Here is a 115,343-nt window from a genome sequence, read left to right as displayed (position 1 = left end):
CCCAGCGCTTCGCCCCCGAACTGCGCGTGCTGGCCCTGCAGGGCCCTTCGCGCAACAAGCACTTTGCAAACCTGCACGAATACGACCTGGTGTTGACCACCTATGCACTGGTGCCCCGCGACCTGGGCTATTTGCAGGATCAACCCTGGCACGTGCTGATCCTGGACGAAGCGCAGAACATCAAGAGCAGCACCAGCAAGGCTGCGCAAGCGGTGTGCGAGCTCAAGGCCAACCAGCGCGTATGCCTGACGGGCACGCCGATGGAAAACAACCTGGGCGAGCTGTGGTCGATCTTTCACTTCCTGATGCCCGGCTGGCTGGGCGACCTGAAGCGGTTCAACCAGGACTACCGCAACCCGATCGAGCGTCAAGGCGACAGTGAGCGGCTGGCCCACCTGGTGGCCCGTATCCGCCCGTTTCTGCTGCGCCGTACCAAGGAACAGGTCGCAACCGAGCTGCCAGCCAAGACCGAGATGGTGCACTGGGTCGAGCTCAGCGACGCCCAGCGCGACACCTACGAGGCGGTACGGGTGGCGATGGACAAAAAGGTTCGCGACGAAATTGCCCGCAGTGGCGCGGCGCGCAGCCAGATCGTCATCCTGGATGCGCTGCTCAAGCTGCGCCAGGTGTGCTGCGACCTGCGCCTGGTCAAGGGTGTGGAGACCCGCGGCAACCAGGCCGACAAGGGCAAGCTGGGGGCATTGATGGAGATGCTCGCCGAGTTGCTGGGTGAAGGGCGGCGGGTGTTGCTGTTCTCCCAGTTCACCTCGATGCTGGCCCTGATCGAGCAGGAACTGCAAAAGCATCACATACGTTACAGCCTGCTCACAGGGGATACCCGTGACAGGCGCACACCGGTGCAACAGTTTCAGGAGGGTCACAGCGAGGTATTTCTGATCAGCCTGAAGGCAGGCGGCGTGGGGCTGAACCTGACCGCTGCCGACACCGTGATCCACTTCGACCCCTGGTGGAACCCGGCCAGCGAGAGCCAGGCCACCGACCGCGCCTACCGCATTGGCCAGGACAAGCCGGTGTTCGTGTTCAAGCTGATTACCCGCGGCACCGTCGAGGAGAAGATCCAGCTGCTGCAACAAGACAAGGCAGCGTTGGCCGCCAACTTGCTCGACGGCGGGCAGGCCGGGCAATGGCGCCTGGGGGATGAGGAAATCGAAGCCCTGTTTGCACCACTGCCGGGTAAACGCGGCCGCTAACGGGTACGGAACCATGCCGACCCCGCGGCTGCGGGGTCAGTCGATCAACTGCGCCTCGCGCAACGCCCCCAACGCCTCGAGCCAGCGCGGTTGCTGGCGGTAATCCGTGCAGGCAAAGCCCTGGCCGCGCATGCGTGCGATGCGTGGCGAGGGCTTCACCTGCATACGCTGTGCTGCGCTCAACGCCAGCTCCGCTGCAGCCCGGTCATTGCACACCAGGCCCATGTCGCAGCCGGCGGTAAGAGCCGCCTCGATTCGGCTGGCGGCGTCACCCACCACATGCGCCCCGGCCATGGATAGGTCGTCACTGAAGATCACACCGTCGAAGCCCAGCTCGCCGCGCAGGATGTCCTGCAGCCAGCGCCGGGAAAAGCCAGCCGGGCGGTCGTCGACCTGCGGGTAGATGACATGCGCCGGCATCACCGCCGCCAGCTGCCCACTGAGGCGGCTGAAGGGAATCAGGTCGGCCTGGCGCAATTGCGCCAAACTGCGCTCGTCGGTCGGGATGGCCACATGGGAGTCGGCTTCAGCCCAGCCGTGGCCAGGGAAGTGTTTGCCGCAGGCAGCCATGCCCGCCGCATTCATGCCCCGGATGAACGCGGCAGCCAGATCGGTAGCGCGCTGCGGGTCACCCTCGAAGGCTCGGCTGCCCACCACGGCGCTGCGCTGGTGGTCAAGGTCGAGCACTGGGGCAAAGCTCAGGTCCAGGCCAACCGCCAGCACTTCGGTAGCCATCACCCAGCCGCATTGCTCGGCGAGGTACAGGGCATTGCCGTTGTCCGCCAATGCCCGCATGGCCGGCAGCCGTACGAACCCCTGGCGCAGACGCTGGACGCGGCCGCCTTCCTGATCCACTGCCAGCACCAGATCAGGGCGGATGGCGCGAATGGAGGCGCACAGCTCACGCACCTGGCGCGGGCTGTCGATGTTGCGGGCAAAGATGATCAACCCCGCCACTTCGGGTTGACGCAGCAGGTGGCGGTCTTCGGCGGTCAGCCATTGGCCGGCGATATCCACCATCAGGGAGCCTTGCAGACTGACGGTCATGGGTAATCCTTGAATTGAGACGGGGTGGCGCGCGCCGCAGCCTCGCGGCGTGGCGGCATCAAGCCTTGGCGCTGGAAACCACGGGGGCGGCCTTGGTGCGCGGGCGCAACTGGGCACTGGCCATGGCCGGGTCGGTGACACCGGTGTCGGCACGCATGCCGGCCGCCAGGAAAGGTACCATGAGGCGCATCACCTGTTCGATGGAGGTGTTGATGCCGAAATCGGTTTCGGCAATAGCCCGCAGCGCCTTGATACCCGACATGCTGAAGGCAGCAGCGCCGAGCATGAAGTGCACGCGCCAGAACAGCTCCAGCGGCGGGATGCGCGGCGCAGCCTCGTTGACCAGCAGCATATAGCGGCGGAACACCTTGCCATACATGTCTTCGAGGTAGCGGCGCAGGTGCCCCTGGCTCTGGCTGAAGGCCAGGCCCAGCAGGCGCATGAAGATCGACAGGTCATTGTTGCTGCGCGGCTGCACCACCAGTGCCTGCTCAACCAGCATTTCCAGCAGCTCTTCGAGGGTAGGCTTGGGTTCCGGCTTGGCTTGACGGCGTTCGAGCTCGCGCTCCAGGCTGGCGCAGAACGGCCCCAGGAACCGCGAGAACACGGCCTGGATCAGGGCTTTCTTGGAGCCGAAATGGTAATTTACGGCAGCCAGGTTGACCCCGGCCTTGCTGGTAATCAGACGCAACGAGGTTTCGGCGAACCCTCTTTCCGCGAACAGCTGCTCGGCAGCATCGAGAATGCGTTCAACGGTTTCCGATTGGGCCATGGTTACTCCGCGCGCTCCGCCAGACAAACAGGTGTTTGAAACATACGTTTCAGCCCTGCGTCTGTCAAGGCTCCGTGACCGGCCAGTCCCATCTGCTTCCTACCCGTTCTGAGCTGCCCTGCCGGCCCTTGCCGGTGATGCTTATTACTTGCCACTAGCAGCTTGCAACTTGCAGCTTGAGGCTAGAAGCTTGCAGCCACCCCAATACTGTATATAATCCCAGTCACTGTACAAAAAGACAGAGCGCTGATCATGTTGAAACTGACGCCACGCCAAGCCGAAATCCTCGCGTTCATCAAGCGTTGCCTTGAGGACAACGGTTTCCCGCCGACCCGCGCCGAGATTGCACAGGAGCTCGGGTTCAAGTCCCCCAACGCTGCAGAAGAACATCTCAAGGCACTCGCCCGCAAAGGCGCCATCGAGATGACCCCTGGTGCATCGCGCGGCATCCGCATCCCGGGCCTTGAAGCCAAGGCCGAGGAAGCCGGGCTGCCGATCATCGGTCGGGTGGCAGCGGGTGCCCCCATTCTGGCCGAGCAGCACATCGAGCAATCGTGCAACATCAGCCCTGCCTTCTTCCACCCCCAGGCCGACTACCTGTTGCGCGTCCACGGCATGAGCATGAAGGACGTCGGTATTCTAGATGGCGACCTGCTGGCCGTGCACACCTGCCGCGAAGCCCGTAACGGGCAGATCGTCGTGGCCCGCATCGGCGACGAAGTGACCGTCAAGCGGTTCAAGCGCGAAGGCAACAAGGTCTGGCTGCTCGCCGAAAACCCAGAATTCGCCCCCATCGAAGTCAACCTGAAAGAACAGGAACTGGTGATCGAGGGCTTGAGCGTCGGCGTCATTCGCCGCTGATCCAGGAGGCGTCATGCAGCAGATCATTCACGCACACGAGCAAGTCCAGTTGCCCCTGTTCGAAGCATTCCTCGCGCAGCCTGTATTGCCTGGGCTGAAAGCCAGCGAACTGAGTCGCCAGAGCAGCGCGCCCGACCTGTTCAGCGAGTTGTCGCTGCACGGCGCACCCAGCCACTGCCAGACCTTGTTGGCACCGGTACTGCGCGAACTGAGCGAAGAGGACGAGGCCCGCTGGCTCACCCTGATCGCCCCGCCGTCCAGCCTGACCCAGGCGTGGCTACGGGATGCCGGCCTCAACCGTGAGCGCATCCTGCTGCTGCACCCTCGCGGCAACAAGAGCCCGTTGCAACTGACCTGCGAAGCGCTGCGCCTGGGGCGCAGCCATACCGTGGTCAGCTGGCTGGGCAACGTCAACGCAACTGCACGCCAGCAGTTGGTCCGCGCTGCCAGCGCGGGTAATGCACAAAGCCTGAACATCCGCTTTGGCTGATGTTCAGGCTTTGCCTGCGACCACATAGAACGTTACGCGTGACGCACCTCAATGCAGTACGCGCGGCCCTTCTTCCCGCTCAAGCTCGCCATCCATAAGCCGCCCGGCCATTTGCACGCCAACGCTGAGCATGGCCTTGGCCACCTCCACATGCTGACCCTGCAGAAACACCTTGGCATCCTCCGAGAAATCCAAGGTTACCAATGAGCCCTCATCCTCGGCGCGACGCAGTTCGATGCGGCCATCAGGCAACTCGACAATTTCCAGAAAAGACGTAGACATAAACGGCGGTTCTCCACGAAAGGCCAGCATTGTACCAGCGCTGGCTGGACTCAGCACTCACTCAACGCGTCGCGAAAACGCCTGACGAGCGCTTTGAGGTTAGAGCGCCAGCTTTCCAACTCATCCCTCGACAGTGGTTCGGTGGCCGGCTCATCCAGGCTTACAGCCTGGATCAGCGGCTGAGTGACGTCAGTTTTTGGCGCCTTGCGTGCGACGGGCGGCCGGAACAGGTCGGCGTAAGCCCCCAGCATTTGCGCCAGCCAGGTCTCCCGCTGGCGGGCAAGCTCCAGCAGTTCTGCAACCTCTGGGATGGCAAGGCCATTAAGCGCATCATCCGCCAAGGCTTGCTCCACACTGGCAGCAACTGGAAGACGGTAGAAAGCACTGACCTCATGACACAGCCCTAGCAATGCGCCATACAGGTGAAACAGCGCGGCTTCACGTTCTGCCTGGGCCAGGCCCTGCGCGTTCATGGCCTGGCTTTGTTCCGCCTTGGCCATGGATTCAAGCGCAAGCCCGGCAAAAAACAGTTTCTGGTTGGTACGGGTGTAGACTTCCTGGGCCATTTCTATGCCCTCCCATCAGGCTGCATGGCGAATTAGACGGCTCATGAATGACGAGGGCCGCATAGCGGCCCCAATACAACACACGCTGTTGCTCAGCGCTTGTCTTCGACCTTCCAGGCGTTGCCATCGTAGAACGCCTTCCAGCCAGTCGGCTTGCCGTCGACTTCAGACTGCACGTACTGCTCCTTGGTCTTGCGGCTGTAGCGGATCACCGCCGGGCGGCCGTCCGGGTCCTTGGCAGGCGCATCGCACAGGAAGTGGTACTTGGGGTCGATCTCATGCTTGTGCGGCACAATCTCCAAGACCAACGGCGCACGGGTTTCCCGATTTTTCGGGAACTGGCTGGCAGCCAGGAACAAGCCTGAAGCACCGTCACGCAGCACGTAGGTGTCATCCACCTTTTCGCACTTGAGCTCGGGCATGTCCACCTTGTCCATCTTCGGCGGCGCCGCTTCGCCACTTTTCAGCAGCTTGCGGGTGTTCTTGCAGGCCGGGTTGGTGCAGCCGAAGAACTTGCCGAACCGGCCCGTTTTAAGCTGCATCTCGCTGCCGCACTTGTCGCACTCAAGGCTAGGCCCTTCGTACCCCTTGATGCGGTAGTTACCCTCTTCGATCTCGTAACCCGGGCAGTCAGGGTTGTTGCCGCAAATGTGCAGCTTGTGCTTCTCGTCCAGCAGGTACGCATCCATCGCCGTGGCGCAGATCGGGCAGCGGTGCTTGCCAAGCAGTACCCGCGACTCCGACTCACCCTCGTCGTCGGCGGCAATCTCATCGCCCGGCACCAAGTTGACGGTCGCCTTGCAGCGCTCTTTGGGCGGCAGGCTGTAACCGGAGCAGCCCAGGAACACACCGGTCGAGGCGGTACGAATCATCATCGGCCGGCCGCATTCCTTGCAGGCGATGTTGGTCATGGTCGGCTGATTGGCGCGCATGCCGTCTTCGCTGGACTCGGCAGTCTGCAGCTTCTTGCTGAAGTCGCCGTAGAACTCGTCCAGCACGTTCTTCCAGTCGCGCTCACCCTGGGCCACGTCGTCCAGGTTCTCTTCCATGCCGGCGGTAAAGCCGTAGTCCATGAGGTTGGCGAAGCTCTCCGACAGGCGCTCGGTTACGATGTCGCCCATTTTTTCGGAGTAGAACCGGCGGTTGTGCAACGTCACATAGCCGCGGTCCTGGATGGTGGAAATGATCGCCGCATAGGTTGACGGGCGGCCAATGCCGCGCTTTTCCATTTCCTTGACCAGGCTGGCCTCGGTGAAACGCGCTGGCGGCTTGGTGAAGTGTTGGCTCGGGTCGAGCTGCATCAGCTTCATGGCTTCGCCCTGCACCATCTCTGGCAGCACATCGTCTTCGCCCGGCTTGCTCTGCTGCGGCAGTACCCGGGTATAACCGTCGAACTTCAGAATGCGGCCCTTGGCACGCAATTCGAAGTCACCTGCCGCCACGGTCACGCTGGTGGACAGGTACTGGGCCGGTGGCATCTGGCAGGCCAGGAACTGGCGCCAGATCAGCTCGTACAGGCGCTCGGCATCACGCTCCATGCCACTGAGCTTGGTCGGGTGCGTGTTGACGTCCGAAGGGCGGATAGCCTCGTGGGCCTCCTGCGCGCCTTCCTTGCTGCCATAGACCATGGGCGCTTCAGGCAGGTACTGCTTGCCGAACTCGCGCTCGATGTAGTTGCGTGCCATGTCCAGGGCGTCTACCGACAGGTTGGTGGAGTCGGTACGCATGTACGTGATGTAGCCCGCCTCGTACAAACGCTGGGCCATCATCATGGTCTTCTTCACGCCGAAGCCCAGGCGGTTGCTGGCAGCCTGCTGCAATGTCGAGGTGATGAACGGCGCCGACGGCTTGCTGCTGGTCGGGCGGTCTTCACGCTTGACCACGCTGTAGCTGGACGCCTTGAGTTTGTCCAGTGCCGCCATGGCCTGGGCTTCATTCAGCGGCTTGAAGGCTTCACCGTTCTCACGGGCCACTTCGAAACGCACCTTGGCATTTTTTGCAGTGCCGAGGTCGGCGTGGATTTCCCAGTATTCCTGGGGGATGAACGCACGAATTTCACGCTCACGCTCCACCACCAGCTTCACCGCCACCGACTGCACGCGCCCGGCGGACAAGCCGCGAGCGATCTTGGACCATAGCAATGGCGAGACCATGTAGCCCACCACGCGGTCCAGGAAGCGCCTGGCCTGTTGCGCGTTGACCCGGTCGATATCCAGCTCCCCCGGTTGCGAGAACGCGTCCTGGATGGCTTTTTTGGTGATCTCGTTGAACACCACACGCTTGTAGCGGGTGTCGTCGCCGCCGATGGCTTCGCGCAGGTGCCAGGCAATGGCTTCCCCTTCGCGGTCCAAGTCGGTTGCGAGGTAGATGGTGTCAGCATCCTTGGCCAGGCGACGCAGCTCGTCGATCACCTTCTCTTTGCCGGGAAGGATCTCGTACTTGGCCTTCCAGCCGTGATCCGGGTCGACGCCCATGCGTGCAACCAGCTGACGGCGAGCCTTTTCTTTCGGCGAAAGGGCCGGTGCCTCACCCGCGGCCGCCTTGCCACGCTTGGCGGCGGGCTCTTTGCTGGCGCTGGCCGAACCGCTGGTGGGGAGGTCTCGGATATGGCCGATACTCGACTTCACCACGTACTGGTTGCCCAGGTACTTGTTGATGGTCTTGGCCTTGGCCGGGGATTCCACAATGACCAGCGATTTGCCCATGGATCGGTGTATTCCTGAATCTGAAGATAAAAAACACGTCAGGTGCCAGACGCGGCACCGCTATATATAGTGGCAAAAGTGCGAGGTCAAGTTCGGCTGATCAGCCGTGCGACTTGTCCGACACCCCTGCCAGGCCCTCTTCGGCCTTGACCAAAGCAAAGCGTGGCACCTGTTCGCCGTCAACCTCAACCGACTCACAGAACATTGCAAGGGGGCGCACCCAAAAGCTGTAGTCACCATACAGGCATTGGTAGAAGACCATCCACTCCTCGCTTTCGGAATGTCGCGCAACGCTGAAGACACGGTACTCAGGCCCTTTGTAATGCCGGTACACACCTGGCTGTATCTGCATGCCGCCCACCTCTGGGTCAAAACGGTAGAAAAAACAAAACCGGGGCACAAGGCCCCGGTCGCTGTCAGCTTACGCGTTTAGACGCGTTCGAAGACAGTGGTGATCCCTTGGCCCAGGCCGACGCACATGGTCGCCACCCCCAAGGTACCGCCGTTCTGCTTCATGACATTGAGCAGGGTGCCGGAAATACGTGCCCCCGAGCAACCGAACGGGTGGCCCAAGGCAATGGCGCCGCCGTGCAGGTTAACCTTCTCATCCATCTTGTCGAGCACTTTCAAATCTTTGAGCACTGGCAAGGCCTGCGCAGCGAAGGCTTCGTTGAGCTCGATGAAGTCGATATCGGCCATGGTCAAGCCCGCACGCTTGAGGGCTTTCTGGGTAGAGGGCACTGGCCCGTAGCCCATGATTGCCGGGTCTACGCCGGCCACTGCCATGGCACGGATAACCGCCATCGGCTGGATACCCAAGTCCATCGCACGCTGCCCCGACATCACGATCATGCACGAGGCACCGTCGGTGATCTGCGACGACGTGCCCGCAGTCACGGTCCCCCCCTTAGGGTTGAACGCAGGCTTGAGCGAGGCCAGGCCTTCAAGCGTGGTTTCCGGGCGAATGGTTTCGTCAAAGTCGAACACCTTGAGGAAGCCATTCTCGTCATACCCTTGCATGGGGATGATCTCGTCCTTGAACTTGCCTTCCACCGTGGCCTTGTGGGCCAGCTGATGCGAACGCACGCCGAACAGGTCTTGCTGCTCTCGGGTGATGCCGTGCATCTTGCCGAGCATCTCGGCGGTGAGGCCCATCATCCCCGAGGCCTTGGCGGCGTGCAACGACAGGTGCGGGTTAGGGTCCACGCCATGCATCATGCTCACATGGCCCATGTGCTCGACCCCGCCGATCACGAAGACATCGCCGTTGCCGGTCATGATGGCCTGGGCAGCGGTGTGCAGCGCGCTCATCGACGAACCGCACAGGCGGCTGACCGTCTGCGCAGCCGAGGTGTGCGGGATGGGCGTCATCAGGGACGCCATGCGGGCAATGTTCCAGCCCTGTTCCAGGGTCTGGTTGACGCACCCCCAGATCACGTCTTCCACCTCTTTGGGGTCGACCTTGTCGTTGCGTTCCAGCAGTTTGGTGATCAGGTGCGCCGACATGTCTTCGGCGCGGGTGTTGCGGTGCATGCCACCCTTGGAGCGGCCCATGGGCGTGCGACCGAAGTCGACAATCACCACGTCTCTTGGATTCAGGCTCATATCAAATCTCTCGCTCTAGCTCGTTGACCGCTCAGTTGAAGAAGCGCTGGCCAGTCTTGGCCATTTCACGCAGCTTGGCGGTCGGGTGGTACAGCGGGCCCAGATCGGCGTAGCGATCGGCCAGGGCAACGAATTCGGCCACACCGATGGCGTCGATGTACCGCAGCGCACCACCCCGGAAGGGCGGGAAGCCAATACCGTAAACCAGGCCCATGTCCGCTTCGGCGGCGGTTTCGACGATACCATCCTCCAGGCAGCGCACGGTTTCCAGGCACAGCGGGATCATCATCCAGTTGACGATGTCCTCGTCGGTAACCTCACGCTGTTCGAAGACCACAGGCTTGAGCACGTCGAGCACCGTGGCGTCGGCCACCTTCTTCGGCTTGCCACGCTTGTCGGTTTCGTAGGCGTAGAAGCCCTTACCGTTCTTCTGGCCGAGGCGGTTGGCGTCATAGAGGGCATCCACCGCCGAGCGACGGTCGTCCTTCATGCGGTCCGGGAAGCCCTCGGCCATCACGTCACGGCCGTGGTGGCCAGTGTCGATGCCAACCACGTCCATCAGGTAGGCCGGGCCCATGGGCCAGCCGAATTTCTCCATGACCTTGTCGATGCGTACGAAGTCGACGCCCGCACTGACCAGCTTGGCGAAGCCGCCGAAATACGGGAACAGCACGCGGTTGACCAAGAAGCCCGGGCAGTCATTGACCACAATTGGGTTCTTGCCCATTTTCTTGGCGTACGCCACGGTGGTAGCGACCGCAACGTCACTGGACTTCTCGCCACGGATCACTTCTACCAGCGGCATCATGTGCACAGGGTTGAAGAAGTGCATTCCAACGAAGTTTTCCGGGCGTTTCAGCGCTTTTGCCAGCAGGTTGATGGAGATGGTCGAAGTGTTCGAGGCCAGGATGGCATCGTCACCCACATGCCCCTCTACCTCGGCCAGCACGGCCTGCTTTACTTTGGGGTTCTCGACCACCGCTTCGACCACGATGTCGACATGGCCGAAGTCACCGTAGGACAAAGTAGGGCGAATGGCATTGAGCGCTTCCGCCATCTTGGCTGGGGTCAGGCGGCCCTTCTCCACGCGGTTGCCCAGCAGTTTGGAGGCCTCGTTCAGGCCCAGCTGGATGGCTTCCTCGCGGATATCCTTCATCAGGATAGGCGTGCCTTTTACCGCCGACTGGTAGGCGATGCCGCCCCCCATGATGCCAGCACCGAGCACGGCGGCCTGCTTCACGTCATGGGCGATTTCATCATGGGCCTTGGCCTTGCGCTTGAGCTCCTGGTCGTTCAGGAACAGGCCGATGAGGCTTTCGGCAACCGAGGTCTTGGCGAGCTTGGCAAAGCCTGCTGCCTCCACTTCCAGCGCCTTGTCACGGCCAAAGTTGGCCGCCTTCTGAATGGTCTTGATGGCCTCCACAGGGGCCGGGTAGTTCGGGCCTGCCTGGCCGGCGACGAAGCCCTTGGCGGTTTCGAACGCCATCATCTGCTCGATGGCATTGAGCTTGAGCTTCTCAAGCTTCGGCTGGCGCTTGGCCTTGAAGTCCAGCTCGCCACTGATCGCGCGCTTGATCAGGTCGAGCGCGCCCGCCATCAGCAGTTCAGGGGCCACCACAGCGTCTACGGCACCCACTTTAAGCGCGTCTTCGGCACGGTTTTCCTTGCCGGCGGCGATCCACTCGATGGCGTTGTCCGAACCGATCAGGCGCGGCAGGCGCACGGTACCGCCAAAGCCTGGGTAGATGCCCAGCTTCACTTCAGGCAGGCCGATACGGGCGCTGGTGGACATGACCCGGTAATCGGCGGCCAGGCACATTTCCAGGCCGCCGCCCAGGGCGATACCGTTGATGGCGGCCACGGTGGGTACTTCGAGGTCTTCGAAGGCGTTGAAGATGCGGTTGGCTTCCAGGTTGCCGGCGACCAGTTCGGCCTCGGGCAGCTTGAAGTTGTCGACGAACTCGGTGATGTCGGCGCCGACGATGAACACGTCCTTGCCACTGCTGACGATCACGCCCTTGACCGAGGCGTCGGCCCGGATGGCATCGACGGCTTGGCTAAGCTCGCTCAGGGTAAGGCGGTTGAACTTGTTGACGGACTCACCCTTGAGGTCGAACTTGAGTTCGACGATGCCACTTTCAAGAGCCTTAACCGTGATGGCTTTACCTTCGTAAATCATCAACTGATCTCCACGATATGGAAGCTGAACTGTACACGCCGATCACTGCAGCAAAAGCAGGCTCGCCTGCCCTGCCCCAGGCACACCCGTCAGCGCGCTAGTCGGGGGCATGAATTGGCGCAGTGCCATACAAACGCTCAATTCATACGCCCGTTTGATTTGGGTGTGCACACATTCTCCGAAAAGGTCAGCGTTGTCAAATGCTGCCGAACCAGTCGAAAACGCGACTTTCCGGTCATTTTGTACCGACCTGATACGACCGATGATGACAATGATCGAGGTGCATTCACGTCAGCGATTAACCACACTCAGGCCCGAGGGCTGCATGTGAGTCTGGGTATTACAAACCGGAACAGGCTGATGCCGGTCCGTGTGGGCCGTGGCATCAGTGCAAGTGGGTGGGGGGTGAGGATCAGGCGAGGGTTTCGAGCACGTGAGCAACATCTTGCAATACAGCGGTATCACCGCGTTCGGTCCAGTACAGGGCGATCATTTGCGCGTCCGCCTCGACCTTGTACACGCTGGCAGGCAACCGGGCCAGCGCGTCCAGAAAACGTGGGTCCTCACACGGTTCGCGCCACTGGTTCCACCACAGGCCCGGGCTGACCTGCCAGAAGCTGAAGCTGTCCTGGTGACCACGCCGGCGGGCCCGATGGTATTGCGGACAAGGGCTTGGCGGTTGCCGCTCAAGCCAATGCGGCCACTGCTGCGGCGCCAGTTGCATGGCCAGGCCCATGCGGCGGGCCTCCAGGCGCAGGCGCATCTGCTCGCTCTGCTGGCGCGACGAGCGCAGCCAGGAAAGCGGGCTGAGAATCAGCGCAAGGATTGACACCACCAGCAATACCGTCATATCAGTACTTCCCATAAAACGTTGCAAATGAGCCGGTTAGCCATTTTTCACGGAAGACCCGCCCGAAAGCGACCATACTTCATCTAATGCGATTGTCTGGAGTACAGCTCATGATCTATGAACATCTTCTGGTCGCCGTCGACCTGACTGAAGAATGCGACCCGGTGATCAAGCGCGCCATGGCCCTGGCCGCCCCGTCCAACGCCAAGGTATCCCTGGTGCACATCGTCGAGCCTATGGCCATGGCCTTTGGGGGTGATGTACCCATGGACCTGTCGCAGCTGCAACAACAGCAGTTCGACCAGGCCAAGGAGCGCATGGACCGACTGTTCGCCAAGTACCCGGACATCAACCGCGGCGACTCGCACCTGACCTACGGCCAGCCCCGGCAAGAAATCCACCAACTGGCCAAAGAGCAGCAGTGCGACCTGATCGTGGTTGGCAGCCATGGCCGCCATGGCCTGGCGCTGTTGCTGGGTTCCACTGCCAATGACGTGCTGCACGGCGCGCCGTGCGACGTACTGGCGGTCCGCTTGCTGAAAAAAGACTGACGGGCTGTACGCAGGCCCTGACGCCGGCAAGCTGGCGCGCAGGGCCCTACAGCTTGATGCTGGTCAGCCTTCGAGCTCAGCCCAGCGCTCCACCAGCACATCCAGCTCGGCCTGCAGCTTTTCGATACGGGCGAGCACGGCCGACGTTTCTGCGATGGGCCGCTGATAGAACCCCGCCGCACTCACCTCTTCCTGGGCCTCGGCCATGCGCTGCTCCAGCGCATCGATCTGCCCTGGCAGCATTTCCAGCTCTCGCTGCAGCTTGTAGCTGAGCTTCTTCTTCGACGTGTCCTCGGCCACTGGCGCGGCGACAGGTGCGGGCTTGGCCTCCACCTTTTCCACCACCGCGCTGTTGAGCGCCGACTTGCCGCCCTTGCTCTCCGTCACGCCCAGCAGCTTGGGGGAACCGCCTTGGCGGATCCAGTCCTCGTAGCCACCCACGTACTCGCGCACCTTGCCGTCACCCTCGAAGACCAGGGTGCTGGTGACCACGTTGTCGAGGAATGCCCGGTCGTGGCTGACCATCAGCACGGTGCCCTTGTAGTTGGACAGCACCTCTTCAAGCAGCTCGAGGGTTTCAACGTCCAGGTCGTTGGTCGGTTCGTCCAGCACCAGCAGGTTGGCCGGCTTGCTGAACAGCTTGGCCAGCAACAAACGCGCGCGCTCGCCGCCGGACAACGCTTTTACCGGGGTGCGTGCACGCTGAGGGCTGAACAGGAAGTCGCCCAGGTAGCTCAGCATGTGGCGGTTCTGGCCATCGATCTCGATGAAATCACGGCCTTCTGCCAGGTTGTCGATAACAGTCTTTTCAAGTTCCAGCTGGTGACGCATCTGGTCAAAGTAGGCCACTTCCAGCTTGGTGCCCCGCTCAACCTTGCCCGAGGTGGGTTCAAGGTCACCGAGCATCAGCTTGAGCAAGGTGGTTTTGCCGGTACCGTTGGCACCCAGCAGGCCGATGCGGTCTTCGCGCTGCAGCACCATGGAGAAGTCACTGACCAGCAGCGGCCCGTCGGGGTGGGCGAAGCTGACATGCTCCAGCACCATCACCTGCTTGCCCGACTTCTCAGCCGATTCGATCTGGATATTCGCTTTGCCCTGGCGCTCGCGGCGCTCACCACGTTCCACACGCAGCGCCTTCAACGCCCGTACTCGCCCTTCGTTACGGGTGCGGCGGGCCTTGATGCCCTGGCGGATCCATACCTCTTCCTGGGCCAGGCGCTTGTCAAACAGGGCGTTGGCGGTTTCCTCGGCGGCCAGGGCTGTTTCCTTGTGCACCAGGAAGCTGGCGTAGTCGCCGTTCCAGTCGATCAGGCCACCCCGATCAAGCTCGAGAATGCGGGTTGCCAGGTTCTGCAGGAACGAACGGTCGTGGGTGATGAACAGCACCGCACCGTTGAAGCCGCGCAGCGCCTCTTCAAGCCAGGCGATGGCGCCGATGTCCAGGTGGTTGGTAGGCTCGTCGAGCAGCAGCAGGTCGGGCTCCGACACCAGGGCCTGGGCCAGCAGCACACGACGGCGCCAGCCGCCGGACAACTCGGCCAGGGTCTTGTCTGCCGGCAACTGCAGGCGGCTGAGGGTACTCTCCACCACCTGCTGCAGGCGCCACCCGTCACGGACCTCGAGCTCGTGCTGGACGTGCATGAGCTTCTCCAGGTCTTCGTCACCCTGGATGTTCATGCTCAGGTGGTGGAACTGCGCCAGCAGTTCGCCAACGCCGTCAAGCCCGGCGGCGACCACGTCAAACACGGTGCGCTCGTCGGCTACCGGCAGTTCCTGGGGCAGCTCGCCGATCTTCAGGCCTGGTGCGCGCCAGATCTCGCCGTCGTCGCCTTTCTGCTCGCCCTTGACCAGGCGCAGCATGCTGGACTTGCCGGTGCCATTGCGGCCGATGATGCACACCCGCTCGCCACGAGCGATCTGCCAGGACACCTTGTCCAGCAGCGGCATGGCGCCGAATGCGAGGGACACATCGCTGAATTTGAGCAGGGTCATGTTCGTCTCCATAAATCGGGCGCGCATTCTACCTGAGTTGGCGGTTGGCCGACATCCGAATGCCCCTGCGCCAGCCACCAGACGACACCTGGTCGAACTTAATATCCCGATACAAGCACAGTGCTTTCACCCACCGCCGGCAAACGGCTAAGCTAGGGCCATAGCTTCCGACAGTGCTGGCTCCGCCTTCACTTCCCCATGGTTCAACTGCCCGGACGTATCATGCGCAGCCGCCTGTTACAAATTGCTTCCTGCCTGTTGCTCACTGCTGCCACCTGCACGGCCCAGGCCACCGACATTACCGTGCAACGCCAGTACTTCGATGAGGCCAAGCGCGCCTTGGCCAAGGGCGACAAAGGCCCGTACCTGCGTTATGCCGATGCCTTGAGCGATTACCCGCTCACGCCTTACCTCGCCTATGACGAACTCACCGCGCGCCTGAAAACCGCCAGCAACGAGGAAATCGAGCAGTTCCTGGCCAAGCACGGCGACCTGCCCCAGGCCAACTGGATGAAACTGCGCTGGTTACGCTGGCTGGCCGAGCGCGGCGAATGGCAGCCCTTCGTCAAATACTACGATCCCAAGCTCAACTTTACCGAACTGGATTGCCTGAACGGCCAGTACCAGCTCAGCCATGGCCTGCGCGCCGAGGGCTTTGCCACCGCCGACAAACTGTGGAGCGTCGGCAAGTCGCAGCCCGCGGCCTGCGATACCTTGTTCGCCATGTGGGCAGCAGAGGGCCAGCTCACCGAAGCCAAGCGCTGGGAGCGCACCAAGCTGGCCGCGCAGGTGCGCAATTACGCACTGGCCAACAACCTGGTCAAAACCCTCACCACCCTGGGCCCACAAGGGCGGTTGCTGGTGGATGTGGCGCAAAAACCCGAACTGCTCAACCAGCCGTCACGCTTTGCCCCGGCCGACGACGCCATGTCCGACGTGGTCAGCCTTGGCCTGCGCCGGCTCGCCCGGCAAGACCCCGAGCGGGCCATGGCATTGCTCGACGACTACGCTCAGCGCATGCACTTCTCCCGCGACGAAAAGGTCGCCATCGCCCGGGAAATCGGCTTGACCCTGGCCCGCCGCTACGACCCCCGCGCGCTGGACCTGATGACCCGCTACGACCCGGAACTGCGCGACGACACGGTCAGCGAATGGCGCTTGCGCCTGCTGCTGCGCCTTGGCCGCTGGGAGGATGCCTACCAGCTGACCAAGCGCCTGCCCAAAGACCTGGCCCAGAGCAGCCGCTGGAAGTACTGGCAGGCACGCAGCCTGGAGCTTGCGCAACCCAACAACCCGCAGGTTCCACTGCTGTACAAGAACGTGTCCCGTGAACGTGACTTCTACGGGTTCCTCGCCGCAGACCGCGCTCAAACACCGTATCAACTGAACAACAAGCCGCTGGCGCTCAGCCCGCAGCTGGTCAACAAGGTCCGCAACACCCCTGGGATCCGCCGAGCACTGGAGTTCCATGCCCGGGGGCAGATCGTCGAAGGCCGGCGCGAGTGGTACCACGTCAGCCGGCACTTCAACCGTGACGAAATGGTCGCGCAGGCGCGCCTTGGCTACGACTTGCGCTGGTACTTCCCGGCCATTCGCACCATCAGCCAGGCCAAGTACTGGGATGACCTGGACATTCGCTTCCCCATGGCCCACCGCGACACCCTGGTGCGCGAGGCCAAGGTGCGCGGCCTGCATTCCAGTTGGGTCTTCGCTATTACCCGACAGGAAAGCGCCTTCATGGAAGATGCGCGCTCACCCGTGGGTGCCAGCGGGCTGATGCAGCTGATGCCCGCCACGGCGAAGGAAACCGCACGCAAGTTCAGCATCCCCCTGGCCTCCCCCGCTCAGGTGCTCAACCCGGACAAGAACATTCAGCTGGGCGCTGCCTATCTCAGCCAGGTGCACAGCCAGTTCAACGGCAACCGGGTGCTGGCCTCCGCCGCCTACAACGCAGGGCCGGGGCGCGTGCGGCAGTGGTTGAAAGGTGCCAAGCACCTGAGCTTCGATGTGTGGGTAGAGTCCATCCCGTTCGATGAAACCCGCCAGTACGTGCAGAACGTGCTGTCGTACTCCGTCATCTACGGTCAGAAACTGAACGCGCCGCAGCCATTGGTTGACTGGCACGAGCGCTATTTCGACGACATGTAAATACCCGCCCTGTAGCGGCGGCCCAACCGGGCCGCTGCTACAACACCTCCACTGGCATCCCCACTTCCAGGTAGCCGCAGCCGTCGGCCGCCAGGTTCTGACCGAACAACACATCGCCTTCTTTCTGGCGGAAGGTTTTCAGGGTAGTCATCGGCTCGCGGTCAGGGCTGCGCTCACCGGTGGCCGGGTCGATAGTGGTGAAGATACAGCGCACACTCGGCTTGAGTACCCGAAACTCCAGGCTACCGATGCGAATACGCTCCCAGCCATCTTCGGCAAAGGCTTCGGCGCCCTGCACGACCAGGTTTGGCCGAAACCGCAGCATCTCCATAGGGCGGCCAACGCGCTGATTGAGGCCATCCAGGGAGGCCTGGCCAATCAGCAGAAGCGCAAAACCATCGGCAAAGGCCGCGCGGTCGGCGTTGGTGCCGTACCCATTGGGCAGGTAACGGGCTCTCTGCTCCGGGCAATGCACCAGCCGTACCTTCACGCCCAGCCACTGGCTGAGCCAGGCAGCCGCAGCGTCGCCGGCGTCCGGCACGCGGAACGTGTCACGCCACAGGGTAACCCCGCGCAAATCCACATCGGCCTCGGGCACCGGCACCTGCAACAGCGCCTGGCCTGGGGCGCGCAGCAACAGCGTGCCGTTGCCCTCGTCAATGGCCTGTAACTGCCCCAATTGTGGCCAGGCGCGCTGGGTGAGGAAGCGCCCGTTTTCTTCCTCCACCACCATCCAGCGGCGGTCACCTTGCAAACCCAGCAGCCCCACCTGCGATGACAGCAGGCGCTGCGCCTGCCCGGACTTCACGGGGTACCGGTACAACTCACTGAGAAACATCCCTGCCGCCTCACGTCGCGTCAAACGTCAAGCTTATACCGCACGGGCCCAAGGTTCACGCTGGCGTGGTGTCCAGCAACAGACGCTGCTTGACCACATCCACCAGGCGATCCGGCTGGAACTTGGACAGGAAATTGTCGCAACCCACCTTCTTCACCATCGACTCGTTGAAGCTGCCCGACAGGGACGTGTGCAGTACCACGTAGAGCTTGCGCAGCCGTGCGTCATCGCGGATCTCGGTGGTCAGGCGGTAGCCGTCCATTTCCGGCATCTCGGCGTCGGTGAACACCATCAGCAACTTCTCGTACACATCCTCACCGGCATCTGCCCAGCCCTTGAGCATACGCAGTGCCTTGAGGCCATCGCTCGCCACGTGCAACTTCATACCCAGTTGGGACAAGGTGTCGCGCAGCTGCGCAAGGGCAACACTGGAGTCATCCACCAGCAACACCTCGCGGCCTCGGGCCCTGGCGAGCACGGGGTCGGCCAGTTTGTCACCCGAAACCCGTGCGTTGTAAGGCACGATCTCAGCCAGTACCTTCTCGACATCGATCACCTCGACCAGTTTGTCGTCGACCTTGGTGATGGCGGTCAGGTAGTGCTGGCGCCCGGCGCTGGTGGGCGGCGGCATGATCGACTCCCAGTTGAGGTTGACGATGCGGTCGACGCCCCCCACCAGAAACGCCTGCACCGAGCGGTTGTATTCGGTGACGATGATGGTGCTGTCCGGCCCAGGCTGCAGAGGGCGCATGCCAATCGCCTGGGACAAGTCGATCACCGGCAGGGTTTGCCCGCGCAGGTTTACCACACCGCACACGAAGGCGTGGCGCTGAGGCATCAGGGTGAGCTTGGGCAGTTGCAGCACCTCCTGCACCTTGAAAACGTTGATCGCGAAAAGCTGGCGCCCGGCCAGCCGAAACATGAGAATTTCCAGGCGGTTCTCACCTACCAGTTGCGTACGTTGGTCTACCGTGTCGAGAATGCCAGCCATTGGAGAGCCCCCAGGCGTAGTGCGAAAAAAATTGGGATATTGAAGCTGTATCGGCGGCGTCACCTGCATCTTGACCCCTGCAATGTGCGGCCCTTACCGGCAATTGATATCACTTTACCACCATGCTTAACTGCGGACCCTCGCAGATATCGTCGGCGGCATGAAAGTTCCTTCCCTGAGCCCGCCATCAGGGAAACCCCTAGTGGCAATCGGGCGCAACCTGATGTTCGCAATATCCTTTAGCCATTAATGTGACGCCATTCTCACTGCATGAATGGAGTCAGGCTTTGCTAGCTACCGTAACGGCGTGCCCGTCCCCTGCGCCTGTCCCGCGCGTGGAGACCTCGTGATGGACAGTGCCTTACCGTTCAATGACGCCCTCCAATGCTTTCTGGTGGACGCCCAGGTGCTGCTGACACGGGCACAGGAATGCCTGCACCACCTGGAACTGATTGAAAACGACCCCGATGCCTGCTACTGCCTGGATGACACCCTCGACGGGCTCGCCCGGCACGCCAATCACCTGGGGCTGCGTGAAGTGGCCTACTACACCGCCTCCCTGCACGAGGTACTTGCACCGGCCTGCCAACGTGCCTGCCTGCAGCCCGAGGCGCTGCCAGCAGCAACGGCCTGCCTGACACTGCTGGCCTGGCAGCTTGAACTGGTCGACCTGCACACGGGGCGGCTGAACCTGGACATCGGCGAACAACTGGTGCTGTTGGGCGAGCTGGCAAAGGTGGTGCAACCCGGCTGCCCAGCGACTTCACACTAAGCAGTACAAAGTTCAACTTGGCCGCTAGTAAGAGACGCTCGCCGGGGATGAACTTGTAAAGTTGAATTCCGTGTTTCGGAAAGTTGTAGGGAAAGTGCGTAGAACATGGTCGATGGATGGCATTTTGCTACTCGTCATGCCCAACGCAAACAGCCTCTACCGTCAACGGCCAGCGGCGACCACCCGAATACGAAGTGGTAGTATGCGCCCCCAAAACGCTTGCAACTTGAAGAAAGGTTGAAAGATCACGTGGTTGAAAAAACATCGAAAGTACTGCGCCAAAGCCTCTGAGCTGCACTGTGCAAGGCCTCCATCAGCAATACTTCAGTGGCTTCCCTACCTATGTTCCCACGCTTGATGACTTCTTTGCGTTGCCACTCCCCGTCCGCCCTGCTGTGCTGGGCAACGGCAGTGCTGTGCCTGGCCTCGTGCGGCGCTCACCTGGCGCTTTACCTGCTTCATCAGCCCATCCCCTCAAGCCTGATGGTGCTGCAGCTGGCCACGGCGCTGTGCGCCGCGCTGCAACTGGGGGTGGGTGCCAGGTGCATCAGTTTGCGGCCTGCAGAGCTGGCAGAGCGAATGCTGAAAGTGCAAGAAACTGAGCGTCAGCACCTGGGCCGGGAGCTGCATGACGACATTGGCCAGCTGTTGACTGCAGCCAAGTTGCAACTGCAATGGCTGCAGCGGCGCTTGCCCTCCGAGTTGCAAAGCCATTGTGACGCCCTGCGCAGTACACTGGACGACACCTTGGGCAACGTGCGCGATGTTTCTGCACTTCTGAACCCTCGGCAACTGGCCAGCCTGGGCCTTGAGGCCAGCCTGCGCGCGCACTTGGTGCGCACATTGCGCAGCAGTGGCGTGCACTGGAGCCTGGCCTGCAAACAGCGCCTGGGGGGCATCGACGAGGTGGTCGCCATGGCGGTGTTCCGGATCACCCAGGAGGCCGTCACCAATATGCTGCGACACGCACAGGCCCGTAACCTGGTCGTCCGCCTGCAACGTACTGCGGCGGGGCTGGCGCTGTCGATTCACGACGACGGCTGCGGGTTCACCCCTGCAAAGCACCCTGCCCTGGCAGGCCAACGCGGGCTGGCCGGCATGCTGGAGCGGGTCACGGCGTTGCAGGGCAGCCTGGACATCATCAGCGAGCCAGGCCGGGGGGTACGCATAGAGGCGGTGTTCCCATGGCCTGCGCGCACCCGGCAACGGGCAGGAAGAGCGGCTGCCCATGACCTGTAGACTGCTGCTGGTAGACGATCACTCGCTGATCCGTGCCGGGGTCAGAGCCTTGGTGGGCGATATACCCGGCTACGAAGTGATTGGCGAGGCCGATGACGGTAGCCAGCTGCTGGAACAGGTACGCACCCTGAACCCGGACATCATCCTGCTGGACATTTCGATGCGCTCGACCAGCGGCCTGGATGCACTCACCCAGCTACGCGCCAGCGGCAGCCCCTGCCGGGTGCTGATCCTGTCCATGCACACAGACCCGGACCTGATCATGCGCGCACTTGAAAGTGGTGCTCATGGTTACCTGCTCAAGGACACCAGCGCCACCGAGCTGGAACAGGCCCTGGGGGCGGTGCGCAGTGGTGAGCGCTACCTCAGCCCAGCCATTGCCCATACCGTGATCAACCAGGCGCTGCGGCACAGCAGGCACGGCAAGCATGCAGCGTGCGATCGCCACAACCTCACCGCCCGGCAGTTGGAAATTCTGCGCCTGATCGTGCGAGGCAAATCAACCCGCGAAATAGCAGCCGGCCTTGGTCTTTCGATCAAGACCGTGGAAACCCACCGTTCCCAAGTGATGAAACGCCTGCAAATCCATGACGTGGCCGGGCTGGTGCTGTTTGCCGTGCGGGAGAAAATTATCAGCCTGGATGACTGAGCAGCGGCGAGGCACTGGGCAGGTGCAGGCGTAAGGCCGCGGGTTTTGCTGCAAAGCGCAGGCTGTCTGCCTTCAGGGGCTCACCGTCCAGGTTGATGTCCAGCCCCTGCGAACTCTTCACCTCCACCCACGGCAGCCTCGCCCTGATGAACAACCCTTCGCCCCCGAAAAGATCACGCAGGGCGCCCACCACCTCGGTGGGTGCTGGCAGGATGGCGATATCCAGCAGGCCGTCATTGACCGCCGCTCCGGGGCATAGCACCTGCCCCCCGCCGGCTTGACGGCCATTACCGATACCGAGGGCCAGCAAATCCCCTTGCCAGTGGAAATCCGGCCCCTGCAGTTCGACGGACGCGGCCTGCAGCTCACTGAACCGCGATAACCCGGTAAACAGATAGGCTGCAGCGCCGAGCACCTTTTTCAGGTCCTCAGAGGTGCTGGCCGTGACCTGGCTGCCGAAGCCACCGGTCGCCATGTTCAGAAACAGCTGCTCGCCTACCTGGCCCAGGTCAATCGCCTGGGCAGGCTGGTTGAGCAGGGCCAGTGCGGCAGCAGGTTCCAGGGGGATACCGGCAGCCTTGGCAAAATCATTCGCGGTACCCAGCGGCAATAGCGCGAGGCTCGCCTGCGTGCCCGCCAGCCCCATGGCTTCAGCCACGTCCCGCAAGGTGCCATCGCCACCACCTGCAACGATGTGCGGGTAACCTGCAGCCAGCGCTTCGCCGACCAGGCGCTGGGCATCGCCACCCTCCCAGGTCACCCTGACATCCAACTGCCAGCCCGTGTCCCGCAGGGCATGCACGGCACTGCGCAGCTCTTCGTTCATCGCCTGCTTGCCGTGCAGGATCAGCATCGCCTTGCGCCCTTGCATGAAGGTGTCTCCGTGAAATTGACCAACCCTGATCTCGACCATTCGCAGCGCATATTCGTTGCATGCACCCCCGAAAATAGCGGGTGCAGGCACCGAGGCCGCTCAGCCGAGCAATTCGCTGAAAGGAATGAACCGTACGCTGTCGCCCTGCTTCGGTGTGGTGCCCTCAAGCACCTCGACCAGGCCCTCGGCCCACACTGCGCTGCGCAGCACACCTGAACTCTGGTTTTTGTAGATGCGCACCTGGCCTTGCTCGATGCGCCCACGCAGGTATTCCCGGCGGTTGCCAGGCTTGGGCCAGTCGAAGCCGGCCGGCATGGGAAAACTCAACGGCGCCACATCGGCAACCCCTTGCCGGCGAAGCAGGTAAGGCCTGGCCAGCAGGCCGAAGGTGACCAGGGTGGAGGCCGGGTTACCCGGCAGGCCGATCACCGGTACACCCTGGAAATGGCCGAACGTGAGCGGCTTGCCCGGTTTGATTGCCAGCTTCCACAGCGCCAGCTCACCGGCCTCGCGCAGGGCAGCGCCCAGGTAGTCCGCCTCACCGACAGACACCCCACCGGTGGACAAGATCAGGTCGACATCCCCCAGGTCTGCGAGGCGGGCACGCGTGCGCGCCAGGTCATCGGGCAGGATGCCAGCATCTACCACGTCGCAGCCCAAGCGCAGCAACCAGCTGAGCAACAGTTGGCGGTTGCTGTTGTAGATCTGCCCAGGCCCCAGCGGCAGGCCAGGCTCGACCAGCTCGTCACCCGTAGACAGCACGGCAACGCGCACTTTGCGCACCACATCCAGGTGCCCATGCCCCAATGTCGCCGCAAGGCCCAACTCGATCGGCCCCAGCCGAGTGCCCGCAGCCATCACCTGCTCGCCCTTGCGGGTTTCCTGGCCTTGGGGACGAATGTTCTGCTGAGGGCTCAACGCCTGCAGAAAGGTGACACGGCCGTCATCGCCAAGCACGGCATTTTCCTGCATCTCCACACAGTCGGCGCCCTGCGGCACGGGTGCCCCGGTAAAAATGCGCGCACAGGTGCCTGGTTGCAAAGGCTGCGGTGCATGGCCGGCAAAAATTCGCTGGCTGACGGGTAGCGGCTGGCCCAGCCAGTCAGCCATGCGCAATGCGTACCCGTCCATGGCACTGTTGGGCCAAGGCGGCAGGTCGAGGGACGCCACCAGGTCGGTTGCCAGCACCCTGCCCTGTGCGTCGGCCAGTGCAACGGTCTGCACTTCGCGCAGCGGCGCAGCATCGGCCAGCGCCAGCAATTGGTCGAGGGCCTGCTCCACCGGCATCAGCGCGCTGGCCTGAATCGCCTCAACCACGGCTTTCACAGGCCGCTGCCTGCTTCAGGTGGGGGACAAAATTGCACGGGCGATGCCGCGCATCAAGCTGCTCGGCCAGGATGCCGTCCCAGCCTGTGCGCACGGCATTGGTCGAGCCAGGCAGGCAGCACACCAGGGTGCCATTGGCAAGGCCGGCCAGGGCCCGCGACTGCACCGTCGATGTCCCGATATCAGCCACTGATATCTGCCGGAACAGCTCGCCAAAACCCTCTACCTGCTTGTCGAGCAGGCAGGTGACCGCCTCTGGGGTGCTATCCCTGCCGGTGAAGCCGGTACCGCCGGTGATCAGCACCACTTGTACCTGGTCATCGGCGATCCAGGTGGCGACCTGCGCACGGATCTTGTACAGGTCGTCCTTGAGCAGCACGCGCTCGGCCAGACGGTGGCCTGCAGCGCTCAGCCGGTCAACGAAGACCTGGCCAGAGGTATCGGTGTCGAAGGTACGGGTATCGCTGACGGTGAGCACAGCAATGTTCAGCGGTACAAAGGGGGTATCTGCCTTGGCTTTCATGGGTATCCATCACAAGTACATGCAATGGCCGCAGTTATATCACAGCCCATGCGCCGACAGAGGATGTGCCCCGCGCTTGCGCTGGATCAAGCAACGGCATTGCCGTTATGCTGCACTTGAAAGGAACTTGCACTAACGTCCCGCGTCTTAACTGTCATCTTGCACCATCGCACTTGGAGAACCACGATGATCAAACGGACCCTTCCCGCCTTCCTGCTCGCTGCGGGCATGGCCGCCCTCGCAGGCTGCTCGACCCCATCCGTCATTACACTGAACGACGGCCGCGAAATTCAGGCAGTGGACAAACCGTCCTACGATGAAGACTCCGGCTTCTACGAATTCGAGCAGTTGGACGGCAAGCGCATGCGCTTGAACAAAGACCAGATCCGTACCGTCAAAGAGCTCTGATCAGGCGCCCGATTTTGGCAAAGCCCCTTTTAACAACAAGGGCTTGCGTGCGAAATCGGGATGCAGTAGGATTTTGTTCATCGGAGTGTAGCGCAGCCAGGTAGCGCGTCTCGTTCGGGACGAGAAGGCCGCAGGTTCGAATCCTGTCTCTCCGACCAAATCCTTGTCAAAAAGCCCGCCATGAGCGGGCTTTTTGTTGTGCCTTTCTTGTGGGTTGCAACGCCTCAGGCGCTGAGCCGCGAGGTCACCTGCGCCAATTGCCCAGATAACCCATGCAGGCGCTGGCCCGCTTGCTCGGTGTGTTGCACCGCCTGTTGGTTGGCGGTCGCGATGCGGGTGATTTCGACCAGGTTGCGGGAGATGTCCTCGGCCACACTGGTCTGCTCTTCAGCGGCCGTGGCAATTTGCCTGTTCATATCGCGAATGGCCTCGACGGCCAAGGTGATGCGCCGCAGCATCTGGCCCGCCTGCTGCACTTGCTCGGCACCCTCTTCGCTGCGCTGCTGGCCGCTTTGGATGGCCTTCACCGCTTCAACCGCACCACCCTGCACGGCATCGATAATCTGATGGATCTCGGCAATCGAGGCAGCGGTGCGCTGCGCCAGGCTGCGCACCTCGTCCGCCACCACGGCAAAGCCACGCCCGGCGTCACCGGCCCGGGCCGCTTCGATAGCAGCGTTGAGGGCCAGCAGGTTGGTCTGCTCGGCGATACCACGGATGACCTCAAGCACTTTACCAATGCGTGCACTGTCGGTTTCCAGGTGGCGGATCACCGCCGCCGTGCCGGTAATTTCCCGGTTCACCATGCCGATGATGTCGATGGTCTGCTGCATCACCTGCTCACCCGCCTGGGCACCCTGGTCCGCGTCATCCGCTGCCCGCGCCGCCTCGGAGGCGTGCCGGGCAACTTCCTGGGCCGTGGCAGACATCTCATGCATGGCGGTGGCGACCTGGTCGGTACGCTGGAACTGGTCTTCGGTACCGTTTGCCATCTCACTGGCAATGTGGCGCAGCTGGCCGCTGGCGTCCTCAAGCTCGTGGGCATTGCCCTTGAGCCGGCCAACGGTCTCGGCCAGAAAATCACGCAAGGTGTTGGCCGCCTTCGCCAGGCGCCCCAGTTCATCCTGCCGGCGGCTTTCCACACGGCCTTCGAACCGGCCTTGGCTGAGCTGAGCGACGTAGTCGATCAGTTGCCGTATAGGCTGGACCAGGCTGCGGTTCACCAGCCACAGGCTCAGCAGGCCTACCAGCAGTGTCGAGGCCAGCATCACCAGCAGGCCCAGCCAAACCGTACGTTCGGCACTGGCATTGATGACGCCGGCACGTTGGCCGGCCTCGGCACGCAACTGCTCGACAAGCTGGCTCATCTGCTCGCTGGCTGCGCGGTCTACGCCCTTCACCGCGAGGTCGCCGGCAAATGGGTCGCCCCCGGCGGCGATAAAGGCCTGACGCCCGCGCTCGTAGTCCTGCCCCAGTTGCAGGTGGCTGTCACGCAGTTGCTGCAGTGGCCCCTTCAAGCGGCTGTCACTGCGCTCGATCAACTGGTCCAGCAGTTGTTGCACCTGCTGTTCTCGCGCCTGGAACTGCTGCCAGTATTTGTCCATATCCGCAGGCTGACGCCCGCGCAGCAGCACGTTCTTCCATTCCTGCACCTGAATCTTGAACTGAAGATTGGCCTCTTCGATCATCTGGGAGGCCTGCAGTGGCCCGTCCACCAGTTGGGCATAGCTACGAACGCTGGAAGACAGGAACTGAAAGCACACCAGCGCGATCAGCAACATGGCCGCCAGGCTACCGCCCAGCATCAGCAGAATCTGCACCTTGAGGGATTTGCTAAACATCATGCATCTCAAAACAGGAAGGGAAGAAACGGCGCGCGCTCGCGACACCCGTCTAGACACTCCCTGTCCCGGAAGGCAGGCCAAAAAAAAGCTGCCATCAAGCAGATAGCAGCCAGTTCGAGCACGTGCACAACAGTTGGGGCAGATAGTCTCAGGCAATTACTACAAAAATATGACAAACCCGCTGCAGGCTAATCGGTGTTGAACTGCAACGAGGCCAGCCGCGCATACAGCGGGCTGGTCTCGATCAACTGGCGGTGAGTGCCCACCGCAACCACGCGGCCTTTGTCGATCACTGCGATGCGGTCGGCATGCTGCACCGTCGCCAGGCGGTGGGCGATCACCAGCGTGGTCCGGCCTGCCATCAGCGCGGGGAGTGCCTGTTGAATCAGGTACTCGCTTTGCGCATCCAAGGCACTGGTGGCCTCATCGAGCAGCAGCACCGGCGCATCCACCAACAAGGCCCGGGCTATCGCGATGCGTTGTCGCTGGCCACCGGACAGGCCGATGCCGCCCTCCCCCAGGAGGGTCTGGTAACCCTGCGGCAGTTGGCGGATGAATGCGTCCGCATGGGCACCCTGCGCCGCCGCTTCAACCTGCACGTCAGTGGCCTGCGGCCGGCCATAGCGGATATTCGCCGCCACCGTACCGCGAAACAGTGAGGGGTTCTGCGCCACCAGGGCGAATTGCCGGCGTAACGTGTCAGGTTCGAGCTGGTCAATTGCGATGCCATCAAGCAGGATGCGCCCCTGCTGTGGGTCATGGAAGCGCAGCAGCAAGTCGAACAGGGTGGACTTGCCAGCCCCCGAAGGCCCAACCAGCGCCACCGTCTGCCCAGGCTCGATCTCCAGGCTGAGGTGGTCAATGGCTGCCACTGCCGGGCGTGAGGGGTAGGCAAACACGATGTTGTGCAGCGCGATGCGCCCGCTCGCCCGCGCCAGGGGCAGTTGCTGTGCTGGTGCAGGGGGCTGGATCACACTGGTGGCGGCCAGCAGTTCGGCAATGCGCTCAGCCGCGCCCGCCGCCCGCTGCAGCTCGCCAATCACTTCGCTGAGCGTACCGAACGCACTCCCCACGATCAGGCTATAGAACACGAACGCCGCCAGCTCGCCGGCCGAAATGCGCCCAGCGATAACATCCGTACCACCTACCCACAACATCACCCCAATCGCCCCGAGCACCAGCATGATGACCAGCGTGATCAGCCAGGATCGCTGGGCAATACGCTTGCGGGCCACTGAAAACGCCTCTTCGACAGCCTCGGCAAACTGCTCGCGGTCGTGGGCCTGATGGGTATAGGCCTGCACTGTCTTGATCTGGCCAAGGGTTTCGGCCACGTAACTGCCCACGTCCGCCACCCGGTCCTGGCTCAGGCGCGACAGGGTGCGTACCCGGCGACCGAACAACAGAATCGGGGCGAGCACCACCGGTAGCGTCACCACCACGATGCTGGTCAGTTTGGGATTGGTAATGAACAGCACAATCACCCCGCCGATCACCATCAACGCATTACGCAGGAACATGGACAGGGACGAACCGATCACCGACTGCAGCAAGGTGGTATCGGCGGTCAGCCGCGACTGTATTTCGGAGCTGCGGTTGTCTTCGAAAAACCCAGGGTGCAGCGTCAGCAGGTGGTCGAACACCGCCCGACGGATATCCGCCACACAGCGCTCGCCAATCCACGACACCAGGTAAAAGCGGCTGAACGTTCCCAACGCCAGAGCAACAACCAACGCCATGAACAGCGCGACGGTCTGGTTGAGCTGGTGCACCGACCCGGTCATGAACCCCTGATCCACCAGCAACCGTATGCCTTGCCCCATGGACAGGGTAATGGCTGCGGTCACAACCAGTGCCAGCAGCGCCAGCAGCACGCGCTGGCGGTAGGGGCGAACGAACTGCCAGGCCAGGCGCAAGGCGCGGCGTGGGCGAGCATCGGAGTGAGGCATGGGGGTTATCACAAAAAGGTGGGCCCTCCAGCCTACCACTCATCCCCCCTCATGGAACTGCCGGAGGCTGCTATAGCCTATCGATCTAACCCTGGTATGGAGCTTTTGCGCCGTATCTGTTGCACTGTGCCTGCCTGGCCCGCGAGAGGCTTGTCACCGCCTGGTCATGGCGCAGGGTTAACCTGATTCCGTTACTGAAGAGGAGACCATGCATGAACGTGCAATCCAACCACGACCACCACGCCAAGCCTGGGTGCGCACCGCAGCAAAAGGTTGCCGGCGCCCTGATCGACGCACAGGGGCGTGAGGTACCCATCACCGAGCAGATGATCCAGCAGGCCTGCAAGGCCCTAGAAGAAAGCCGGGTGGAGCGCGTACGCAAGGACTGATTGGCGAATTTCCTGTAACCCGGCACCTGTGCCGGGTTTTTTTCGCCCGCTAGATGCCGTTGTTCGCCAAGCCCTGCTCGGCTGTTTTCAAACCAGCCTTGCGCCCAACGCCCCTACCATCTGCACCAATTGCGGCGAGTCTCCACGTACATGAACGGCCAGGCCCTCGATTTCACGACGCGGCGGGTAGTGCTTGCGCAGCTGGTCGAACGCTGCCCGTTGCCGTTGGCTGTCGTCACTGAGGCTGCGGCGCAAATCCGCATCGTCGCGGCGTGGGTCATAGACCGCACGGCACAGGGTAGCCAGTGCCCATTGCAGATCCGCACCGGCATCCAGCTCGATCTGCGCCAGTGGCGGGCGTGGCAGCAGGTCGGCTAGCGCCACCTGCTCATCAACGCCCAAATAGCGACACAGCGCCTGGTAGATCTGTGCGGTACCGCGCTGGCGGCCATCGAGGCTGTAGCCTGCGATATGCGGGGTGGCCAGCGTGCACAGGTCGGCCAATGGCAGGTCGACCGCCGGCTCCCCTTCCCACACGTCCAATACAGCGTGCACATCGGCACGCGCGTTCAGCAGTTCGCGCAAGGCTGCATTGTCGATCACGGGCCCGCGGCTGGCATTGAGCACCCAGGCACCGGGGCGCAGGCGGGCCAGTTGCGGCTGGCCGAGCAGATGCCAGGTAGGGCAAGCCCCGCCGCGCTGCAGGGGCGTATGCAGGCTGATCACATCGCAGTGTTCCAGGATGGCATCAAGGCTGACGTACTCACCGCCCTCGGCAGCCTGGCGCGGCGGGTCGCACACCATGACCTTCCACCCCAGGCCACGCAGCACGCGCACCAGCCGCCCGCCCACCTCACCGGCGCCCACCACACCGTAGACCTTGTCAGGCAGCGCAACCCCTTCGAGGTCGGCAAGTGTCAGCAGGCTGCCCAATACGTAATCCACCACGCCTCGGGCATTGCAGCCAGGGGCGCTGCTCCAGCGGATACCCGCTTCGGTGAAGTAATCGAGGTCGAGGTGGTCGGTACCAATGGTGCACGTACCCACGAAGCGCACGCGGCTGCCTTCAAGCAGTTGGCGGTCCACCTTGGTGACGGAGCGTACCAGCAGAATGTCGGCATCCCTGACGCTGGCAGCATCGAGCCCCCGCCCTGGGTATCGGCGTATCTCGCCGAAGCCCTGGAAGAATGCATCGAGCAGCGGGATATTCTCGTCGGCAACTATCAGCATGGCGCTCTCCTGTCTGGGCAGCGCAGTGTAGGCGCAACGCGGGGTGGGTTCCAGAGCGCTTCAGTCGGCTTTCTTGCGGATCCAGTACAGGAAGGTGCCAGCTTCTTCCTGTTGCTGGAGCAGTTCGTGGCCAAGAAAGTTGCAGAACTTGGGGATGTCGCGGCGCGTGGAGGGGTCGGTGGCGATGACCTTGAGCAGGCCGCCTGCGGCCAGATCACGCACGTGCTGGTGCAGCATCATCACCGGTTCAGGGCAATTCAGGCCCGTGGCGTCGAGAGTGGCATCAGGGGTGAAGTCGGTCATGGAGGGCTCCGCAAAATGATTGCCATTGTCGCGCATTGTTCGGTGTGGACCAAGCTGGATGGTGCTCGCCTCGATAATGGTTTTGCCTGCGAGACCAAGCACCACCGCACAAACCAAGGCAAGCCCGTGGTTGCCATCACCGGCGCGGTTTCAGATCCAACCGGCGCAAGTGACAGGTCACCTCCTCACGGTCATGGTAAAGCTGCTTGCAAGCAATCGACACCCTCACCTTGCTCGCCTTGAACGTCGCCTCCATCCGATCCAGCAACCGCCGCACCTCTGCATACCGCTGTTTCATCGGCAACTTGAGGTTGACTACCGCCTCCCGACACAGCCCTTCCCCTAACCACGTCTCGATCAACGAAGTGGTCCGCGCCGGTTTCTCGACGATGTCACACACCATCCAGTCCACCGCCTGCTTCGGCCGCCAGGTGAAACCATCGGCCATCAAATGCTGTACCAACCCCGTGTCCATGAGGCTTTCTGCCATAGGCCCGTTATCGATGGCCGTGACCAGCATGCCCCGTCGCACCAGTTGATACGTCCAGCCGCCAGGCGAAGCACCCAGGTCCACCCCCGTCATGTCGTCGCCCAGGCGTTGCTCCCACTGGTCCCGCGGGATGAACTGGTGCCAGGCTTCTTCCAGCTTCAACGTCGAACGGCTGGGCGCCTCGCGGGGGAATTTCAGGCGTGGGATGCCCATTGGCCAAAGCGCGCTGTTGGCAGGCGGTGCACTCCCGGCAAACACCCGTCGGCCGCTGATGAAGGTCAGCAGCAAGCGCGGGCGTGTGGTGTCCTCGACCAGCCGCCCAGCCTTCTCCAGCGCCTTGCGCAACGGCGCCTCGAACTTGCGGCAGAACGTGGACAGTTCCTTGCCGTCATTGCTGTCCAGCACTTCCAGCCAAAGGCTGCCGAACACCGGCTGGCCCGCCAGTTGATCCAGCAGCACACTGATGCGGTCGGTTTCCGGCAACTCGATGTACCCACCACATGCCCACTGCCGCGCAAAGATCAGTTGGCTGAAGCGCAGCGCGCCCATCAGCCGCTCGGCAGCGCCCGCCTCGCTACAGACGAACTCGGCGCAGGCGCCATGCGCCTTGCCCTTGGCGTAACCGGCAATGCCCACCCGGGCAGCATGTTCGCTGATCTCGGCGCACACCTCGCCCTCGAAACCGGGCCGGCAATGCATGAACAGGGTATTCATCTCTCACTCCACGACGGCTGGCGCACCCAAGGCGCCGGCAGGGCCGCGATGATAAAGGAAGTTCGGAACCTGCGACATGCCCCGCCGGTCCAGAAAAGGGTCAGGTAACGCAAACCGGACTAACCTGACCATTCAGCCAGGCCCGTGCCGTGCGGGCTGGTACACAGCGGTGCTACCGGCAACTCCTTCAATCGTTGCCTGGCACCGGCGCAGAAGGAGTTGGCAATGCCCTCGCTCGATAGCCTGAAAACCCTCAAGCCGCTACAAGTCGGCAACCAGACCTACCACTATTTCAGCCTTACCGAGGCCGCCCGCCAGTTGGGTGACCTGCAGCGCCTGCCCATGTCGCTGAAAGTGCTGCTGGAAAACCTGCTGCGCTGGGAGGACGGCAAAACCGTCACCCGCGACGACCTGCAAGCGCTGGCCCAGTGGCTGACCGAGCGCCGCTCGGACCGCGAGATCCAGTATCGCCCTGCGCGCGTGCTGATGCAGGACTTTACCGGCGTCCCTGCAGTGGTCGACCTAGCCGCGATGCGCGCGGCCATGGCCAAGGCCGGCGGTGACCCGCAACGCATCAACCCGCTGTCGCCAGTGGACCTGGTTATTGACCACTCGGTGATGGTCGACCACTACGGCACTGCACAGGCCTTTGGCGAAAACGTCGACATCGAAATGCAGCGCAACGGCGAGCGCTACGCATTCCTGCGCTGGGGCCAAAGTGCCTTCGACAACTTCAGCGTGGTACCACCGGGCACCGGCATATGCCATCAGGTCAACCTTGAATACCTGGGCCGTACGGTGTGGACCCGCGAGGCGGACGGCCGTACCTACGCGTTCCCCGACACGCTGGTGGGCACTGACTCGCACACCACCATGATCAATGGCCTGGGCGTGCTGGGCTGGGGTGTGGGCGGCATCGAAGCGGAAGCGGCGATGCTAGGCCAGCCGGTATCGATGCTGATACCGCAGGTGATTGGCTTCAAGCTGACCGGCAAGCTGCGCGAAGGCATCACCGCCACCGACCTGGTGCTGACGGTGACACAAATGCTGCGCAAGAAAGGCGTGGTGGGCAAGTTCGTCGAATTCTACGGCGACGGCCTGGCCGAGTTGCCCCTGGCCGACCGTGCAACCATCGCCAACATGGCACCGGAATACGGCGCCACGTGCGGTTTCTTCCCGGTGGATGATGTAACCCTGGACTACCTGAGGCTGTCGGGCCGGCCGGCTGCCACCGTGGAACTGGTGGAGCATTACTGCAAGGCCCAGGGGCTGTGGCGCCTACCGGGTCAGGAACCGTTGTTCAGCGACACGTTGGCCTTGGACATGCACGATGTGGAATCCAGCCTGGCAGGGCCCAAGCGCCCGCAGGATCGGGTAGCACTGGGCCAGGTCAGCCAGGCCTTCGACCACTTCATCGAACTGCAGCCCAAACCGCTTGCTCGCGAAGTCGGGCGGCTGGAGAGTGAGGGCGGCGGCGGCGTGGCCGTTGGCAATGCTGACCAAGCCGGTGAAATCGACTACAGCCACCAGGGGCAGACCCACACGCTACGCGACGGCGCGGTGGTCATTGCGGCCATCACCTCGTGTACCAACACGTCCAACCCCAGCGTCATGATGGCGGCAGGCCTGGTTGCCAAAAAGGCCCTGGAAAAAGGCCTGCAACGCAAGCCGTGGGTCAAGAGCTCGCTGGCCCCTGGTTCGAAGGTGGTCACGGAGTACTTCCACGCGGCCGGGCTTACGCCCTACCTCGACGAACTGGGCTTCGACCTGGTGGGCTATGGCTGCACCACCTGCATCGGTAACTCCGGGCCGCTGGACGAGCCGATTGAAAAAGCCATTGCCAACGCCGACCTGACCGTCGCCTCGGTGCTGTCGGGCAACCGCAACTTCGAAGGCAGGGTGCACCCACTGGTCAAGACCAACTGGCTGGCCTCCCCGCCCCTGGTGGTGGCCTATGCCCTGGCAGGCAGTGTGCGTGTGGACCTGACCAAGGACCCGCTGGGCACCGACAAGCATGGCCAGCCTGTCTACCTGAAGGACATCTGGCCCACCCAGCAGGAAGTGGCTGCTGCGGTAGCCAAGGTCGATACCGCGATGTTCCACAAGGAGTACGCCGAGGTGTTTGCCGGCGATGCACAGTGGCAGGCCATCGAAGTGCCGCAGGCTGCGACCTATGTGTGGCAAGACGACTCCACCTACATTCAGCACCCGCCCTTCTTCGAGGGGATCGAGGGCCCCGCCCCGCAGATCACCGACATCCGTGGCGCACGCATACTGGCGCTGTTGGGCGACTCGGTCACCACCGACCACATCTCGCCCGCGGGCAACATCAAGGCCGACAGCCCAGCAGGGCGTTATTTGCGTGACAAAGGTGTGGAGCCCAGGGATTTCAACTCCTACGGATCGCGCCGCGGCAACCACGAAGTGATGATGCGGGGCACCTTTGCCAATATTCGCATCCGCAATGAAATGCTCGGCGGCGAGGAAGGTGGTAACACCTTGCACGTACCCACGGGTGAGAAACTATCCATCTATGATGCCGCCATGCGTTACCAACAGGACGGCACACCGCTGGTGGTGATTGCCGGCCAGGAGTACGGCACTGGTTCCAGCCGCGACTGGGCGGCCAAGGGCACCAACCTGCTGGGGGTCAAGGCTGTGCTTGCCGAGAGCTTCGAGCGTATCCACCGCTCGAACCTGGTCGGCATGGGCGTGCTCCCCCTGCAGTTCAAGGCTGGGCACGACCGCAAGCAGCTGGGCCTCACCGGCAGGGAGCAGATCGAGCTAACCGGCCTTGAAGGCGTGCACATTCACCCCGGCATGAGCTTGCCACTGCGCATCACCCGCGAGGATGGGCAACAGCTGGACATCGAGGTGTTGTGCCGCATCGACACCCTCAATGAAGTGGAATACTTCAAGGCCGGCGGCATCCTGCATTATGTGTTGCGCCAACTGATAGCGGCGTAAAGGCAATGGGGCACCTGCGCCCTGCGCGCAGCTGCCCCTACTATCCGCGCAATGAATAGTTCATCGCGCCGTCACTTAAACGCAATAAAAAGCGCGTTATTGCGGCTATCAGCTGCGAACTTTCACGTTTGGTAATTCAAGTTCGTCACTGGCGTATTGCCTTGGGTCCCTGCAAATATTCCCTCAACAAAACACGCGGCGTGCCGATAGCCCTCCAAAGCCCCGCGGACATCCAAGCCATGCGTAACAACCAGCCGATTACCCAGAGAGAACGGACTTTCCCTGCCAAGCAGCGGTTGATCTCCACCACCAATGCCAAAGGCGTTATTACCTACTGCAACGATGCGTTCATCGAAATCAGCGGTTTTACCCGCGATGAGCTGATGGGTGCGCCGCATAACCTGGTCCGTCACCCCGACGTGCCGCCCGCCGTCTTTGCCCACATGTGGCAAACCCTCAAGCAGGGCCAGCCCTGGATGGGTATCGTCAAGAACCGCTGCAAGACCGGCGACCATTACTGGGTCAATGCCTATGTCACACCGGTTTTCGAAAACAACCAGGTCGTCGGTTTCGAATCGGTCAGGGTCAAGCCGACCGCTGAGCAGATCCGCCGCGCCGAGGCGTTGTACCAGCGCATCAACCAGGGCAAACCCGCGGTCCCGCGCCGCGACCGCTGGCTGCCGGTGCTGCAGGACTGGCTGCCGTTCATTCTGATCAGCCAGATCGGCTTCCTGATTGGCATATGGCTGGGACACTCCTGGGGCTTCGCGTTGGCCGCGGCGCTTTCCGTGCCCTTGGGCCTGCTGGGCCTGACCTGGCAGCAGCGCGGGCTCAAGCGCCTGCTGCGCCTAGCTGAACAGACCACGTCCGACCCGCTGATCGCGCAAATGTACACCGACAGCCGCGGGGTGCAGGCACGCCTGGAAATGGCCATGCTGAGCCAGGACGCACGCATGAAAACCTGCCTGACACGCCTGCAGGATACCGCCGAGCACTTGAGCGACCAGGCGCGTCAATCCGATGTGCTGGCACACAAGAGCTCTTCGGGGCTGGAACGCCAGCGGGTGGAAACCGAGCAGGTTGCTGCCGCCGTCAACCAGATGGCCGCCACTACCCAGGAAGTGGCCAACCACGTGCAACGCACCGCCGATGCCACCCAGGAGGCCAACCGCCTTACTGGCCAGGGTCGCCAGATTGCGGGTGAAACCCGTGAAGCCATCGAGCGCCTGTCGGCGGCAGTTGGCGAAACTGGGCAGACCGTGACCCAGCTGGCCAAGGACAGCGACGAGATCGGCGGCGTGGTGGATGTGATCAAAGGCATTGCCGACCAGACCAACCTGCTGGCCCTCAACGCAGCCATCGAGGCAGCGCGCGCGGGTGAGATGGGGCGTGGTTTCGCGGTGGTCGCCGATGAGGTGCGCCAGTTGGCCCAGCGTACCGCCGAGTCCACTGGGCAGATCCACAGCCTGATCGCCAAGCTGCAACAGACCGCCAGCAATGCCGTCACCACCATGGAAAGCGGCCACCGTCAGGCGCAGGAGGGGGTGGATCGGGTGATGCAGGCCGACGAGGCGCTGGTGGGCATCAGTGAGGCAGTGGCCAATATCACCGACATGGCCACCCAGATTGCTGCCGCAACTGAAGAACAGACTGCCGTTGCTGACGAGATCAGCCGCAACATCAGCACCATTGCCGACCTGGCTGACCAAACGGCCGAGCAGGCGCAGCATTCGGCGCTGTTGAGCGAGGAGCTGAACACGACTGCCGGCAGCCAGTATTCGCTGGTGGAGCGGTTCAACCGCTGATTCCGGTACCCCAGGCGCCCGTTATCGGGCGCCCCTGCAGGCGTTACCAGTCGAGTTGCAGGCGGCTCTGGAAATAGCGTTCCTCGCCAGAAAGCGGGTCGACAAAACGCAAGCTCTGAGCCAATAGCTTCAGCGGTTGCTGGTAATCATCTTCGACAGTGCGCAGGTGGGGGTAGAAAGGATCGTTGCTGATACCTGCCCCCAACGCGGCCATGTGAACCCGCAGTTGGTGGGTCTTGCCAGTTACCGGGGACAGGCCGTAGCGCCATAGCCCGCCATTCTTTTCCAGCACCTCAGCCACGGTTTCGCTGTTGGCCTGCCCGTCCACCTCATGCATGCGGAAAAACGGCTCACCGTGCTCCAGACGGCTTTTATGCACCAGCGGAAAGCTGTGCTGCGGCATGGCGGCGGCAATGGCCTGATAGCGTTTTTCGATACGCCGCTCAGGGAACAGCCGCTGGTAGGCGCTGCGGGAGTTCGGGTTGGCAGAAAACAGCACCAGGCCCGCAGTATGGCGGTCTATCCGGTGCAACGGGACCAGGTTCGGGTTGTCGAGGCGGCGGATCAAGCGGCGCAGCAGCGTTTGCTCCACGTATTCGCCGCCAGGCGTCACGGGCAGAAAATGCGGTTTGTCGGCCACCACAAGGTGTTCGTCAGCATGCAGCACCACTTCCTGGGCAGGAATGACCCGCTCATTGGGCACCTCGCGAAAATAATGCAGGCGCATGCCCCGCTTGTACGGCAGGCTGGCCGCTACCGGCCGCCCCTGCGCATCCAGCACCCGGCCACGGGCAAAACGGTCGAGCCACTGGCTACGGTCGATGGCTTTGAAGTGATCGCACAAGCAGTCGAGTACGGTTGCCCAGCCCCCCGGTGGCAAGCACACCGTGCTGGCTTGCTGCTGGGCGGGGTCGAAGGGCGTGGTCATGGCGTGGCTCGAAGCGGGTAAGGCCGCGCATTATCCCCCATGCCTGCGCTGTCAGCCAGCCTGTGCCAACGCCTCGCTGCGGGCCTTCAACCACCGCAACACCTGCACGGGCTCCCAGCGCCCCGGGTCGTAAAGGGCGTACAGCAGCCCCTCATAACCCACCACATCGAGGCCACGGTGGTACCCCGCACGCTGGAACAAGGCCTCGATCTCGGCAAAACAGGTATTGAAATGCACTTTGCCAAAAGGCGTGAGGTTGTCGGTCACCAGCCCTTCGAGGCGCAGCTCCAGGACAGCGTCGGCCACCCGCTCGACAGGCATGCGGTTGACGCTGTACTTCAATTGCTCGACATTGAGCATGGATTCACCTCGACACTGTATTTATATACAGCATACGAACATCCCTCCGTGGTCGTCAATGCACCCTATTGCAGGCCGGGCAGGTAACCGCTGCCTTTGCGTATGGTCAACACCTGCCGCCTTGGCGCACCACGGCTGACTGACAGGTGCACCCACTTGTCGAACTCCAGAATCAGCTGGTCGAACCCAATGGGGCTGTCGCAGATGCGCTGTACTGTTTCGCGCGGGCATACCTCGATGACCGTGAAATCGGCCGCCAGCCCCTGCACATGCTGGCTTTTGGCGGAGCCACCAATCAGCGTGTTAAGGCGCTCGCTGCGGTAGCCACTGCTAATGATGATGGGGGCGTCGAACAGGGCGCGCACCTGCTCGAGGGTGTTGCACAGCAGCTTGAGGTTGTCGACCACAGGGCCTGGCGGGGTGTTGTCGAACCCGTCCCGGGCGGCTAGCTGGGACACGATCATTTCCCTTAGGGTGAAGTGCGGGGTAAGCAGCATGACAGGCGATTCCGATGAAGGTTGACCAGGTCGGCACCCGTGTGCCGCCGGCCAAGCATTCACCTATCACCGCCCACTTGGAGCAGGGTCAGGGATCCTCCAGAGGCCTCATTGCTCCAGGAAAGCCACGACCTGTTCGGCATCGAATGGCCAGTGCAACTCACCCCCGTTGTCGCAGCGGCGCAACACCGGGATGACCAGCCCGTAGCGCTCGAACAGCGCCTCGTTGTCGGCAATGTCCACCAATTCGACCAACAGGCCATGGTCGACGAAAGGCATCAGCACAGCCTCCGCCACCTCGCACAGGTGGCAGCCAAGGGTGCCGAACAATTGGCATTCAGGCAGCATGGGGCAGGCTCCGTTGCATGTGCAGAACGCTATTCTAGGCCGTTAACGCTGCCCCTGCACCCAAACCTGATCAATCCTGGGTAGTGGCGCCGATGCGGTGCAGCGACAGGTCAGCCCCCTCGAATTCCTGCTCGTGGCTCAAGCGCAAGCCAAGCACGGCGCGCACCGTGCCATACACCGCAAACCCACCGGCCAGCGCCACCACCACCCCGGCCAGGGTACCCAACAGCTGGCTCCACAGGCTGACACCGCCCAAACCACCCAACGCGGTCTGGCCGAAGATGCCACACGCCACCCCACCCCAGACCCCACACAGGCCGTGCAAGGGCCACACGCCCAGTACGTCATCGATCTTCCAGCGGTTCTGCGCGGCGGTGAAGGTCCAGACGAACAGCACACCGGCCACCAGGCCAGTCGCCAGTGCGCCGGCCGGGTGCATCACGTCAGAACCCGCACAGATGGCAACCAGCCCCGCCAGCGGTCCGTTATGCAAGAACCCTGGGTCATTGCGCCCGGCCAGCAGTGCCGACAAGGTGCCACCCACCATGGCCATCAGCGAGTTGATCGCCACCAGCCCGCTGACCCCCTGCAGCGTCTGAGCGCTCATCACATTGAAGCCGAACCAGCCGATGATCAGAATCCACGAGCCCAGCGCCAGGAACGGTATGCTGGAAGGCGCAAATGCCACCAGGCGGCCGTCCCGATAACGCCCACGGCGTGGCCCCAACAGCACGACTGCGGCCAGTGCCAGCCAGCCGCCCATGGCATGCACCACGATGGAGCCGGCGAAATCGTGAAACGGTGCAGCAAACCGGGCCTGCAGCCAAGCTTGTACACCCAGGTTGCCATTCCAGACCATGCCTTCGAAGAACGGGTAGACGAATGCCACGATCACTGCCGTGGCGCACAACTGCGGTACAAACCGTGCCCGCTCAGCGATACCGCCCGAAATAATTGCAGGGATCGCAGCAGCAAAGGTCAGCAGGAAGAAACACTTGACCAGCGCATACCCCTGGTCAGCGGCGAGCGCGGCAGCCGGCTGGAAAAAACCCACGCCGTAGGCTATCCAGTAACCGATGAAGAAGTACACCAGCGCCGAAACGGCGAAGTCGCTGAGGATCTTTGACAATGCGTTGACCTGGTTCTTGTAACGCACCGTGCCCACTTCAAGAAACGCGAAGCCGGCGTGCATGGCCAGCACCAGAATGGCCCCCATCAGAATGAACAGGGTGTTGGAACCGTGGACCAGTGAGTCCATCGCGCTGAGCGGATTTTCCATGGGGTTTGGCAGACCTGCGAAAAAGCACCAGGACAGCTCATGGGGTCGCAGGCATGCACCAACACGATGCCGGTGTGGTCCACTCAAGAAAATGGACCCGCGCTGCGAAGTCGCTCATGGCCGTCAAGGCGAATTGGGTTAGGGTTTAGCGCCAGGGCCTCGGATGGGCGCCCCTGATCGGCGCAAACAGGGCTTGCAGCGCACCATGGCGACGCAGCCCTCAGGCAAACCCATAGCAAAGGTCATACCAGCTGACGCACTTGAACCTTCGGGTGTGCCATCACTCGAAGTACCATCATTGTTTGACAGGGAGAGACACATGGCCAGCAAATCGGCAAAGCATGCACAAGAAGTACTGATGGCTGACTTCCAGGCCTTGGTGCGCGACACGGAAAAGTTGCTGGCCGACACTGCCAACCTGGCAGGCGACCAGGCTGACGAATTGCGCGAGCAGATCCATGAGCGTCTGGCCCAGGCCCGCGAAACCCTGCACGAGACACAGGAGTCGGTGCGTGAGCGTGGTGAAGCCGCGCTCGGCACGGCCGAACTGTATGTTCAGGAAAAGCCTTGGCACGCTATCGGCATCGCCGCTGGTGTGGGCCTGTTGATCGGTTTGCTGGCCAACCGGCGTTAAGGGGTTTACATGGACAATGATGCTGTAGGTGCCGGCGCCGCAGGTCGGCGCCTGGGTGCCGCCATCCTCGGGCTTTTGCATAACCACATCGAACTGCTCGGCATTGAATTGCAAGAGCAGAAAGGCCGTACATTGCGCCTGTTGCTGTTCGCAGGCCTGGCTTTGGTGTTTGCATTGTTGCTGCTGACGGCCCTCTCCGGCCTGCTACTGGTATTGCTGTGGGACAGTTATCGCCTGGCCGGCATCATTGGCCTGTGCGTATTTTACGGCTTGGCAGCGGTCTACTGCGGCCTGCGCCTGAAGGCCGCGGTGTTCGATGAATCGTCGCCCTTCCATGCCACTCTCGAAGAACTTGCCAAGGACAGGGAGCGCCTTCTGCCATGAACCTGCCAGAACTGCCCACCTCGCGAAACCCAAAAGAATTGCGTAAAGCGTTGTTGCGCTTGCGCATGGAGATGAACCGCCAGGAAATTCGCCACGAAACCGGCCAACTGCTTGAGCCGGTACGGCGCATGCGCGGCATGGGCGGCTCACTGCAGGCAGGCCTTGGCATCAAGCATGCACCCTTGTGGGGGATCGGCGCAGTCGTCGCGCTGGGCTTTCTGACCGGCAAGGGTGTTCGCAGCGGCAGCCTGCCACGCCTTGTACGCCTGGGCACCAGCTTGTTGCCGTTGGTGCGCCTTTACCTTCAGGGCAATCGCCGCGCCTGAAGGCCCGGCATACGCACATCCCCCAAGCCTGCGGCCTTGCACGGCCGCCGGCAGCGCGTATGCTTGGCCTTTGGACTCACAGGAGACCGCGCCTTGGACTGGCATACCCTGCTCACCCGCGAACGCCTGGGCAAAGCCCAGTACAGTGCCGATGAACTTGGCCGAAGCCCCTTCCACAAAGACCACGATCGCATCATCTTCTCTGGCGCATTCCGCCGCTTGGGGCGCAAAACCCAGGTTCATCCGGTCACCAGCAACGATCATATCCACACGCGCCTTACCCACTCGCTGGAAGTCAGTTGCGTGGGCCGCTCACTGGGCATGCGCGTGGGCGAAACCTTGCGCAACAGCCTGCCGGACTGGTGTGCCCCCAGCGACCTGGGGATGATCGTGCAGTCAGCCTGCCTGGCCCATGACATCGGTAACCCACCGTTCGGCCACTCAGGCGAAGATGCTATCCGCCACTGGTTCCAGCAGGCTGCGGGGCGCGGCTGGCTGGACGACATGAGCGATGATGAGCGCGCCGACTTTCTCAACTTCGAAGGTAACGCCCAGGGCTTCCGGGTGTTGACCCAGCTGGAATATCACCAGTTCGACGGCGGCACCCGCCTTACTTACGCCACGCTCGGCACTTACCTCAAATACCCATGGAGCGCTCGCCACGCCGACGCGCTGGGTTACAAGAAACATAAATTCGGCAGCTACCAAAGCGAACTGCCCTTGCTCGAGCAAATTGCGCGCAAACTGGGTTTGCCACTGCTTGAGGACCAACGCTGGGCACGCCACCCGCTGGTTTACCTGATGGAAGCGGCCGACGACATCTGCTACGGGCTGATCGACCTGGAAGATGGCCTGGAGATGGACTTGCTGCAATACGCAGAGGTAGAAGCCCTGCTGCTGGACCTGGTGGGCAATGACCTGCCGGAAACCTATCGGCAGCTGGGGCCAAATGACTCCCGTCGGCGCAAGCTGGCGATCCTGCGCGGCAAAGCCATCGAGCACCTGACCAACGCCGCAGCCTACGCCTTTGTCGAACAACAGCAGGCGCTGCTGGCCGGTCGCCTGCCCGGCGATCTGGTCGAGCACATGCATGGCCCAGCCCAACGCTGCGTGCTGCAGGCTAAGGCGATGGCGCGCAACAAGATATTCCAGGATAAACGCAAGACGCTGCACGAAATCGGTGCCTATACCACGCTCGAAATTCTGCTCAATGCCTTCTGTGGGGCGGCGCTCGAGCAGCATGGTGGGCGCAGCCCTTCCTTCAAGAGCCGCCGGGTGCTGGACCTGCTGGGCAGCAATGCCCCCGACCCTCACGGCTCGCTGTATGGCGCTTTCTTGCGCATGATCGACTTCATCGCGGGCATGACGGACAGCTACGCAAGCGAAATGGCACGGGAGATGACGGGGCGCTCTGGCCCGCCGTAAGGCAGGGCCCCTGCGGCGTGGCACGGCCGTGCCGCAGGCTCCAGCTAGGAAACTTCCTACAACTTGATCGCACTATTAAACATCGAGCATAAATTCCAATGAAAAGTTACCAAACACCTTTTGACTTCCTCAATTAATCGGCTGTTACGTAGCCCCTTTTGTTTTATCCTGTAAGCCGTTTCCCATAAACAAAGAATGGGCAATCCTCACGTTACCCACGACTTCCATCTGCGATAAGGTGCCGCCTGTCACCCTCATAGAACGCAGGGAAGTTGAACATGCACTCCATATTTATCGTCGACGATCATCCCGTCATCCGGTTGGCCGTTCGTATGCTTCTGGAAAACCAGAATTACCGGGTCGTCGGGGAATCGGACAACGGCGTCGACGCCATGCAGATGATTCGCGAAACCACACCCGACCTGGTCATTCTCGACATCAGCATCCCCAAGCTTGACGGGCTGGAGGTGCTGGCGCGTTTCCAGTCCATGGCACTGCCCTTGAAAGTGCTGGTACTCACTGCGCAATCACCTGCACTGTTTGCTGTGCGCTGCATGCATTCCGGCGCGGCCGGGTACGTGTGCAAGCAAGAAGACCTGGGCGAGTTGCTCAGCGCAATCAAGGCCGTGCTGGCAGGCTATAACTATTTCCCCAGCCAGGCGATCAAACACCCACACACTGCCGATAACGACCTCGAACTTCTGCGTCACGTCAATGACCGCGAGTTGATGGTATTGCAACTCTTCGCCCAGGGGCGCAGTAACAAGGACATTGCCAAGGGCATGTTTCTGAGCAGCAAAACTGTCAGCACCTATAAAAAGCGCCTGATGCACAAACTTCAAGTCAACACATTGGTCGACCTGATCGAAGTGGCCAAGCGCAACGCACTGGTCTGAGGGCAGCATGGTGCGCCTTCTCGCTTGCTGTCTGCTGCTCGTGCTCCTGCTGCCCGGTGCCCTGACCCAAGCTCAGCAGCGGGAGGTGGCGCCCTATACGCTGCTGGCACGGTCGACTGCACAGCCGGCGCAGCCGGTATTCACCCCTGAGCAGCAACAGTGGCTGCTCAGCCGCGATGAACTGGTGCTGGGTACCTCGGCACCCGACTACCCGCCCTTTGACATCAGCAGCGGCGCCCGTGACTACCAGGGCCTCACTGCCGAGTACGCGAGCCTGATCGGCGACGCACTCGGGCTGCCGATTCGCGTGATGCGCTACCCGGACCGCCAAGCGGCCCTGCAAGCCCTGAAAGATGGCGACATTGATCTACTGGGTAGTGCCAACGGTTACGACGCCGTCTATGACGGGTTGCGGCTCTCCCATGCGTACGCCATCGACCAACCCGTGCTGGTGACCCGTGAAGACGAGCAGCGCGCACTGGACACAGGGCTGGGGGGTATGCGGCTGGCCATGCTCTACCATTACCTGCCGCGCAAGGAAGTACTCAGCGCCTACCCCCAGGCGCAGCTCATGGCATTCGGGTCCACGAGCGAAGCACTCAACGCCGTGGCCTTCGGCCAGGCCGATGTGTTTATCGGCGATACCATTTCTACCCACTACCAACTCAGCCGTGGGCAACTGCCCCGTTTGCGCATGGCGAGCTTCAGCAAGCATGAAGCCCTCGGGTTCGGTTTCGCGCTGCGTCAGCAGGACGCACTGCTGCTGGGGTTGGTCAACGCTGTGCTGGACAACCAGCCCGCCGCCATTCGCTCGAGCATTTTCAAGCGCTGGAGCCCTGGCAGCGACCTGCTGCTCACCGATCGCAAGCTGCAGCTGACCAGTGCGCAAGCCCAATGGCTGAAGCGCCACCCCGTGATGCGTGTCACCGTGGATGACACCGCTGCCCCACTGTCGTACTTCGATGGGTCGGGGCATTTTCGCGGCATCACCGCCGACCTGCTCGAACTGATCAGCCTGCGCACCGGGCTGCGCTTTGAGGTTGAGCGCGCCAGCGGCATCGCCGACATGCTCTCCAGGATCAAGGATGGCCGCGCCGATGTGATTGCTGCGCTAGCAACCGGCGGCCCGGCTGAAGGCGACTTGCTGATAAGCCGAGCCTACCTCGAAAGCACCTATGTGCTGGTCAACCGCAAGCAGAGGCAAGCCCCAGTATCACTGGACCAGATGCGCGGCAAGCGCATTGCAATCACCCGGTACAGCGGCCTGGACGACATGCTCTCGCGCTATTACCCGGAAATAGGCTGGGTGGAAACCGAGAGCCCATTCTATTCGATGGCGCTGCTCAACAGTGGCGCCGTCGATGCCGTCATTACCACCCTGATCGACGCCAACCATGCACTGGCAATCAACCCTGAGCTGGTCATCCGTACGACGGTTGGCCGCAACCCTGCCAGCTTCGCCATGGCGACCAGCGCCCCTTCGCAACTGTTGATCTCCATTCTGGACAAGGCACTGCTGAGCATCTCTCCAGAGGAACTGGGGGTCATCAACAACCGCTGGCGCGGCTACAGCCTGCAGGACGAAGGCAGCAGCGGGGAGTTGCGTCGGTTGGTCGTGCCGGTGGTACTGGCCAGTGCAGTGCTCCTGCTGCTCGCGCTGCTCTGGAATGCGCGGTTACGCTGCCAGATTCGCCAGTGCCAGCGTGCCGACCGGGCACTGAACGATCAGCTGGCGTTCATGCGGGCACTGCTCAACGGCACGCCACACCCCATGTATGTGCGCGATCGCAGCGGTTGCCTGCAAAGCTGTAACTACAGTTATCTCGAAGCGGTCCAGGCCAGCGCCGAAGAGGTGATCGGCAAGCAGCTTGAGAACAGCCTGTTCGCCGACTGCGAGCAGACTCGGCAGATCCAGGCGGATTACCGCAAGGTCATGGCGGCCGGCTCGCCGATGATCATGGACCGCCCGCTGCGCATCAAGGACCGGGAGATCACCATTTATCACTGGATTCTCCCCTACCGCGACTCCCTCGGCGAGGTCCAGGGGATCATTGGTGGGTGGATCGACATCAGTGACCGTCGCCAGTTGGTCAACGAATTGCGTCAGGCAAAGCAGCAGGCCGATGACGCAAACCGTGCCAAAAGCACCTTCCTGGCCACCATCAGCCATGAAATCCGCACACCCATGAACGCGGTGATCGGCATGCTCGAACTGGCGGTGAAACGCGCCGATCAAGGCCGCGTCGACCGCAACGCCCTGGAGCTGGCCTATCACTCAGCCAAAGACCTGCTGGGCCTCATTGGCGATATTCTCGACATCATCCGGATTGAGTCCGGCCACCTGACCTTGGTGCCCGAGGCGGTTGACCTGGCCGCACTGGTCGAGTCCGTGGGGCGTATATTCGAAGGGCAGGCGCGGCAAAAAGGGCTGGCACTCGAAGTGATCATCGAGCCTGGCGCACGCTGCCACGCCCTGCTTGATCCACTTCGTTTCAAGCAGGTCTTGTCCAACCTGGTCAGCAATGCCATCAAATTCACTGAGCACGGCCATGTACGTATCCGTGTCAGCCTGCAAGACGGCGCCGACGGGGCCAGTGTGCTGGACCTGGAAGTGCGTGACAGTGGCATCGGCATCCCACCTGAGGACATCCAGCGGCTGTTCAACCCGTTCGTGCAGGCCAACCCTCACAGCCAGGGGGCCCGCGCCGGGACGGGCCTGGGTCTGACCATCTGCAGGAACCTGTGTGAAATGATGGGCGGTGACCTGGCCATCAAGAGCCTGGAGGGGGTGGGTACACAGGTCCGGTTGAAGATGCCGTTGCACAGGGTTGACGCAGCAGTCCAGCCGGCCCCTGTCTGCGAGCCGCTCGTGGTCCCAGACCCAGGCTTGCGCGTGCTGGTGATCGATGACCACCCAGCCAACCTGCAACTGATGGCACAGCAGCTGGGGTACCTGGGCATCGAGCACACCAGCGCGGGGGATGGTCGTGAAGGCCTCGCCACCTGGCGTGGAGGCGACTTCGACGTGCTGGTGCTCGACTGCAACATGCCCCACATGAACGGTTACCAACTGGCGGCGGCGGTACGCAATGAAGAACGCACGACCGGGCGGGCGCGCTGTACCATCCTTGGCTACACCGCCAACGCGCAACCGGAGGTGCGGCGCAAATGCCTGAGCGCGGGCATGGATGACTGCCTGCTGAAGCCGATCAGCCTGGGCACCCTCAGCCAACGCCTGGCCGGCATCCGGCCGCCTGACCGAAAAAAAGCACGCGCCAAGCCCTATCGCCTGGACGGGCTCACGGGCGTCGTGGGCCATGACCCAGCAGACCGCCTGCGGTTCATGCAAGCGCTGCAGCAAAGCCTGCAGGCCGACTTTGCCACCTTGATGGCGGCAGACCCTGAGCACGACGGCCCTGCCATCGCGGCGCAGGCACACAAAGTGCTGAGCGCTGCACGCATGCTCGAGGCCTGTGAACTGATGGAAGCCTGTGAAGCGCTGGACCACCCGGGCATTACGCCTGTGCAACTGCGGCGCAAGCGTCAGGCGCTTGCGCGCCATATGCGAAGGGTTGAGCGGGCCCTCGCACGGGATCTGGAAACCTGTACGCAGGCAGGCACCTGAGCGCGTTAACTGATAGACTGCGCGGCGTTATTACCTAAGAGGATTGTTTCATGGCCACAAACCGCTCCCGTCGTCTGCGCAAAAAGCTGTGTGTCGACGAGTTTCAGGAATTGGGCTTCGAGCTGAACCTGGAATTCAAGGAAGATCTGGATGACCAGGCAATCGATGCTTTCCTCGACGCGTTCCTGGCAGAAGCCATGGACGCCAATGGCCTGGACTATGTAGGCGGTGACGATTTCGGCCTGGTGTGCTCGGTCAAACGTGGCTCGGTCAGCGAAGAACAGCGTGCCGCCGTAGAGTCCTGGCTCAAAGGCCGCAGCGAACTGACCAAAGTCGAAGTCAGCCCGCTGCTGGACGCCTGGTACCCGGAAAAGCCGATCAACAAGGCAGAATAATCCCTGCCTGACGTGATCGCAGCGCACGACCTGTAGCAACATCCAGGTGTGCATGTGGGGCTGCTTTGCAGCCATCGCCGGCAAACCGGCCCCCACGGGTTCCCCACGAACCTTGCAGGGGCTGGCTTGCCGGCGATGTGCCGCGAAGCGGCCCCAACTCGTTTATATGACCCGACTTTGCATACAGCGTGCATCGAACCTGACCCAACCAGGCAACGCTTGGGGCATAATGCGTATTCTTTAATCCTGGGGCCATCATCTTCTTATCGCCCCAATGCCCTTTCTCCTCGTTGTAGGGTATCCATTTATCATGATCAAAACGCTTCGCCCCCTCGTTCTCGCCGGCTTGCTGCTGCCGTTTGCACTGACCAGCCAGGCTGCTGCCGTCAATACCACCCTGCCCGCCAAAGTGCAGCAGGCCCTCAAGGCCAACAAACTGCAGGACAATGCCCTGTCGCTGGTCATGCTGCCGCTGGATGGGCCCGGTACCGCCACGGTGTTCAACGCCGATGTGTCGGTCAACCCGGCGTCGACCATGAAGCTGGTCACCACCTATGCAGCCCTTGAGCTGCTCGGCCCCACGTACCAGTGGAAAACCGAGTTCTACACGGATGGCCCTCTCAGCAATGGCGTGCTCAACGGCAACCTGTACCTTAAAGGTGGCGGTGACCCGAAGTTGAACATGGAAAAGCTGTGGCTGCTGATGCGTGACCTGCGTGCCAATGGCGTGCGCACCATCACCGGCGACCTGGTACTGGATCGCAGCCACTTCGTGCAACCTAACCTGCCGCAGTTCAACGACGACGGTGGCGATCAGAACAAGCCGTTCCTGGTCAAGCCCGACTCGCTGCTTATCAACCTCAAGGCGCTGCGGTTCGTGGCCCGCAACGATGGCGGCAAGGTCACCATCGCGGTGGAGCCGCCCATCGCCAGTATCCGCATCGACAACCAGGTCAAGGCGGTGGCGTCGAAAAACTGCGCAGGCGACGTGCGCTACAACCCGGTACCCCAGGCCGACGGCATCAGCGTCACGGTCAGCGGCCAACTGGGCGACGGCTGCAACTCGCAAACCTACCTGTCGCTGCTCGATCACCCCACTTACGCTGCAGGCGCCGTGCGCGCCATCTGGGCAGAACTGGGCGGGACCATCCAGGGCGGCAACCGCGTCGAAAACGTCCCCAAAAGCGCCCGCCTGCTGGCGCGCGCATTTTCGCCAGACCTGGTGGAAGTGATCCGCGACATCAACAAATACAGCAACAACACCATGGCTCAGCAGCTGTTCCTGAGCCTGGGCGCGCAGTTCCGTACCGATGCCGATGGCGATGACGCCCGCGCTGCGCAACGTGTGGTGCGCCAATGGCTGGCCAAGAAAGGGATCACCGCCCCGCATCTGGTGATGGAAAACGGCTCTGGCCTGTCCCGCGCCGAGCGGGTCAGCACACGGGAAATGGCGGCCATGCTGCAGGCCGCCTGGCACAGCCCCTACGCTGCAGAGTTCATGAGTTCGATGCCACTGGTGGGCATGGATGGCACCATGCGCAAGCGCCTCAAGCGTACGGCCATGGCCGGCGAAGGCCACATCAAGACCGGCACGCTCAATACGGTACGGGCCATTGCGGGCTTCAGCCGCGACAGCAACGGCCACACCTGGGCGGTGGCGGCGATCCTGAACGACCCTAAACCGTGGGGCGCCTCCCAGGTACTCGACCAGGTACTGCTCGACCTGTACCGCCAGCCAAAGCTGACCACCGGTACGGCGGCCAACTGATACCGCAGTGCCGGGCCCCGCTCATGGGGCCCGGCGTCACCCGGGTTTAGCGCAGTTGCAAGCGCCAGGCCCGGTGAATACGGTTGTTGCGCGCGAAGTCAGGGTCAAGGGTCTGTGCCGTGATTTCTTCCACCGCATACCGCGCCGTCAAGTGCTCGTCCAGCTGGAACTTGCGGAAGTTGTTGGAGAAGTACAGCACACCGCCTGGCGCCAGGCGCGCCATGGCCAGGTCCAGTAACTGGACGTGGTCACGCTGCACATCAAATACCCCTTCCATACGCTTGGAGTTGGAGAAGGTCGGCGGGTCGATGAAGATCAGGTCGTAGCTTTCGCGCTCGGCTTCCAGCCAAGCCATCACGTCACCCTGGGCCAGGCGATTACGCTCTGAGAAACCGTTCAGTGCCAAGTTGCGCCGCGCCCAGTCGAGGTACGTTTTGGACAAGTCCACGCTGGTGGTGCTGCGTGCGCCGCCCTTGGCCGCGTGCACGGTTGCGGTCGCGGTATAGCAGAACAGGTTGAGGAAACGCTTGCCGGCCGCCTCACGCTGAATGCGCAGGCGCATGGGGCGGTGGTCGAGGAACAGGCCAGTGTCGAGGTAATCGGTCAGGTTGACCAAAAACTTCACCCCACCCTCCGTGACTTCCTGGAAGCGGCCTTCAGTGGCCTGGCGCTCATACTGGCGTGTACCGCTCTGGCGCTCACGGCGCTTGAGCACCACACGCTGCGGCGAAATGCCCAGTGCCTGAGGAATGGCCGCCAGCGCATCCAGCAAGCGCGCTTGCGCTTTCTCCGGGTCAACGGACTTGGGCGCAGCATACTCCTGCACATGCACCCAGTCTTCGTACAGGTCTACCGCCAGTGCATATTCAGGCATGTCGGCATCGTACAGGCGGTAGCAACTCACCTGCTCGCGACGCGCCCATTTGCCAAGCTGGCGGAGGTTTTTCTGCAACCGGTTGGCAAACATCTGCGCGCCTTCAGACAAGCGCGCCGGCTCACTGGTCTGGGGCGCCTGCGCATGCTCCGCCGCTTCGTCTACGCCGGGTTCACGACGCTCACCCGTCACGAACTGGTCAGGCTGCACTTTCAACAGCAGCAGCTTGCACGGCAAGGCGCCGTTCCAGAACGCGTATTGCTTGTGGCTACGCAACCCCATGCGCTTGCCGAGCTGCGGGGCACCGGTAAAGACCGCCGCTTCCCAGCCCATGCACGCCTGCCGCAGGCGCTCGCCCAGGTTCTGGTAGAGATACAGCAGGCTGGCCTCGTCACCCAGGCGCTCGCCATAGGGTGGGTTACTGATCACCAGGCCCTTCTGGTTCTGGTCCGGGCGCGGCTCGAAGGTACTGACCTCACCCTGGTAGATCTTCACCCAGTCGCTGAGGCCGGCACGCTCGACGTTATTGCGACCGGGCTGGATCAGCCGCGGGTCGGCTTCATAGCCACGGATCCACAGCGGCGGCTTGGCCAGCCCAGCCTCGGCGCGGGCCTGGCCCTGCTCGTGAACCTTGCGCCACAACGCCGGCACATGGCCCAACCAGGCAGTGAAGCCCCAGCGTTCACGCTTGAGGTTAGGTGCAATGTCGGCAGCGATCATTGCGGCCTCCACCAGGAACGTACCCACGCCACACATCGGGTCAGCCAGCGCGCCGCCTTCAGCGGCGATGCGCGGCCAGCCGGCACGTATCAGCACCGCGGCCGCCAGGTTTTCTTTCAGCGGCGCAGCGCCCTGCTGCAGCCGGTAGCCCCGCTGGTGCAGGCTGTGGCCGGAAAGGTCCAGGGACAGGATGGCCTCGCCACGGTCTAGGCGCAGGTGCACGCGCACGTCAGGGTCGATTTTCTCTACAGAAGGGCGAAGCCCCTCCCGGTTGCGCAGCTTGTCGACAATGGCGTCCTTGACCTTGAGGGCGCCGAAGTGGGTGTTGTCGATACCCGACCCGTGGCCGCTGAACTCAACCGCCAGCGTGCCGTCGGCAGCCAGGTGGTCGGCCCAGTCCACGGCGTGTACCCCCTCATAAAGGTCATCAGCGTTCTTCATGGAAAAACGCTTGAGGACCAGCAACACACGGTTGGCCAGGCGCGACCACAGGCACAGGCGGTAGGCGGTTTCCATGTCGGCGGCGCCGCGAATGGCCGAGGTGTGTTCGCGCACCTCTTCAAGGCCAAGGCCACGCGCCTCTTCAGCGAGGAGGCCTTCCAGGCCTTTGGGACAGGTGAGGTAGAGTTCGAAACGGTCCGACATGAGTAATCCAGCGCCTTTGGCTATTTGACAGACGGGGCAACGCATCACCCCGCCATGTTTGCCCGCAAACCTTTCCAACAGGCTTGCGGGTGGCCCTGCACACCCCCTTGGGTGCCACTAGGGCCGGGCCGCCTGATGGATGCGCGCTTGGCCAGGGGCAAAGACAGCTTAGATCATCAGGCAGTACGTAAAATTCTGGCAACGTCAGGGGCACATGTGACCCTTCGTCGCATTTCAAGTTATTTCCTGGCACCGCCAACAGCGGTGGCAAAATGACGTCAACGTTCAGCAAACCCCGGTCATACCGGCCTCAAGGCCAAATAAGGTTGAGTCGCATTTATTTACTTATCCCCTGACCCTTGGAAAGGTTACGTGCTTATGACAAATCGATCATTCACACGCTGTCCTGCATTGGTTAGAACTGGTCTCAGGCCGCTTCGCAACGAGGCGGCACAACACGCTCGCGACGCCGGCAGCGAGCGAACACCGGCAGAACGATTCTGCCCGGCCTCTTGGAGGCCGACGGGACATTACAGTCAACAAGTGAGGGCAACACCCTATGAGAAGACTTAAGCGTGATCCGTTGGAAAGAGCATACTCACGTGGCTACCAATACGGGGTCACCGGCAAATCCCGCGAGCTTTGCCCCTTCAATCTTCCTTCTGTGCGCCAAGCCTGGATCAACGGCTGGCGGGAGGGCCGCGGCGATAACTGGGACGGCATGACGGGCACCGCTGGCATCCATAGACTCAACGAAAATCACGCCGTTGGCTGATCGAGGACGCTGAATTCGATTTACCATGCACGCCCCATCCGGGCGGCGGGCTGAGGCCCAGGGGCCCCTTCAAGGGGCCCTTCTTTTGGGCCATTCAATGCCGGGGCATGGCTGCTATGGCATCGACCGCCTCGCGCACCAGCGCCGGGCCCTTGTAGATGAAGCCGGAATAGACCTGAACCAGGCTGGCCCCCGCAGCGATTTTCTCAGCCGCATGCCGGCCCTCGGTGATACCGCCCGCAGCGATGATGGGCAACTTGCCCCCCAACTCCCCCGCTAGCACCTTGACGATATGCGTGCTCTTCTGCAAAACCGGAGCACCCGACAACCCGCCCGCCTCTGCGCCATACGGCAACGCTTCGACGCCCTCACGGCCCAGTGTGGTGTTGGTGGCGATCACTGCATCCATGCCCGCTGCAACCAGCGCAGCGGCCACCAGTGCGGTCTCCTCGTCGTTCATGTCCGGTGCGATCTTGATGGCCAGCGGCACACGCTTGCCACTTGCCGACGCCAATTGCTCACGGCGCTCGGCCAAGGCATCGAGCAATTGCTTGAGTGAATCACCGAACTGCAGGCTGCGCAGGCCGGGTGTATTGGGCGAGCTGACGTTGACGGTGATATAGCTGGCCGCGTTGTACACCTTGTCCAGGCAGATGAGGTAATCATCCACGGCACGTTCAACCGGTGTATCGAAATTCTTGCCGATATTGATCCCCAGCACACCCCGATACCGCGCAGCACGCACGCGCGCCAGCAAATGGTCGACACCCAGGTTGTTGAAGCCCATGCGGTTGATGATGGCAGTCGCTTCAGGCAGGCGGAACAGCCTGGGCTTGGGGTTACCCGGCTGTGGGCGCGGGGTAACCGTACCGACCTCGACAAAGCCGAAGCCAAGCTGGGCGAAGCCATCGATGGCCGTGCCATTCTTGTCCAGGCCTGCAGCCAGGCCGACCGGGTTGGCGAAGTTCAGGCCCATCACGGTGACCGGCAACGCTGCTGGCTGTTTACATAGCTTACCGTTGAGCCCCAGGCGGCCACCTGCACCGATCAGGTCCAGCGACAGGTCGTGAGAGGTTTCCGGGGAAAGCTTGAACAGCAGCTGGCGGGCCAGGTTATACATGGGCGGGCAAGGCTCGGGGTATGGGTGAGGGGCGATTATAGCCAGCGAAGGCCTGACAGGACAGCACATCGTGCCCCGAATGCCTGCTCACCCGCCCACTCGCCTGCCCGCCAATCACACATTACAGGCAGGCAAAGAAAAACCCGGCCTGAGCCGGGTTTTTCATGAAGCTTCAACCAATTACTTGGCTTGGGCTTCTACCTGAGCTTCAACGCGACGGTTGATAGCACGGCCTTCTTCGGTGGCGTTGTCAGCAACCGGACGGGTTTCGCCGTAGCCAACCGAGTCAACACGGCTGGATTCTACGCCGTACTGCTGGGTCAGGACTTGCTTGACAGCGTTGGCACGACGCTCGGACAGCTTCTGGTTGTAAGCGTCTGGACCCACGGAGTCAGTGTGACCTTCAACCACGGTGGTGGTTTGTGGGTACTGCTTCATGAAGTCAGCCAGGTTTTTGATGTCGCCGTAGCTGTTAGGCTTGACGACCGACTTGTCGAAGTCGAACTTGACGTCCAGCTCAACGCGAACGACTTCAGCAACAGCTGGGCAGCCATCGGCGTCAACGGTGACGTTGGCCGGGGTATCCGGGCACTTGTCAACGTTGTCGCAAACGCCGTCGTTGTCGGAGTCGGTGCACACTTCAGCCACTGGAGCAGGTGCTGGAGCAGCTTGGTTTTTCGGGCTACCGCCGAAGTTCAGACCAACACCAACGCTTGGTGCCCACTCGGTGTCACCCTGGTCGATGTTGTACTGAGCTTCTACGCCGGCACGGGCGTAGAACATGTCAGTGATGTACCACTTGGCGCCTGCGCCAACGTTGGCGAAGGTGGAGTGGTTACGACCACCACGGCCGGTCTGGCCGATCGACTGGTGCGAGAAACCAGCGGAAACGTACGGACGGATAGCGTCGTACGGGTTGTTGAAGTGGTAAACGGCGTCCAGGGCGGTGTTGGAGCCCTTGATGTTCTTGCCGTCGTCGCCACGAGCGTTGTGGACTTCGTCGTAGCCCAGACGCAGCTCGACGTCGTCGGTCAGGAAGTAACCGATCGAACCGCCGAACAGGTTACCGTCGTTTTTGAAGTCGCGCTGGCTGTCGAAGAATTCTTTCTTGTAGAAGATTTCAGTCTCGACGGCGCCTTGACCTTGTGCCATAGCGCCAATCGAAGTGGCGGCTACGAGCGAACCAATGGCCAAGCCCAAGGTGTTTTTCAGTTTCATCCGTTAAATCCCCATCTGGTGATAGTTAAGCAGTCCCACCAAAAACAAGGGGGACAACTCGACGGCAAGTCTAGCAGAACTCGCCGGTTGGTTAGAGATATTTGCTGGCCACTAAGTTTCATCGAGACCGGCAAATTTCTCTCGAAGCTTGTCGAGCGCACGCTTGTAACGCATTTTGGTTGCGCTCAAGCCCATGTGCATGATATCGGCGATTTCCTGGAACTCCAGTTCTGCGACAAAGCGCAGCACCAGGATTTCCCGGTCAATCGGGTTCACATGAACCAGCCACTTATCCAGGCCCCCTTTTTCTTCGGCTTTCGGCGCCTTGTCCTCGGACGCCTCTTCAACAGGGTCGAGACTCAACGCATCCATCAGCCGACGCTTGCGACGCTCCTTGCGGTACTGCGTGATGCACTCGTTGTAGGTGATGCTATACAACCAGGTCTTGAACTTGGATTTCCCTTCGAAATTCTTCAGGCCGTACAGCACCTTCAGCATCACTTCCTGACAGACATCGTCGGCGTCACGGTCGTTCCCCAAATAACGTGCACACACGTTGAACAGGGTTCGCTGGTAGCGCCGCATGAGCTCCTCATAGGCGCGCGTAACGTGGTACAGCTCCTCATGCGATCGCGCCACCAACTCTTCGTCGGTGAGCTCGCGGGGTTCATAACGCATGGGCGGCGAAGGCACTTTATTCAAAACGGATCTGGCCGACAGTCAGGTCAATGTCGCCGCGAAACCCCATCAGGTCTGTTTTCGCGGCGGCATACATTAACAGCTTTGGGCGCTCAGCGGCTATTGACCCGCTGCTCCAGCAACGCACGGTTGGACAGTGACACCAGCTCGCCTTCATCTGTGAGCAAGGTTGTCTTGACCGTGCCGATTTCCTCGATGTGCCCTTCGACCTCGCCAATCCGCACGTGCTGGCCTACCTGGAACAGCTCGCGCACATAGATGCCGGCGATGATTTGCCCTGCAATCTCGCGGCTGCCCAGGCCCATGGCGAGTGCCACGGCCAGACCAACGGTAATCAGGCCAATCACGATCACGTGGTTGAGCAGATCGGTCTTGACCTCCAGCTGGCTGATCGCGACGGAAATGCTGATGATGATCACCAGGCCCTGGGTAATGCGCCCCAGGCCTGCGGAGTATTCGAGGCCGATGCCTTCGGCAGCGCCACGCACCAGCCCGTTGGCCACCTGGGCCAGCAGCACCCCGGCCAGCAGCACCAGGGCTGCGCCGAACACCTTGGGCAGGTACAGGGCGAGCATGTCGAGTGTTGCCGACACACGCTCCAGGCCCAGGGACTCGGCGGCCGACACCAGGAATACCAGCAGCACGAACCAGTAGACGATCTTGCCGATCAGGGTGGAGATGGGCACCTGAATGCCCACGCGGCCCAGCATCTTGGTCAAGCCGGTTCCGGCCATCAGGCGGTCCAGGCCAAACTTCGCCAACAGCTTGGAAAGCAGCGTGTCGAGCAGCTTGGCCACGACAAAGCCGAGCAATACCACGACCAGTGCGCCAAACAGGTTAGGGATGAAGTTCGCCACTTTGGTCCAAAGGGCGGTCATCGCGGTGACCAGGCTCTGGGTCCAGAGATCGAGTTCCATATTCAATCGGCCTTATCTGCTTTGCTGCCGTTGGCAGCGTTGCGGGAAGAATGTCTGCGCACCGGCGCCACATGCGCCGAGCCATTGTTGACGGCGATCAGCAGCGCCTGGCTCCAGCGGCCAAGCAGGCTGAACAGGTCACCGGCACCCACCTGACGGTTGGCGGTTTTCAGCACACGACCCAGGCAGGCAGCGTCGTCGCTGTCATGGCGATCGTTGCCGGACGGTGACGCCTTGAGCAGGTCACGCAGGGATTGTTCAAACGGATCGTGCATGGGCACCTCGCGCAGTATCAGCAAGAGACGAGGCCGCCGGCCAATGGGTCACAACCGGCGTCGCCAGTACGGCCCCACACGCATCTGTCACACCCATTGCAGCCGCCTGAACAGCCACCATTGCCCGACCGCAAGCCCTAGCACGACAAGGCACGCGAACAGGAAGCCATAAGGGTTCTGAGCACCAGGAATGCCACCCACGTTGATACCCAACAGCCCAGTAATGAAGCTCATGGGCAGGAAGATGCAGGTAATGATGCCAAAGCGGTACATGGTGCGGTTCATCCGCTCGCTGCGCCGCCGGTCCTCGCTTTCCAGCACCAGCGCTGCCCGCTCGCGGGTCAGCTCCAGCTCCTCCAGATAGCGAATGAGGCTGTTGTTGAGCTCGTTCCAGTAATCGGCATCGGCATCGGCGAACCACGCCCACTTACTGCGGGACAGGTGTGCGTAGATATCCCGCTGGGGCGCCAGGAAGCGTCGCAGGCCAGCTGCACGCCGACGGATCTGCTGCAAACTGCCTTGCTCAGGTGTATGCCGCTCGTCGGACTCCACCTTTTCTTCTTCCATGTCTACCAGCTCGGCCAGGTCGCTGACCAGCCCCTGGACCTTTTCGGTCAGCAGTTCCCCCATCAGCAACAGCAGTTCGGAGGCCGACTTCGGCCCCCTCCCCTGTTCCAGCAGTTGCAAGATTTCGTCGCTGGCGCGAAGCGGTCGCAGCCGCAGGGATATCACCCGCTGAGCCTGGGCGAAGATGCGCACCGATACCATGTCTTCAGGTTCGGCACCGGGGTTCAGGTTTACCCCTCGCAAGAACAGCAACAGTTGCTCGTCCGCCATCGGCAGCAGGCGCGGCCGGGTGTTTTCTTCAAGCAGCAGCTCGCAGGCGAACTCGCTCAGGCCACTCTCGCGCATCAGCCAGGAGCGGGTCTGGGGGTGGCTGCGGTCCCAGTGCAGCCACAGGCTCTGCTCCGGCTGCAGCTGGAGCGCATCCAGTTCGGTACGGGCAATCGTGTGTGCGCCACCTTTACCATCGAGCACCAGGGCGTGCACGAGCCCCCACTGCGCGTTGTCTTCCTCGAACATCAAAGCTCCATCAGCGCGCGTGGCGCGTCACTCCGGCATCTGCAGCGGGCTAGGCGAAACCAGCACGCCATTGTTGTCGGCATAGACATACTCACCCGGGCGGAACGTGACGCCTGCGAATGTGACGACCACGTTCAGGTCACCGATGCCTCGCTTGTCGGTTTTCATCGGGTGGCTGGCCAGCGCCTGCACGCCGACGTCGGTCTGGATCAGCACGTCGACATCGCGCACGCACCCATAGATGACCAGGCCCTCCCAACCGTTCTTTGCAGCCTTTTCCGCGAGCATGTCGCCCAGCAGTGCGCGGCGCAGCGAACCGCCGCCGTCCACCACCAGCACCTTGCCCTTGCCATCGAGGTCCACTTGTTCCCGGACCAGGGAGTTGTCCTCGAAGCACTTGATGGTGACGATCTGGCCACCGAAGGAATCACGGCCGCCAAAATTGCTGAACATCGGTTCCAGCACCTGCACCAGGTCGGGGTAGGCGTCACACAGGTCAGGCGTTACGTAATGCTGCATGGGAAGCTCCTGTCAGTCACAACGAAAACGGGTATCGGCCAAGGCTACACCGCCGAGGCCGCCGCAGTCATCCCGGACCGCACAGTCATGTGTTGCCTGCGGTGACGTCGCAAGCGCTGCCGAGCACCGGTCAGCTGGCGGTCAAGGGCTGCGATGCGTCGCAAGCGCGCTGCACCGCCGCAGGCGATTCACGCAGCCAGCGCGCCACCAGCGGCCATACCTGTGCCTGCGCTGCCTTGCTCACCAGCATGTCGACATGCCCGAAGGCTTCGAACCCCTCTTCGGGCCCCAGGCAAATGAACTGCTTGCGCGCGTCACCCCATTGCGCGAACAGCTGGCGGCAGGCCCACACGGGGTCTTGCGCGTCGGCCGCACCGGCAACGGCCAGCAGCGGCACACTCACTTGGGCAAGCCCGGCCCACCAATCCTGGTGCCTGTCGCCAAAGCGACCGAACAGGCCGTGCCAGCGCAGGCTTTCGAACGCCAGGCCGATGGGCTCGTCCTCCGGCCCGCGCTTGAAACGCGGGCCGGATAACTGCCCCCAGCGCCTGAGCAGCATTTTTGCACCCCACACCACAGGCGGGAGTTTCAATGGCCAGTAGCGGCGGCTGACCTGGGTGCCGAACAGTGCCACCCCAGCCACCTGCCCCTCACTCAAGAACCCGCCACCCAATGCCGCTGCCAGCGTGGTCCCACCCAGGGAGTGGCCTACCCAATAGGGCACCTGCCCTGCCTGCTCGCGCACGAATGCGGCAATGGCCGGCAAGTCATCGCGGGCGTAGGCGGCGACGCAGTTATGTGACCAGTCGCGGTTGCGCGGCGACAGGCCATGCCCTCGCATTTCCGGGATCCACACGTCGAAGCCAGCGCGCGCCAGGTAAGCGCCCAGGCCAAGGCCTTTGGGCGAGTACCAGAAGCGTCGATTGGAGAAGCTGCCGTGCAGCAGAATGATCGGGGTGCCCTGGACCACGCGCTGGTCCGCCAGCCCCAGGCGCGTTACCGCCAGCTCCACGGTGGGGTCGGGGCCATTGCCGGCTTTGATTCGGTAGACGTCTTCGCTGAGATCACCGCGGCGCTCGGCACTGAGCAAGGCCACGGGAAAAAGAGTGCTGCTGCTTTGCATAAGGTCAGATGGCTTGGTGCACAAAAAAGGGCGGGATCCATTGCTGGAACTCGCCCTGGAAATACCAGGCGGGGCTACGCCAGACGCTGCCCCGCGTTTCGTTGGATCAGGCTGCGCCCTGGCCTTCGGCCAGGTAGAACCAGGTTTCGAGCACCGAGTCCGGGTTCAGCGACACGCTGTCGATGCCCTGCTCCATCAGCCATTTGGCCAGGTCAGGGTGGTCCGATGGGCCCTGACCACAGATGCCGATGTACTTGCCGGCCTTGTTGCAGGCGGCAATGGCATTGGCCAGCAGCTTTTTCACTGCGGGGTTACGCTCATCGAACAGGTGGGCAATGATGCCCGAGTCGCGGTCCAGGCCCAAGGTCAGCTGGGTCAGGTCGTTGGAACCGATGGAGAAGCCGTCGAAATACTCGAGGAACTCGTCAGCCAGAATGGCGTTGGACGGCAGCTCGCACATCATGATCACGCGCAGGCCGTTATCGCCACGGGCCAGGCCATTCTCGGCCAGCAGGTCGACCACCTGGCTCGCTTCACCGAGGGTACGCACGAACGGCACCATGATCTCGACGTTGGTCAGGCCCATCTCGTTGCGCACCCGCTTGAGCGCACGGCACTCGAGCTCGAAGCAGTCACGGAAGGCTTCGCTGATGTAGCGCGAGGCACCGCGGAAGCCCAGCATCGGGTTCTCTTCTTCCGGCTCGTACAACTTGCCGCCGATCAGGTTGGCGTACTCGTTGGACTTGAAGTCCGACAGGCGCACGATGACCTTTTTCGGGTAGAACGCGGCTGCCAGGGTGCTGATGCCTTCAACCAGCTTCTCGACGTAGAAGCCGACCGGGTCATCGTAGCCGGCGATGCGTTTGTCGACGCTGTCTTTGAGCTCGGGCGGCAACCCGGCGTAGTTCAGCAAGGCCTTGGGGTGCACGCCAATCATGCGGTTGATGATGAACTCCAGGCGTGCCAGGCCCACACCGGCGTTGGGCAACTGGGCGAAGTCGAAGGCGCGGTCGGGGTTGCCGACGTTCATCATGATCTTGAATGGCAGTTCGGGCATGGCATCGACCGAGTTCTGCTTGATGTCGAAGCCCAGCTCGCCCTCGAAGATGAAGCCGGTGTCGCCCTCGGCGCAGGAAACCGTCACACCCTGGCCGTCCTTGAGGATCTGCGTGGCATTGCCGCACCCGACCACTGCCGGAATACCCAGCTCACGGGCAATGATCGCGGCGTGGCAGGTACGCCCGCCACGGTTGGTGACGATGGCACTGGCGCGCTTCATCACCGGCTCCCAGTCCGGGTCGGTCATGTCGGAAACCAGCACATCACCTGGCTGTACCTTGTCCATTTCGGACACGTCATTGATGACGCGAACCTTGCCTGCACCAATACGCTGGCCAATGGCACGGCCCTCGACCAGCACAGTGCCCTTCTCTTTCAGCAGGTAGCGCTCCATCACGTTGGCGCTGGAACGGCTCTTGACCGTTTCAGGGCGCGCCTGAACGATATACAGCTGGCCGTCATCACCGTCCTTGGCCCATTCGATGTCCATCGGGCGCTGGTAGTGCTGTTCGATGATCATGGCCTGCTTGGCCAGCTCGTTGACCTCGGCATCGCTCAGGCAGAAGCGCGCACGCTCGGCACGGTCCACATCGACGGTTTTCACCGAACGACCGGCCTTGGCCTCGTCGCCGTAGATCATCTTGATGGCCTTGCTGCCCAGGTTGCGACGCAGGATGGCCGGGCGGCCGGCCTGCAGGGTGTTCTTGTGCACGTAGAATTCGTCAGGGTTCACCGCGCCCTGCACCACGGTTTCGCCCAGGCCGTAGGCGCCGGTGATGAACACCACGTCACGGAAGCCGGACTCGGTGTCGAGGGTGAACATCACGCCGGCAGTACCGGTTTCCGAGCGCACCATGCGCTGCACGCCGGCCGACAGGGCTACCAGCTTGTGGTCGAAGCCCTGGTGCACGCGGTACGCGATGGCGCGGTCGTTGAACAGCGAGGCGAACACTTCCTTGGCCGCACGGATGACGTTGTCGACACCGCGGATGTTGAGGAAGGTTTCCTGCTGGCCAGCAAACGAGGCGTCTGGCAGGTCTTCGGCAGTGGCGGACGAACGCACGGCCACCGCCATGTTGTCGTTGCCCTTGGACATTTCGGCGAAGGCGGTGCGGATCTCGGCATCCAGGCGGGCCGGGAAGGGTGCATCCATCACCCACTGGCGGATCTGCGCACCGGTCTTGGCCAGGGCATTGACATCGTCTACGTCCAGGGCGTCCAGCGCAGCGTGGATCTGGTCGTTCAGGCCGCTTTGCTCGAGAAAGTCACGGTACGCCTGAGCCGTAGTGGCAAAGCCGCCCGGCACGGACACGCCGGCACCGGCAAGATTGCTGATCATCTCGCCCAGGGATGCGTTCTTGCCCCCCACATGCTCCACATCATGGACGCCGAGCTTTTCGAGGGAAACTACGTACTCTACCAAGGTGATCTCTCCACTAACTGTATTGGAAAAGCTCAAGGGCGCCGCCTGCCATCGTTGACTGGGCCGGACGCTTGTGGCCTGTACCTGGAAAATAAGTGAGAATGCCAACAGCCGCATTCGGCAAAGCGAACTTATCATATCCAAGAAACGTCATCATCTTAAGGCCCAGATCGCAAATGAAACGAACCGCGTTCTTCATCTCCGACGGCACCGGCATCACTGCCGAAACCCTGGGCCAGAGTCTGCTCGCGCAATTCGAGAGCATACCGTTCAACAAATTCACCCGTCCGTACATAGACTCGCCTGAAAAAGCCCGCAGCATGGTGCAGCAGATCAATACCGCTGCCGAACGTGATGGCGTTCGCCCGATCATCTTCGACACCATCGTCAACCAGGACATTCGCGAGATCCTGGCCACCTCCAACGGCTTCATGATCGATATCTTTTCATCGTTCCTGTCGCCGCTGGAGCAGGAACTGACCGCCCACTCGTCCTATTCGGTGGGCAAATCCCACTCGATCGGCGGCAATTCCAACTACATGGAGCGCATCGAGGCGGTCAACTTCGCCCTGGACAACGACGATGGGGCGCGCACTCACTATTACGACAAGGCCGACCTGATCCTGGTGGGCGTGTCGCGCTGCGGCAAAACGCCCACCTGCCTGTACATGGCCATGCAGTTCGGCATCCGTGCAGCCAACTACCCGCTCACCGAAGACGACATGGAGCGCCTGCAGTTGCCACCGGTGCTGAAAAAGCACCACAACAAGCTGTTTGGCCTGACCATCGACCCCGACCGTCTCACCGCCATACGCCACGAGCGCAAGCCCAACAGCCGTTACTCAAGCTTTGCCCAGTGCGAGTTCGAGGTGCGCGAGGTCGAGAGCCTGTTCCGCCGGGAGAATATTCCGAATATCAATTCCACGCATTTCTCGGTTGAAGAAATTTCGGCGAAAATTCTGGTGGAGAAAGGCGTGGAGCGCAGGTTCAAGTAAGCCTGGGCGAACACCTTTCAGATTCATGGCACCACCCCATACATGAAAAAGCCCCGGCATCACTGCCGGGGCTTCTTCATTGCAGCTTTATTATCAGGACGGCAACACGGTCGCCTGCCCGCTCATGGCCAGGTCGACCAGCTCGCGGTTGGCCACCGCGTACATCGCATAGTCGTGCCCTGTGGCACTGCGCAGGTCGTCCAGCATGGCACGCCAGCGCTCCACCATCACCCGGTGCTGCTCGGCCCACAATGCCACCCGGGCGTCCATGTCCTGCGGTGCATCGACCATCTGCAGCACAGAAATGGTGATCGCCCGCTGCTGCAGGTCGATGTCGTCACGGAACGCCTCACGCGCCAGCGCCTGCCAGTTGTTTTCCACCGGCAGGTTGCTGATTTCCTGCAGATACCAGGTCAGGTCCAGGGCGCTGCCCACGGCAAAGAACGCCTTGGCCACCTGCGCCGGTTCATGGCCGGTGACATCAGCCGCTTCGATGATCGGCAGCAGCGTGTAGAGGTGGCTGGTACCGGCGACCATGCGCGCCAGCAGCTCAGGCACCCCGGCATCGACAAAGCTCTGGTAGCGAACCATCCAGCGTTCCCGGGTCGGGCCCTCCAGCAGTTCGTCCAGCTTCAGCCCCAATTGCGCGATCTTCGGCCCGAAGTGCGCGCAATCGCGCCCAGCGTCCTGCTCGTTGCGGCGGCTGCGCAGGAACCAGCGGGTAGCACGGCGGCCCAGGCGCATCAGCTCGTCCATCAGGGTCAGCTGGACCTCGGCAGGCACCTGGTAGTCCAGCGCCTCGATCTGGCGGAACCAGTGCGGCAGGTGGAAGATGTCACGCACGATCACATAGGCACCCGCGACGTTCGCCGGGCTCATGCCAGTGGACTCCTTCAGGCGCTGCACGAAGGTGATGCCCATGTTGTTGACCAGGTCATTGGCGATCTGGGTGCTGACGATTTCGCGCTTCAGCCGGTGACGGCGCATGGCCTCGGCGAACTTGCTGACCAGCGATGGCGGGAAGGCGGTTTCCATGTCGCGGGTCAGGTAGTCGTCATCCGGCACCTGGGACTTGAGCAGTTGCTCCTTGAGGTCGATCTTGCTGTAGGAAATCAGCACCGACAATTCGGCACGGGTCAGGCCCTGCCCCGCAGCCAGCCGTTCGGCCAATTGCTCTTCGGACGGCAGGAACTCGATGGCGCGGTCCAGCTTGCCCCGGGCTTCCAGGTCTGCCATCAGGCGCTTGTATTCGGCAATGCGCTCGCGCACCCGGCGGGCCGCCAGCGACAGCGCCTGGGTCTGCTTGTAGTTGTTGCCCAGCACCAGAGCGCCGACTTCGTCAGTCATGCTGCCCAGCAGCTGGTTGCGCTGCTTCTCGGTCATGTCGCCACCCTGCACCACTTCGTTGAGCAGGATCTTGATGTTGACCTCGTGGTCGGAGCAGTCCACGCCGGCGGCATTGTCGATGAAGTCGGTGTTGGTAGCACCGCCGTGCAGGCCGAATTCCACCCGGCCAAGCTGGGTCATGCCCAGGTTGCCGCCCTCGCCCACCACCTTGCAGCGCAGCTCGTTACCGTTCACCCGCAGCGCATCGTTGGCTTTGTCGCCAACGTCGGCATGGCTTTCACTGCTGGCCTTGACGTAGGTGCCGATACCGCCGTTCCACAGCAGGTCCACTGGCGCCTTGAGCAGGGCGTTCAGCAGCTCGGTGGGGGTCAGCCGGTCGGCTTCGATGGCGAAACGTTCCTTCATCTGCGGGCTGATGGCAATGCTCTTGGCACTGCGGGGGAAGATGCCGCCGCCTTCGGACATGATGCTGGTGTCGTAGTCGGTCCAGGCCGAGCGCGGCAGCTCGAACAGGCGCTTGCGCTCGACAAAGCTGGAGGCCGGCTCCGGGTTGGGGTCGATGAAGATGTGCAGGTGGTTGAACGCGGCCACCAGTTGCAGCTTGTCGGACATCAGCAAACCGTTGCCGAACACGTCGCCGGCCATGTCGCCCACGCCGATGACAGTAACCGGGTCTTTCTGCACATCAATGCCGCGCTCACGGAAGTGGCGCTGCACACCCACCCAGGCACCCCGGGCGGTAATACCCATTTTCTTGTGGTCGTAGCCGGCCGAGCCGCCCGACGCAAAGGCGTCGCCCAGCCAGAAGCCGTAGTCGATGGCAATGCCGTTGGCGATGTCCGAGAAAGTGGCCGTGCCCTTGTCGGCCGCCACCACCAGGTAGGGGTCATCGTCGTCGTGGCGCACCACGTTGGCAGGCGGCACCACGCCACCGTCCTTGAGGTTGTCGGTGATGTCCAGCAGGCCGGAGATAAAGATGCGGTAGCACGCCACGCCTTCGGCGGCGATTTCGTCACGGCTGCCACCCAGCGGCAGGCGCCGGGGCAGGAAGCCGCCTTTGGCACCCACCGGCACGATGACCGAGTTCTTCACCTGCTGCGCCTTCACCAGGCCCAGCACTTCGGTGCGGTAGTCTTCTTCACGGTCCGACCAGCGCAGGCCACCGCGGGCCACGTTGCCGAAGCGCAGGTGCACGCCCTCAACACGTGGGGAATAGACGAAAATCTCGAACTTCGGCACCGGCTTGGGCAACTCGGGCACCAGCTTCGGGTTGAACTTGAAGCTGAAGTAGGCCTTGTTCTGGCCGTTGGCGTCGGTCTGGTAGAAGTTGGTGCGCAGGGTGGCCTTGATCAGGTCCAGGTAGCGCCGCAGGATGCGGTCTTCGTTGAGCACCTGCACGTCATCCAGTGCGCTCAGGATGGCCTGCTCGAGGCGCTGCTGCTTGTCATCCAGGTCGTCCAGGGTGAGCTTGCGCGCCAGGTAGAAGCGCGTCTTGAACAGGCGGGTGAGCTCGCGCGCGATATCGGTGTGGTTGTTCAGCGTGCTGGCGATGTAGCCCAGGTCGAAGCCCAGGCGAATCTGCTTCATGTAACGGGCGTAGGCACGCAGCAATGCCACGTCGCGCCATGGCAGGCCGGCAGTCAGCACCAGGCGGTTGAAGGCGTCGTTCTCGGCATCGCCACCAACGATGTGGATAAAGGCATCCTGGAAGGTATCGTTGAGCTGCTGGATATCCAGGCTCAGGCCTTCGCTGTAGGTGAAGGCGAAGTCGTGGATCCAGTACTCGCGGCCATTGGCATGGCGCAGGCGGTAGGGGAACTCACCCAGCACGCGCAGGCCGAGGTTCTCCAGGATCGGCAGCACGTCGGACAGCGCCAGCGGGGTATCGGCATGGTACAGCTTGCAGTGCAAGGTGCGCTCGCCCACCCGCGTCAGCGGCTGGTAGAAGCTCATGGCCAGCGGCTTGCTTTCCGACAAGGCCAGCACGTGCTGCAGGTCGACCACCGCCGAGTGCGCGGCGAAGCGTTCACGGTAACCCGCCGGGAACCCTTTGGGGAAATCGGCAAGGATGTTGGTGCCCTGGGCCTCGCCGAAGTTTTCCACCACCAGGGCAGAGAAATCGTCCTGCCACGAACGGCAGGCCTGCACCACTTCGCGCTCAAGCTGCTGCGGGTCGATGTCGATGCGGTTTTTCGGGTCCACCCGCAGGATCAGCTGCACCCGGGCCAGTACCGACTCCGAGAAGAACGTCCAGAACTCGCAGTCGCTGGCCTTCAGGCGCTCCATCAGCACCTGCTGGATCTTCTGCCGCACTTCGGTGGAGTACACCTCGCGGGGGACGTAGGCCAGGCAGTAACAGAAGCGCCCGTAAGGGTCCTTGCGCAGGAACACGCGGATCTTGTTGCGCTCCTGGATCTGCACGATGGCCATGACCGTGCTGAACAGCTCATCGATCGGGGTCTGGAACAGGTCGTCACGGGGCAGCACTTCCAGTACCTGTGCCAGCTCCTTGCCCAGGTGCGCCTTGGCGTCGAAACCGGAACGGCGCTCCACTTCCGCAACCTTGCCGCGGATGTAGGGGATGGCATGCACGCTCTCGCCATACACCGACGAGGTGTACAGGCCCATGAAGCGGTGCTCCTTGAGCACCCGGCCGTCGGCGTCCAGCTGGCGGATGGACACATAGTCCGGGTAAGCCGGGCGGTGCACGCGGCTAGGCAGGGCAGCCTTGGCGAACGACAGCAGCAGCGGCTCGTTCAGGTAGGCTACCGCGTAGTCTTCGATACGCAGCTCTTCCGCCGTGAGGCCCACCCGCAGGCGCCGGGGCAGGCCCAGGAACGACTGTTCGTCATACACCATCTGGCCGCCATCGGCGGTTTGCTGGACGGTGAACTCTTCGTAGCCCAGGAAGGTGAAGTGGTTGTCCAGCAGCCATTCGAGAAACGCCGTTACCTCGGCTTTTTCGTGCTGTGCCGGGCCGAACGCGGTCTGCTCGACCTGGGCAACCACCTCACGCAACTTGGCCTTCATCGGCTCGAAGTCGGCCACCGCAACGCGCACTTCAGCCAGCACCTGCTCGATCTCGCGGGCCAGTACATTCAGCTCGGCGGCGTTCGCGCAGCGGTCGATCTCCAGGTACATCAGCGACTCGTGGCCAACGCCTTCGCCCTGGCTGCCTTTTGGCAGCAGTTCGAGCAGTTCGCCCTTGGCGCCACGGCGCACGCTCAGCACGGTGGTTTGCAGGGTATGAATGCTGTAGCCGCGGCGGTTGAGCTCGGTGCGTACCGAATCCACCAGGAACGGCAGGTCGTCGTGCAGCACCTCGACCACGGTATGGGTCGATTGCCAGCCATTGCGTTCGTATTCGGGGTTGTACACGCGCACCACGGGCTGGGCGGGGTCGAACCGCTCGATGACGCGCCAGGCCGAGAGGGTGCAGCCGGCCAGGTCGGAAAGCCTGCGCTGGGTGAGTTCGTCCAGTGAGATGATGCCGAAGAACTGCTCGGCGAACAGCGCCACTTGTGGCAGGGACTGTTCGCTGATGTGCTGCGCCAGGGCCGCTTGCAGTTGATGCTGGAAGTCGGCTTTGCTGGCTGCGGTGAAGAACGCCATCTGTGGTACTCCGCTTGGGCTTTGTAGTAGTTGAAGCGTCGCTGCGTGCGCCGTGCACGGGTCTACCATAGCCAACCCGTGCCAAGGCGAACGGTGAAATCAGGCGTTGAACGTGCGCAGGCACGCCCAGGGCTGGGCGAAGCTTACCGACTGACCGGTCATCAAGGCTTGCAGCGCTGCGACAATTTCGTTCAAGGGGCGGTAACTTTACGTTTATGCCTACCAGCAAGACTGTCAGAATTCCCTTCCGTTTCCTTTGATCCGAGCCCTTGCCATGCAAATCGATACCGCCCTGCTGTTCGCTACCCCTTGCGATGACGAGGAAGACAACATGGCTACCCTGTGCTGCCACAGTGACAAGGGCCAGATGTTCCTGCTGACCCGCTACCCGGACGAAGACACGGTGGACCTCACCCTGGACGACGAGCCATCGACTCTGGATGGGCTGAAAGTGACCCTGAGCGCCCGGCGCCTGCTGATCGAAGTAGCCGCCGGCGACCGCGATGCCCTGAAGGGCGACGCGGTGCTGCAGATCAACCTGACCAGTGAGTTGAGCGACCTGGATGAGGTCAGGCAGACCCTGGAAAACATCCTGGATGGCACCGGTACGTTTGTCTGCGACCTTTGATGCCTAGCGCAGGGCAAGCTGCATCTGCCTGGCCTGCTCGCGCAAGGCATCGCAGAACGGCGCCACGGCTGTGGAGGCCGGGCGGTGGTCTGGCCGGATCAACATGACCTTGTAGGGCACCTGCACCTGCAACCTTCTGATCGGCAACCCAGCCTGCGCCGCCTCCAACCCGCTCAGCGGGTTGATGATCGCCACGCCCAGGCCTTGCCTGACCATCGCGCACACGGATGCCGCGCTGGTGGTTTCGATCACCGTACGCCGGTTTACCCCGGCCGCGCGGAACTGCTGGTCCAGCCTCTGGCGGTACGTGTCAAGGCTGGCCAGGTTGATGAAGTCGACCTCGTGGAAGTCACTGAGCGCGAGCTCGGCCTTGGCCTGCAGCGGGTGATGCTCGGGCAGCACGCACACCATGTTGGCGCTGAACAGCAACTCGCCATACGCGCCACGGGGTACCTGCTCGGTTTCTGTCAGGCCCAGATCGTGCTGCTGGGCAACCAGTGACTCCTCCAGCAGCGGTGACTCCTGCGCCAGGATGCTCACGCTGACGCCCCGGTGCTGCTGGTGAAAGCGCTGGCAGGCTCTGGGCAATAATGTTTGCGAGAACAGGGGCAGGCAAGTGATGGCCAGCCGGCCTTGCTCGAAGTTGCGGATGGCCTGGGCGAAGCGGTCAATCCGCTCCAGCCCCACATACGCCCGCTCCACCTCCTGGATCAACAACAGCGCCTGGGCAGTGGCTACCAGCCGGCCACTTTCCCGCTCGAACAGGTGCAACCCCGAAACCTGCTCCAGGCGAGCAAGCTCGCGGCTGACGGTGGGCTGCGAGGTGAACAGCAGCCGCGCGGCGCCTGTGACGCTGCCGGCAGCCATGATGGCGCGAAACACTTCAATGTGGCGGGCAGTGAGTGGCATGGCAATTCCGGAAATAATGGACGGGCATATCAAAAATGAATGACTCACCAAAGAAAAGCTATTTTTATGAATCGAAGGTTTCGCCCATGCTGCTTACCTTTGCCACCCAAGAAGAACCTGACCATGACTGCACCCTTCACCCTGCTTGCCGACGCCGTTCGCCAGCATGGCTCGCCGCTTTGGGCCTATGACGCCGCCACCATCGCCGAGCGCGTCAGCCAGTTGCAGGTGTTCGACACCGTGCGCTTTGCCCAAAAGGCCAACCCCAACCTGCATGTATTGCGCCTGATGCGTGCCCACGGGCTGGTGCTGGATGCCGTATCACTGGGTGAAATGGAACGCGCCTTTGCCGCGGGCGCTCGCGTGGATGGCGAACCTGCCGGGGTGGTGCTGACCTGCGATGCGCTGGACCGGGCCACCCTCGAGCGCGTGGTGGCCGAGCACATCGAGGTGAATGCAGGCTCCATCGACATGCTGCGCCAGTTGGGTGAACGTTCCCCAGGGCACCGGGTCTGGATCCGCATCAACCCGGGTTACGGGCATGGGCACAGCCGCAAGACCAATACCGGCGGTGAAAACAGCAAGCACGGTATCTGGCACGAAGAACTGGACGAGGCACTGGCGTGTATCCGGGCCTATGGTTTGCACCTGGTGGGCGTGCACATGCACATCGGCTCCGGGGTGGACTACCAGCACCTGGAGCAGGTGGCCAGGTCGATGATCGAGCTCGTGGGCCGCCTGGGCACCGATATCGAGGCATTTTCCATTGGCGGCGGGCTGTCCACGCCGTACCGCAGCACGGACAAACCGGTTGACCTGCAACGCTATGCGCAAACCTGGGCCGTTGCCCGCAAGGAAGTCGAAGCCATGCTGGGCCACCCCGTGCGCATGGAAATAGAACCCGGGCGCTTTCTGGTAGCCGAATCCGGCTACCTGGTGGCTGAAGTGCGCGCCGTGAAACAGGTGGGCCGCAACACGTTCGTCATGATCGACGCCGGCTTCAACGACTTGATGCGCCCGGCCATGTACGGGGCCTACCACCGCATGACGCTGCTGGACGCAAACGGCCAGCCCGTGGAGCGCCCACGGCAACCGACCGTCGTCGCCGGGCCGCTCTGCGAATCGGGTGACGTGTTCACCCAGGACGAGCACGAGCTGACGCCACAGGACCTGCCCCAGGCCCAGGTGGGCGACCTGCTGGTCATTCATGATGCCGGCGCTTACGGGGCGTCCATGTCGTCCAACTACAACAGCCGGCCGCTGCTGCCAGAGTTCCTGATCGAAGCCGGCACGTTGCGGATGATTCGGCGCAGGCAGACCCTCGAGGACCTGCTCAAACTGGAGTCTGAATGCTGCTGAAATCCTGGGCGAGCGCATAGGCGGTTCGCCCAGCCTTGCTCGAACAGTGTGCAGCCAAGCAATTGAACATCACTGATCCGTCCATTGAAGCGATATTTGATCAATAAACCCTAGCTATCAGCCATTCTGAGCAATCTTGAACAGCCTCACAGGCTTACAATTGGATCCATTATTGAGGATCCCCTGCATGCAAACGCTTGAAATGGACTACACCCACGGCGATGTCGTCGCCAGTCACTGCCACGCCCATGACCAGTTGATCTACGCGGCCAGTGGCGTGGTGCATGTCAGTAGCGAGCGCGGTAACTGGGTGATTCAGGGCGGCCATGCGCTATGGATGCCAGCCGGGGTCAGCCATGGCATCCGCACCGAGGGCGCGGTGTCCATGCGGTCCCTGTTGCTTGAAGCGCAGGTCGAAACCTGCCAGGTCATCGTGGTATCGGGCCTGCTGCGCGAACTGATACTCGCCGCCTCGCGCATGCTGGGCGTGCAGGATGGCGACCACGTACGGGCGCTGATCCTGGCCGAACTGGCCGGTGCCGTGCGCGTCGACACCTTCATCCCGATGCCCCGTCATCCACGCCTGCGCACCTGGTGCGAACGCTTCCTGCAGGCCCCCGCCCAGGACCTCACCCTGGAGCAATGCGGCCAGCAGCTGAACATGAGTGCGCGCAACGTGGCACGGCTGTTCCAGCGTGAACTGGGCATGTCCCATGGGCAATGGCGTGCCAGGGCGCGGGTGATGCTGAGCCAGCAATGCCTGGCGGCAGGCCAGCCCATTCTCGCTGTCGCCCTGGACCACGGCTACCAGAGCGCCAGCGCCTTCGCGGCGATGTTCAAGCGCATCCTTGGCTACGCCCCCAGCCAATGCCAGAACCCCCGCCCTGGCGAGCGCACATTGTCCTGCTGACGCGCAGGGTTGTCCCGCTTGCGGCAGCGCCGCCTGTGGCGCCCTCGCTAACCTCGCATCACACCTTCCGAGAGCGTCGTGATGCGTTTACTGCCAACCCTGCCCTCCCCCACACGGCTGTGCACCGTGATCGGCTTGAGCCTGCTAGCAGCCTGCGCTCGGCAGCCTGCACCCGACCCCACGTTCGCAGGCAGCCTGCCGAACCCGCTGACTTATACCTCGGTTAGCATCAGCCAGCAGCCATTGCCTGAGCGGTGGTGGCAGTTACTGCGCGACCCGCAACTCGACCGCTGGGTCGAACAGGCCCTCGCCAACAACCAGGACCTGGCGCAAGCCAAGGCGAACGTGCAGGCCATGCTGGCAGGTATGGGTGAACGCCAGGCGCAGCGCCTGCCTGCCACCTCGCTGAACCTTGCCGCCACCTACGGCAAAAGCACCGATGACCAGACCCTCGCCGAGGCGACCCATACCCATGCTGCGGCCCAATGGCAGTTCAGCCCCGGTGTCGAGCTGGCCTACCAGGTGGACGCCTGGGGCCAGGTGCGGGCCGCCATCGAGCGGGCCTCAGCGCACGCGCAGGCGAGCGCGGCGGCCCACGATCTGCTGCGGTTGCAGGTAGTCGCCCAGACTACCCGGGCCTACGTGCAGCAGTGCGTCTACCAGGCCCGGATAGTAGCCGCGCACCAAGCCCTGAGTACGCTGGACAACAGCGTGTGGCTCAGTGATCGTCAGCGCCAGGCTGGCGCCGCTACCGCACTGGACAGCGAACGGTTGCTCAGCCTGCGTGACCAGGTGCGGGCCCGGCTGCCAGTGCTTGAGGCCGGGCGCGACATTGCGCAGTTCGAGCTGAGCATGCTGGGCGGGCAGGCAACCGTTCAGGCGCAGCCGCCCTGCACGGCCATCCCCAGGCTCACAGGCCCGTTGCCAGCCGGCGATGGCTGGCACCTGCTAGCGCGCCGGCCGGACGTGCGCCAGGCCGAACGTGAGTTGCAGGCCGCGAGCCTGCAAACGCAGATCGCCAAGGCCGACCTGTACCCCAAAGTCAGTTTCGGTGCCCAACTCAGCGCCTCAGACCATCGGCTGGGCAATGTGGGGGGCAGCCGGGCGATTACCTTCGACATCGGCCCGTTGATCCACTGGGAATTCCCCAACCTCAAGGCCAACCGTGCCCGCCTGAGCAAGGCCCAGGCGCTGCAGCAAGCCCAGGTTGCCCATTACCAGAGCGTGGCGCTGGGGGCTCTGAAAGACGTCCGCCAGGCGCTGGCGCGCCATGACGCCACGCAGCAACGCCTGCATGCACTGGCCAGTGCCCTGGCGCATAGCCAGCGCGGCTATGACCTGGCCCGCAGCAACCACCGTGCGGGCACCGTGGACGGCCTGGCACTGCTCGACAGTGAGCGCGAGCTGATCCGCCTGCAAGACCGCCACATCGCCGCCCAAGGCAGTGTTGCCAGTGCCCAGATCGAGTTGTTCCGCGCACTGGGCGGCGGCTGGTAAGCCTCATCGCCGAACGGTAGTTCATTGCAACACACCCGCAACAGTCTCACCCAGGAAGCAACCACCATGAATGCTGCCGCACAAACCTCCACACCGGCGTCTACCGAGCCCCAGGCCCGCAGCCTGGCAAGCAGGCGCCTGATGTCAATGACTGCCGGTGGGGTGGGCCTGCTCGCCACGCTGGCGTTTACCGTTTACTGGGTGACCACAGGCCGCTACCTGGAAAGCACCGATGACGCCTATGTGCGTGCAGACTGGGTAGCACTCAGCCCGCGTGTGGCCGGTCATGTAGCCAAGGTGGAAGTGAACGACGACCAGCCGGTAAAAGCGGGCGATGTACTGGTACGCCTGCAGGCACGCGACTATCGCGCCCGCCTGGGCAGCGCCATGGCCGCCGTGGCAGAAGCCAAGGCGGCAGTCACGGCGGCCCGGGCCCATCAGCAGGTGGCCGCCGAGCGCATCAACCAGCAACAACAGGCTGTGCTCCAGGCCGAAGCAGCGGTACGCAGCGCCCGGGCCGAACGCCAGCGAAGCCAGCTGGACCTGCAGCGCTACCGTGGCCTGGTGCGCGACGGAGCCGCTACCCTGCAACGGCTGGAAAGCGCCAGCGCCCAGGCCAGCCAGGCGCTGGCCACCGAGCAAGGCGCCACAGCAGCCTGGCGTGAGCAGCGGGCGCAGCAGCGTGTGGCCAAGGCCCTTGCCGCTCAGGCCGATGCCACACTGGAGCAACGCCAGGCTGCCCTGGCCCGTGCCCGCGCAGAACAGCAGTTGGCCGAGCTTGACGAGCAGGACACCGTTATCCGCGCCCCGATCGACGGCGTCGTCGGCCAACGCCGAGCGCGTGCCGGCCAGTACGTGGTGCCCGGTCAGCCGCTGCTGGCGGTTGTGCCGTTACAGCAGGCCTACGTGGTGGCCAACTACAAGGAAACCCAGTTGGCCCGCATGCGCCCCGGGCAAGCAGTGCGCATTGAGGTGGACAGCTTCGCCGGTAAGCCACTGCAGGGGCACGTGGCGAGTTTCTCGCCTGCCTCGGGCAACGTCTTCGCCCTGCTGCCGTCCGATAACGCCACCGGCAACTTCACCAAGATCGTGCAGCGTTTTCCCGTGCGCATCCTACTCGATTCACCGCTGCACGGCCCACTGCGGCCAGGCATGTCGGTGGTGGCCACCGTGGATACTCGCGATGCGGAGCCTGCCGATGCGCCGTGAACCTGCAGTGCCGTTGCGTGCTTGGGTGGCTGTGCTGGGGGGCCTGTTCGGCTGCTTCATGGCGGGCATGAACGTGCACGTCACCAGTGCTGCCCTGCCGGAAATTCGCGGCTCGCTGGGCGCCAGCTTCGAAGAAGGCTCATGGATTTCCACCGCCTACCTGGTGGCCGAAATCGTGATGATTCCGTTGACGGCATGGTTGGTGGAGGTGTTTTCGCTGCGCAGGGTGATGTGGACCGGCTCCCTGATCTTCCTGATCGCCTCGGTGGCCTGTTCGTGGGCGCCCAACCTGGAGGCAATGATTGCCATCCGGGTTATCCAGGGTGCCGCTGGGGCCGTGCTGATCCCGTTGTCGTTCCAGCTGATCATCACCGAACTGCCACCCAGCCGCATGGCCATGGGCATGGCGCTGTTCAGCCTGGCCAACAGTGTGGCACAGGCGTCAGGCCCGTCCATTGGCGGCTGGCTGACCGATGCCTACTCCTGGCGCTGGATCTTCTACCTGCAACTGTTCCCCGGCATCGCCCTGCTGATGGCCATCGCCTGGTCGATCGACGCCAAACCCATGCAGTTGCAGTTGTTGCGCAAGGGTGACTGGCCTGGCATCGCGGCCATGGTGGTCGGCCTGGGAGGCTTGCAGGTGGTGCTGGAGGAAGGCGGCCGGCTGGACTGGTTCGGCTCGCCCTTCATCACGGGCATGAGCGTGGTGTCGGCGGCCGCCCTGGTGGTGTTCGTGGCGACGCAGTTGCTTGGCCGCCGCGCCTTCATCAACCTGCGCTTGCTGGGCCGCTACAATTTCGGCGTGGCCAGCCTGGCGATGTTCATCTTCGGTGCCGCCACGTTTGGCCTGGTGTTTCTGGTGCCCAACTACCTGTCCCAGATACAGGGGTTCAGCGCCCACGATGTCGGGGTCACCTTGATTGCCTATGGGGTGGTGCAATTGGTACTGGCCCCGCTGATGCCGCGGCTGATGGGCTGGACCAGTGCCAAGTTCATGGTCGCCAGCGGCTTTCTGATCATGGCCCTCGGGTGCTGGCTGGGGGCCAGCCTGAGCGCGGACAGCGCCGACAACGTGATCATCCCATCCACGGTGGTGCGTGGCATCGGGCAGCCGTTCATCATGGTGGCCTTGTCGGTACTGGCCGTGGCCGGGCTGGACAAGCGCGAGGCCGGCTCGGCGTCTGCGGTGTTCTCGATGCTACGGAACTTGGGCGGTGCCATTGGGACCGCAGGGCTGACCCAACTGGTGGCGAGCCGCGAGCGCTTTCACAGTGCGCGCATCCATGAGCACGTGACGGTGTTCGAGCCCCAGGTGCAGGCCCGCCTCGGCCAAACGGTGCCCACCTGGCTGCCCCACCCGCAGCAGATGCTGGAAGGGCTGGCCGGGACCATTCGCCGCGAAGCCTACCTGATGGCCTACAGCGACGCGTTCTACCTGGCGTGCCTGGCACTGCTCGGCTGCGCGCTGGGGGCGTTGTTGCTCAGAACACGCCCGGCCAGGTGAATGCCTGGCGCCGCGCCCCGGCACGTTTTGCTGGGTGAATCACGTCAAAGCACAGCACCTGGCGCTCGGCCCAGCACGCGGGTGTATTCCTCACGCGCCGACTGCTCTGTGAACTCCCCCGCCCACTTGGCCACCACTACGGTCGCCACGCTGTTGCCGATGGTGTTGCAGGCTGCCATGGCCATGGACATGAAACGGTATACGCCAAACAGCAGTGCCAGCCCTTCCACCGGCAGTATGCCGATGGCCGTCACCGTGGCGGCGAATACCACGAAGCTGCCACCGGACACGGCGGCGGCGCCCTTGGAGGTCACCAGCATGATGGCCAGAATACCCAGTTGTTGCTCCCAGCCCAGCGGCACACCGTAGGCGTTGGCGATAAACAGCACGCACATCGACATGTAGATGGACGTACCGTCGAGGTTGAACGCGTAACCGGTGGGCAACACCAGGCCAACGCTCTGCTTGGAGCAGCCGAAGCGCTCGAGCTTCTGCAGCAAGCGCGGCAATGCGCTTTCCGACGAGGCCGTGCCCAGCACGATCAGGATCTCGTCCTTGATATAGCGCAGGAAGCGCCACAGGCTGAAGCCCGAGAGTCGGCACACGGCGCCCAGCACCACGAACAGGAAGAACGCGATGGCCAGGTAGAACATCAGCACCAGGTTGGCCAGCGACATGAGCACGGCCGAGCCATTGCTGCCCACCGCATAGGCAACGGAGCCAAATGCACCGAGGGGGGCGAACTTCATGATCAGGTTGATGAACTCGAAGAAGCATTCCGACACCCGGTTCAGGCCGTCCTCGATCACCACCCGGCGCTCCTGCTTGAGCGCCAGCAACGCGAAGCCGAACAGCACCGCAATCACCAGCACCTGCAACAACTGCCCGCCGGCGAAGGCACCGACGAAGTTGTCGGGGAAGATGCCGTAGATGAACTCGACCGTGGACGTGGGCGCATGCCCTTTGGCCACCGCTGCGTTGGCCGCCGCCGTAGCCGCCCCGCTGGCGTGGGCCCCGTGCATGCCCGAGCCGATGCCGATCAGGTTGCCCCACAGCAGCCCCAGCGCCAGGGCGAAGGTGGACAACAGCTCGAAGTACACCAACGCCCGCCAGCCCACCTTGCCGACCCGCTTGATGTCGCCGGCGGAGGCAATACCGTGCACCACGGTGAAGAACACCAGGGGAGCTACGGCCGTCTTGATCAACTTGAGAAAGATGTCCCCGAGCATCTTGAACTTGGCAGCGAGTTCGGGGGCGATGAAGCCGAAGGCGATACCGAGCAGCATTGCCGCCAGCACCTGGAACGTGAGGTCCTTGTACAGCGGCTTTTTCGAAGTGGAAGCCATGGTAGCGTTCTCATTGTTTTTGTAGGAGGTCACCCGTCATGGCCCGACATGGCCGGGCAGCGGGCTTTCAGCGGGGTACGGCAGCGGGCCAGGCCAGTGCCTGATCGACCATCTGTGGCGCCAGGCCCAAGTAATTGCTCGGGTCGCACAGGTGCTCCAGCGTCGCCAGGTCCAGGCGCGCAGTCGCTTCACCCTGGGCCTTGAGGGCTTCCAGCAGGCTGATGCCCTGGTCGTTGGCCAGGCGGCAGGCGGCATACACCACGTCATGCGCCACCTGGCGGCCCAAGGCCGGGGCAAGCCCCATCATCACGGCTTCGGCAACGATAAGGCCCTGGGTCATGTCCAGGTTCTTGCGCATGCGCTCGGTGCGCACGTCCAGCCCGGCCAGCATGAACCGCGCCTGGCCCAGGGAGGCGGCGGTCAGTGCGAACGCTTCGGGGATGGCGATCCATTCGGCCTGCCATGGGCCGGTGGAGCGCTCGAAGTCCTGGATCATGGCGTCGAGCATCAGGCCGGCCTGCTGGCGCACGCCCTTGGCCGCGGCGTACATCAGCTCGCAGGAGATGGGGTTGCGCTTCTGCGGCATGGTGCTGCTGGCGCCGCGGCCCTTGACGAACGGCTCGTAGGCTTCGCCCAACTCGCTGGTCATCATCATCATGATGTCCAGCGCCACCTTGCCCAGCGACGCGCTGACCAGGCCGAGGAAATTCAGCGCCTCGGCCAGCCCGTCGCGCGCCACGTGCCAGGTAGCCTGCGGTATGCCCAGGCCCAGTTCGTCCATCAGCGCGGCCTGCACCTCCAGGCCTTTGTCACCCAGCGAAGCCAGGGTACCGGCGGCACCGGCAAACTGGCCCACTTCTACCCGCGGGCGCAGTTGCACCAGGCGCTCGGCATGGCGGTCAAACATGCTCAGCCACACGGCACACTTGTAGCCAAAGGTGATGGGCAGCGCGTGCTGCAGGTGCGTGCGGCCGGCCATCGGCGTGTCACGGTAACGCTGCGCCAGCTCCGCCAGCAGGCCGCGCACGGCCTGGATATCCCGGCCGACGATGGCCAGTGCAGCGCGTACTTGCAGCACCACGGCAGTGTCCATGATGTCCTGCGTGGTGGCGCCCCAGTGCACGTAGCGGCCAGCCTCGCCACACAGCTTGGACAGCTGCTCCACCAACGGCAGGATCGGGTAGCCGACAATCTCCGTTTCATGCTGCATCAGCGCCAAGTCCAGGTCTTCGTAGCGCGACAGCCGGGCGATCTGGGCGGCCGCTTCGGCAGGCACCACGCCGCAGCGCGCCTGGGCCTTGGCCAGGGCGACCTCCACTTCGATGTACCGCTCGATCAGCGATTTATCTGAGAACACGGCACGCATTTCGGCAGTGCCGAACATGTCGCGGAACAGGGTGGAGTCGAAAACGGTGGTGGACATGGGCTGGAATCCTGAAATGTTATTTTTTGACCGTACATATATATAATGTACGTACATAATTCTTGCCCTGTCGCTGTTACACTGTCAACCGACGAAATTTGCGAGACAGACCAAAGGTATGAACAAGGCGCGCTATGCCATCGTGGCCAAGGACTTGATGGAGGCCATTGCCAGCGGCCGCTACCCGGTGGGCAGCTTGCTGCCCACCGAGTTCGAGCTGTGCGAGCTGTACAGCGTGAGCCGCCACACGGTGCGGGCGGCGATTGACCAGTTGCTGGGCCAGGGCATGGTGTCGCGGCGCAAGCGCGTGGGTACCCGGGTCGAGGCCAGCAGCCCGCGTGGTGGTTACTCCCACTCACTGGCCAGCATTGCCGACCTCGCCCACCTTGCCGAGACCCAGCAGCGGGAAATCCAGAACGTGCGTCACTTTGTGGCGGACCTGAGCGAGGCGGCACGGCTGGGCCTGGTGCCGGGCGAGCATTACTTCTGTGTGTCCAGCATCCGTGTAGATCACCAGCAGAACGCCGCGCCGCTGTGCTGGACGGATGTGTACGCGCAACGGGACTACGAACAGGTCATCGAGAAGGCTCAGGCAAACCCCGATCAGCTGATTGCAGGGCTCATCGAGCAGCACTATGGCCGGGTGATCGCGGTGGTGGACCAGCAGGTACGGGCTGTGGTGCTCAGCGCCGAGGTGGCCCGTGCCCTGAAAGCCGAGGCTGGGGCGCCCGGGCTAGAGATCATCCGCCACTACCGTGAAGAAAACGGTGATTTGATGGCAGTCTCTGAAACGGTCCACCCTGCCGACCGTTTTAGCTTGGTGACGCAGATGCGCCGGGACCGCTCCCCCTCACCTGCCCCCTGACCCCTGGAGAAACGACGCATGGCAACGGACAAAACCCGGATGCTGACGGTGGGCGAAGTGGCCAGGCGCAGCGGCGTGGCCGTGTCGGCGTTGCACTTCTACGAAAGCAAAGGCTTGATCGCCAGCACCCGCACGGCTGGCAACCAGCGCCGCTACCCGTCCCTGGTGCTGCGCACGCTGGCAATCATCAAAGTGGCCCAACGTACCGGCATCGCCCTGGAAGAAATCAAGCGCGCCCTGGGACGCTATCCGCCCAACAGCAAGCTCACGGCCGCCCAGTGGAGCGAAATGTCCAGCGCCTGGCGCGAAGACCTGAACAGCCGCATTCGCATGCTGGAGGCCTTGCGCGACAACCTCGACAACTGCATAGGCTGCGGCTGCCTGTCACTGGATGAATGCCCGCTGCGTAACCCGCAGGACGTACTGGGCCAGCAAGGCAGCGGGGCGCGCCTGCTGGAAGACAAGGCACGCTGACGGCGCGGTGACCAAGGCTGCACCGATTACGCTGAGTTTGAACCATTCCACACCCTGGGCGCCCTAACCTTGTGCTGTTAACCCATGCCGTTCAGAGAAAGGATGACCAAACCATGAAGCGCGAACAGATCGAAGGTGTAGCAGAGAATCTTGCGGGCAAGGCACAGAGCGCTGTGGGCCGGCTGGTAGATGACCCGGCACTGGAAGCCGAAGGCGAAGGCCGCCAGGCGGCAGGCCAGGTGACCAAGAGCTACGGCGATGCCGTGGATTGCGTGTCGACCTTCGTCAAGGAAAAACCCATTGCCGCACTGGCAATTACCGCGGCCATCACCCTGGTGGTGTCGCGCCTGCTGCGCAGCTGACTGCACACGCCCGGCCCGCACGACTGCGCGGGCCGGGCACCTGATCAGTCGTCCAACTCATCCTTGACGATGCGCCCATCGCGAGGGTCGACCTTGAACTCATACTGCTTGCCATCGGCCTTGATGCCCTCACCTTCCCAGTGACCATCGTCTGCCTCGATCTTGGTGATCTGGGTGTAGCCAGCACCTTTCAGGGCAGCCTCGGCCTGGTCCTTGTTCACTTTCCAGTCAGCACCAGGCTGATCAGCCCAGGCCGAAGCGGCGCCCAGGGTGCCAATCAGGGCAAGGCCAGTGAACAGTTGCTTGATCGCTTTCATGACGCACATCCTTATTAAGTGGTGTGAAGATGCGACCGGGCAGCATTGCGCAACGTTCAGTTGGATGGGGCTGGCACTTCGATCAGCCAGGCTGCCCAGCCAACTCATTGCTGACACCACGCCCCAATACCAGCACGGTCACAAAGCCGCACCCTGCAAGGGCAGTGGCTATGCTCAGCAATACGCCGGTGCCCAGGTGGTCGACCACCTGGCCGCCAAAGAACGACCCCACCGCGATAATCACCTGGAACATGGCCACGAACAGCGGCATGCCCCGCTCCACATCCTTGGGCGCTACCACGAACATCCAGATGTTGGCGCACGCGGGGAACGCGCCGAAGGCGAAGCCCCACAGGGCAATCAGCATCGCCGCACCGCTCATGCCGGTGGCGAAGTGCGGGAACAACGCGGTGCTCAGCGCAATCAGCAGCGCTACCAGCAACAGGCTGTGACGCACGCTTCGGTTGGCAGCGAACCCTGCAAAGATGTTGCCCATGAAGCCGGCCACCCCGTACAGCAGCAACAGTGAACCGATCGTGGGCCCGTCGAAGCCCGCACGTTGCTTGAAGAACGGCGCGACGTAGGTATAGGCGGCAAAGTGCGCCATGCCTATCAGCAGCACCGCAATAAGGCCGACACGCGCCTGCGGGTTGATGAACAGCGCGGGTAAGTCACGAACACGGATGGCCTGCTCCGGCATCAGCCGTGGCAGCAGGAACACCTGGGCCAACAGCACCGGCACGCCGACCAGTGCAGTGACCAGAAAGGTCATGCGCCAGCCCATCAAGCCACTCAGCCAGGTACCTACCGGTACGCCCACCACCGTGGCCAGGGTGACACCGGCCATGATGATCGAGTTGGCCTTGGCCACGCCCATGCCATCAGGTGCCAGGCGGCCGCTCAGCGCGATGGCGGTTGCCCAGAAGCCGCCGATGCTCACGCCCAGCAGCACGCGGCCGAGCAGCAACAGGTGGAAGTTGCCGGCGAAGGCCACTATCGCGTTGGCCAGGATCATCACCAGCGTCAGGCCGATCAGCAGGTAACGACGGTCGAGCCCGCCAACCCCTACGGAAATGGCCGGTGCCGCCAGGGCGGCCATGATACCGGGCAAGGTCACCATCAGCCCGGCAAGGCCGGCACTGATGCCCAAGTCGTTGGCCACATCGTTGAGCACCCCCACCGGCAGGAATTCACTGGTCACCAGGGCGAATGCGCCGACGGCGACCGAAAGAATTGCCAACCACTGCTGGGTCAGGCTCTGTTGATTGTGCTCGGGCAGACCGCGAGGGGCCGGGCTGGCGCTTGGCATTGGGCAAAATTCCATTACAGGGCGCCTGGAACAGGCGCAAGGCGGGTGACATCAGGGGGGGTGATTGTAGAGGGCTGGGCGGCAGAGCCCGAGGCACGCCAGTCGATAGTATTCATCAACGTGATCGATAGGTGGCGCCAACCCTGGCGCTCAGCCGCGCCCCGAACAGCCGCTAGACCGGGTTGGCAAGGATTACCCGGCCCGCAGCCGCGGGCCGGTTGATGAACAGCGCGTCGAGTGCACTGCTGCGCAGCCCTTTGAGGGCATTCCAGTGCGCCGATGTATGCACGTAGCGGGCTTGCAGCAGGCGGGCTTCGGCGGCGTCCAGCCCCAGCTGCTTCTGCTCGCCCAACGCGTAAGCATGCAGTTTGCGACTTATGGCATGCAAGTCTTCAGGCACTTGGTGATGCGGGTCATTGCCCAGCGGCGCGAGGGGTACGCCGGCCCGCAGCGCCAATGCATGCATGATGCTCAGGTACACCCGCGACAGATGCCCCGCCACGTCTCGTGCCCGGCTCAGCGCCACATAGACCTGTTTCTGTTCCTCGCCCCGCGCGCCGCCAGGGACGGGGTGCTCCCAGGTCACCAGTTCCGGGGCCGGATCACCCAGCTTGCCAGCCAGGCCACTCTGCAAGGCAGCCACTCTGGCGTAGGCACCCGTGTTCTCTACACGCGTGCCCAACGGCACGTGCTGGGACTCGGGCTTGCACAGTAATACCTGCTCATGGGTCGTGTCCGGGTAGCCCCCACCGATGTTCGAATGCACACCCGGCAACCGGATGTCGTGGCCACTCAGTACCAACGGGAAGTTATGCCGCTGCTCATCGGCGGCCACCAACTGCACCACCTGCCGGGCAATGCCGGCACTCAGGCCCAGGCGCAGGCCACCCAGGCGTTCGTCAGCCGGGTCGAAGCCGCCTCGTAGCGGTGCGATGATGGCCGCCACCGTGTCGAACAGGCCGACGAAATTCACATTCACAGCGCAGTTCAGCGGTATCGCACCGCGATCATGCAGCAAGTTGGCCAGGTGCCGCGCCGCTGCGGCGCCACGGCTGAAGCCAAACAGGTCGAACGCCACGCACTGCACGTTGGCGTGCGGGTGCTGCTGCCGCCACTGCGCCAACGCCCGGGCGATGTCGGCCACGGTATCCTCTACCCGCGCCTGCACCCCGCTACGGCCGCGGCCGGTCGCCGACGAATACGCATCGTCCGCCTCCCCGGCCTGGGTGCCGATACCGGCCACGTAAACTTTGAAGCACACTTGCAATGGTTTGCCCCGCAACGGATGCACCGGGTAGAGCGCGTGCAACAGGGCCACATTGGTCAGGGCGCTCTCGTAGCTCGCGCCCTTCCCGCCCTTGGGTGATGGCACCAGCGCGTTGTGCTGGTTGTTACCCGTACCGTCGAAAAACACGCCAAAGCGCAGTGTGACTGGGCTGGTTGAGTCAAAGGTGGGGCTATCGGCTTTCATCATGGTCGCGCCTGCTCGCTGAAAAACACAAGCAAGCGCCGCCCGCCACCGCCCCACTATCAGCCAATGTCCCACCCTGGGCCGGACATTTCTGCAGTTGCCAGCGCACGGCCGCGGATAAATTTCCAAGCCGCCATTGGTCGCCGCCCCCCCGGATGGATTAAAGTATCAGCCCTTGCCAGGGCTGCTGCTATCAGCAGCCTGTGGCCCCCTACCAGGAACCGCCATCGATGGAACACCGTGAAGCGCTGATCGCGCTGCGCACCTTTCTCTCCACCCAGATCCTGGGCCAGGAAAAGCTGGTCGAGCGGCTGCTGATCGTCCTGCTCGCCGATGGCCACATGCTGGTAGAGGGCGCGCCGGGCCTGGCCAAGACCAAGGCCATCAAGGAACTGGCAGAGGGCATCGAAGCGCAGTTTCACCGCATCCAGTTCACCCCTGACCTGCTGCCGGCCGACATCACCGGTACGGAGATCTATCGCCCCGAAACCGGTAGCTTCGTGTTCCAGCAGGGGCCCATCTTCCATAACCTGGTGCTGGCCGACGAAATCAACCGGGCGCCGGCCAAGGTGCAGTCCGCCCTGCTCGAGGCCATGGCCGAACGCCAGGTCAGCGTGGGCCGCAGCACCTACGACCTGTCGCCGCTGTTCCTGGTGATGGCCACGCAGAACCCGATCGAGCAGGAAGGCACCTACCCGCTGCCCGAAGCCCAACTCGACCGGTTTCTGATGCACGTCAAGATCGGCTTCCCCGACGCTGCTGTAGAGCGCCGTATCCTGGCGCAGGCCCGCGGTGAAGCCCTGGGCGGCGAAACCAAGCCCGAACGCCGGGTCAGCCAGCAGGCCATTTTTGCCGCACGCAAGGAAATCCTGGGCCTGTACATGGCTGATGCGGTGGAGGAATACCTGGTACAGCTGGTGATGGCCACCCGCACCCCGGCCAAGTTCGACACCGAGCTGGCCGACTGGATCGCCTACGGGGCCAGCCCGCGTGGCTCCATCTCCCTGGACCGCTGCGCCCGCGCCCACGCCTGGCTGGCCGGGCGTGACTTTGTCAGCCCCGAGGACATCCAGGCGGTGCTGTTCGATGTGCTGCGCCACCGCATCATCCTCTCGTTCGAGGCCGAGGCAGCGGGGATCGACCAGGACCGGGTGGTCCAGCGCATCCTCGACGTCGTCGCCGTCGCCTGACCCATGCCGCCCTCCCAGCTGGCCGAACCCGGCATCCGCATCGGCCTTGCCGAGCTGATCGACATGCGCCACCGCGTGCGCGAGATCCAGCTGTTTTCCAAGCCGGGCCAACGCAGCCCGCTGGTGGGCCTGCACCACTCCAAGCTGCGTGGGCGCGGCGTGGACTTCGACCAGGTGCGGGTCTACCAGGCTGGCGACGACGTGCGCAACATCGACTGGCGGGTTACCGCACGTACCCAGGAACCGCATACCAAACTGTTCCATGAGGAGCGCGAGCGGCCCATCTTCATTCTGGTCGAGCAAAGCCAACGGCTGTTCTTTGGCTCGGGGCTGATGTTCAAGTCGGTGCTGGCGGCTCAGGCGGCGGCACTGTTCGGTTGGGCCGCGCTGGGCCATAACGACCGGATCGGCGGCCTGGTGTTCGGCGACAACGACCCGCACGAAATCAAGCCCAGGCGCAGCAAGCAGAGCCTGCTGCAACTGCTCAACCGGCTGGCCAAGGTCAACCAGTCACTGCACACCGAGGGCGTTGCCCAGGCCGACAGCATGGGCCTGGCCCTGCGCCGTGCGCGCGAGGTGCTGCGCCCTGGCAGCCTGGCCATCGTGATCTGTGACGAGCGCTCGCTGACCCCTCAGTGCGAGCAGCACCTGGCCATGCTGTCGCGGCATTGCGACCTGCTGCTGATGCCGGTGTCAGACCCGCTCGACCATGCCCTGCCGGCCGCGGGCCTGCTGCGCTTTGCCCAGCGTGGCGCGCAACTGGAGCTCGACACCCTGGACGATGGCCTGCGCCTGGCCTACCGGCAGCAGGCAGAGGCCCGTGTCGAACGCTGGGAGCTGATGGCGCAGAAGCTGCGGGTGGTGCTGATGCCGCTGAGCACCCAGAGCGAGATGATCGAACAACTGCGTGAATACCTGAGCGCCCAACGCGGGGGGAGCAACCCGTGAACCCCTTGGACCAGTTGCAGCCACTGATCGCACCGGCCGCTGTAAGCCTGTGGCCACCGGCACCGGGCTGGTGGGTGTTGCTGGCGTTGCTGCCACTGACAGGCTGGGGCCTGTGGCGGGTGCGCCACTGGCGGCCGCGCAAGCGCCGCGTGGTGCGTGCCGAGCAACCCTTGGACCCGGCCCGTGTTGCCGCCCTCGACGAGCTGGCCCGCCTGGCGCGCCCCTACGACAACGCCCCGGCCGGTGCCTGGCTGCAGCAGCTCAATGCATTGCTCAAGCGCTTGTGCCGCAGCCACTACCCCTTCGCCAACAGTCATACGCTCAATGGCCGGCAATGGCTGGCGTTTCTCGACAACCGCTGCCCAGCGGCTGGCCTGACGCGCTGGATGGTGCTGGTAGAAGGCGCCTACAAGCCTGAGTGTCGGCTCGACGACAAGGCAATCGTCGGGCTCAGCCAGGCCGTCGAAACCTGGATCCGCAAACATGTTTGAGCTGGCTTGGCCGTGGGTCTTCGTGCTGTTGCCGCTGCCTTGGCTGGCGCGGTTGCTGCTACCGGCTGCCGACAGCGGCGAGCCGGTGCTGAAGGTGGGCTTCCTGCGCGAGCTGGAAGGCCTGGCCGGGCGCCGGGCGCGGCTGAACCTGCCCACCTGGCGCCACCAGGCACCCTTCATCATCATCTGGTCGCTGTTGCTGCTGGCGGCCGCACGCCCGCAATGGCTGGGCGAACCCGTGCCAGTGGCGGCCAGCGGTCGTGACTTGCTGGTAGCGGTGGACGTGTCGGGGTCGATGGACTTCCCCGACATGCAGTGGAAAAACGACGATATCAGCCGGCTGGACCTGGTGAAGGCGCTGATGGGCGACTTCTTGCAGGACCGCCGGGGCGATCGGGTTGGCCTGATCCTGTTTGGCAGCCAGGCGTACCTGCAAGCCCCGCTTACCTTCGACCGGCGCACCGTGCGCACCTTCCTTGACGAAGCGCAAATCGGCATCGCCGGCAAGAACACCGCACTGGGCGACGCCATTGGCCTGGCGGTCAAGCGCCTGCGCCAGCGCCCCGCGCAAAGCCGGGTGCTGGTGCTGATCACCGACGGTGCCAACAACGGCGGGCAGATCCACCCGCTGACCGCTGCCCGGCTGGCAGCGCAGGAGGCCGTGCGTATCTACACCATCGGTATCGGTGCCAACCCGGACGCCACCGGCACGCCTGGCCTGCTCGGCCTCAACCCAAGCCTGGACCTGGATGAAGCCTCGCTGCGGGAAATCGCCGAGATTACCCACGGCGCGTATTTCCGCGCCCACGATGGCGCCGAGCTGAGCGCCATCGGCGATACCCTTGACCGCTTGGAACCGGTGGCCCAGCAGCCCACCCAGGCGCGTACGGCCAAGGCCTTGTATGCCTGGCCACTGGCGTTGGCGCTGCTACTGAGCGTGCTGCTGGTGGTGGCAGTGCAATGGCCCGACAACCTGTTGCAACGCCAGTTACGCAAGCCGCGCTTCCTGCAGCCGCACCCCGAATGGCGCCAGCGCCTCAAGCGCCTGCGCCTGAGGAAACCACGATGATCGAACTCTGGCCGCAATGGTTGCGCCCCCTGTGGCTGTTGACCGTCCCTGTGCTGGCCTGGCTGCTGTTCAAGCTCTGGCACCGGCGCAAGCGCGCTGGGCGCTGGCAGATGATCCTGCCAGCGGCGTTCCATGGTGTGCTGCTGGGGGGCGGCAGTGGCAGCACCAGCAAGCTGCCATGGGTGGCCCTGGGCCTGGCCTGGACACTGGCGGTACTGGCCCTGCTGGGCCCCAGCTGGCAACGCGTGGAAGAGAGCCGCCAGCGCCCCGCCGACCCGCTGGTGATCCTGCTGGAACTCACCCCGCAAATGCTCGCCGAGGACAGCCCGCCCAACCGCCTGGAGCAGGCTCGGCGCAAGGTGCTCGACCTGCTCGAGCACCGCCGCGACAGCCAGACTGCGCTGGTGGTCTATGCAGGTTCTGCGCACACCCTGGTGCCGCTGTCCGACGACCTGGCGACCACCCGCAACCTGCTTGAGGCCATCGACCCCTCGATCATGCCCAAGGCCGGCCAACGCGCTGACCTGGCCGTGCAGAAAGGCCTGGCATTACTGGCGCAGAGCGGCCTGGGCCAGGGGCGGCTGCTGTTGATCGGTTCGTCACTCAGCGCGGCAGAGCGCCAAGGTATCAGCCAGGCGCTGGGCCGCCAGGGGCCAAGCCTGCTGATGCTGGGCATTGGCAGCCGCGACGGCGCGCCCGTGCGGCAGGCCAACGGTGAGTATCTCAAGGACGATCAGGGGGGCATTCTGCTGCCCCGGCTGGACAACGCCGCCCTCAAGAGTTTTATCAGTGGTACCGGCGGGCGCTACCGGCATGCCCGTATCGACGACCTCGACCTGCGCGGCCTGGGGCTGTTCGACAACCCGCATACGGCGCGCAACGAGGGGCAGACGTTGCAGTTGGACAGCTGGGCCGACCAGGGTTACTGGTTGCTCATCCCCCTGCTGCTGCTGGCGGCCTGCGCCGGGCGGCGCGGCTGGTTGTTCTGCCTGCCGTTGCTGCTGGCCGTGCCTCAGCCCAGCCACGCCTTCGAGTTCACCGACCTGTGGCTGCGGCCCGATCAGCAAGGCCAGCACCTGCTTGAACAAAACCGCCCGGCCAGCGCCGCACGCCACTTCCAGAACTCGCAATGGCGCGGCATGGCGCTGTACCAGGCCGGAGACTATGCAGGGGCCGCCGAGGCATTTTCACAGGGGGATACAGCTGCCGACCACTACAACCGCGGCAACGCCTTGGCACGCAGCGGTGAACTGGAAGCCGCCCTGGATGCCTACGAACAGGCACTGGACCGCCAGCCGGACTTGCAGGCGGCACTGGCTAACCAGGCGCTGGTCGAGCAAATGCTGCAACAGCGCCAGGGCAAGGCCGAAGAACAGCCCGCCAGCGGCGAGGCCCAAGGCACGCCCGGCCGGGAAACCGACGGCAACAGCAGCTCGGCCAGCAGCCAAGCCGAAGGCACACCCGGCAACGACCCACAGGCAGGCGCAGACAACAGCGGGGACAGCAGCGACAATAGCCAGGCCAGCCCGGGCAACCAGGCCGGCGACGATGACAGCGTCGTCCAGCCCCCACAGCGCCCGGCATCCAATGCACTGGACGCCGAGCAGCGTCAGGCGCTGGAACAATGGCTGCGGGAAATCCCGGACAACCCGGCGCAGCTGCTGCGGCGCAAATTCTGGTATGAACAGCAATTGCATCAGGAAACCCCAACACAATGAGTCGCTACGGCGTCTTTCTCCTCAGTCTGCTGTGGGCCGTGCTGGCCCATGCCGAACCCTCGCTGACCGCCAGCGTCGACCGCAGCCGCCTGGAGGCCGGTGAAAGCCTTGAGCTGACGCTGGAAAGCCAGGATGTGACCGAGTTCGGCAAACCGGACCTGCGTGCACTCGAGGGCGACTTCGACGTGCGCAGCACCCGCCAGCTCAACAGCCTGCACAGCCTGGACGGTGAAACCCGGGCCAGCACCCGCTGGATCATCACCCTGCTGCCGCGGCGCAGCGGTAGCCTGCGCATCCCGGCCCTGCAGCTGGGCCAGTCGTACAGCCAACCCATCGACCTGCAGGTGCTGCAAGCCGATGCCAGCCGCCAAGACAACGCCCAGGTATTCATCGAGGCCACGCTCGACACCCCCGACGTGTACGTGCAGGCCCAAGCGGTGCTGACGCTGCGCATCTACCACTCCGTAGCCCTGTACGACGACAGCAGCCTCAGCCCGCTGCAACTGGACAACGCCAAGGTGGAACCGCTGGGTGAATCGCGCACCTACGAGAAGGAAATCAACGGCGTCAGGCACGGTGTGATCGAAACGCGCTACGCCGTGTACGCCCAGCAAAGCGGCACCCTGGCTATCCCGTCACTGACCTTCACCGCCACTGCAGCGGCCAGCAACGAAGAGGCGCAGCCAACCACCGGTGCGCGCCCTGGCCGCCAGGTGCAGGTCAGCTCGCTGCCTCTGCGCCTGAATGTGCGGGCCATCCCGCCCGGCTGGCCTGCCGACAAGCCCTGGCTGCCGGCGCGTGGCCTGAGCCTGGAAGAGCGCTGGAGCCCCGACCCCGGCAGCCAGCAGGTGCAGATTGGCGACTCGCTGACCCGCAACGTGACGCTGCGCGCCGAAGGGTTGTCCAGCACCCAACTGCCGCCCCTGCCGGCTACCGAAGCCCCTGGCCTGCGGCGCTACCCCGACCAGCCCCTGCTGCGCAACGAAGTCAGCGAGCGCGGCATGACGGCCACCCGGGAGGAGCGCGAAGCGCTAGTCCCCACCCACAGCGGCGCGCTGGCCCTGCCTGCGCTGGAAGTCACCTGGTGGAATACCCGCGAGGATCACCTGGAGCACAGCAGCCTGCCGGCGCGGGCGATCACCGTGCTGGACAACCCGGCACTTACCGCCGAAACGCCGGTTGGCGACAACCGCAGCGCCAGCAACCCGTCGTGGCCCTGGCAACTGGCAACGATGGTGTTCGCCCTCACCACCCTGCTGGGCTTCACCCTGTGGTGGCGCGCCCGGTCGCAGCCCGCCGTGCTGCGCACCGCGCAGGCAGGCCCCAGCCCGCGCACCTTGCTGGACGACCTCAAACGTGCGTGCCTTGCCAACGACCCCCAGGCCACCCGCCAGGCCCTGGATGCATGGGCCCGCCAACAGCCAGAAACCCTGGCCGAGATGGCCGCGCGCTTCGTGCCCCTGTCGGACGCGCTGGATGGCCTGAATGGCGCGTTGTACAGTGAGAGCGGCCAGCATTGGCAGGGTGAAGACTTGTGGCGCGCAATCGGCACCATACCGCCAGCCGAACACGTGTTGTTGCCAACCACCGACACCGGCAGCCTACCGCCCCTCTACCCCAAATAACGCCCCACGCTCTGCCACGGGGTACCTGGCATGGCAGCAGGTAGCTCGCGATGGGTTACCATACGCCCCACTCCCAAAGCCAAGCCCCAAACGCTTGCTCGACTCGACACCAACAGGTCATCCATGCGTCTGTTTCACACCTCCGACTGGCACCTGGGCCAAAGCCTGCACGGCCAGGAACGCGACTTCGAACACGCCTGTTTCCTTGACTGGCTGCTCGGCCAACTCCAACTGCGTCAGCCCGACGCGCTGCTGATTGCCGGCGATATCTTCGACACCGTCAACCCGCCGGTCAAAGCCCAGGAGCGGCTGTACGACTTCATCGTCAATGCCCATGAGCAACAGCCCAAACTGGACATCGTGATGATCGCCGGCAACCACGATTCCGGCTCGCGCATCGAGCTACCTGCGGCGCTGATGCGCCGCCTGCGTACCCACGCCCTGGGCCGCGTGCACTGGCTGGATGAAGGCCAGCTGGATGCCGAGCGGCTACTCATCCCGTTGACCAACAGCCGTGGCAAGGTCACGGCATGGTGCCTGGCCCTGCCCTTCCTGCGCCCGGCCGAAGTCACCGGCCTGCAATTGGGCGACGATTACCTGCAGGGCATCACCCAGGTGCACCAGCAGCTGATCGCCGCAGCCCAGGCCAGGCGCCGCAAGGATCAGGCGCTCATCGCCATCAGCCATGCGCACATGGCCGGCGGCGCGGTGTCGGAAGACTCCGAACGCAGCCTGATCATCGGCAATGCCGAAGCGCTGCCAGCCAGGCTGTTCGACAAAGCGATCAGCTACGTGGCGCTGGGCCATCTGCACAAACCACAAAAGGTCAACCGCGAAGACCGCATCCGCTACAGCGGCTCGCCCATCCCCTTGTCGTTTGCCGAGGTCAACTACCCCCATCAGGTGCTGGAAGTGGAGCTGGACGGTGCCGCGCTGGTCAGTGTGGAGCCGCGCCCGGTGCCACGTGCCGTGGCCTTGCAACGCCTGGGCCCGGCGCCGCTGGGCGAGGTGCTGGCGCAGCTGGCCGACCTGCCGGTGATCGACCTGCTGGATGACCCCAACCGCAAGCCCTGGCTTGAAGTGCGGGTTGTGCTGGACGAGCCGCAACCTGACCTGCGCCAGCAGATAGAGGCCGCGCTTGAAGGCAAGGCTGTGCGGCTGATCCGCATCGGCGTCGAATACGCCGGGCGCCACCAGGCCGATGACGACGAACAGGCCTTTGTCGAACTGGCCCAGATGACCCCGCACGACCTGTTTGGCCGCGCCTGGGAACAGGCCTACGGCCAGCCTGCCGACGAGCAGGCGCTGGCCGACTTCGCCCTGTTGCTGCAAGACGTGCTGCAGGAAGAGGAACAGCCATGAAAATTCTCGCCATTCGTTTGAAGAACCTCGCCTCGCTGGCAGGCCCCGTGGACATCGACTTCACGCGTGAACCTTTGGCCAGCGCCGGCCTGTTCGCCATCACCGGGCCAACCGGCGCCGGCAAGAGCACCTTGCTCGATGGCCTGTGCCTGGCGTTGTTCGGCACGGTGCCACGGCTGAACGACATTGGCCGTGAAGCCAAGGTGCCCGATACAGACGGTGAAATACCCACCTCCGACCCGCGCAACCTGCTGCGCCGGGGCACCGGCAGCGGCTTTGCAGAGGTGGACTTCGTCGGCATCGACGGGCGTCGCTACCGCGCCCGCTGGGAAGCCAACCGCGCCCGCGACAAGGCCAACGGCAAGTTGCAACTCAGCCGCCAGAGCTTCTACGACCTCGACAGTGAGCAGGTGCTGGCCAGCGCCAAGAATGAGTACAAAGCCTTGGTAGAGGCACGCCTGGGGTTGAATTTCGAGCAGTTCACCCGGGCAGTGATGCTGGCCCAAAGCGAATTCGGCGCCTTCCTCAAAGCCGACGACCGTGAGCGCAGCGAACTGCTGGAGAAGCTCACCAACACGTCTATTTATACTCGCCTGGGCCAACGCGCATTCAGCAAGGCACGCGAAGCCGGCGATGCCCACAATGCGCTGAAGGAGCGTGCCAGCCACCTCCTGCCTCTGGCTGCCGAAGCACGGGCGGCGCTCGACCAGCACCTGGAGCAGGCGCAGCAACAGCTCAAGGCCGATCAGGCTGCCGAGCGGCAACTGGAACTGCAACGCACCTGGCTGCATGAGCAACAGCAGCTGCAAATGCAGTTGACTGAAGCCAGTAGCGCTTTACAGGCCGCCGAGCAGCAGTGGCAGCAACTGGCCGATGCCCGGCTGGACCTGCAGCGCCTGCAACACCTGGCCCCGCAACGCCATGCGTTCATCCGCCGGCAGGCCTTGAGCGCACAGGTGGCGTCGATGGCGTCGAAAATCGGCCAGCAACAGCAGCAGGATGCGCAACTGCAGCGCGATGCCGCTGCACTCGAACAAACACTCGCCGCAGCAGCCAAGGCCTTGGTCGATAGCCAGGCCCATTACAGCGAGAGCACCCCGCGCTTGCGTCAGGCCTTTGCCGCCCAGGACACCGTGGCAAGGCTTGAACAAGAACTGGCAGCGCAGCATGCCGCCCAGCTGCAGGCCGACCAGGAAGTCACCCAGGGCCAGGCGCAGGTTCAGCAACTGCAGGCCAACCAGCAGCGCAGCGAGCAGAACCTGGCGCAGATCGATGCCGCGCTTTCCAGCAGCCAGCACCTGGCTGAGCTGGCACAAGCCTGGCAAGCCTACCTGCCCCAGTTGAAGCAAGTGATGCTGGTGGGGGGCCGGTTGGCCAAGGGCCGCGAAGAGCTGCCGGGGCTGCAGGCCCAGGCCAGCCAGGCAACCGCCCAGTGGCAGGCCAAGCGTGATGCTTTCGACCTGCTGTTCCGCGAAGCCAATGCCGAACCCCACGCACTGGCCGAGCAAGTCGACCTGTTGGGCGGCATGTTGCAGGACAACCGCAAGCAGCACCGCGCAGTCGAGGAGCTGTCACGCCTGCATGCCCGCGAGCACGAGCTGCGCCAGCAACTGGACACCACCCGCCAGCGCCAGCAGCAGGCCATGCAGCAGCGCCAGCAACTGATTGCCCAAGGCACCGCGGCCAAGGCTGAACTGGACGCCGCGCAACAGGGGCTTACCCTGACCCGCCAATTGCTGGAGCGCCAGCGCCTGGCCCGCCACACCAGCGTCGAGGAGCTGCGCAGCCAGTTGCACGAGGGCGAGCCGTGCCCCGTGTGTGGCAGCGCCGAGCACCCGTTCCACCAGCCCGACGCCTTGCTCCAGAGCCTGGACCTCAACGACCAGGCAGAGCAGCAAAGCGCGCAGCAGCAGGTCGATACCCTTGGCGCCCAACTGGTCGAGCTGCGCACCCAACTGGGCGTCATCAACGCCCAGCTCAAGGAGCTGCACCAGCAGCAACAGCAGCTGACCGAGCACTTGCAGCCACTGCAGGCGCAGATGCAGTCTCACAGCCTGTGGCACGCACTCGCCCCCCAGGACGATCAGGCCCGCAGCACCTGGCTCGACGGCCAACTGCGTCGCCTCACCGACGAGATTGACCGCGACGAAAAGCGCCAGCGTGCCCTGCTCGCCCTGCAAAAGGATGCAGCGCAGCTGACCCAGCAGCTACACGCCGCTCAAGAAGCCCAGCAGCAGGCACAGCGCCACTTGGCCGAGCAGCACCAGGCACTGGCCGCTGACCAGCAGCAGCTGGAGCAAGGGTTGAGCGACCTGGCCAGCGTGCTGCCTACCAGCACCGTGAAAGCCCTGCAGGAAGACCCCGCCAATGCCTTCCTCGTCCTTGACCAGCAGATTGCCCAGCGCCTGGAGCAGGTCGAGCGGCGCAAGGACGAACAGCAGGACCTGCAAACCCGCCAGGCCGAACTCGACAAGCTGAACGACCAGCAGCAAACGCGCATTGCGAGCCTGCAGCAGCAACAGCAGAAATTCGCCAGCCTGGATACGCAACGCCAGCAGGCCCAGGCATCGCTGAGTGAATTGCTAGCCTCCCACACCAGCGCTGAGGCCTGGCAGCAGCACATGGAAACCGCGGTGGAGCACGCCCGGGCGCTGGAGGCCGAAACCGCCCAGCGCCTGCAGGCCCTGCGCACCCAAGGCGTGCAGCTGGCCAGCGAACTTGGCGCCAACACTCAACAGCACCAGGCCCTCGAGGCGGAAACCCAGGCGTTGCAAACGCAGATCGAGCAGTGGCGCGGCGCCCATCCCGAGCTGGACGACAGCGGGCTGGAACGGCTACTGGGGATGGACGATGGGCAAGTCGATGCCTTGCGCACCCGTTTGCAGGCCTCTGAGAAGGCCGTTGAGCAGGGCCGTGTGCTCCAGCAGGAACGCCAACAACGCCTGCAACAGCATGCCGCGCAGATGGCGGTGGACAGCGCTGCCGAGGCGCTTGAACAGGCTTTGGGCGATGTGCAACAGCGTTTGGCCAGCCACGAACAGCAGTGCGCCGAACTGCGCGGGCAACAGGCCGATGACCAACGCCGTCAAGAGGCCCACCAGGCGCTGGCCGGGCAGATCGAGCAGGCCCGCCAGCAGTGGCAACGCTGGGCCCGGCTCAGCAGCCTGATCGGTTCGGCGTCCGGCGACGTATTCCGCAAGATCGCCCAGGGCTACAACCTCGACCTGCTGCTGCACCATGCCAATGCCCAGTTACGCCAGTTGGCGCGTCGCTACCGGCTCAAGCGTGGTGGCAGCGCGTTGGGCCTGCTGGTGCTCGACACCGAGATGGGTGATGAGCTGCGCTCGGTGCATTCGTTGTCAGGCGGGGAAACGTTCCTGGTGTCGCTGGCCCTGGCCCTGGGGCTGGCGTCGATGGCGTCCAGCACCTTGCGTATCGAATCGCTGTTCATCGATGAGGGCTTTGGCAGCCTCGACCCTGAGTCCCTGCAACTGGCCATGGATGCCCTCGATGGCCTGCAGGCCCAGGGCCGCAAGGTGGCGGTCATTTCCCATGTGCAGGAAATGCACGAGCGCATCCCGGTGCAGATCCAGGTTCGCCGCCAGGGCAATGGCCTCAGCGACGTAGAAGTGTGCGGCTAACGGCTAGGGAATGAACTTCAGGTCCGAGGGCGCGGGCTGGTGCAGTGTCTGCACCGCCTCGCCCAGCGTGCCGCTGAGCGGGTCGCGGTGCAGCACCACGATCTCGTTGCTTTTCTGGTTGGCGACCAGCAGGAAATTGCCGCTGGGGTCCAGGGTGAATTCACGGGGGTGGTCACCCTCTACGGAGCGGCGCTGCACCAGCGCCAGCCGGCCATCATCCTTGCCCACCGCAAACACCACTATCTGGTTCACCGTGCCGCGATTGCTGACGTACAGGAACCGACCGTCGGCTGACAGGTGCAAACCGCCAGCGGCCTTGGCTGCTGCCTCAGGCCGCTCGGTCAATGGCAGGCGCTGGCGTTCCACCAGCGCGCCTTTTTGCACATCGAACACCACCACCTCGGCGCTCATCTCCAGCGTCAGGTAGGCATGGCTGCCCTTGGCATCGAATACCAGGTGACGGGGGCCGCTGCCGGGTGGCAAGGCAGCTGCCGGGGGAATGGCGGGGGACAAGGGGTGGCCCTGGCTGGCGCCGTCATAGCGGTAGATGAACACCTTGTCTGCGCCCAGGTCACTGGCATACACATGCTGGCCATCCGGTGATGGCACCATGGCATGCACATGGGCACCGGCCTGGCGTTCGGGGTTGACGCCACTGGGCACGTGCCGCTCCTGCTGCACCGCAGGCCCGAGCTTGCCGTGCTTGTCTACAGGGAGCACCACCAGGCTGCCGCCGGTTTCGGCACTGACCGAGTAATTGCCCACGAACAGGTAGCGCTGGTCCTGGCTGAGGCTGGCGTGGGTGGGCTCGTCACCCAGGCTGGACACTTGGTTGACGAAGGTGATGGCGCCGTCGCTGGCAACGGCAAAACTGCTCACATGGCCTTGGGGCGTTTCATTGACCGCGAACAGTTGCCGGTTGTCTTCCGAGAGCACCAGCCATGACGGGCTGACGCTCTCCACCACCTGCAGTGGCGCGGGGGTAATCCTGCCGGTGGTGGTATCGAATGCGTAGCGGTAGATGCCCTTGCTGGGGCTGTCGGTGTAGCTGCCCACCAGCAGCGTAGCCGCCTGGGCATTGAGCACCATAGGCATGAGGCTAGCGGTCAGCAGTGTCTTCCAGGTCCGGTTCATGGTCGTCTTCATCCGGTGCGCGAAATGCATCCAGGCAGGTGAGCCGATGCTCACGTTCGGCAGCAGCGATGCACCAGTCGTTCCCTTCACGGGAGGCTGCGGCCACCTGATCGGCGGTGAATACCCAGCGACGGAGCTGCCGGCCATCCATGCATTCGATGGTCAGGCCGTTTTCATCGCAGGTGAAGTCGAAGGCATGCAGCCCATCGATGAGGATCATGTCACAGGTGGTCAAGGCGGTTGCGAGAGCAGACATGGGGGGCACCGGGGTAAAAGGGGGGAATTATAGCCCTAATCAAGCACCGCGGATTGCAGCTTCAGGAGGCTGGAGGCTCCTGAAGCCGCCGAGATCAAGCTCCATGGCAACAGCTTGTCAGTGAGCGAAGATTGACCCCCCGGCCTTGCCTGCCATTTTTTCCGGTTTTATCAGGAACCGCGCCAGGGCGGGCAGTAGCCAAAGGGCGCCAAACATGTTCCACAGCAACATGAAGGTCAGCATCAGGCCCATGTCTGCCTGGAACTTGATGGCAGAGAAAATCCAGGTGCACACACCGATGGCCAGGCACAAACCGGTGAACAGCACCGCCTTGCCGGTGGAGCGCAGGGTCTGGTAGTACGCCTCCTGCAGCGGCAGGCCGGCCCGCAGGAAGCTCTCCAGGCGGCTGTAGATGTAGATGCCGTAGTCCACGCCAATACCTACACCCAGCGCCACCACCGGCAAGGTGGCGACTTTTACGCCGATGCCCATGTAGGCCATCAATGCATTGCCCAGCACCGAGGTGAGTACCAGCGGCAGCACGATGCACAGGGTGGCGGCAAACGAACGGAACGTGATCAGGCACATGATGGCCACGCAGATGTACACCAGCACCAGGATGGTCAGCTCGGCCGACTTGATCACCTCGTTGGTCGCGGCCTCGATGCCGGCATTGCCCGCCGCCAGCAGGAACTGCAGGCCCTCCTTGTCGTGGCTTTCGGCAAATGCCTTGGCGGCCGCCGTGACCCGTTCCAGGGTTTCGGCCTTGTGGTCGTTGAGGAACACCAGCACAGGCGCCAGCGAACAGTCGCCGTTGTACAGCCCGTCTGCACGGGCGATGGAGTTGTTGAGCACATCCGGGTTGCGCGAGAGGGTTTCCCATTTCAGGCTGCCCTCGTTCATGCCCTTGATCACCTGCTTGGACACGGTCACCAGGGAGATGGCCGATTGCACACCCGGGGTGTTTTCCATCGTCCACATCAATTCGTCGATGGGCGCCAGGGTCGAGTAAACTGAGCAGTGCTCTGGCGGCGTCTTGACCATGACCACCAGCACGTCGGAACTGGTGGAATAGTTGCTGATGATGAAGTGGTTGTCCTGGTTGTAGCGCGAGTCGGGGCGCAATTCTGGCGCGCCCTGGTCGAGGTCACCGATTTTCAGGTTCTGGCTGTACCACAGCCCGCCGGCGAAGGCCAACAACGCCAGGCCCACCGACACCGGCGCCACCTTGGCACTGGCGAAGTTCGACAACAGCCGCCAGAACGGGTGTTCACGGGTAGCGTCCCGTTTGCTGCGCTCGATGGCTTTCTTGCTGATACCCACGTAGGAGATGGCTACCGGCAGCAGGATCAGGTTGGTGAACACGATCACCGCCACCCCGATGGACGCGCCAATGGCCAGCTCGCGGATGACGCCGATATCGATGATCAGCAAGGTGATGAAGCCCACGGCATCGGCCAGAATGGCGATCATGCCGGGCAGGAACAGCTGCCGGAAGGTGCGCCGCGCCGCCGTCAGGGCATTGTCGGCATCGCTGGACTGCAGGGCGATGCCGTTGATTTTCTGCACCCCGTGGGAGATGCCGATGGCGAAGATCAGGAACGGCACCAGCATCGAATAAGGGTCCAGGCCAAAACCCACTGCATGCATCAGGCCGAGCTGCCAGACCACCGCCACCAAGGTAGTGACAAGCACGGCAATGGTGCTGCGGATGCACCAGGTGAACCAGTACAGTAGTACCCAGGTGATCGCCAACGCCACACCGAAGAACATGACCACCATCACCAGCCCATCGATCAGGTCGCCGACTTTCTTGGCAAAGCCGACGATGTGAATCTTCACATTGGGGTTCTGGGCCTGAAACTTGTCGCGGATCTTTTCTTCAAGCTGGTGCGAGAACTGCTGGTAGTCGAGCTTGACCTGGCGGCCTGGGTCCTGCGGGTCCGGGTAGCTTTCGAGCAAGGGCACGTCGACGATACTCGACCTGAAGTTGTTGCCCACCAGCCGCCCAACCTGCCCGGAGCGCAGCACGTTGTCGCGCAGTGTATCGAGGCTGGCCTGCGAGCCGTCGTAGGTGTTGGGGATCACTTCGCCACCGGAGAAGCCCTCTTCGGTGACCTCACTCCAGCGCACGCTGGGGCTCCACAAAGACTTGAGCCCGGCACGGTCGACACCCGGCAGGTAGAACACTTCGTCATGGATCTGCCGCAAGGTCTCCATGTAGGCCTTGTCAAAGATGTCACCCTCGACCGCCTCCACGGAAATCCGCACGGTGTTACCCAGGTTCGCCAGGTCGTTGCGGTGCTCCATCATCTGCTCGATGAATGGGTGCTGCAGCGGGATCATCTTTTCGAAACTGGTGGAAGGGCGGATCTGCGTGGCCTGCCAGAACAGCAGGATGCTGACCAGCACGCACAAGGTAATGACCACGGGCCGGTTGTTGAAGATCAGGCGCTCGAGCAGTGTGGCCTTGTCCTGATGGTGCGGCTGCATGGGCAGGCTCTCCTTGCTGTTCATGGGCGCACCTCGCGGGGGGCACCGTCGGCGCCTTCGGCATTGGCCAGGTGCACACCACCCTGCCCTACCAGCAGCAGCCCGCCCTCGCCCGCAGCGCTGACGCCAGACAGGGCGATACGGTCGGCTCGGTTGTAGACCGTGAAGCGCTGGCCATCGTCGGTGCTGCGCAGCACGCTGCCGCCATTGCCCACCAGCACCACGGTGCCGTCATCCAGCAGTGTGGCGCTGGCCAGACCGAACTGCAGCTCGCCACGGGCGGCTTTCAGTTCGATGGGCTGCCAGGTGTCGCCGAAGTCGGTGGAGCGGAACAGGTTGCCGCGCAGGCCGAACGCCAGCAGGGTACGGGGTTGCGCCGTACCGATCACGCCAAACAGCGACCCCTCGTAAGGGCCCTGCACCTTCGTCCAGTGCTGGCCGTTGTCTGCCGAGCGGTACATGCCGCCCTGCTCGCCGACAATGAACAGGCCGGCTTCGCGCACCTGGGTGATCGCGTTCAGGTGCAACTGATCGGGGTTGTCGAGGCGCTCAGCCACATCCTGCCAGTGCTGGCCGCCATCGGTGGTTACGAGGAATGCACCGTAGGCACCCACGGCGAACCCGTGCTGAGCATCGGTAAAGGCGACATCCAGCAGCGGGGCTTCGCGGGCCAGGTCTTCGAACTGCTTGCTCCAGGTGGCGCCGCCATCGGTACTGGCAAGAATCTGCGCATCGTGGCCTACCGCCCAGCCCCGCTTTTCATCGAGAAAAAACACGGCTGTGAGCAATTGCCGGGTCGGCACGCGGGCCTGGGTCCAGGTGTTGCCCTGGTCGTCCGAGAACAGGATATGGCCCCGATCACCGACGACCACCAGGCGCTTGCCGGCGTGCGTGGCATCGATCAGCAGGCTCTGAGTGGCCTGGGCCGACTCGGTGGAATATTCCTCGGCGGGGGCGGCAGTAACGGCGCCTGCCCCCCACAGCATCATCACTAGCGCACCCGCAATCGGCTTCAAGCTCATCCCTGCCCCCGTCGTTGTTATTGTTGGGTGGATCTGTGCGTTGCAGGCGCCGTGCAGCAGTTCGGGCCGAGGCCTGCAAGGGTTTGCGTGGATCGTAGGAGGGGTGGTAGCGGGGATGCAACGGGGGGGACGTTATGTTTTGTTAATTGCCCCCACACAAACCCCGTCATGCCCTGATTGGCATAAAAGGGTTTGCGCGGCGGGGGCACGGTTCAGGCCAGGCTCTTGCTCACCACTTCATACACATCACTGGACAGCTCACCAGAGGCGAGAATCCGCTGCAGCTCGGCCTTCATCAGCGCCTGGCGGGCGGCGTCGTACTTGCGCCAGCGGGTCAGCGGTGCCAATTGGCGCGAAGCAATCTGCGGGTTCAGCGCATTCAGCTCGATCACCAGATCCGCCAGGAAGCGGTAACCCGAACCGTCGGCAGCATGGAAGTTGACCAGGTTCTGCCCGGCAAACGCCCCCACCAGCGCACGCACCTTGTTCGGGTTCTTCAGGGTGAACGCCGGGTGCTGCATCAGAGCTTTCACGCGTGCCAGGCCACCTGGCAAGGTGCTACCTGCCTGCACGCTGAACCACTGGTCCATGACCAACGGGTTGTCCTTGAAGTGTTCGGCGAACGTTTCCAGCGCCTTGGCCCGCTCAGCCTCAAACGGTGAGTTGACCAGCACTGCCAGTGCCGTCAGGCGTTCAGTCATGTTGTCGCAGTGCTCGAACTGCTCGAGCGTAGCCTGCAGCACCTCGGGCCGGCCAGTCTGCATCAGGTACGACAGGGCAATGTTCTGCAGGCTGCGGCGGGCGAAATGCTCGGCAGAGGCAACGTACGCCGTGCTCCGGGACACCTCGCGGTTCGCCTGGTAGCGCGCCCACAAGGCATCGAACAGCTGCTCGGCGATCTGCTGGCGCGCATATTCGCGTGCGGCGTGAATGGCGTCCACATCCGCCACCTGGCTGATCTCGGTCAGGTAGGCCTCACCAGGGAGCGACAGCATTTCAGCCACCATGGCCGGGTCCAGCGAGGCGTCGCCCAGCACGGTGCCCAGGGCAGTGATCAGCCGTGGGTCCAGCGTCAGGGCTTCACCACGCTGATGCTGGCCGATCAGTTCCTGCAGTACCTGCACCGACAACTGCTGGCCGGCCTCCCAGCGGTTGAAACCGTCGCTGTCGTGCTGCATCAGGAACATCAACTGGTCACGGTCGTAGGGGTAGCTGAGCTTGACCGGCGCGCTGAAGCCTCGCAGCAACGACGGCAGCGGCTTGGCTTGCACGCCCTGGAAGGTGAAGGTCTGTTCGGCCTCGGTTACCGACAACACCCGCGTGGTGCCGCCCGCGGCCGGTTCCCCGGCCAGTTGCAGGGGCAGGTCGTTACCCTGGGCATCCAGCAGGCCCAGCTCAACCGGGATCACGAACGGCAGCTTCTCGGCCTTGTCCGGCGTCTGCGGGCAGCTCTGGCGGAAGGTCAGGCTGTACGTCTGCGCGGTGGCATCGTAGGCGTCGGTGGCCTCCACCCGTGGTGTACCGGCCTGGCTGTACCAGCGCTTGAACTGGGCCAGGTCTACCGCGTTCGCGTCCTCCATCGCCTTGATGAAGTCGTCGGTGGTCACCGCCTGGCCATCGTGACGCTCGAAGTACAGGTCACTGCCCTTGCGGAAGCCATCTGCCCCCAGCAAGGTACGCACCATGCGCACCACCTCCGCGCCCTTCTCGTACACCGTAAGGGTGTAGAAGTTGGAGATCTCGATGAAGCTGTCAGGGCGCACCGGGTGGGCCATGGGGCCTGCGTCTTCGGCGAACTGGTGGGTGCGCAGGTAGGCGACGTCCTCGATACGCTTGACCGTGCGCGAGTTCATGTCGGCACTGAACTCGGCATCGCGGAACACCGTGAAGCCTTCCTTGAGCGACAGCTGGAACCAGTCACGGCAGGTGACACGGTTGCCCGACCAGTTGTGGAAGTATTCGTGGGCAACCACCCCTTCAACCCGCTGGTGCGCAGCATCCGTGGCGGTTTCGGCACGGGCCAGCACGCAGCTGGAGTTGAAGATGTTCAGGCCCTTGTTTTCCATGGCGCCCATGTTGAAGTCGTTCACCGCGACGATCATGAAGATGTCCAGGTCGTACTCGCGGCCGTACACCTCTTCATCCCAGCGCATGGATTTCTTCAGGCTGACCATGGCGTGGTCGCACTTGTCGATGTTCTCCGGCTCCACGTAGATGCGCAGGGTCACGTCGCGGCCCGACTGGCGGGTGAAACTGTCCTCCACGCACCACAAGTCACCTGCCACCAGCGCGAACAGGTAGGCCGGTTTCATGAACGGGTCTTCCCAGGTGGCCCAGTGGCGGCCATCTTCTGCCGGGCCGCTGCCCACCGGGTTGCCATTGGACAGCAGCACGGGGTAGCGGTGCTGCTCGGCAATCACCGTGGTGGTGAAGGTGCTCATGACATCGGGGCGGTCGAGGTAGTAGGTGATCTTGCGGAAGCCCTCGGCCTCGCACTGGGTACAGAACATCTTGCCCGACTTGTACAGGCCTTCCAGCGCGGTGTTGCTCTCGGGGTGGATCTTGACGCTGGTGTCGAGGGTGAAACGCTCGGCCTTGGGCTGCACGGTCAGGCTGTCGGCGGCCAGCTGGTAATCACCTGGCTGCAACGCTTCGTCATCCAGGGCTGCGCGCAGCAGTTCAAGCTGCTGGCCGTCGAGCTGCAAGGGCGGCAGGCCGGCGCCCTGCGCCGGGTTACGGCGCATCACCAGTTGCGCATGCACCAGGGTGTGGTCCTCGAACAGCTCGAAGGTCAGGTGCGTCTCGTCGATCAGGTAATCGGGCGCCTGGTAATCCTTGAGGTAGATCACTTGGGGTTGTTCGGTACGCATGTGCAGGTCCTTTTTACTGGAGCACGGCCAACTGATAGGCCGTGTACTTGCGAATATTGATCACGCCGGTATCAAAGATCAGGTACTGGCCCTTGATACCCAGCAGCGTGCCTTCAACGACCGGGTCTTTGTCCAGGTTGAAGCTCACGATCTTTTGCGGGTAAGCCTCGACCGGGTAGTTCATGTGCACCACTTCAGCATCGGTGAGCGGCTGAATGGCCTGCAAGCCGAAGCGCGCCTGCAGCTCGGCCAGGCCAGGCGCGCACGCCTCCAGCACCTGATCACGCACCGCCGGCAGGTCGAGCACCTCGGCATCGCCCTTTAGCAGTGCCCGCCAATTGGTGCGGTCAGGCACCTGGCTGCGCAGCAGGTCTTCGACCAGCCCGGACTGCTGGCGGGTCGCAACCCGCAGAATCGTCAGTGCCTGGCTGGCACCCTGGTCGAGCCAGCGGGTGGGCAGTTGACTGGCGCGGGTGATGCCAACCTTGATGCCGGAGGAATTGGCCAGGTAGACCACGTGATCGGTCATGCAGAACTGCTCGCCCCAGGAGGGTTCGCGGCAGGTGCCTGCGTCGTAGTGGCAGCGCTCCGGCGCCATGATGCAGATGTCGCACTGGGCCAGCTTGGTCATGCACGGGTAGCAGTAACCCTGGCTGAAGCTGGTCTTGGTACGCTTGCCACAGTGGCTGCAGTGAATGGCGCCCAGGTACTCAAGGCGCACCCGTTGACCGATCAGCGGGTTGACCGGTACCTGGGTATCGCCCAGGCGAAAGCTGTACTGCACAACAGGGGCTGCAAGGCTGACAGCCATCTTGCTCAACGAGCCACGAGCGAGTTCGATCAATGTACCGAGTCCGACTTGAACAGGATGTTAGGGACAGGCGCGGACTTGGACGCGCATTCCTGCGGGCCCATGTAACCGGTACGCTGGTCCTCGGGCAGGTTTTTTATCTCCCAGGCGATGACCGCCTGCAACGACAGTTCTTTCTGTTCGGCGGTCAGCTTGCGCCCGTCGGACCATTTGCCGATTTCCACGGCCAGCTTCAGGCTTTCGTAGATTTCCGGTGTGATGTTTTCGATCATTTGCGCGAAAGTGGACATAGTGTCTCCTGATTCAAGCCGACAGTTTACGCCGGGCCAGCGCCCCGCCCAAGAGCCCGGTCAGGCATCCGATGAGCAACCCGCCCACGTGTGCCGCGTTGGCGATCTGGCCGAGGCCCAGCGTGCCGACTACCCCGGTGAGGCACACCACCAGCCAGATGAGCATCATCACCAGGACGCCCTTGGGCAGGGCGAAGTAACGGTTGGGCGCCAGCCACTGGTACAACCAGATGTGCCCGAGCAGCCCGTACAGTACCCCTGACAAGCCGCCGAACAAGCCTGGCCCGCTGGTGAAGTGCTGCGCCAGGTTGGACACCACGCTGAACAGCAGGGTAAGGCCCAGCAGCGCCCATGCCCCCTGGCGCAGCTCGATGCGTTTGCCCAACTCCCAGAACCACAGGCTGTTCATGGCAAGGTGCAGCACACCGAAGTGCAGCAGCATGGGCGACACCAGCCGCCACCACTGGCCTTGCGCAAGGCCTTCGGCCAGCGGGCGGAAATACAGGTAATCACCCTGCACCCGGAAATCGAGGAAGGTGAACCAGCGCAGGGTGGTGAAGTTCTCGCCAAGGCCGGTCAGCCCGGCAACCACCAGGCACAGCAGCAAGGTCAGGGCGGTGACCTTGCAGGCCTTGGCCTGGGCAGCCAGGGATGGCTGTGCGGGCGCTCGTTCGCCTGCATCTGGCCCGTCGGCAGGGTCGGCCAGTTGCAGATCGGCATCGCCGTCCGGGTAACGCTGGTACAGCTGTTGCACTTGCTCGGCCAGGGTATCGGGCGCCCAGAGCACCTGGCTCTCACCCTCCTCGCTGACCCGGTGCGGCACCTGCAGACGCTGCAGCAACTGGATGAAGCCGCTGAGGTCCACCGCCAGCGGCAGGCGCATCACTTCGATAATGTTCATTGGCTTGCCTGTGGTCGGTCGACATCCACCCACACGAACTTGTGCGGGTCGATACGGGTTTCGTCATCCAGCCGGTAGGCGACCAGCTTGCCGTACAGCACTGCACTGTAGTCGAGGCAGGCCAGGTTGCTGCGAATCGGCGCCGGGCGCCCGCTGCGCCAGTAGTGGCCGACGAACAGCAACGGCTCGTCCTCGGCATACCGCAACAAGGCGTTTTTCTGGCTGTGGCTGAGCGGCGTGCTGGCCACTTCGGCGGGCAGGGCATCGGGCTGGAACACGATGTCGCCGTAGGTTTTCGGGTCTTCTTCCCAGAATTTGGTGCGGAAGAAAGCGCGGGTCAGGCCATCGCCCCCGGTCAGGGTAAGGCCGTCAGGCAGGCGCATGTCCGTACCGCGCAGCAGCCGGTTGCAGACATTGGCGGCAAAGCTGCCGCTCACCGCCGAGGCCTGGAGAAAGTGCTGGTCGATGCGACCATCCGGGTACTGCTGGCGCAGGGGGTCGATCAGGCTGGCGTCCCAACAGGCATGCACCAGGCGAAAACGGCCGGCGTCGATGAACAGGGGCAGTTGATAGAACCAGTTGACGAACGCATGCCAGTCGCCGGGGTGCTGGGCAAACTGGGTGAGGGTTTCGTCGATAAGGCGCGCATGGCGTGGTGTGTGCTCCCGCACGAACGCCTTGCCACTGCCCGGCAGCGCCGGGGTCACCCAGCCCAGGGCACTGTACTCGTGGTTGCCCATGATGCAGAACGCCTGCCCCGCCTCGACCATGCCATGGACGATATGCAGGGCCTCGCGAATGCGTGGGCCGCGGTCGACGATGTCGCCCAAGAACAGCGCCTGGCGCCGCGGGTGGCGCCATACGCCGCCGATGCGCTGGTAACCGAGGGTGTCGAGCAAGCGTTCCAGGGTGTGGGCACAGCCGTGAACGTCACCGATGATGTCGAAACTGCGCGCCGGATCGAGCATCAGTCGTCCCTGCCCCCCAGGCGGCTGCCCCAACCGAGCTTGGTACGGCAGACCTCGTAGTAATTGTGGCCCAGGGGGTGGATCAGACGCAGTTTCTGCGGCTTCTTGCTTACGGTGATGGTGTCACCCGGGGCACAGGTGAAGTGGTTTTGCCCGTCGCAGGACACCTGCGGGTAGATCTGCAGGTCCTTGGCCACCACAATCTTCAGTTCGCTGTTGCCATCCACCACGATGGGCCGCCCAGACAGGGTATGCGGGTACATGGGCACGATCACGATGGCATCGAGCTTGGGGTGCATGATCGGGCCGCCTGCCGACAGCGCATAGGCCGTGGAGCCGGTAGGCGTGGCCACGATCAGGCCATCGGCCTTCTGGCTGCAGACGAACTGGCCATCGATGTAGATCTCGAACTCGATCATGCGGGTGGACTTGCCAGGGTGCAGCACCACATCGTTCAGGGCATCGCCCTGGCCGATGGCTTCATGGTGCCGGCGCACCTCGGCCTGCAGCAGGAAGCGGTTTTCCACCAGGTAGTGGCCATCGAGCACTTCGGCGACCTTCTCTTCGAGCTCGTCGGGGCGGATGTCGGTGAGGAAGCCCAGGTTGCCACGGTTGATGCCCAGTACCGGAATGTTGTGGCGTGCCAGCGCGCGGGCCGCGCCTAGCAGGCTGCCATCACCACCCACCACGATCACCAGGTCGCAGACCTCACCCAGCAGCTTGCGGGTAGAGGTTTGCAGGCCATGGCCGGGCAGCACTTCTGCAATGGTGTCTTCGAGGATCACGTGCAGGTGGCGCTCGAGGAGAAACTGCTTCAGCCGGCGGATAGTGTCGAGCACCTGCGAGCTGCCAAGGCGACCGATGATACCGATATTGCGAAATTGCTCCATGGGGCTCCTGCAAGGCTCTGCGACGGGTGACGATGCAGCGATTATGGGCGAAACCACAGGGCAGCAGCAAACCGGCTATGCTCGCAGCATGATGCCATTTGCCCAGCTTGAACACCTGCCACGCCAGTTACGACGCCCTGCCGTCCGCGACCTGGCCTGGACGCTGCTGTCGCCGCCGCTGCTCAGCGCCGCGCCTTGCCCCCAGCGCCATCCGCTGGCGGGCAGCCTGTGGGTGGACCATCCGCAGCAGCTCGAGCATTGGCTGCGGGCACTGGACGCCGACGATGGCCCTTTGCAGGCATGGCTGGCAACCCTGACCAGCCGCCGCCTGGGCATGTATTACGAGCGGCTCTGGCAGTTTGCCTTGCACCATGCGCCAGGGGTGGAGCTGCTGGGTGCCAACCTGGCCATTCGCGAAGGGGGGCGCACACTGGGCGAGCTGGATGCAGTGGTGCGCGACCGCGACGGGGTGCACCACCTGGAACTTGCCATCAAGCTGTACCTCGGCCCGGAGGGGGCCGGCACCGACCGTGATGGCTGGCTGGGGCCAGGCTGCCATGACCGGCTGGGGAACAAGCTCGCCCACCTCGGGCATCACCAGTTGCCCATGTCGACCAGCGCCCAGGGCCGCGCCAGGCTGGACAGCCTCGATGTGGGCGCGCTGCAGGCGCACGTGTGGATGGGCGGGTACCTGTTCTACCCATGGCCCACGCACGCCGAGCCGCCTGAAGGGGCAAACCCGCACCATTTGCGCGGGCGCTGGGTGCGGCGCCCGGCGTGGTACACCCATGCAGGTGACTGTTGGCAGCCATTGCCACGCCACGCCTGGCTGGCACCTGCGCGGGCGGAGGCCACCGATGTCTGGGGTACGGCGCGCTTCGCGGCCTGGTTGCACTTGCTGCCTGTCCATGCACCCGCGCAATTGCTGGTGCGCTTGGTGCCGGACGGCACCGGCGCCTGGCAGGAGGCCGAGCGAGTGTTTGTGGTGCCAGAGGATTGGCCGTGCGCGCCGGCCGCCTGAGGAGCGACGCCCGACTACACAATTTTCACGGATTTGAAGCAAAGATCTGCCTGAGGTTGCCGGTACACTGGCACCTGAGCGCCATCAAGAGCGCCACCCCCGACCTGACGATGAGGAACACGCATGGTTTCATCCACCCCGGTGCCCCACTACGCGCGCGCGTCCATACTCCTGCACTGGCTGATGCTGGTGCTGCTGGCTGCCGTCTATGCCTGCATCGAACTGCGCGGTCTGTTCCCGCGGGACAGCGCCGAACGCAACCTGATGAAAGACCTGCATTTCATGCTCGGCCTCAGCGTCTTCGTGCTGGTCTGGCTGCGCCTGGCCATGCGCCTGGTGCACCCTACGCCGCCCATCCTGCCCAAGCCTCCCGTCTGGCAGACAGGCCTTGCACACCTGATGCACCTGTTGCTCTACGTGCTGATGATCGGCATGCCGTTGGCCGGCTGGCTGATCCTCAGCGCGGCCGACAAGCCTGTGCCCTTCTATGGGCTGGAACTGCCGCACCTGGTAGGCGCGGACCCCGACCAGGCCAAGTTCATCAAGGGCTGGCACGAACGTATCGGCACCTGGGGCTACTGGTTGATCGGCCTGCACGCCGTGGCCGGGCTGTATCACCACTACATCAAGCGCGATAACACCCTGTTGCGCATGCTGCCCTACAAGTAACCCCGGCGCCCCTGCAGCCCCCCGGTATGCACGAAGACCAGCCGCGTGCCGGGGGCAAAGTAGCCGGCCTCTACCTTATCGCGCAACGCGAGCAACGCCTTGCCTGTGTAGAGGGCTTCCAGGGGTACGCCAGTGGCCTGTTCGCTGGCTTCGATAAAGGCCAGCAATTCGTCATCAAACTTGCCGAAGCCGCCACGGCACGCCTCATGCAACAGGTAGCCATGGTCGCCAGCCAGCGCCTGAACCGCCTGCGGCACGCCATACCCCAAAGGTACCGCCAGTGCCCCATGCACAGTGTGCCCCCCCGCCTCCGCCAGCACCAGGCCGGCCAGCGTGGTGCCCGTACCGGCAGCAAGCCACCAGGCGTCATAGCCGGCCCAGCCTATCGCCGAAAGCCCCGCATGTGCCTGCTGCATGATCAGCGCACAACCTTCGGCCCCCGCCAACCCACCGCCGCCCTCGGCAATGCAATGCCAGCCTGGGTACTGCGCCTGCCAAGGCGCCCAGAAACCAGGCTGGTGCCGTGCGCGGTAACCCTCGTAGCCCAGCCAGTGCAATTGCATACCCAAAGCCTGTAGATCGCGCACGGTGGGCGTTTCTTGCGGCTGGCCACGCAGCAGGCCAGCCGTGGCAAAACCGAAACGCCTGCCGGCAGCCGCCAAGGCGTGCAGGTGATTGGAGTGGTTGCCGCCCAGGCTGATCAGCCCCGGGGCCGCGCTGGCGTCGGCTTGCGCCAAGTGATGGCGCAGCTTGAACCATTTATTGCCGCTGATCAGCGGGTCGATCAGGTCAAGGCGCAACACAGCGACCTGCACCCTGGCACTGGCCAGCCAGGGCAGGTGCAGCGGTTGCAGGGGGGCTTGGGGGAGCTCGAAGCGCATGGGTCAAAGCCGCGCCGCCAACCTGGACCCCTGGTCGATCGCCCGCTTGGCATCCAGCTCTGCCGCCACGTCGGCGCCGCCAATCAGGTGCACCGACTGCCCTGCTGCCAGCAGCCCCGCCTGCAGTTCACGCAGTGGCTCCTGCCCGGCGCAGATCACGATATTGTCCACCGCAAGCACCTGGGGCTCGCCGTCTGCTACCCGCACGTGCAGGCCGGCGTCGTCGATGGCCAGGTACTCGACACTGTTCAACATCTGTACGTGCTTGCTCTTCAATCCGGCACGGTGAATCCAGCCGGTGGTCTTGCCCAGGCCGTCGCCTACCTTGGTCTTTTTGCGCTGCAACAGATGGACCTGGCGCGCCGGGGCGTGAGGCTCGGGCTTGATGCCTGCCACGCCGCCTCGCGCTTGCAGGTGCGTGTCGATGCCCCATTCCTTCCAGAAGGCCTCCCGATCCTGACTGCTGGCCACACCTTGGTGCACCAGGTACTCGGATACGTCGAAGCCGATGCCCCCCGCACCGATGACCGCGACAGCCCTGCCCACCGGCTTGCGCTCCAGCAGCACATCCAGGTAACTGAGCACCATCGGGTGTTCGATACCCGGGATCGCTGGCGTACGGGGCGCAATCCCCGTGGCCAGGATGATTTCGTCGTAGCCGCCCGCCAGCAGCGTCGGTACATCAACGCGGGTGTTCAACTGCAGGTCAACGCCTGTGCTACGCACCTTGTTGCCGAAGTACCGCAGCGTTTCGTAGAACTCCTCCTTGCCGGGCACCCGCTTGGCCACGTTGAATTGCCCGCCTATTTCACGGGCGGCGTCGTACAGCGTCACTGCATGCCCCCGCTCGGCGGCGACGGTGGCCGCTGCCAGGCCGGCCGGGCCTGCGCCCACCACGGCAATACGTTTGGCCGTTTGCACCGGCAGGTAGTTGAGCTCGGTTTCGTGACAGGCACGTGGGTTGACCAGGCAGCTGGTCAGCTTGCCGCCAAACGTGTGGTCCAGGCACGCCTGGTTGCAGCCGATACAGGTGTTGATTTCGTCGGCACGGCCCGCGGCCGCCTTGTTGACGAATGCCGGGTCCGCCAGAAATGGCCGCGCCATGGACACCATGTCTGCGTCGCCGTCGGCCAGCACCCTTTCGGCTACTTCCGGGGTATTGATGCGGTTGGTGGTAATCAACGGGATGCCGACCGCACCCCGCAGTTTAGCGGTAACCTTGGTGAATGCAGCGCGTGGCACCTTGGTGGCAATCGTCGGAATGCGCGCCTCGTGCCAGCCAATACCGGTGTTGATCAACGTGGCGCCAGCCCGCTCGATGGCCTTGGCCAGTTGCTCGATTTCTTCCCAGCTACTGCCGCCTTCGACCAGGTCGAGCATGGACAGGCGGAAGATGATGATAAAGTTCGGGCCCACCGCCGCCCTTACCCGCGTGACGATTTCCACCGCCAGGCGCATGCGGTTTTCGTAGCTGCCACCCCAGCGGTCGGTGCGGTGATTGGTGTGGGCGGCCAGGAACTGGTTGATGAAGTAACCCTCCGACCCCATCACCTCTACGCCGTCATACCCGGCACGCTGGGCCAGGACCGCGCAATTGACGAAGTCAGCGATCTGCTTCTCGATACCTGCTTCGTCCAGTGCTTGGGGTTTGAACGGGTTGATCGGCGCCTGGATCGCGCTGGGTGCCACCTGCCGCGGGCTGTAGGCATAGCGCCCGGCATGCAGGATCTGCAGGCAGATCTTGCCGCCTGCAGCATGCACCGCCTCGGTCACGATACGATGATTGTCGGCCTCTTCCTCGGTGCTCAGCTTGGCGGCACCGGCGTACACGCCGCCCTCATCGTTGGGCGCTATACCGCCAGTAACCATCAGGCCGACACCGCCCCGGGCACGCTCTGCGAAGTAGGCAGCCATACGCTCGAAGCCACCCGGGCGTTCTTCCAGGCCAGTGTGCATGGAACCCATCAATGCACGGTTGCGCAGCGTGGTGAAGCCCAGGTCCAGCGGGGCCAGCAGGTGCGGGTAAAGGTCGGTTGCCATGGTTCGATTCCCAGGTGATCACGGTATGCGGGTACTTCGCCTTTGGCGGCACCGCTGTTGTATGCCCCCGACATTAAACAGCCGTTTGAACAGGCTCAATGACTGAAACTGACAAGTTATTGATCCTGACGTACAGCAGGGCTAACCTAAGCCTCCCCTGCTCTGAAGGCACCTTACAGCTTCATGCGAAAAATTCTGGCAAGCGCCCTGGCGCTGGTGATGGTTGCCGCCCTGTGCGGGTACGGTTTCTGGACGCAACAACGCCCGGAGGGCCATTACCTCTCTGACCTGCGCATTGAACTGGCGGTCGACCAAGGCGTGCCCGGCGACCGTGGCAACCTGCTTGGCGTTGAACCACTGCTTTATCCAGGTGATTACCAGAACCTGCAACGTCTGCACCGCAAACTTGCCGCCTATCTGGAGCAGGCACGCGCACTGGGGTTGGTGAATGCCAGAACGGTGGTGGTGCTGCCCGAGCACATTGGCACCTGGCTATGGGCACGGGGCGAGAAGAACGAGCTGTACCAGGTGACGCAACGCCGTGAAGCCCTGCAATGGCTGGAACTGAGCAACCCGCTGCGCTACGGCCTGGCCATGCTTGCGGCCGAAGGCGACGACCGCCGCGCCGATGCCCACCTACGTATGAAGGCAGAGCAAATGGCAACGGATTACCAGCAGCTGTTCGGCGGCCTGGCCAGGGAGTTCGGTGTCACCCTGGTAGCCGGGTCCATCGTACTGCCAGCGCCCTATGTCAAACAGGGCGCTCTGCATGCCGGGCGCGGCCCGCTGTTCAACAACAGCGTCGTGTTCGCAAGCGATGGCTCGCTGCTGGGCGAGCCTCAGCGCCAGCAGTATCCAGACAGCGAGAGCCGCCGCTACATCCACAACGGTCGGCAACAGCCCCTGCACGTTGTACAAACCCCGGCCGGCCGGCTGGGGGTGCTGCTGGGCAGCGACAGCTGGTACCCGGAAACCCACCAACAATTGGCCAGCCAGGCTGTGGAGTTGGTGGTGAACCCGGTGTACCTGCCGGGCAAGGGCAGCTGGCAAGCACCCTGGCGTGGCAACCGTCATCAACCGGCGGCGACATACCTGCCGCTCAAGCGCGGGGAGGTCAGCGAGCAAGTGGCCTGGCATCGCCTCACCGACACCACGGCGCCGATGCTCGGCAGCATGAGCGTGTTCATGCGAGGTCAGTTCTGGGAGCAAGGGACCGATGGTCAGGGTTTTGCACGCCAGTCTGGGCGGTTGCTCACCGGCGCTCCCAGTGCCGGCGCCCGTCTGCTGAACCTATGGCTGTAGGTGTATGGCCCGCCCTCGCGTGAGGCTTGGCGACCTGTCGGTAGGGTTCGTGCAGCCGTTGGCCGAAGCCGTCAGGGCGCTGGGCCATGACCCCGAACCACTCCTGCGCCGCTATGGCCTGGGGCCAGCCCGCCTGGCCGAAGCCGGTGCTCGCCTGTCGATCCCGCGGTACATGCACCTGGGTCACGCGGCCATAGAACTGTGCCAGGAGCCCGCACTGGGGCTGCACATGGGTTTGCGCAGCCGGCTGGCCCAGGCAGGGCTGGCTGGGGTGACTGCGGCTCAAGCCCCAACGCTGGGTGAGGCGGCACGCACGCTGCTGCACTTCGAACCCCTGTATGCCGCCAATTACCGTGGGCACTCGAGTTTTCATGAAGACGCCAGCGGAGCATGGCTGCGTTTCTATTCCATTAGCCCCTACAACGCCTACAACCGCTTCGTGGTGGACTCTCTGCTTGCGGGTTGGCTGGCTCAACTGGCTGACCTGGCCGGCAAGCCTGTGCAGGCGGAGCGGTTGGAAATCGAGTTTACCGCACCCGCCTACGCCGGCCAGTACCAGGTGTTGTCCAGCACCCCGGTGCAATTCGGCGCTGCATACAACCAGCTGAGGCTTAGCCAGCAAACGTTGCGCCTACCCAACCCTGGGCACTGCCCGAGCACCTGGCAGCATTTGCAGCAGTTGTGTGAAGCCCAACTGCTGCAACTGACACGCGTGCGCAGCCTGGGCGAGCGTATTACCCACCTGCTCGGGCCACTGCTCAGTGGGGGCCGTGAACCCGAGCTGGATGAGGTGGCCGTTGCGCTGCAACTGCCCACCTGGACACTGCGCCGCAGGCTGGCCGAAGAAGGGACGCGTTTCAGGGACCTGCTGAATGAAACCCGCCGCGACCTGGCAGAAACCTACATACGCGACACAGAATTGGCCTTTGGGGAGATTGCCTATCTGTTGGGGTTCGCATCCGCCGAAGCCTTCCAGCGCGCATTCAAGCGCTGGACTCAGCTCACACCGGGGGAGTTTCGCCGCAATCAGCGGCGAGTCGTCTAAAGCTCGGTGGCGTCGTCTGCCGATTCCGAGGTGTCCAGTTCATACGCCTGGAATTCGAGAAGTTCTTCCTGATAGTCGTCCATAGCCCTGCGTCCTGTTCTCATGATGTCTGTGTCGGTGCCGTCTTCAACCTAAGCAGGTGGGATGAAGAAATGATGACAAGCGTTTGAGAGATAAACGTAGCAGGTGTTCAAAAACTTATCGCAGGCCGTCTGTAACCGGGCATGTGCGCGGACTGCGGTGCTGAGCCACGACTACCCAGCATCACTGGGCTGGCGTTGTCGTCTCGACTGGTTCGACTGCAGGCTGCACCTCGATAGGCGCGGTTTCAGCCGGCGGAGCCACCGGCTGCGACCCTTGGGTATCATCCGCCGCAGGCACCGCTGCCGGCGGGTTTACCGGCTCGCTCGCCGGCGCAGCAGGCGCTGCCTCCTGCAATGATGCTGGCGCAGCGGCGGGCGCCGCTGGCTGCTCAGGCAGGCCCAGAACGACAGCCGGTTTTTCAGCCTTCACCGGCGCCTCCTCCACCTTGGCCTTGCTGACCTTGGCGGGCTTGGGCTTGGGTTTGGGCAGGTAGCTTTCTACCAGGGCAAAATAGCGGTCATAGAACTGCGCAGCCGTGACCGTCTCGCTTGCCACCTTCACCATCGAATCGTCACTGGACCCGATCGGCATCGACACAGAACCCAATACCCCAACACCCAGGCTTGCGGAGGTATTGGACTTTTTCAGGGCATACCGGTCCTGCAGGGCGTTGGCGAACATGGTGGAGTGCTGGTCGTCACTGGCATCCGGGGCACAGGTGACGTTGAAGCTGATCTGCAGGTGGTTATCGCTGTTCTGCTGAAAGCTCTTGTTGCCCACCACCTGGTTCGCGCCACTGCTGGTGATGATATAGCCCTGGCTCAGCAGCGCCCTTCGCGCCGCCTCGCACGAGCTGGCATCGCCTACCGGAAAGCTGCGCGAGAACGTGCCCGAGTCGTCAAAGTTCTCATGCTCGTACACAGCAGCCTTTTTCGACGTGCAACCGGCCACACCGGCCAGCACTACGGCCAGCCCGAGCGCAGCAAAGACGGAAGATCTGGTCATTGCGGATTCCGGGTATCTCGACAGGGTGCCTATTGTGCAACACAGCGGGCAGGCACTGGAACCGCTGAAGGGTGAAGACTTGGTCAGGTTTCGGTAAAGGTGCATAAAGCCTGCCGCCAGCCCCATAAACGAAAAAAGCGACCCAAAGGTCGCTTTCACGTTGCTTCGAGGCGTTCATGGGGCCTCTGGGCGAAG

The 115,343-nt window shown here is 63.3% G+C and carries 97 protein-coding genes, 1 tRNA gene and 2 pseudogenes (1 of these 100 running past the window's edge); 44 read left to right on the top strand and 56 right to left on the bottom strand.

Features of this window, described 5'->3' with window-relative positions:
- On the top strand, nt 1–1,211 hold the 3' end of the coding sequence (locus tag APH25_RS24960; RefSeq protein WP_082428291.1) for a DEAD/DEAH box helicase. The gene continues 2,107 nt to the left of window position 1, outside the view; only the last 1,211 of its 3,318 coding nucleotides appear in the window; the start codon falls outside the window, past its left edge; the stop codon is at nt 1,209–1,211.
- Nucleotides 1,212–1,247: 36 nt separating this feature from the next.
- Here APH25_RS24960 and nagZ read toward each other — a convergent pair whose 3' ends face one another.
- On the bottom strand, nt 1,248–2,246 hold the full coding sequence (gene nagZ, locus APH25_RS12695) for a beta-N-acetylhexosaminidase (protein WP_174435877.1): 999 nt from the start codon (nt 2,244–2,246) through the stop codon (nt 1,248–1,250).
- 70 nt (nt 2,247–2,316) lie between these two features.
- Nucleotides 2,317–3,030 (bottom strand): TetR/AcrR family transcriptional regulator, encoded by a 714-nt coding sequence (locus APH25_RS12690; RefSeq protein ID WP_060482180.1) that lies wholly within the window; start codon nt 3,028–3,030, stop codon nt 2,317–2,319.
- A 252-nt stretch (nt 3,031–3,282) separates the two neighbouring features.
- Here APH25_RS12690 and lexA point away from each other — a divergent pair, with 252 nt between their 5' ends.
- Both lexA and sulA read left to right on the top strand, forming a co-directional pair.
- On the top strand, nt 3,283–3,891 hold the full coding sequence (lexA, locus tag APH25_RS12685) for a transcriptional repressor LexA (RefSeq protein WP_028632476.1): 609 nt from the start codon (nt 3,283–3,285) through the stop codon (nt 3,889–3,891).
- 13 nt (nt 3,892–3,904) lie between these two features.
- Nucleotides 3,905–4,381, top strand: coding sequence for an SOS-induced cell division inhibitor SulA (sulA, locus tag APH25_RS12680; RefSeq protein ID WP_028632475.1), 477 nt, complete (start codon nt 3,905–3,907; stop codon nt 4,379–4,381).
- A 48-nt stretch (nt 4,382–4,429) separates the two neighbouring features.
- On the opposite strand, the gene APH25_RS12675 is transcribed toward sulA, so the two are convergent.
- From APH25_RS12675 to APH25_RS12645, 7 genes are all read right to left on the bottom strand, one after another.
- Nucleotides 4,430–4,663, bottom strand: a complete 234-nt coding sequence (locus tag APH25_RS12675) for a hypothetical protein (RefSeq protein WP_028632474.1) — start codon at nt 4,661–4,663, stop codon at nt 4,430–4,432.
- A 50-nt stretch (nt 4,664–4,713) separates the two neighbouring features.
- Nucleotides 4,714–5,229 (bottom strand): DUF6586 family protein, encoded by a 516-nt coding sequence (locus APH25_RS12670; protein ID WP_060482179.1) that lies wholly within the window; start codon nt 5,227–5,229, stop codon nt 4,714–4,716.
- A 92-nt stretch (nt 5,230–5,321) separates the two neighbouring features.
- A complete protein-coding gene (gene topA / locus APH25_RS12665) occupies nt 5,322–7,934 on the bottom strand; it encodes a type I DNA topoisomerase (protein WP_028632472.1) in 2,613 nt (870 codons plus the stop codon).
- A 100-nt stretch (nt 7,935–8,034) separates the two neighbouring features.
- The gene (locus APH25_RS12660; protein WP_028632471.1) at nt 8,035–8,286 is read right to left on the bottom strand and encodes a DUF1653 domain-containing protein; all 252 of its coding nucleotides are present in this window, start codon (nt 8,284–8,286) and stop codon (nt 8,035–8,037) included.
- 77 nt (nt 8,287–8,363) lie between these two features.
- Entirely contained in the window at nt 8,364–9,539 is a 1,176-nt protein-coding gene (fadA, locus tag APH25_RS12655) for an acetyl-CoA C-acyltransferase FadA (protein ID WP_028632470.1), read from the bottom strand.
- A gap of 31 nt (nt 9,540–9,570) precedes the next feature.
- A complete protein-coding gene (gene fadB / locus APH25_RS12650; protein ID WP_060482178.1) occupies nt 9,571–11,718 on the bottom strand; it encodes a fatty acid oxidation complex subunit alpha FadB in 2,148 nt (715 codons plus the stop codon).
- 412 nt (nt 11,719–12,130) lie between these two features.
- Complete coding sequence (locus APH25_RS12645; protein WP_060482177.1) at nt 12,131–12,568, bottom strand: hypothetical protein; 438 nt, start codon at nt 12,566–12,568, stop codon at nt 12,131–12,133.
- Nucleotides 12,569–12,678: 110 nt separating this feature from the next.
- Here APH25_RS12645 and APH25_RS12640 point away from each other — a divergent pair, with 110 nt between their 5' ends.
- Nucleotides 12,679–13,119 (top strand): universal stress protein, encoded by a 441-nt coding sequence (locus APH25_RS12640; RefSeq protein ID WP_028632467.1) that lies wholly within the window; start codon nt 12,679–12,681, stop codon nt 13,117–13,119.
- Between the two features lie 63 nt (nt 13,120–13,182).
- Here APH25_RS12640 and APH25_RS12635 read toward each other — a convergent pair whose 3' ends face one another.
- The gene (locus APH25_RS12635; RefSeq protein ID WP_060482176.1) at nt 13,183–15,111 is read right to left on the bottom strand and encodes an ATP-binding cassette domain-containing protein; all 1,929 of its coding nucleotides are present in this window, start codon (nt 15,109–15,111) and stop codon (nt 13,183–13,185) included.
- A gap of 222 nt (nt 15,112–15,333) precedes the next feature.
- Here APH25_RS12635 and APH25_RS12630 point away from each other — a divergent pair, with 222 nt between their 5' ends.
- Nucleotides 15,334–17,259, top strand: a complete 1,926-nt coding sequence (locus tag APH25_RS12630) for a transglycosylase SLT domain-containing protein (RefSeq protein ID WP_060482175.1) — start codon at nt 15,334–15,336, stop codon at nt 17,257–17,259.
- Nucleotides 17,260–17,296: 37 nt separating this feature from the next.
- Here the strand turns inward: APH25_RS12630 and APH25_RS12625 are convergent, their stop codons facing one another.
- Together APH25_RS12625 and APH25_RS12620 are read right to left on the bottom strand one after the other, a co-directional pair.
- On the bottom strand, nt 17,297–18,097 hold the full coding sequence (locus tag APH25_RS12625; RefSeq protein ID WP_060482174.1) for an MOSC domain-containing protein: 801 nt from the start codon (nt 18,095–18,097) through the stop codon (nt 17,297–17,299).
- A gap of 55 nt (nt 18,098–18,152) precedes the next feature.
- Entirely contained in the window at nt 18,153–19,088 is a 936-nt protein-coding gene (locus APH25_RS12620) for a chemotaxis protein CheV (RefSeq protein ID WP_060482173.1), read from the bottom strand.
- A gap of 349 nt (nt 19,089–19,437) precedes the next feature.
- Here APH25_RS12620 and APH25_RS12615 point away from each other — a divergent pair.
- From APH25_RS12615 to APH25_RS12605, 3 genes and pseudogenes are all read left to right on the top strand, one after another.
- Nucleotides 19,438–19,848: pseudogene (locus tag APH25_RS12615) on the top strand (histidine kinase); the annotation flags it as partial.
- 354 nt (nt 19,849–20,202) lie between these two features.
- Nucleotides 20,203–21,099, top strand: a complete 897-nt coding sequence (locus tag APH25_RS12610; RefSeq protein ID WP_060482172.1) for a sensor histidine kinase — start codon at nt 20,203–20,205, stop codon at nt 21,097–21,099.
- Nucleotides 21,089–21,748, top strand: coding sequence for a response regulator transcription factor (locus APH25_RS12605; RefSeq protein WP_060482171.1), 660 nt, complete (start codon nt 21,089–21,091; stop codon nt 21,746–21,748). The genes APH25_RS12610 and APH25_RS12605 overlap by 11 nt, the downstream gene beginning before the upstream one ends.
- Here APH25_RS12605 and yegS read toward each other — a convergent pair.
- The 3 genes from yegS to moaB all read right to left on the bottom strand — a co-directional run bounded on the left by yegS (nt 21,732) and on the right by moaB (nt 24,471).
- The gene (yegS, locus tag APH25_RS12600) at nt 21,732–22,619 is read right to left on the bottom strand and encodes a lipid kinase YegS (RefSeq protein WP_060482170.1); all 888 of its coding nucleotides are present in this window, start codon (nt 22,617–22,619) and stop codon (nt 21,732–21,734) included. The two genes, APH25_RS12605 and yegS, sit on opposite strands and share 17 nt — an antisense overlap.
- A 102-nt stretch (nt 22,620–22,721) precedes the next feature.
- On the bottom strand, nt 22,722–23,948 hold the full coding sequence (glp, locus tag APH25_RS12595) for a gephyrin-like molybdotransferase Glp (protein WP_256217519.1): 1,227 nt from the start codon (nt 23,946–23,948) through the stop codon (nt 22,722–22,724).
- On the bottom strand, nt 23,932–24,471 hold the full coding sequence (gene moaB / locus APH25_RS12590) for a molybdenum cofactor biosynthesis protein B (protein WP_028632458.1): 540 nt from the start codon (nt 24,469–24,471) through the stop codon (nt 23,932–23,934). The genes glp and moaB overlap by 17 nt, the downstream gene beginning before the upstream one ends.
- A gap of 186 nt (nt 24,472–24,657) precedes the next feature.
- Here moaB and APH25_RS12585 point away from each other — a divergent pair, with 186 nt between their 5' ends.
- On the top strand, nt 24,658–24,879 hold the full coding sequence (locus APH25_RS12585; RefSeq protein WP_028632457.1) for a YgdI/YgdR family lipoprotein: 222 nt from the start codon (nt 24,658–24,660) through the stop codon (nt 24,877–24,879).
- A gap of 81 nt (nt 24,880–24,960) precedes the next feature.
- Nucleotides 24,961–25,037 (top strand) — tRNA-Pro (locus APH25_RS12580).
- A gap of 66 nt (nt 25,038–25,103) precedes the next feature.
- On the opposite strand, the gene APH25_RS26265 is transcribed toward APH25_RS12580, so the two are convergent.
- The 3 genes and pseudogenes from APH25_RS26265 to APH25_RS12570 all read right to left on the bottom strand — a co-directional run bounded on the left by APH25_RS26265 (nt 25,104) and on the right by APH25_RS12570 (nt 28,672).
- On the bottom strand, nt 25,104–25,817 hold the full coding sequence (locus APH25_RS26265; RefSeq protein WP_371262505.1) for a methyl-accepting chemotaxis protein: 714 nt from the start codon (nt 25,815–25,817) through the stop codon (nt 25,104–25,106).
- A gap of 171 nt (nt 25,818–25,988) precedes the next feature.
- A pseudogene (locus APH25_RS26260) lies at nt 25,989–26,147 on the bottom strand (HAMP domain-containing protein); the annotation flags it as partial.
- Between the two features lie 764 nt (nt 26,148–26,911).
- Nucleotides 26,912–28,672 (bottom strand): ABC transporter transmembrane domain-containing protein, encoded by a 1,761-nt coding sequence (locus APH25_RS12570; RefSeq protein WP_060482168.1) that lies wholly within the window; start codon nt 28,670–28,672, stop codon nt 26,912–26,914.
- 212 nt (nt 28,673–28,884) lie between these two features.
- Here APH25_RS12570 and APH25_RS25690 point away from each other — a divergent pair, with 212 nt between their 5' ends.
- On the top strand, nt 28,885–29,061 hold the full coding sequence (locus APH25_RS25690) for a PA1571 family protein (RefSeq protein WP_169338807.1): 177 nt from the start codon (nt 28,885–28,887) through the stop codon (nt 29,059–29,061).
- 87 nt (nt 29,062–29,148) lie between these two features.
- Here APH25_RS25690 and pdxB read toward each other — a convergent pair whose 3' ends face one another.
- The 3 genes from pdxB to rlmM form a co-directional block, all read right to left on the bottom strand.
- On the bottom strand, nt 29,149–30,291 hold the full coding sequence (pdxB, locus tag APH25_RS12565) for a 4-phosphoerythronate dehydrogenase PdxB (RefSeq protein WP_060482167.1): 1,143 nt from the start codon (nt 30,289–30,291) through the stop codon (nt 29,149–29,151).
- Between the two features lie 60 nt (nt 30,292–30,351).
- The gene (gene tusA / locus APH25_RS12560) at nt 30,352–30,594 is read right to left on the bottom strand and encodes a sulfurtransferase TusA (RefSeq protein ID WP_060482166.1); all 243 of its coding nucleotides are present in this window, start codon (nt 30,592–30,594) and stop codon (nt 30,352–30,354) included.
- Nucleotides 30,595–30,730: 136 nt separating this feature from the next.
- Nucleotides 30,731–31,798: a 23S rRNA (cytidine(2498)-2'-O)-methyltransferase RlmM gene (gene rlmM / locus APH25_RS12555; RefSeq protein WP_060482165.1), complete on the bottom strand. Its 1,068-nt coding sequence runs from the start codon at nt 31,796–31,798 to the stop codon at nt 30,731–30,733.
- 225 nt (nt 31,799–32,023) lie between these two features.
- Here rlmM and acnA point away from each other — a divergent pair, with 225 nt between their 5' ends.
- Both acnA and APH25_RS12545 read left to right on the top strand, forming a co-directional pair.
- On the top strand, nt 32,024–34,765 hold the full coding sequence (gene acnA / locus APH25_RS12550) for an aconitate hydratase AcnA (protein ID WP_060482164.1): 2,742 nt from the start codon (nt 32,024–32,026) through the stop codon (nt 34,763–34,765).
- 239 nt (nt 34,766–35,004) lie between these two features.
- Complete coding sequence (locus APH25_RS12545) at nt 35,005–36,570, top strand: PAS domain-containing methyl-accepting chemotaxis protein (RefSeq protein ID WP_060482163.1); 1,566 nt, start codon at nt 35,005–35,007, stop codon at nt 36,568–36,570.
- 43 nt (nt 36,571–36,613) lie between these two features.
- On the opposite strand, the gene APH25_RS12540 is transcribed toward APH25_RS12545, so the two are convergent.
- The 5 genes from APH25_RS12540 to APH25_RS12520 form a co-directional block, all read right to left on the bottom strand.
- A complete protein-coding gene (locus APH25_RS12540) occupies nt 36,614–37,498 on the bottom strand; it encodes a pseudouridine synthase (protein ID WP_060482162.1) in 885 nt (294 codons plus the stop codon).
- A 51-nt stretch (nt 37,499–37,549) separates the two neighbouring features.
- Nucleotides 37,550–37,858 (bottom strand): hypothetical protein, encoded by a 309-nt coding sequence (locus APH25_RS12535; protein ID WP_060482161.1) that lies wholly within the window; start codon nt 37,856–37,858, stop codon nt 37,550–37,552.
- Between the two features lie 65 nt (nt 37,859–37,923).
- Nucleotides 37,924–38,355: a D-Ala-D-Ala carboxypeptidase family metallohydrolase gene (locus tag APH25_RS12530; protein WP_060482160.1), complete on the bottom strand. Its 432-nt coding sequence runs from the start codon at nt 38,353–38,355 to the stop codon at nt 37,924–37,926.
- A 108-nt stretch (nt 38,356–38,463) separates the two neighbouring features.
- On the bottom strand, nt 38,464–38,703 hold the full coding sequence (locus APH25_RS12525; protein WP_060482159.1) for a glutaredoxin family protein: 240 nt from the start codon (nt 38,701–38,703) through the stop codon (nt 38,464–38,466).
- 70 nt (nt 38,704–38,773) lie between these two features.
- Nucleotides 38,774–39,982 carry an ammonium transporter gene (locus APH25_RS12520; protein ID WP_060482158.1) on the bottom strand — a complete coding sequence of 403 codons (1,209 nt, stop codon included), beginning with the start codon at nt 39,980–39,982 and terminating at the stop codon, nt 38,774–38,776.
- 319 nt (nt 39,983–40,301) lie between these two features.
- On the opposite strand from APH25_RS12520, the gene APH25_RS12515 reads away from it, so the two are divergent.
- The 8 genes from APH25_RS12515 (at nt 40,302) to dacB (ending at nt 49,435) form a co-directional block, all read left to right on the top strand.
- Nucleotides 40,302–40,616, top strand: coding sequence for a YqjD family protein (locus tag APH25_RS12515; RefSeq protein WP_028632444.1), 315 nt, complete (start codon nt 40,302–40,304; stop codon nt 40,614–40,616).
- A 9-nt stretch (nt 40,617–40,625) separates the two neighbouring features.
- A complete protein-coding gene (locus APH25_RS12510) occupies nt 40,626–41,000 on the top strand; it encodes a phage holin family protein (protein ID WP_028632443.1) in 375 nt (124 codons plus the stop codon).
- Nucleotides 40,997–41,326, top strand: a complete 330-nt coding sequence (locus APH25_RS12505) for a hypothetical protein (RefSeq protein WP_028632442.1) — start codon at nt 40,997–40,999, stop codon at nt 41,324–41,326. Before APH25_RS12510 ends, APH25_RS12505 begins: the two co-directional genes overlap by 4 nt.
- A gap of 93 nt (nt 41,327–41,419) precedes the next feature.
- Nucleotides 41,420–42,751: a deoxyguanosinetriphosphate triphosphohydrolase gene (locus tag APH25_RS12500; protein ID WP_060482157.1), complete on the top strand. Its 1,332-nt coding sequence runs from the start codon at nt 41,420–41,422 to the stop codon at nt 42,749–42,751.
- Nucleotides 42,752–43,029: 278 nt separating this feature from the next.
- Nucleotides 43,030–43,647: a response regulator transcription factor gene (locus APH25_RS12495; protein ID WP_060482156.1), complete on the top strand. Its 618-nt coding sequence runs from the start codon at nt 43,030–43,032 to the stop codon at nt 43,645–43,647.
- A gap of 7 nt (nt 43,648–43,654) precedes the next feature.
- Entirely contained in the window at nt 43,655–47,272 is a 3,618-nt protein-coding gene (locus APH25_RS12490) for an ATP-binding protein (protein ID WP_060482155.1), read from the top strand.
- Nucleotides 47,273–47,322: 50 nt separating this feature from the next.
- Nucleotides 47,323–47,667 (top strand): YggL family protein, encoded by a 345-nt coding sequence (locus tag APH25_RS12485; RefSeq protein WP_028632430.1) that lies wholly within the window; start codon nt 47,323–47,325, stop codon nt 47,665–47,667.
- Nucleotides 47,668–47,977: 310 nt separating this feature from the next.
- Nucleotides 47,978–49,435: a D-alanyl-D-alanine carboxypeptidase/D-alanyl-D-alanine-endopeptidase gene (dacB, locus tag APH25_RS12480; protein WP_028632429.1), complete on the top strand. Its 1,458-nt coding sequence runs from the start codon at nt 47,978–47,980 to the stop codon at nt 49,433–49,435.
- Nucleotides 49,436–49,481: 46 nt separating this feature from the next.
- On the opposite strand, the gene rlmKL is transcribed toward dacB, so the two are convergent.
- A complete protein-coding gene (rlmKL, locus tag APH25_RS12475) occupies nt 49,482–51,674 on the bottom strand; it encodes a bifunctional 23S rRNA (guanine(2069)-N(7))-methyltransferase RlmK/23S rRNA (guanine(2445)-N(2))-methyltransferase RlmL (protein WP_060482154.1) in 2,193 nt (730 codons plus the stop codon).
- 559 nt (nt 51,675–52,233) lie between these two features.
- On the opposite strand from rlmKL, the gene rmf reads away from it, so the two are divergent.
- Nucleotides 52,234–52,449, top strand: a complete 216-nt coding sequence (gene rmf, locus APH25_RS24955) for a ribosome modulation factor (protein WP_003248687.1) — start codon at nt 52,234–52,236, stop codon at nt 52,447–52,449.
- Between the two features lie 94 nt (nt 52,450–52,543).
- Here the strand turns inward: rmf and APH25_RS12470 are convergent, their stop codons facing one another.
- The 9 genes from APH25_RS12470 to ppsA form a co-directional block, all read right to left on the bottom strand.
- Nucleotides 52,544–53,569, bottom strand: coding sequence for a quinone-dependent dihydroorotate dehydrogenase (locus APH25_RS12470; RefSeq protein ID WP_060482153.1), 1,026 nt, complete (start codon nt 53,567–53,569; stop codon nt 52,544–52,546).
- A 180-nt stretch (nt 53,570–53,749) separates the two neighbouring features.
- On the bottom strand, nt 53,750–54,787 hold the full coding sequence (locus APH25_RS12465) for an OmpA family protein (protein ID WP_028632426.1): 1,038 nt from the start codon (nt 54,785–54,787) through the stop codon (nt 53,750–53,752).
- Nucleotides 54,788–54,898: 111 nt separating this feature from the next.
- Nucleotides 54,899–55,465 (bottom strand): RNA polymerase sigma factor SigX, encoded by a 567-nt coding sequence (sigX, locus tag APH25_RS12460; protein WP_033727927.1) that lies wholly within the window; start codon nt 55,463–55,465, stop codon nt 54,899–54,901.
- Nucleotides 55,466–55,578: 113 nt separating this feature from the next.
- Entirely contained in the window at nt 55,579–56,403 is an 825-nt protein-coding gene (locus APH25_RS12455; protein WP_028632424.1) for a mechanosensitive ion channel domain-containing protein, read from the bottom strand.
- A 2-nt stretch (nt 56,404–56,405) separates the two neighbouring features.
- Complete coding sequence (locus APH25_RS12450; RefSeq protein WP_028632423.1) at nt 56,406–56,678, bottom strand: hypothetical protein; 273 nt, start codon at nt 56,676–56,678, stop codon at nt 56,406–56,408.
- A gap of 87 nt (nt 56,679–56,765) precedes the next feature.
- Nucleotides 56,766–57,761 carry a zinc transporter ZntB gene (locus APH25_RS12445; RefSeq protein WP_060482152.1) on the bottom strand — a complete coding sequence of 332 codons (996 nt, stop codon included), beginning with the start codon at nt 57,759–57,761 and terminating at the stop codon, nt 56,766–56,768.
- 27 nt (nt 57,762–57,788) lie between these two features.
- On the bottom strand, nt 57,789–58,280 hold the full coding sequence (gene rraA / locus APH25_RS12440) for a ribonuclease E activity regulator RraA (protein ID WP_060482151.1): 492 nt from the start codon (nt 58,278–58,280) through the stop codon (nt 57,789–57,791).
- A 130-nt stretch (nt 58,281–58,410) separates the two neighbouring features.
- Nucleotides 58,411–59,403 carry an alpha/beta fold hydrolase gene (locus tag APH25_RS12435; protein ID WP_028632420.1) on the bottom strand — a complete coding sequence of 331 codons (993 nt, stop codon included), beginning with the start codon at nt 59,401–59,403 and terminating at the stop codon, nt 58,411–58,413.
- A gap of 106 nt (nt 59,404–59,509) precedes the next feature.
- A complete protein-coding gene (ppsA, locus tag APH25_RS12430) occupies nt 59,510–61,885 on the bottom strand; it encodes a phosphoenolpyruvate synthase (RefSeq protein ID WP_060482150.1) in 2,376 nt (791 codons plus the stop codon).
- 176 nt (nt 61,886–62,061) lie between these two features.
- On the opposite strand from ppsA, the gene APH25_RS12425 reads away from it, so the two are divergent.
- Nucleotides 62,062–62,880 carry a pyruvate, water dikinase regulatory protein gene (locus tag APH25_RS12425; RefSeq protein ID WP_028632418.1) on the top strand — a complete coding sequence of 273 codons (819 nt, stop codon included), beginning with the start codon at nt 62,062–62,064 and terminating at the stop codon, nt 62,878–62,880.
- A 93-nt stretch (nt 62,881–62,973) separates the two neighbouring features.
- Here the strand turns inward: APH25_RS12425 and APH25_RS12420 are convergent, their stop codons facing one another.
- Nucleotides 62,974–67,839, bottom strand: coding sequence for an NAD-glutamate dehydrogenase (locus APH25_RS12420; protein ID WP_060482149.1), 4,866 nt, complete (start codon nt 67,837–67,839; stop codon nt 62,974–62,976).
- Between the two features lie 274 nt (nt 67,840–68,113).
- Between APH25_RS12420 and APH25_RS12415 the strand changes: the two genes are divergently transcribed.
- Nucleotides 68,114–68,467: a hypothetical protein gene (locus APH25_RS12415; RefSeq protein WP_028632416.1), complete on the top strand. Its 354-nt coding sequence runs from the start codon at nt 68,114–68,116 to the stop codon at nt 68,465–68,467.
- 3 nt (nt 68,468–68,470) lie between these two features.
- Here APH25_RS12415 and APH25_RS12410 read toward each other — a convergent pair whose 3' ends face one another.
- Nucleotides 68,471–69,376 carry a LysR family transcriptional regulator gene (locus APH25_RS12410; RefSeq protein ID WP_060482148.1) on the bottom strand — a complete coding sequence of 302 codons (906 nt, stop codon included), beginning with the start codon at nt 69,374–69,376 and terminating at the stop codon, nt 68,471–68,473.
- 123 nt (nt 69,377–69,499) lie between these two features.
- On the opposite strand from APH25_RS12410, the gene lysA reads away from it, so the two are divergent.
- From lysA to APH25_RS12385, 5 genes are all read left to right on the top strand, one after another.
- Nucleotides 69,500–70,735 (top strand): diaminopimelate decarboxylase, encoded by a 1,236-nt coding sequence (gene lysA / locus APH25_RS12405; protein WP_060482147.1) that lies wholly within the window; start codon nt 69,500–69,502, stop codon nt 70,733–70,735.
- Between the two features lie 187 nt (nt 70,736–70,922).
- Entirely contained in the window at nt 70,923–71,645 is a 723-nt protein-coding gene (locus APH25_RS12400) for a helix-turn-helix transcriptional regulator (RefSeq protein ID WP_060482146.1), read from the top strand.
- Between the two features lie 81 nt (nt 71,646–71,726).
- Nucleotides 71,727–73,142, top strand: a complete 1,416-nt coding sequence (locus tag APH25_RS12395) for an efflux transporter outer membrane subunit (protein ID WP_082428289.1) — start codon at nt 71,727–71,729, stop codon at nt 73,140–73,142.
- A gap of 66 nt (nt 73,143–73,208) precedes the next feature.
- Nucleotides 73,209–74,351 (top strand): HlyD family secretion protein, encoded by a 1,143-nt coding sequence (locus APH25_RS12390; protein ID WP_060482145.1) that lies wholly within the window; start codon nt 73,209–73,211, stop codon nt 74,349–74,351.
- Nucleotides 74,341–75,855: a DHA2 family efflux MFS transporter permease subunit gene (locus tag APH25_RS12385; protein WP_060482197.1), complete on the top strand. Its 1,515-nt coding sequence runs from the start codon at nt 74,341–74,343 to the stop codon at nt 75,853–75,855. Before APH25_RS12390 ends, APH25_RS12385 begins: the two co-directional genes overlap by 11 nt.
- Before the next feature lie 44 nt (nt 75,856–75,899).
- On the opposite strand, the gene APH25_RS12380 is transcribed toward APH25_RS12385, so the two are convergent.
- Nucleotides 75,900–77,201, bottom strand: a complete 1,302-nt coding sequence (locus tag APH25_RS12380) for a cation:dicarboxylate symporter family transporter (protein WP_060482144.1) — start codon at nt 77,199–77,201, stop codon at nt 75,900–75,902.
- A 67-nt stretch (nt 77,202–77,268) separates the two neighbouring features.
- Entirely contained in the window at nt 77,269–78,624 is a 1,356-nt protein-coding gene (locus tag APH25_RS12375; protein WP_060482143.1) for an adenylosuccinate lyase family protein, read from the bottom strand.
- Nucleotides 78,625–78,742: 118 nt separating this feature from the next.
- On the opposite strand from APH25_RS12375, the gene APH25_RS12370 reads away from it, so the two are divergent.
- The 3 genes from APH25_RS12370 to APH25_RS12360 all read left to right on the top strand — a co-directional run bounded on the left by APH25_RS12370 (nt 78,743) and on the right by APH25_RS12360 (nt 80,325).
- Nucleotides 78,743–79,489: a GntR family transcriptional regulator gene (locus APH25_RS12370; RefSeq protein ID WP_060482142.1), complete on the top strand. Its 747-nt coding sequence runs from the start codon at nt 78,743–78,745 to the stop codon at nt 79,487–79,489.
- An 18-nt stretch (nt 79,490–79,507) separates the two neighbouring features.
- A complete protein-coding gene (soxR, locus tag APH25_RS12365; protein ID WP_060482141.1) occupies nt 79,508–79,963 on the top strand; it encodes a redox-sensitive transcriptional activator SoxR in 456 nt (151 codons plus the stop codon).
- Nucleotides 79,964–80,076: 113 nt separating this feature from the next.
- The gene (locus APH25_RS12360) at nt 80,077–80,325 is read left to right on the top strand and encodes a CsbD family protein (RefSeq protein ID WP_060482140.1); all 249 of its coding nucleotides are present in this window, start codon (nt 80,077–80,079) and stop codon (nt 80,323–80,325) included.
- A 44-nt stretch (nt 80,326–80,369) separates the two neighbouring features.
- Here APH25_RS12360 and APH25_RS12355 read toward each other — a convergent pair whose 3' ends face one another.
- The 3 genes from APH25_RS12355 to APH25_RS12345 all read right to left on the bottom strand — a co-directional run bounded on the left by APH25_RS12355 (nt 80,370) and on the right by APH25_RS12345 (nt 83,425).
- Complete coding sequence (locus APH25_RS12355; RefSeq protein ID WP_028632404.1) at nt 80,370–80,642, bottom strand: PepSY domain-containing protein; 273 nt, start codon at nt 80,640–80,642, stop codon at nt 80,370–80,372.
- Between the two features lie 82 nt (nt 80,643–80,724).
- Nucleotides 80,725–81,951 (bottom strand): MFS transporter, encoded by a 1,227-nt coding sequence (locus APH25_RS12350; RefSeq protein ID WP_060482139.1) that lies wholly within the window; start codon nt 81,949–81,951, stop codon nt 80,725–80,727.
- A gap of 172 nt (nt 81,952–82,123) precedes the next feature.
- A complete protein-coding gene (locus APH25_RS12345; protein WP_060482138.1) occupies nt 82,124–83,425 on the bottom strand; it encodes a DUF2235 domain-containing protein in 1,302 nt (433 codons plus the stop codon).
- Nucleotides 83,426–83,652: 227 nt separating this feature from the next.
- Between APH25_RS12345 and APH25_RS12340 the strand changes: the two genes are divergently transcribed.
- The 8 genes from APH25_RS12340 to APH25_RS12305 all read left to right on the top strand — a co-directional run bounded on the left by APH25_RS12340 (nt 83,653) and on the right by APH25_RS12305 (nt 95,466).
- On the top strand, nt 83,653–84,612 hold the full coding sequence (locus tag APH25_RS12340; RefSeq protein ID WP_003247242.1) for a MoxR family ATPase: 960 nt from the start codon (nt 83,653–83,655) through the stop codon (nt 84,610–84,612).
- 3 nt (nt 84,613–84,615) lie between these two features.
- Complete coding sequence (locus APH25_RS12335; RefSeq protein WP_060482137.1) at nt 84,616–85,560, top strand: DUF58 domain-containing protein; 945 nt, start codon at nt 84,616–84,618, stop codon at nt 85,558–85,560.
- Nucleotides 85,557–86,051 (top strand): DUF4381 domain-containing protein, encoded by a 495-nt coding sequence (locus APH25_RS12330; RefSeq protein ID WP_060482136.1) that lies wholly within the window; start codon nt 85,557–85,559, stop codon nt 86,049–86,051. The genes APH25_RS12335 and APH25_RS12330 overlap by 4 nt, the downstream gene beginning before the upstream one ends.
- Nucleotides 86,044–87,120 (top strand): VWA domain-containing protein, encoded by a 1,077-nt coding sequence (locus APH25_RS12325; protein ID WP_060482135.1) that lies wholly within the window; start codon nt 86,044–86,046, stop codon nt 87,118–87,120. Before APH25_RS12330 ends, APH25_RS12325 begins: the two co-directional genes overlap by 8 nt.
- Nucleotides 87,117–88,838, top strand: coding sequence for a tetratricopeptide repeat protein (locus APH25_RS12320; RefSeq protein WP_060482134.1), 1,722 nt, complete (start codon nt 87,117–87,119; stop codon nt 88,836–88,838). Before APH25_RS12325 ends, APH25_RS12320 begins: the two co-directional genes overlap by 4 nt.
- Complete coding sequence (locus tag APH25_RS12315) at nt 88,835–90,463, top strand: BatD family protein (protein WP_028632397.1); 1,629 nt, start codon at nt 88,835–88,837, stop codon at nt 90,461–90,463. Before APH25_RS12320 ends, APH25_RS12315 begins: the two co-directional genes overlap by 4 nt.
- Before the next feature lie 123 nt (nt 90,464–90,586).
- Complete coding sequence (locus APH25_RS12310; protein WP_060482133.1) at nt 90,587–91,825, top strand: exonuclease SbcCD subunit D C-terminal domain-containing protein; 1,239 nt, start codon at nt 90,587–90,589, stop codon at nt 91,823–91,825.
- A complete protein-coding gene (locus APH25_RS12305; RefSeq protein ID WP_060482132.1) occupies nt 91,822–95,466 on the top strand; it encodes an AAA family ATPase in 3,645 nt (1,214 codons plus the stop codon). Before APH25_RS12310 ends, APH25_RS12305 begins: the two co-directional genes overlap by 4 nt.
- A 3-nt stretch (nt 95,467–95,469) precedes the next feature.
- On the opposite strand, the gene APH25_RS12300 is transcribed toward APH25_RS12305, so the two are convergent.
- The 10 genes from APH25_RS12300 to APH25_RS12255 form a co-directional block, all read right to left on the bottom strand.
- A complete protein-coding gene (locus APH25_RS12300; RefSeq protein ID WP_177331176.1) occupies nt 95,470–96,600 on the bottom strand; it encodes a lactonase family protein in 1,131 nt (376 codons plus the stop codon).
- Nucleotides 96,566–96,856 carry a DUF5629 family protein gene (locus APH25_RS12295; protein ID WP_060482130.1) on the bottom strand — a complete coding sequence of 97 codons (291 nt, stop codon included), beginning with the start codon at nt 96,854–96,856 and terminating at the stop codon, nt 96,566–96,568. The genes APH25_RS12300 and APH25_RS12295 overlap by 35 nt, the downstream gene beginning before the upstream one ends.
- Nucleotides 96,857–96,973: 117 nt before the next feature.
- Nucleotides 96,974–99,349 carry an RND family transporter gene (locus APH25_RS12290; RefSeq protein ID WP_060482196.1) on the bottom strand — a complete coding sequence of 792 codons (2,376 nt, stop codon included), beginning with the start codon at nt 99,347–99,349 and terminating at the stop codon, nt 96,974–96,976.
- Between the two features lie 20 nt (nt 99,350–99,369).
- Nucleotides 99,370–100,338, bottom strand: coding sequence for a YCF48-related protein (locus tag APH25_RS12285; RefSeq protein WP_256217522.1), 969 nt, complete (start codon nt 100,336–100,338; stop codon nt 99,370–99,372).
- Nucleotides 100,339–100,583: 245 nt separating this feature from the next.
- On the bottom strand, nt 100,584–103,241 hold the full coding sequence (gene pepN, locus APH25_RS12280) for an aminopeptidase N (protein ID WP_060482128.1): 2,658 nt from the start codon (nt 103,239–103,241) through the stop codon (nt 100,584–100,586).
- Nucleotides 103,242–103,254: 13 nt separating this feature from the next.
- The gene (locus APH25_RS12275; RefSeq protein WP_060482127.1) at nt 103,255–104,085 is read right to left on the bottom strand and encodes a DUF2797 domain-containing protein; all 831 of its coding nucleotides are present in this window, start codon (nt 104,083–104,085) and stop codon (nt 103,255–103,257) included.
- Nucleotides 104,082–104,342, bottom strand: a complete 261-nt coding sequence (locus APH25_RS12270) for a YeaC family protein (protein WP_028632388.1) — start codon at nt 104,340–104,342, stop codon at nt 104,082–104,084. The genes APH25_RS12275 and APH25_RS12270 overlap by 4 nt, the downstream gene beginning before the upstream one ends.
- A 13-nt stretch (nt 104,343–104,355) precedes the next feature.
- Nucleotides 104,356–105,243, bottom strand: coding sequence for a rhomboid family intramembrane serine protease (locus tag APH25_RS12265; RefSeq protein WP_060482126.1), 888 nt, complete (start codon nt 105,241–105,243; stop codon nt 104,356–104,358).
- Nucleotides 105,240–106,211, bottom strand: coding sequence for a metallophosphoesterase (locus APH25_RS12260; protein ID WP_028632386.1), 972 nt, complete (start codon nt 106,209–106,211; stop codon nt 105,240–105,242). The genes APH25_RS12265 and APH25_RS12260 overlap by 4 nt, the downstream gene beginning before the upstream one ends.
- A complete protein-coding gene (locus APH25_RS12255) occupies nt 106,211–107,101 on the bottom strand; it encodes an NAD(+) kinase (RefSeq protein ID WP_028632385.1) in 891 nt (296 codons plus the stop codon). Before APH25_RS12255 ends, APH25_RS12260 begins: the two co-directional genes overlap by 1 nt.
- Before the next feature lie 43 nt (nt 107,102–107,144).
- Between APH25_RS12255 and APH25_RS12250 the strand changes: the two genes are divergently transcribed.
- Entirely contained in the window at nt 107,145–108,122 is a 978-nt protein-coding gene (locus tag APH25_RS12250) for a DUF1853 family protein (protein WP_177331175.1), read from the top strand.
- A gap of 123 nt (nt 108,123–108,245) precedes the next feature.
- Complete coding sequence (locus APH25_RS12245) at nt 108,246–108,791, top strand: cytochrome b (RefSeq protein WP_060482124.1); 546 nt, start codon at nt 108,246–108,248, stop codon at nt 108,789–108,791.
- Here the strand turns inward: APH25_RS12245 and APH25_RS12240 are convergent.
- Together APH25_RS12240 and APH25_RS12235 are read right to left on the bottom strand one after the other, a co-directional pair.
- The gene (locus APH25_RS12240; protein ID WP_060482123.1) at nt 108,782–109,672 is read right to left on the bottom strand and encodes a 1-aminocyclopropane-1-carboxylate deaminase/D-cysteine desulfhydrase; all 891 of its coding nucleotides are present in this window, start codon (nt 109,670–109,672) and stop codon (nt 108,782–108,784) included. The two genes, APH25_RS12245 and APH25_RS12240, sit on opposite strands and share 10 nt — an antisense overlap.
- A gap of 3 nt (nt 109,673–109,675) precedes the next feature.
- Entirely contained in the window at nt 109,676–111,712 is a 2,037-nt protein-coding gene (locus tag APH25_RS12235; protein WP_060482122.1) for an NADPH-dependent 2,4-dienoyl-CoA reductase, read from the bottom strand.
- 183 nt (nt 111,713–111,895) lie between these two features.
- Between APH25_RS12235 and APH25_RS12230 the strand changes: the two genes are divergently transcribed.
- Both APH25_RS12230 and APH25_RS12225 read left to right on the top strand, forming a co-directional pair.
- Nucleotides 111,896–113,014, top strand: coding sequence for a nitrilase-related carbon-nitrogen hydrolase (locus tag APH25_RS12230; RefSeq protein WP_060482121.1), 1,119 nt, complete (start codon nt 111,896–111,898; stop codon nt 113,012–113,014).
- A 4-nt stretch (nt 113,015–113,018) separates the two neighbouring features.
- Nucleotides 113,019–114,059 (top strand): AraC family transcriptional regulator, encoded by a 1,041-nt coding sequence (locus APH25_RS12225; RefSeq protein ID WP_060482120.1) that lies wholly within the window; start codon nt 113,019–113,021, stop codon nt 114,057–114,059.
- Nucleotides 114,060–114,323: 264 nt separating this feature from the next.
- Here APH25_RS12225 and APH25_RS12220 read toward each other — a convergent pair whose 3' ends face one another.
- Nucleotides 114,324–115,148 carry a DUF2242 domain-containing protein gene (locus tag APH25_RS12220; RefSeq protein ID WP_060482119.1) on the bottom strand — a complete coding sequence of 275 codons (825 nt, stop codon included), beginning with the start codon at nt 115,146–115,148 and terminating at the stop codon, nt 114,324–114,326.
- Nucleotides 115,149–115,343: the final 195 nt, after the last annotated feature.

The organism is Pseudomonas sp. NBRC 111119, assembly GCF_001320125.1.
GTDB lineage: Bacteria > Pseudomonadota > Gammaproteobacteria > Pseudomonadales > Pseudomonadaceae > Aquipseudomonas > Aquipseudomonas parafulva.
The sequence above is the reverse complement of the archived record's forward strand: the minus strand, read 5'-3'. Positions and strand labels throughout refer to the sequence as shown.

Coding starts and splice junctions, on each gene's coding strand:
- APH25_RS12645 (WP_060482177.1), bottom strand. CDS start 12,568: ATGACGGTATTGCTGGTGGTGTCAATCCTTGCGCTGATTCTCAGCCCG.
- APH25_RS12545 (WP_060482163.1), top strand. CDS start 35,005: ATGCGTAACAACCAGCCGATTACCCAGAGAGAACGGACTTTCCCTGCC.
- APH25_RS12350 (WP_060482139.1), bottom strand. CDS start 81,951: ATGCCAAGCGCCAGCCCGGCCCCTCGCGGTCTGCCCGAGCACAATCAA.
- APH25_RS12640 (WP_028632467.1), top strand. CDS start 12,679: ATGATCTATGAACATCTTCTGGTCGCCGTCGACCTGACTGAAGAATGC.
- yegS (WP_060482170.1), bottom strand. CDS start 22,619: ATGCAAGGGCGCAAGGCGATGCTGATCCTGCACGGCAAGCAGGCGATG.
- APH25_RS12635 (WP_060482176.1), bottom strand. CDS start 15,111: ATGACCCTGCTCAAATTCAGCGATGTGTCCCTCGCATTCGGCGCCATG.
- sulA (WP_028632475.1), top strand. CDS start 3,905: ATGCAGCAGATCATTCACGCACACGAGCAAGTCCAGTTGCCCCTGTTC.
- APH25_RS12265 (WP_060482126.1), bottom strand. CDS start 105,243: ATGAACATTATCGAAGTGATGCGCCTGCCGCTGGCGGTGGACCTCAGC.
- APH25_RS12305 (WP_060482132.1), top strand. CDS start 91,822: ATGAAAATTCTCGCCATTCGTTTGAAGAACCTCGCCTCGCTGGCAGGC.
- rraA (WP_060482151.1), bottom strand. CDS start 58,280: ATGCAGCATTACGTAACGCCTGACCTGTGTGACGCCTACCCCGACCTG.
- APH25_RS12455 (WP_028632424.1), bottom strand. CDS start 56,403: ATGGAACTCGATCTCTGGACCCAGAGCCTGGTCACCGCGATGACCGCC.
- rlmKL (WP_060482154.1), bottom strand. CDS start 51,674: ATGTCGGACCGTTTCGAACTCTACCTCACCTGTCCCAAAGGCCTGGAA.
- APH25_RS12625 (WP_060482174.1), bottom strand. CDS start 18,097: ATGTTTCTCAGTGAGTTGTACCGGTACCCCGTGAAGTCCGGGCAGGCG.
- APH25_RS12410 (WP_060482148.1), bottom strand. CDS start 69,376: ATGCCACTCACTGCCCGCCACATTGAAGTGTTTCGCGCCATCATGGCT.
- rlmM (WP_060482165.1), bottom strand. CDS start 31,798: ATGAATACCCTGTTCATGCATTGCCGGCCCGGTTTCGAGGGCGAGGTG.
- moaB (WP_028632458.1), bottom strand. CDS start 24,471: ATGAAAGCCAAGGCAGATACCCCCTTTGTACCGCTGAACATTGCTGTG.
- APH25_RS12470 (WP_060482153.1), bottom strand. CDS start 53,569: ATGTATAACCTGGCCCGCCAGCTGCTGTTCAAGCTTTCCCCGGAAACC.
- soxR (WP_060482141.1), top strand. CDS start 79,508: ATGGCAACGGACAAAACCCGGATGCTGACGGTGGGCGAAGTGGCCAGG.
- APH25_RS12250 (WP_177331175.1), top strand. CDS start 107,145: ATGGGCGAAACCACAGGGCAGCAGCAAACCGGCTATGCTCGCAGCATG.
- APH25_RS12505 (WP_028632442.1), top strand. CDS start 40,997: ATGAACCTGCCAGAACTGCCCACCTCGCGAAACCCAAAAGAATTGCGT.
- APH25_RS12335 (WP_060482137.1), top strand. CDS start 84,616: ATGCCGCCCTCCCAGCTGGCCGAACCCGGCATCCGCATCGGCCTTGCC.
- APH25_RS12510 (WP_028632443.1), top strand. CDS start 40,626: ATGGACAATGATGCTGTAGGTGCCGGCGCCGCAGGTCGGCGCCTGGGT.
- tusA (WP_060482166.1), bottom strand. CDS start 30,594: ATGACCGACTTCACCCCTGATGCCACTCTCGACGCCACGGGCCTGAAT.
- acnA (WP_060482164.1), top strand. CDS start 32,024: ATGCCCTCGCTCGATAGCCTGAAAACCCTCAAGCCGCTACAAGTCGGC.
- APH25_RS12355 (WP_028632404.1), bottom strand. CDS start 80,642: ATGAAAGCGATCAAGCAACTGTTCACTGGCCTTGCCCTGATTGGCACC.
- fadA (WP_028632470.1), bottom strand. CDS start 9,539: ATGAGCCTGAATCCAAGAGACGTGGTGATTGTCGACTTCGGTCGCACG.
- APH25_RS12445 (WP_060482152.1), bottom strand. CDS start 57,761: ATGTTCGAGGAAGACAACGCGCAGTGGGGGCTCGTGCACGCCCTGGTG.
- APH25_RS12465 (WP_028632426.1), bottom strand. CDS start 54,787: ATGAAACTGAAAAACACCTTGGGCTTGGCCATTGGTTCGCTCGTAGCC.
- APH25_RS12320 (WP_060482134.1), top strand. CDS start 87,117: ATGATCGAACTCTGGCCGCAATGGTTGCGCCCCCTGTGGCTGTTGACC.
- APH25_RS12535 (WP_060482161.1), bottom strand. CDS start 37,858: ATGCTCAATGTCGAGCAATTGAAGTACAGCGTCAACCGCATGCCTGTC.
- APH25_RS12340 (WP_003247242.1), top strand. CDS start 83,653: ATGGAACACCGTGAAGCGCTGATCGCGCTGCGCACCTTTCTCTCCACC.
- pdxB (WP_060482167.1), bottom strand. CDS start 30,291: ATGCTGATAGTTGCCGACGAGAATATCCCGCTGCTCGATGCATTCTTC.
- pepN (WP_060482128.1), bottom strand. CDS start 103,241: ATGCGTACCGAACAACCCCAAGTGATCTACCTCAAGGATTACCAGGCG.
- APH25_RS26265 (WP_371262505.1), bottom strand. CDS start 25,817: ATGCATGAGATGTCTGCCACGGCCCAGGAAGTTGCCCGGCACGCCTCC.
- APH25_RS12415 (WP_028632416.1), top strand. CDS start 68,114: ATGCAAATCGATACCGCCCTGCTGTTCGCTACCCCTTGCGATGACGAG.
- APH25_RS12525 (WP_060482159.1), bottom strand. CDS start 38,703: ATGCTGCCTGAATGCCAATTGTTCGGCACCCTTGGCTGCCACCTGTGC.
- APH25_RS12255 (WP_028632385.1), bottom strand. CDS start 107,101: ATGGAGCAATTTCGCAATATCGGTATCATCGGTCGCCTTGGCAGCTCG.
- APH25_RS12370 (WP_060482142.1), top strand. CDS start 78,743: ATGAACAAGGCGCGCTATGCCATCGTGGCCAAGGACTTGATGGAGGCC.
- APH25_RS12435 (WP_028632420.1), bottom strand. CDS start 59,403: ATGCAAAGCAGCAGCACTCTTTTTCCCGTGGCCTTGCTCAGTGCCGAG.
- APH25_RS12675 (WP_028632474.1), bottom strand. CDS start 4,663: ATGTCTACGTCTTTTCTGGAAATTGTCGAGTTGCCTGATGGCCGCATC.
- APH25_RS12660 (WP_028632471.1), bottom strand. CDS start 8,286: ATGCAGATACAGCCAGGTGTGTACCGGCATTACAAAGGGCCTGAGTAC.
- lexA (WP_028632476.1), top strand. CDS start 3,283: ATGTTGAAACTGACGCCACGCCAAGCCGAAATCCTCGCGTTCATCAAG.
- APH25_RS12290 (WP_060482196.1), bottom strand. CDS start 99,349: ATGCAGCCGCACCATCAGGACAAGGCCACACTGCTCGAGCGCCTGATC.
- APH25_RS25690 (WP_169338807.1), top strand. CDS start 28,885: ATGAACGTGCAATCCAACCACGACCACCACGCCAAGCCTGGGTGCGCA.
- APH25_RS12235 (WP_060482122.1), bottom strand. CDS start 111,712: ATGGCAACCGACCTTTACCCGCACCTGCTGGCCCCGCTGGACCTGGGC.
- APH25_RS12490 (WP_060482155.1), top strand. CDS start 43,655: ATGGTGCGCCTTCTCGCTTGCTGTCTGCTGCTCGTGCTCCTGCTGCCC.
- APH25_RS12620 (WP_060482173.1), bottom strand. CDS start 19,088: ATGGCTGGCATTCTCGACACGGTAGACCAACGTACGCAACTGGTAGGT.
- APH25_RS12380 (WP_060482144.1), bottom strand. CDS start 77,201: ATGGCTTCCACTTCGAAAAAGCCGCTGTACAAGGACCTCACGTTCCAG.
- rmf (WP_003248687.1), top strand. CDS start 52,234: ATGAGAAGACTTAAGCGTGATCCGTTGGAAAGAGCATACTCACGTGGC.
- APH25_RS12270 (WP_028632388.1), bottom strand. CDS start 104,342: ATGTCCACTTTCGCGCAAATGATCGAAAACATCACACCGGAAATCTAC.
- APH25_RS12360 (WP_060482140.1), top strand. CDS start 80,077: ATGAAGCGCGAACAGATCGAAGGTGTAGCAGAGAATCTTGCGGGCAAG.
- APH25_RS12485 (WP_028632430.1), top strand. CDS start 47,323: ATGGCCACAAACCGCTCCCGTCGTCTGCGCAAAAAGCTGTGTGTCGAC.
- APH25_RS12450 (WP_028632423.1), bottom strand. CDS start 56,678: ATGCACGATCCGTTTGAACAATCCCTGCGTGACCTGCTCAAGGCGTCA.
- APH25_RS12230 (WP_060482121.1), top strand. CDS start 111,896: ATGCGAAAAATTCTGGCAAGCGCCCTGGCGCTGGTGATGGTTGCCGCC.
- APH25_RS12310 (WP_060482133.1), top strand. CDS start 90,587: ATGCGTCTGTTTCACACCTCCGACTGGCACCTGGGCCAAAGCCTGCAC.
- APH25_RS12610 (WP_060482172.1), top strand. CDS start 20,203: ATGTTCCCACGCTTGATGACTTCTTTGCGTTGCCACTCCCCGTCCGCC.
- sigX (WP_033727927.1), bottom strand. CDS start 55,465: ATGCGTTATGAACCCCGCGAGCTCACCGACGAAGAGTTGGTGGCGCGA.
- APH25_RS12515 (WP_028632444.1), top strand. CDS start 40,302: ATGGCCAGCAAATCGGCAAAGCATGCACAAGAAGTACTGATGGCTGAC.
- dacB (WP_028632429.1), top strand. CDS start 47,978: ATGATCAAAACGCTTCGCCCCCTCGTTCTCGCCGGCTTGCTGCTGCCG.
- APH25_RS12520 (WP_060482158.1), bottom strand. CDS start 39,982: ATGGAAAATCCGCTCAGCGCGATGGACTCACTGGTCCACGGTTCCAAC.
- APH25_RS12425 (WP_028632418.1), top strand. CDS start 62,062: ATGAAACGAACCGCGTTCTTCATCTCCGACGGCACCGGCATCACTGCC.
- APH25_RS12385 (WP_060482197.1), top strand. CDS start 74,341: ATGCGCCGTGAACCTGCAGTGCCGTTGCGTGCTTGGGTGGCTGTGCTG.
- APH25_RS12690 (WP_060482180.1), bottom strand. CDS start 3,030: ATGGCCCAATCGGAAACCGTTGAACGCATTCTCGATGCTGCCGAGCAG.
- APH25_RS12540 (WP_060482162.1), bottom strand. CDS start 37,498: ATGACCACGCCCTTCGACCCCGCCCAGCAGCAAGCCAGCACGGTGTGC.
- APH25_RS12570 (WP_060482168.1), bottom strand. CDS start 28,672: ATGCCTCACTCCGATGCTCGCCCACGCCGCGCCTTGCGCCTGGCCTGG.
- topA (WP_028632472.1), bottom strand. CDS start 7,934: ATGGGCAAATCGCTGGTCATTGTGGAATCCCCGGCCAAGGCCAAGACC.
- fadB (WP_060482178.1), bottom strand. CDS start 11,718: ATGATTTACGAAGGTAAAGCCATCACGGTTAAGGCTCTTGAAAGTGGC.
- APH25_RS12345 (WP_060482138.1), bottom strand. CDS start 83,425: ATGATGAAAGCCGATAGCCCCACCTTTGACTCAACCAGCCCAGTCACA.
- APH25_RS12295 (WP_060482130.1), bottom strand. CDS start 96,856: ATGTCTGCTCTCGCAACCGCCTTGACCACCTGTGACATGATCCTCATC.
- APH25_RS12300 (WP_177331176.1), bottom strand. CDS start 96,600: ATGAACCGGACCTGGAAGACACTGCTGACCGCTAGCCTCATGCCTATG.
- APH25_RS12495 (WP_060482156.1), top strand. CDS start 43,030: ATGCACTCCATATTTATCGTCGACGATCATCCCGTCATCCGGTTGGCC.
- APH25_RS12670 (WP_060482179.1), bottom strand. CDS start 5,229: ATGGCCCAGGAAGTCTACACCCGTACCAACCAGAAACTGTTTTTTGCC.
- APH25_RS12260 (WP_028632386.1), bottom strand. CDS start 106,211: ATGCTCGATCCGGCGCGCAGTTTCGACATCATCGGTGACGTTCACGGC.
- APH25_RS12245 (WP_060482124.1), top strand. CDS start 108,246: ATGGTTTCATCCACCCCGGTGCCCCACTACGCGCGCGCGTCCATACTC.
- APH25_RS12240 (WP_060482123.1), bottom strand. CDS start 109,672: ATGCGCTTCGAGCTCCCCCAAGCCCCCCTGCAACCGCTGCACCTGCCC.
- APH25_RS12225 (WP_060482120.1), top strand. CDS start 113,019: ATGGCCCGCCCTCGCGTGAGGCTTGGCGACCTGTCGGTAGGGTTCGTG.
- APH25_RS12375 (WP_060482143.1), bottom strand. CDS start 78,624: ATGTCCACCACCGTTTTCGACTCCACCCTGTTCCGCGACATGTTCGGC.
- APH25_RS12395 (WP_082428289.1), top strand. CDS start 71,727: ATGCGTTTACTGCCAACCCTGCCCTCCCCCACACGGCTGTGCACCGTG.
- lysA (WP_060482147.1), top strand. CDS start 69,500: ATGACTGCACCCTTCACCCTGCTTGCCGACGCCGTTCGCCAGCATGGC.
- APH25_RS12585 (WP_028632457.1), top strand. CDS start 24,658: ATGATCAAACGGACCCTTCCCGCCTTCCTGCTCGCTGCGGGCATGGCC.
- APH25_RS12220 (WP_060482119.1), bottom strand. CDS start 115,148: ATGACCAGATCTTCCGTCTTTGCTGCGCTCGGGCTGGCCGTAGTGCTG.
- APH25_RS12285 (WP_256217522.1), bottom strand. CDS start 100,338: ATGATGCTGTGGGGGGCAGGCGCCGTTACTGCCGCCCCCGCCGAGGAA.
- APH25_RS12630 (WP_060482175.1), top strand. CDS start 15,334: ATGCGCAGCCGCCTGTTACAAATTGCTTCCTGCCTGTTGCTCACTGCT.
- APH25_RS12605 (WP_060482171.1), top strand. CDS start 21,089: ATGACCTGTAGACTGCTGCTGGTAGACGATCACTCGCTGATCCGTGCC.
- APH25_RS12420 (WP_060482149.1), bottom strand. CDS start 67,839: ATGGCGTTCTTCACCGCAGCCAGCAAAGCCGACTTCCAGCATCAACTG.
- APH25_RS12325 (WP_060482135.1), top strand. CDS start 86,044: ATGTTTGAGCTGGCTTGGCCGTGGGTCTTCGTGCTGTTGCCGCTGCCT.
- APH25_RS12530 (WP_060482160.1), bottom strand. CDS start 38,355: ATGCTGCTTACCCCGCACTTCACCCTAAGGGAAATGATCGTGTCCCAG.
- APH25_RS12400 (WP_060482146.1), top strand. CDS start 70,923: ATGCAAACGCTTGAAATGGACTACACCCACGGCGATGTCGTCGCCAGT.
- APH25_RS12390 (WP_060482145.1), top strand. CDS start 73,209: ATGAATGCTGCCGCACAAACCTCCACACCGGCGTCTACCGAGCCCCAG.
- APH25_RS12315 (WP_028632397.1), top strand. CDS start 88,835: ATGAGTCGCTACGGCGTCTTTCTCCTCAGTCTGCTGTGGGCCGTGCTG.